Annotated in this window: 100 protein-coding genes, 1 tRNA gene and 1 pseudogene (1 of these 102 running past the window's edge); 55 read left to right on the forward strand and 47 right to left on the reverse strand. The window is 62.6% G+C overall.

Translation table 11 applies throughout. The features are described from left to right. Positions 1–70: 70 nt before the first annotated feature. The 3 genes from NKI99_RS18620 to efp form a co-directional block, all read right to left on the reverse strand. Positions 71–538 (reverse strand): hypothetical protein, encoded by a 468-nt coding sequence (locus tag NKI99_RS18620; RefSeq protein WP_352611641.1) that lies wholly within the window; start codon positions 536–538, stop codon positions 71–73. Next, a complete protein-coding gene (locus tag NKI99_RS18625; RefSeq protein ID WP_352611642.1) occupies positions 520–4,884 on the reverse strand; it encodes an NACHT domain-containing protein in 4,365 nt (1,454 codons plus the stop codon). Before NKI99_RS18625 ends, NKI99_RS18620 begins: the two co-directional genes overlap by 19 nt. A gap of 630 nt (positions 4,885–5,514) precedes the next feature. Beyond that, the gene (gene efp, locus NKI99_RS18630; RefSeq protein ID WP_128304774.1) at positions 5,515–6,084 is read right to left on the reverse strand and encodes an elongation factor P; all 570 of its coding nucleotides are present in this window, start codon (positions 6,082–6,084) and stop codon (positions 5,515–5,517) included. A gap of 117 nt (positions 6,085–6,201) precedes the next feature. Here efp and epmA point away from each other — a divergent pair, with 117 nt between their 5' ends. Beyond that, positions 6,202–7,242, forward strand: a complete 1,041-nt coding sequence (epmA, locus tag NKI99_RS18635; protein WP_352611643.1) for an EF-P lysine aminoacylase EpmA — start codon at positions 6,202–6,204, stop codon at positions 7,240–7,242. Positions 7,243–7,346: 104 nt separating this feature from the next. Next, positions 7,347–8,597 carry an NAD(P)/FAD-dependent oxidoreductase gene (locus NKI99_RS18640; protein ID WP_352611644.1) on the forward strand — a complete coding sequence of 417 codons (1,251 nt, stop codon included), beginning with the start codon at positions 7,347–7,349 and terminating at the stop codon, positions 8,595–8,597. Between the two features lie 23 nt (positions 8,598–8,620). On the opposite strand, the gene NKI99_RS18645 is transcribed toward NKI99_RS18640, so the two are convergent. Continuing rightward, entirely contained in the window at positions 8,621–9,037 is a 417-nt protein-coding gene (locus tag NKI99_RS18645) for a VOC family protein (RefSeq protein WP_352611645.1), read from the reverse strand. Between the two features lie 168 nt (positions 9,038–9,205). Between NKI99_RS18645 and NKI99_RS18650 the strand changes: the two genes are divergently transcribed. The 6 genes from NKI99_RS18650 (at position 9,206) to lpxK (ending at position 14,837) form a co-directional block, all read left to right on the forward strand. After that, a complete protein-coding gene (locus NKI99_RS18650) occupies positions 9,206–10,549 on the forward strand; it encodes a TldD/PmbA family protein (protein WP_352611646.1) in 1,344 nt (447 codons plus the stop codon). Further along, positions 10,536–11,351: a 3'(2'),5'-bisphosphate nucleotidase CysQ gene (locus NKI99_RS18655; protein ID WP_352611647.1), complete on the forward strand. Its 816-nt coding sequence runs from the start codon at positions 10,536–10,538 to the stop codon at positions 11,349–11,351. The genes NKI99_RS18650 and NKI99_RS18655 overlap by 14 nt, the downstream gene beginning before the upstream one ends. A gap of 103 nt (positions 11,352–11,454) precedes the next feature. Beyond that, positions 11,455–11,700: a DUF4170 domain-containing protein gene (locus NKI99_RS18660; protein ID WP_352611648.1), complete on the forward strand. Its 246-nt coding sequence runs from the start codon at positions 11,455–11,457 to the stop codon at positions 11,698–11,700. Positions 11,701–11,705: 5 nt separating this feature from the next. After that, entirely contained in the window at positions 11,706–12,497 is a 792-nt protein-coding gene (locus NKI99_RS18665; protein ID WP_013532344.1) for a lysophospholipid acyltransferase family protein, read from the forward strand. Then, positions 12,494–13,810, forward strand: a complete 1,317-nt coding sequence (gene waaA, locus NKI99_RS18670) for a lipid IV(A) 3-deoxy-D-manno-octulosonic acid transferase (RefSeq protein WP_027038607.1) — start codon at positions 12,494–12,496, stop codon at positions 13,808–13,810. Before NKI99_RS18665 ends, waaA begins: the two co-directional genes overlap by 4 nt. A gap of 1 nt (position 13,811) precedes the next feature. Further along, the gene (gene lpxK / locus NKI99_RS18675) at positions 13,812–14,837 is read left to right on the forward strand and encodes a tetraacyldisaccharide 4'-kinase (RefSeq protein ID WP_352611649.1); all 1,026 of its coding nucleotides are present in this window, start codon (positions 13,812–13,814) and stop codon (positions 14,835–14,837) included. 121 nt (positions 14,838–14,958) lie between these two features. Here lpxK and NKI99_RS18680 read toward each other — a convergent pair whose 3' ends face one another. Continuing rightward, entirely contained in the window at positions 14,959–15,192 is a 234-nt protein-coding gene (locus tag NKI99_RS18680; protein ID WP_031213688.1) for a DUF2093 domain-containing protein, read from the reverse strand. 125 nt (positions 15,193–15,317) lie between these two features. Here NKI99_RS18680 and NKI99_RS18685 point away from each other — a divergent pair, with 125 nt between their 5' ends. Next, on the forward strand, positions 15,318–15,905 hold the full coding sequence (locus NKI99_RS18685; protein WP_352611650.1) for a hypothetical protein: 588 nt from the start codon (positions 15,318–15,320) through the stop codon (positions 15,903–15,905). Positions 15,906–15,944: 39 nt separating this feature from the next. On the opposite strand, the gene NKI99_RS18690 is transcribed toward NKI99_RS18685, so the two are convergent. Further along, positions 15,945–16,871 (reverse strand): LysR family transcriptional regulator, encoded by a 927-nt coding sequence (locus NKI99_RS18690; RefSeq protein ID WP_352611651.1) that lies wholly within the window; start codon positions 16,869–16,871, stop codon positions 15,945–15,947. Positions 16,872–16,962: 91 nt separating this feature from the next. Between NKI99_RS18690 and NKI99_RS18695 the strand changes: the two genes are divergently transcribed. The 4 genes from NKI99_RS18695 (at position 16,963) to NKI99_RS18710 (ending at position 20,177) form a co-directional block, all read left to right on the forward strand. Then, on the forward strand, positions 16,963–17,856 hold the full coding sequence (locus tag NKI99_RS18695; protein ID WP_023813564.1) for a DMT family transporter: 894 nt from the start codon (positions 16,963–16,965) through the stop codon (positions 17,854–17,856). A gap of 157 nt (positions 17,857–18,013) precedes the next feature. Then, positions 18,014–18,889 carry an alpha/beta fold hydrolase gene (locus tag NKI99_RS18700; RefSeq protein ID WP_352611652.1) on the forward strand — a complete coding sequence of 292 codons (876 nt, stop codon included), beginning with the start codon at positions 18,014–18,016 and terminating at the stop codon, positions 18,887–18,889. A gap of 58 nt (positions 18,890–18,947) precedes the next feature. Further along, positions 18,948–19,274 (forward strand): antibiotic biosynthesis monooxygenase family protein, encoded by a 327-nt coding sequence (locus NKI99_RS18705; RefSeq protein ID WP_023813566.1) that lies wholly within the window; start codon positions 18,948–18,950, stop codon positions 19,272–19,274. A 12-nt stretch (positions 19,275–19,286) separates the two neighbouring features. Further along, entirely contained in the window at positions 19,287–20,177 is an 891-nt protein-coding gene (locus NKI99_RS18710; protein WP_023813567.1) for a DMT family transporter, read from the forward strand. 72 nt (positions 20,178–20,249) lie between these two features. Here NKI99_RS18710 and mutL read toward each other — a convergent pair whose 3' ends face one another. Both mutL and NKI99_RS18720 read right to left on the reverse strand, forming a co-directional pair. Next, complete coding sequence (mutL, locus tag NKI99_RS18715) at positions 20,250–22,124, reverse strand: DNA mismatch repair endonuclease MutL (RefSeq protein ID WP_352611714.1); 1,875 nt, start codon at positions 22,122–22,124, stop codon at positions 20,250–20,252. A gap of 276 nt (positions 22,125–22,400) precedes the next feature. Beyond that, entirely contained in the window at positions 22,401–23,303 is a 903-nt protein-coding gene (locus NKI99_RS18720; RefSeq protein WP_127288978.1) for a LysR substrate-binding domain-containing protein, read from the reverse strand. A 90-nt stretch (positions 23,304–23,393) separates the two neighbouring features. Here NKI99_RS18720 and NKI99_RS18725 point away from each other — a divergent pair, with 90 nt between their 5' ends. From NKI99_RS18725 to NKI99_RS18740, 4 genes are all read left to right on the forward strand, one after another. Further along, a complete protein-coding gene (locus tag NKI99_RS18725) occupies positions 23,394–24,944 on the forward strand; it encodes a trimethylamine methyltransferase family protein (protein WP_128305066.1) in 1,551 nt (516 codons plus the stop codon). A 42-nt stretch (positions 24,945–24,986) separates the two neighbouring features. Beyond that, positions 24,987–26,636, forward strand: coding sequence for an ABC transporter substrate-binding protein (locus NKI99_RS18730; protein ID WP_352611653.1), 1,650 nt, complete (start codon positions 24,987–24,989; stop codon positions 26,634–26,636). Positions 26,637–26,732: 96 nt separating this feature from the next. Beyond that, positions 26,733–27,212, forward strand: coding sequence for a DUF3828 domain-containing protein (locus NKI99_RS18735; RefSeq protein ID WP_352611654.1), 480 nt, complete (start codon positions 26,733–26,735; stop codon positions 27,210–27,212). 4 nt (positions 27,213–27,216) lie between these two features. Then, positions 27,217–27,828, forward strand: a complete 612-nt coding sequence (locus NKI99_RS18740) for a hypothetical protein (protein ID WP_352611655.1) — start codon at positions 27,217–27,219, stop codon at positions 27,826–27,828. Between the two features lie 9 nt (positions 27,829–27,837). On the opposite strand, the gene queF is transcribed toward NKI99_RS18740, so the two are convergent. After that, complete coding sequence (gene queF / locus NKI99_RS18745) at positions 27,838–28,299, reverse strand: preQ(1) synthase (RefSeq protein WP_010915503.1); 462 nt, start codon at positions 28,297–28,299, stop codon at positions 27,838–27,840. Positions 28,300–28,400: 101 nt separating this feature from the next. Between queF and NKI99_RS18750 the strand changes: the two genes are divergently transcribed. Further along, complete coding sequence (locus NKI99_RS18750; RefSeq protein ID WP_023813573.1) at positions 28,401–30,446, forward strand: NADH:flavin oxidoreductase; 2,046 nt, start codon at positions 28,401–28,403, stop codon at positions 30,444–30,446. 143 nt (positions 30,447–30,589) lie between these two features. Here the strand turns inward: NKI99_RS18750 and NKI99_RS18755 are convergent, their stop codons facing one another. Further along, positions 30,590–30,997: a hypothetical protein gene (locus NKI99_RS18755; protein WP_127258021.1), complete on the reverse strand. Its 408-nt coding sequence runs from the start codon at positions 30,995–30,997 to the stop codon at positions 30,590–30,592. A gap of 115 nt (positions 30,998–31,112) precedes the next feature. On the opposite strand from NKI99_RS18755, the gene NKI99_RS18760 reads away from it, so the two are divergent. The 3 genes from NKI99_RS18760 (at position 31,113) to NKI99_RS18770 (ending at position 32,316) form a co-directional block, all read left to right on the forward strand. Next, entirely contained in the window at positions 31,113–31,538 is a 426-nt protein-coding gene (locus NKI99_RS18760) for a MarR family winged helix-turn-helix transcriptional regulator (RefSeq protein ID WP_128305073.1), read from the forward strand. Between the two features lie 77 nt (positions 31,539–31,615). Continuing rightward, positions 31,616–31,858: a type II toxin-antitoxin system Phd/YefM family antitoxin gene (locus NKI99_RS18765; protein ID WP_023813576.1), complete on the forward strand. Its 243-nt coding sequence runs from the start codon at positions 31,616–31,618 to the stop codon at positions 31,856–31,858. 8 nt (positions 31,859–31,866) lie between these two features. Continuing rightward, positions 31,867–32,316: a type II toxin-antitoxin system VapC family toxin gene (locus NKI99_RS18770; protein WP_023813577.1), complete on the forward strand. Its 450-nt coding sequence runs from the start codon at positions 31,867–31,869 to the stop codon at positions 32,314–32,316. Here the strand turns inward: NKI99_RS18770 and NKI99_RS18775 are convergent. Together NKI99_RS18775 and NKI99_RS18780 are read right to left on the reverse strand one after the other, a co-directional pair. Continuing rightward, positions 32,304–33,044 carry a polysaccharide deacetylase family protein gene (locus tag NKI99_RS18775; RefSeq protein WP_352442452.1) on the reverse strand — a complete coding sequence of 247 codons (741 nt, stop codon included), beginning with the start codon at positions 33,042–33,044 and terminating at the stop codon, positions 32,304–32,306. The two genes, NKI99_RS18770 and NKI99_RS18775, sit on opposite strands and share 13 nt — an antisense overlap. A 133-nt stretch (positions 33,045–33,177) precedes the next feature. Next, positions 33,178–35,244 carry a putative bifunctional diguanylate cyclase/phosphodiesterase gene (locus tag NKI99_RS18780; protein WP_352611656.1) on the reverse strand — a complete coding sequence of 689 codons (2,067 nt, stop codon included), beginning with the start codon at positions 35,242–35,244 and terminating at the stop codon, positions 33,178–33,180. 332 nt (positions 35,245–35,576) lie between these two features. Here NKI99_RS18780 and NKI99_RS18785 point away from each other — a divergent pair, with 332 nt between their 5' ends. After that, entirely contained in the window at positions 35,577–36,764 is a 1,188-nt protein-coding gene (locus NKI99_RS18785) for a glycine C-acetyltransferase (protein WP_352611657.1), read from the forward strand. Between the two features lie 52 nt (positions 36,765–36,816). Further along, positions 36,817–37,851 (forward strand): L-threonine 3-dehydrogenase, encoded by a 1,035-nt coding sequence (tdh, locus tag NKI99_RS18790; RefSeq protein ID WP_013532321.1) that lies wholly within the window; start codon positions 36,817–36,819, stop codon positions 37,849–37,851. Between the two features lie 8 nt (positions 37,852–37,859). On the opposite strand, the gene NKI99_RS18795 is transcribed toward tdh, so the two are convergent. Further along, complete coding sequence (locus NKI99_RS18795; protein WP_023813581.1) at positions 37,860–38,366, reverse strand: DUF2380 domain-containing protein; 507 nt, start codon at positions 38,364–38,366, stop codon at positions 37,860–37,862. A 154-nt stretch (positions 38,367–38,520) separates the two neighbouring features. After that, on the reverse strand, positions 38,521–38,988 hold the full coding sequence (locus tag NKI99_RS18800; protein ID WP_352611658.1) for a MarR family winged helix-turn-helix transcriptional regulator: 468 nt from the start codon (positions 38,986–38,988) through the stop codon (positions 38,521–38,523). 87 nt (positions 38,989–39,075) lie between these two features. Here NKI99_RS18800 and hmgA point away from each other — a divergent pair, with 87 nt between their 5' ends. The 5 genes from hmgA to NKI99_RS18825 are packed head-to-tail and all read left to right on the forward strand — an operon-like array spanning position 39,076 to position 43,131. Further along, a complete protein-coding gene (hmgA, locus tag NKI99_RS18805) occupies positions 39,076–40,389 on the forward strand; it encodes a homogentisate 1,2-dioxygenase (protein WP_352611659.1) in 1,314 nt (437 codons plus the stop codon). 11 nt (positions 40,390–40,400) lie between these two features. Beyond that, complete coding sequence (locus NKI99_RS18810) at positions 40,401–41,288, forward strand: MBL fold metallo-hydrolase (RefSeq protein ID WP_352611715.1); 888 nt, start codon at positions 40,401–40,403, stop codon at positions 41,286–41,288. Continuing rightward, positions 41,285–42,298, forward strand: a complete 1,014-nt coding sequence (locus tag NKI99_RS18815) for a fumarylacetoacetate hydrolase family protein (RefSeq protein WP_352611660.1) — start codon at positions 41,285–41,287, stop codon at positions 42,296–42,298. The genes NKI99_RS18810 and NKI99_RS18815 overlap by 4 nt, the downstream gene beginning before the upstream one ends. A 4-nt stretch (positions 42,299–42,302) precedes the next feature. After that, positions 42,303–42,590, forward strand: a complete 288-nt coding sequence (locus NKI99_RS18820; protein WP_128305083.1) for a hypothetical protein — start codon at positions 42,303–42,305, stop codon at positions 42,588–42,590. A 4-nt stretch (positions 42,591–42,594) separates the two neighbouring features. Further along, complete coding sequence (locus tag NKI99_RS18825; RefSeq protein ID WP_352611661.1) at positions 42,595–43,131, forward strand: DinB family protein; 537 nt, start codon at positions 42,595–42,597, stop codon at positions 43,129–43,131. 18 nt (positions 43,132–43,149) lie between these two features. Here the strand turns inward: NKI99_RS18825 and NKI99_RS18830 are convergent, their stop codons facing one another. The 3 genes from NKI99_RS18830 to hppD all read right to left on the reverse strand — a co-directional run bounded on the left by NKI99_RS18830 (position 43,150) and on the right by hppD (position 44,930). Beyond that, the gene (locus NKI99_RS18830) at positions 43,150–43,527 is read right to left on the reverse strand and encodes a type II toxin-antitoxin system VapC family toxin (protein WP_023813588.1); all 378 of its coding nucleotides are present in this window, start codon (positions 43,525–43,527) and stop codon (positions 43,150–43,152) included. Continuing rightward, positions 43,524–43,748 (reverse strand): type II toxin-antitoxin system Phd/YefM family antitoxin, encoded by a 225-nt coding sequence (locus NKI99_RS18835; protein WP_023813589.1) that lies wholly within the window; start codon positions 43,746–43,748, stop codon positions 43,524–43,526. Before NKI99_RS18835 ends, NKI99_RS18830 begins: the two co-directional genes overlap by 4 nt. A gap of 69 nt (positions 43,749–43,817) precedes the next feature. Next, entirely contained in the window at positions 43,818–44,930 is a 1,113-nt protein-coding gene (gene hppD, locus NKI99_RS18840) for a 4-hydroxyphenylpyruvate dioxygenase (RefSeq protein ID WP_128305110.1), read from the reverse strand. Between the two features lie 138 nt (positions 44,931–45,068). Here hppD and NKI99_RS18845 point away from each other — a divergent pair, with 138 nt between their 5' ends. Further along, positions 45,069–45,536 (forward strand): Lrp/AsnC family transcriptional regulator, encoded by a 468-nt coding sequence (locus NKI99_RS18845; RefSeq protein ID WP_352611662.1) that lies wholly within the window; start codon positions 45,069–45,071, stop codon positions 45,534–45,536. Positions 45,537–45,764: 228 nt separating this feature from the next. Here the strand turns inward: NKI99_RS18845 and NKI99_RS18850 are convergent, their stop codons facing one another. From NKI99_RS18850 to aztA, 4 genes are all read right to left on the reverse strand, one after another. Continuing rightward, positions 45,765–46,103 (reverse strand): protein tyrosine phosphatase family protein, encoded by a 339-nt coding sequence (locus NKI99_RS18850; protein WP_352611663.1) that lies wholly within the window; start codon positions 46,101–46,103, stop codon positions 45,765–45,767. Between the two features lie 150 nt (positions 46,104–46,253). Next, positions 46,254–47,195: a zinc ABC transporter substrate-binding protein AztC gene (gene aztC, locus NKI99_RS18855; RefSeq protein WP_352611664.1), complete on the reverse strand. Its 942-nt coding sequence runs from the start codon at positions 47,193–47,195 to the stop codon at positions 46,254–46,256. A gap of 26 nt (positions 47,196–47,221) precedes the next feature. Further along, complete coding sequence (gene aztB / locus NKI99_RS18860) at positions 47,222–48,097, reverse strand: zinc ABC transporter permease AztB (protein WP_031212890.1); 876 nt, start codon at positions 48,095–48,097, stop codon at positions 47,222–47,224. Further along, complete coding sequence (aztA, locus tag NKI99_RS18865; RefSeq protein WP_352611665.1) at positions 48,097–48,906, reverse strand: zinc ABC transporter ATP-binding protein AztA; 810 nt, start codon at positions 48,904–48,906, stop codon at positions 48,097–48,099. The genes aztB and aztA overlap by 1 nt, the downstream gene beginning before the upstream one ends. A gap of 227 nt (positions 48,907–49,133) precedes the next feature. Here aztA and NKI99_RS18870 point away from each other — a divergent pair, with 227 nt between their 5' ends. Then, positions 49,134–49,478, forward strand: a complete 345-nt coding sequence (locus NKI99_RS18870; RefSeq protein ID WP_352611666.1) for a RidA family protein — start codon at positions 49,134–49,136, stop codon at positions 49,476–49,478. A gap of 148 nt (positions 49,479–49,626) precedes the next feature. On the opposite strand, the gene hutC is transcribed toward NKI99_RS18870, so the two are convergent. Beyond that, positions 49,627–50,367: a histidine utilization transcriptional repressor HutC gene (gene hutC / locus NKI99_RS18875; RefSeq protein ID WP_352611667.1), complete on the reverse strand. Its 741-nt coding sequence runs from the start codon at positions 50,365–50,367 to the stop codon at positions 49,627–49,629. Beyond that, a complete protein-coding gene (locus NKI99_RS18880; RefSeq protein WP_352611668.1) occupies positions 50,364–51,716 on the reverse strand; it encodes a formimidoylglutamate deiminase in 1,353 nt (450 codons plus the stop codon). The genes hutC and NKI99_RS18880 overlap by 4 nt, the downstream gene beginning before the upstream one ends. A gap of 98 nt (positions 51,717–51,814) precedes the next feature. Between NKI99_RS18880 and hutI the strand changes: the two genes are divergently transcribed. The 8 genes from hutI to NKI99_RS18920 all read left to right on the forward strand — a co-directional run bounded on the left by hutI (position 51,815) and on the right by NKI99_RS18920 (position 69,745). Continuing rightward, positions 51,815–53,050, forward strand: a complete 1,236-nt coding sequence (gene hutI / locus NKI99_RS18885) for an imidazolonepropionase (RefSeq protein ID WP_352611669.1) — start codon at positions 51,815–51,817, stop codon at positions 53,048–53,050. Beyond that, on the forward strand, positions 53,047–54,588 hold the full coding sequence (gene hutH / locus NKI99_RS18890; RefSeq protein ID WP_352611670.1) for a histidine ammonia-lyase: 1,542 nt from the start codon (positions 53,047–53,049) through the stop codon (positions 54,586–54,588). Before hutI ends, hutH begins: the two co-directional genes overlap by 4 nt. Continuing rightward, a complete protein-coding gene (gene hutG / locus NKI99_RS18895; protein WP_352611671.1) occupies positions 54,588–55,406 on the forward strand; it encodes an N-formylglutamate deformylase in 819 nt (272 codons plus the stop codon). The genes hutH and hutG overlap by 1 nt, the downstream gene beginning before the upstream one ends. 26 nt (positions 55,407–55,432) lie before the next feature. Continuing rightward, positions 55,433–57,103, forward strand: coding sequence for a urocanate hydratase (gene hutU, locus NKI99_RS18900; protein ID WP_352611672.1), 1,671 nt, complete (start codon positions 55,433–55,435; stop codon positions 57,101–57,103). A gap of 12 nt (positions 57,104–57,115) precedes the next feature. Continuing rightward, a complete protein-coding gene (locus NKI99_RS18905; RefSeq protein ID WP_352611673.1) occupies positions 57,116–57,703 on the forward strand; it encodes a HutD/Ves family protein in 588 nt (195 codons plus the stop codon). Between the two features lie 267 nt (positions 57,704–57,970). Then, entirely contained in the window at positions 57,971–66,553 is an 8,583-nt protein-coding gene (locus NKI99_RS18910) for a glycoside hydrolase family 94 protein (protein ID WP_352611674.1), read from the forward strand. Positions 66,554–67,063: 510 nt separating this feature from the next. Continuing rightward, positions 67,064–68,845, forward strand: a complete 1,782-nt coding sequence (locus tag NKI99_RS18915; RefSeq protein WP_352442518.1) for a glucan ABC transporter ATP-binding protein/ permease — start codon at positions 67,064–67,066, stop codon at positions 68,843–68,845. A gap of 135 nt (positions 68,846–68,980) precedes the next feature. Further along, positions 68,981–69,745, forward strand: coding sequence for a heme ABC transporter permease (locus NKI99_RS18920; protein WP_023810180.1), 765 nt, complete (start codon positions 68,981–68,983; stop codon positions 69,743–69,745). 173 nt (positions 69,746–69,918) lie between these two features. On the opposite strand, the gene NKI99_RS18925 is transcribed toward NKI99_RS18920, so the two are convergent. Continuing rightward, on the reverse strand, positions 69,919–70,977 hold the full coding sequence (locus NKI99_RS18925; protein ID WP_023810181.1) for a D-TA family PLP-dependent enzyme: 1,059 nt from the start codon (positions 70,975–70,977) through the stop codon (positions 69,919–69,921). 190 nt (positions 70,978–71,167) lie between these two features. On the opposite strand from NKI99_RS18925, the gene NKI99_RS18930 reads away from it, so the two are divergent. Next, positions 71,168–71,854: a D-lyxose/D-mannose family sugar isomerase gene (locus tag NKI99_RS18930; RefSeq protein ID WP_352611675.1), complete on the forward strand. Its 687-nt coding sequence runs from the start codon at positions 71,168–71,170 to the stop codon at positions 71,852–71,854. Between the two features lie 69 nt (positions 71,855–71,923). Here the strand turns inward: NKI99_RS18930 and NKI99_RS18935 are convergent, their stop codons facing one another. From NKI99_RS18935 to NKI99_RS18955, 5 genes are all read right to left on the reverse strand, one after another. After that, on the reverse strand, positions 71,924–73,075 hold the full coding sequence (locus NKI99_RS18935) for a L,D-transpeptidase family protein (protein WP_352611676.1): 1,152 nt from the start codon (positions 73,073–73,075) through the stop codon (positions 71,924–71,926). A 442-nt stretch (positions 73,076–73,517) separates the two neighbouring features. Next, positions 73,518–75,197 carry a hypothetical protein gene (locus NKI99_RS18940; protein WP_352611677.1) on the reverse strand — a complete coding sequence of 560 codons (1,680 nt, stop codon included), beginning with the start codon at positions 75,195–75,197 and terminating at the stop codon, positions 73,518–73,520. Between the two features lie 70 nt (positions 75,198–75,267). Next, entirely contained in the window at positions 75,268–75,870 is a 603-nt protein-coding gene (locus NKI99_RS18945) for a hypothetical protein (protein WP_352611716.1), read from the reverse strand. 214 nt (positions 75,871–76,084) lie between these two features. After that, positions 76,085–76,158: transfer RNA gene (locus NKI99_RS18950), tRNA-Gln, on the reverse strand. 175 nt (positions 76,159–76,333) lie between these two features. Then, the gene (locus tag NKI99_RS18955; protein WP_128305100.1) at positions 76,334–77,266 is read right to left on the reverse strand and encodes a lysylphosphatidylglycerol synthase domain-containing protein; all 933 of its coding nucleotides are present in this window, start codon (positions 77,264–77,266) and stop codon (positions 76,334–76,336) included. Between the two features lie 391 nt (positions 77,267–77,657). Here NKI99_RS18955 and NKI99_RS18960 point away from each other — a divergent pair, with 391 nt between their 5' ends. Both NKI99_RS18960 and NKI99_RS18965 read left to right on the forward strand, forming a co-directional pair. Further along, on the forward strand, positions 77,658–79,016 hold the full coding sequence (locus tag NKI99_RS18960) for a Ppx/GppA phosphatase family protein (protein ID WP_352611678.1): 1,359 nt from the start codon (positions 77,658–77,660) through the stop codon (positions 79,014–79,016). A gap of 58 nt (positions 79,017–79,074) precedes the next feature. After that, on the forward strand, positions 79,075–79,872 hold the full coding sequence (locus NKI99_RS18965; RefSeq protein WP_352611679.1) for an RlmE family RNA methyltransferase: 798 nt from the start codon (positions 79,075–79,077) through the stop codon (positions 79,870–79,872). A gap of 11 nt (positions 79,873–79,883) precedes the next feature. Here NKI99_RS18965 and NKI99_RS18970 read toward each other — a convergent pair whose 3' ends face one another. Continuing rightward, positions 79,884–81,305: an MFS transporter gene (locus NKI99_RS18970; RefSeq protein ID WP_352611680.1), complete on the reverse strand. Its 1,422-nt coding sequence runs from the start codon at positions 81,303–81,305 to the stop codon at positions 79,884–79,886. A gap of 287 nt (positions 81,306–81,592) precedes the next feature. On the opposite strand from NKI99_RS18970, the gene guaB reads away from it, so the two are divergent. The 3 genes from guaB to NKI99_RS18985 all read left to right on the forward strand — a co-directional run bounded on the left by guaB (position 81,593) and on the right by NKI99_RS18985 (position 84,126). Continuing rightward, on the forward strand, positions 81,593–83,095 hold the full coding sequence (guaB, locus tag NKI99_RS18975; protein WP_352611681.1) for an IMP dehydrogenase: 1,503 nt from the start codon (positions 81,593–81,595) through the stop codon (positions 83,093–83,095). Positions 83,096–83,192: 97 nt separating this feature from the next. Continuing rightward, positions 83,193–83,669, forward strand: a complete 477-nt coding sequence (locus NKI99_RS18980) for a hypothetical protein (protein WP_502905547.1) — start codon at positions 83,193–83,195, stop codon at positions 83,667–83,669. A 37-nt stretch (positions 83,670–83,706) separates the two neighbouring features. Then, entirely contained in the window at positions 83,707–84,126 is a 420-nt protein-coding gene (locus tag NKI99_RS18985) for an MAPEG family protein (RefSeq protein WP_023810192.1), read from the forward strand. A 51-nt stretch (positions 84,127–84,177) separates the two neighbouring features. Here the strand turns inward: NKI99_RS18985 and rnd are convergent, their stop codons facing one another. From rnd to NKI99_RS19000, 3 genes are all read right to left on the reverse strand, one after another. Further along, positions 84,178–85,329 (reverse strand): ribonuclease D, encoded by a 1,152-nt coding sequence (rnd, locus tag NKI99_RS18990; protein ID WP_023810193.1) that lies wholly within the window; start codon positions 85,327–85,329, stop codon positions 84,178–84,180. A 78-nt stretch (positions 85,330–85,407) separates the two neighbouring features. Beyond that, complete coding sequence (locus NKI99_RS18995; protein ID WP_352611682.1) at positions 85,408–86,649, reverse strand: MFS transporter; 1,242 nt, start codon at positions 86,647–86,649, stop codon at positions 85,408–85,410. Positions 86,650–86,782: 133 nt separating this feature from the next. Then, a complete protein-coding gene (locus NKI99_RS19000; RefSeq protein ID WP_352611683.1) occupies positions 86,783–87,751 on the reverse strand; it encodes a DMT family transporter in 969 nt (322 codons plus the stop codon). A 41-nt stretch (positions 87,752–87,792) separates the two neighbouring features. On the opposite strand from NKI99_RS19000, the gene NKI99_RS19005 reads away from it, so the two are divergent. From NKI99_RS19005 to NKI99_RS19015, 3 genes and pseudogenes are all read left to right on the forward strand, one after another. Then, a complete protein-coding gene (locus NKI99_RS19005; RefSeq protein WP_352611684.1) occupies positions 87,793–88,659 on the forward strand; it encodes a LysR substrate-binding domain-containing protein in 867 nt (288 codons plus the stop codon). A gap of 147 nt (positions 88,660–88,806) precedes the next feature. Continuing rightward, the gene (aspS, locus tag NKI99_RS19010; RefSeq protein ID WP_023810199.1) at positions 88,807–90,597 is read left to right on the forward strand and encodes an aspartate--tRNA ligase; all 1,791 of its coding nucleotides are present in this window, start codon (positions 88,807–88,809) and stop codon (positions 90,595–90,597) included. Between the two features lie 124 nt (positions 90,598–90,721). Continuing rightward, positions 90,722–92,081, forward strand: a pseudogene (locus tag NKI99_RS19015) (IS3 family transposase). Positions 92,082–92,144: 63 nt separating this feature from the next. On the opposite strand, the gene NKI99_RS19020 reads toward NKI99_RS19015, so the two are convergent. Both NKI99_RS19020 and NKI99_RS19025 read right to left on the reverse strand, forming a co-directional pair. Beyond that, positions 92,145–93,335, reverse strand: a complete 1,191-nt coding sequence (locus NKI99_RS19020; RefSeq protein WP_352611685.1) for an aq_1923 C-terminal domain — start codon at positions 93,333–93,335, stop codon at positions 92,145–92,147. Positions 93,336–93,438: 103 nt separating this feature from the next. Then, positions 93,439–93,708, reverse strand: a complete 270-nt coding sequence (locus NKI99_RS19025) for a hypothetical protein (RefSeq protein WP_352611718.1) — start codon at positions 93,706–93,708, stop codon at positions 93,439–93,441. Here NKI99_RS19025 and parC point away from each other — a divergent pair. Continuing rightward, positions 93,664–95,916 carry a DNA topoisomerase IV subunit A gene (parC, locus tag NKI99_RS19030; RefSeq protein ID WP_352611686.1) on the forward strand — a complete coding sequence of 751 codons (2,253 nt, stop codon included), beginning with the start codon at positions 93,664–93,666 and terminating at the stop codon, positions 95,914–95,916. The genes NKI99_RS19025 and parC overlap by 45 nt on opposite strands. 318 nt (positions 95,917–96,234) lie before the next feature. Continuing rightward, positions 96,235–97,449, forward strand: a complete 1,215-nt coding sequence (locus NKI99_RS19035; RefSeq protein WP_352611687.1) for an AI-2E family transporter — start codon at positions 96,235–96,237, stop codon at positions 97,447–97,449. A 12-nt stretch (positions 97,450–97,461) separates the two neighbouring features. Here the strand turns inward: NKI99_RS19035 and NKI99_RS19040 are convergent, their stop codons facing one another. From NKI99_RS19040 to NKI99_RS19050, 3 genes are all read right to left on the reverse strand, one after another. Then, the gene (locus tag NKI99_RS19040) at positions 97,462–98,358 is read right to left on the reverse strand and encodes a DMT family transporter (protein ID WP_352611688.1); all 897 of its coding nucleotides are present in this window, start codon (positions 98,356–98,358) and stop codon (positions 97,462–97,464) included. A 129-nt stretch (positions 98,359–98,487) separates the two neighbouring features. Beyond that, the gene (locus tag NKI99_RS19045; RefSeq protein WP_023810205.1) at positions 98,488–99,252 is read right to left on the reverse strand and encodes an arginyltransferase; all 765 of its coding nucleotides are present in this window, start codon (positions 99,250–99,252) and stop codon (positions 98,488–98,490) included. Positions 99,253–99,392: 140 nt separating this feature from the next. Then, a complete protein-coding gene (locus NKI99_RS19050; protein WP_352611689.1) occupies positions 99,393–99,863 on the reverse strand; it encodes an RDD family protein in 471 nt (156 codons plus the stop codon). Positions 99,864–100,071: 208 nt separating this feature from the next. Between NKI99_RS19050 and sthA the strand changes: the two genes are divergently transcribed. Beyond that, the gene (sthA, locus tag NKI99_RS19055) at positions 100,072–101,460 is read left to right on the forward strand and encodes a Si-specific NAD(P)(+) transhydrogenase (RefSeq protein ID WP_352611690.1); all 1,389 of its coding nucleotides are present in this window, start codon (positions 100,072–100,074) and stop codon (positions 101,458–101,460) included. A gap of 26 nt (positions 101,461–101,486) precedes the next feature. Here the strand turns inward: sthA and NKI99_RS19060 are convergent, their stop codons facing one another. Further along, the gene (locus NKI99_RS19060; protein WP_352611691.1) at positions 101,487–102,149 is read right to left on the reverse strand and encodes an alpha/beta hydrolase; all 663 of its coding nucleotides are present in this window, start codon (positions 102,147–102,149) and stop codon (positions 101,487–101,489) included. A gap of 201 nt (positions 102,150–102,350) precedes the next feature. Between NKI99_RS19060 and NKI99_RS19065 the strand changes: the two genes are divergently transcribed. Next, on the forward strand, positions 102,351–103,562 hold the full coding sequence (locus NKI99_RS19065; protein WP_352611692.1) for an OpgC family protein: 1,212 nt from the start codon (positions 102,351–102,353) through the stop codon (positions 103,560–103,562). Positions 103,563–103,564: 2 nt separating this feature from the next. Here NKI99_RS19065 and NKI99_RS19070 read toward each other — a convergent pair whose 3' ends face one another. The 3 genes from NKI99_RS19070 to NKI99_RS19080 all read right to left on the reverse strand — a co-directional run bounded on the left by NKI99_RS19070 (position 103,565) and on the right by NKI99_RS19080 (position 106,893). Then, the gene (locus NKI99_RS19070; RefSeq protein ID WP_128305702.1) at positions 103,565–104,644 is read right to left on the reverse strand and encodes a LacI family DNA-binding transcriptional regulator; all 1,080 of its coding nucleotides are present in this window, start codon (positions 104,642–104,644) and stop codon (positions 103,565–103,567) included. A 573-nt stretch (positions 104,645–105,217) separates the two neighbouring features. Next, the gene (locus NKI99_RS19075; RefSeq protein ID WP_127258136.1) at positions 105,218–105,592 is read right to left on the reverse strand and encodes a DUF423 domain-containing protein; all 375 of its coding nucleotides are present in this window, start codon (positions 105,590–105,592) and stop codon (positions 105,218–105,220) included. Positions 105,593–105,633: 41 nt separating this feature from the next. Then, positions 105,634–106,893 (reverse strand): multidrug efflux MFS transporter, encoded by a 1,260-nt coding sequence (locus NKI99_RS19080; RefSeq protein ID WP_352611693.1) that lies wholly within the window; start codon positions 106,891–106,893, stop codon positions 105,634–105,636. 164 nt (positions 106,894–107,057) lie between these two features. On the opposite strand from NKI99_RS19080, the gene NKI99_RS19085 reads away from it, so the two are divergent. Both NKI99_RS19085 and NKI99_RS19090 read left to right on the forward strand, forming a co-directional pair. Further along, positions 107,058–107,723 (forward strand): GntR family transcriptional regulator, encoded by a 666-nt coding sequence (locus NKI99_RS19085; protein ID WP_128305704.1) that lies wholly within the window; start codon positions 107,058–107,060, stop codon positions 107,721–107,723. A 113-nt stretch (positions 107,724–107,836) separates the two neighbouring features. Then, positions 107,837–108,070 carry a DUF982 domain-containing protein gene (locus NKI99_RS19090; protein ID WP_352611694.1) on the forward strand — a complete coding sequence of 78 codons (234 nt, stop codon included), beginning with the start codon at positions 107,837–107,839 and terminating at the stop codon, positions 108,068–108,070. A 66-nt stretch (positions 108,071–108,136) separates the two neighbouring features. Here NKI99_RS19090 and NKI99_RS19095 read toward each other — a convergent pair whose 3' ends face one another. Then, positions 108,137–108,289 carry a hypothetical protein gene (locus tag NKI99_RS19095; RefSeq protein WP_013532262.1) on the reverse strand — a complete coding sequence of 51 codons (153 nt, stop codon included), beginning with the start codon at positions 108,287–108,289 and terminating at the stop codon, positions 108,137–108,139. Positions 108,290–108,463: 174 nt separating this feature from the next. Continuing rightward, positions 108,464–109,507 carry an aldo/keto reductase gene (locus NKI99_RS19100; protein ID WP_352611695.1) on the reverse strand — a complete coding sequence of 348 codons (1,044 nt, stop codon included), beginning with the start codon at positions 109,505–109,507 and terminating at the stop codon, positions 108,464–108,466. Between the two features lie 270 nt (positions 109,508–109,777). Here NKI99_RS19100 and ppk2 point away from each other — a divergent pair, with 270 nt between their 5' ends. Next, complete coding sequence (gene ppk2 / locus NKI99_RS19105) at positions 109,778–110,698, forward strand: polyphosphate kinase 2 (RefSeq protein WP_128305706.1); 921 nt, start codon at positions 109,778–109,780, stop codon at positions 110,696–110,698. Between the two features lie 50 nt (positions 110,699–110,748). Here ppk2 and NKI99_RS19110 read toward each other — a convergent pair whose 3' ends face one another. The 3 genes from NKI99_RS19110 to NKI99_RS19120 all read right to left on the reverse strand — a co-directional run bounded on the left by NKI99_RS19110 (position 110,749) and on the right by NKI99_RS19120 (position 113,511). Further along, the gene (locus tag NKI99_RS19110; RefSeq protein ID WP_023810218.1) at positions 110,749–111,396 is read right to left on the reverse strand and encodes a dihydrofolate reductase family protein; all 648 of its coding nucleotides are present in this window, start codon (positions 111,394–111,396) and stop codon (positions 110,749–110,751) included. Between the two features lie 218 nt (positions 111,397–111,614). Then, a complete protein-coding gene (gene hemB / locus NKI99_RS19115) occupies positions 111,615–112,646 on the reverse strand; it encodes a porphobilinogen synthase (protein ID WP_352611696.1) in 1,032 nt (343 codons plus the stop codon). Between the two features lie 88 nt (positions 112,647–112,734). Then, complete coding sequence (locus NKI99_RS19120; RefSeq protein ID WP_245273170.1) at positions 112,735–113,511, reverse strand: DUF8605 domain-containing protein; 777 nt, start codon at positions 113,509–113,511, stop codon at positions 112,735–112,737. A gap of 247 nt (positions 113,512–113,758) precedes the next feature. Between NKI99_RS19120 and NKI99_RS19125 the strand changes: the two genes are divergently transcribed. Next, positions 113,759–114,623: the 5' portion of an enoyl-CoA hydratase/isomerase family protein gene (locus NKI99_RS19125; protein ID WP_352611697.1), read on the forward strand. 179 nt of this gene lie beyond the right edge of the window; the window shows 865 of its 1,044 coding nt (coding positions 1–865); the start codon lies at positions 113,759–113,761; its stop codon lies off the right edge, out of view.

Genomic DNA, 114,623 nt, shown 5'->3' on the forward strand with positions numbered 1-114,623 from the left:
GTCTCCCCATCGAAAGCTTGACCCCAGCACCGCGGTGCTCAAGGCCGCCGGATACGCACGTCTGCGGTCTTCACCGGATGCGTACGCTCGCTTGAAGGTTGGCAAGCTCCCGAGCGATCTGATCTCGATACCCCTCAGGACAATTTTCTATCGCTTTTTCAAAGAGGTTCAACGCCCTCGCCTTGTCGCCGAAGCGAAGGAGCAGTTCGCCGGCCCAGTAGTCGTCCACTTCCGGATGGGATAAGATCTCGGGCAGTAGTTCCATGGGGATGGCGCGGTAACCCAATTCCTCCAAGACATCCACAGCCATCAGTCGATCGCTTGGATTCCCTTGCTTACTTTTGGCAGTATCGAAAATAATTCGTAGGGCCAGTTTGTTCCCGTGCTCAAGAACCAAATCTCTGAGGTCGAACAATCGATCCATAATCGGTTCTTGCGGATCAAATGCCTTCGCTGCCTCCTTTTCGTCATCGAGTTCTTCAACAGCTTCCTGATCCGCGGCTCGATGATTGTTCTTGATCAGAAGCCAAGGTCGCACGAATTCAGAACAGCTACCAAATTGGCACGCTCATGTGCTGATAGATTTTCGCGGTTGGAGAACTCAATCAAAGTACCCTGAGCTATTGATGCCCAGTTTCGCGATGTATCGCGGAAGCTATTTCGGTAGATCGTCGCAGCCGCTTCGGCGCGATCGCTCAGTAATTTAGATGAATCCTGTACGACAATCAGAAGGGGTGAAAGTTCGTTGGTCCATCCATTGGCAAGAAATTCTTCATACAATCTCCTCCAGTAGAACATGTAATCATTTGACGGATTGTTGGGTTCCGCAACGAGTTTCGGTAGTAGCTCGCATGCCGCTTGACGGGCTTCATCTTCACCTGAAAGGCGCCCAATGCAGTCTAGAATGTCCGTGAGATCGCGCCAGCCAACTAGTCGGACAAGGCGGAGCAAAAGGGCTTTCGCGTCAGTGTCGCGCCCCCACTTCGCGAGGAGGGTGGCAGCTTCAATTGTCGAAGAATGATCCTCCGTCTCCGCAAGCACGTTGTCCGCGAGGTTCGCAATCCGCTCCAGCAGGCTGATCGCCTGTCTACTTTCGCCGATAGCATGATACAGTTCGGCCATCTTCACCATTTCGGCGGTTGAGCATGGAGTATCCAACAGGGCGTCTCTCAGCAGATTTCGGACAAAATCAACTGCCTTTGCCTGTAGCGCGGCCTCAGCAATAGATAAGCGACCCCAAGCGTCGAGACGTGGTGTAGCGGAAATTCCCTTGAGCAGGGCTATCTGGTCGTCGACGGAGACTTGCTTGAGGTCAAGCAACGCACCGACACGTTCTCTCACGGATACGCTAGGATCACAAATAACCGCCACTTCAAATTCGTTTAAACCACGCCTGCCGCGTTGCCTTGACATCTCTGACGCCGCCTTCAGTCTCCACTTCGGTGGGGCCATAGGATCACCAACGATCAAACTGAGAAGGCGATGCGGCTCTCCAGATGGATTTTCAGAATCTAAAGTTGAAAGGGCGTTTATCGAAATATCATAAGAAAGATCTGGTGTCTTCGCGATTTCCAACAGTTTATTAGCCGCAACCCCATCGGAAGTTCTGAAAAGAAATGTCTGCAATCCCTCTATTCTGGTCTCCACAGGTAGTGAAATATCGTCCGCCAGTTCCAATGCTCTCGGTATCTCGGCAATAGGCAATCCATTTTCTGCCAAAATGGAAATGATATTCCAGGCATTTGTCGGCGACGGAGCGCTCGCTTCCAATATAGAAAATAGCTCATCAATGACCTCTGGGCGGTCAAAGTCCCCCCAATCAGTAGATGCCGTTCTCAGCAAGGTATCCGCAATTGCTATTCGGTCCTCTAGCGAGACGTGATCGTCAAAGAGATGGGGAAGCAAGATTTCCCAGATCGCCTCGCCGTTGTCCGATCCGTCCCAGTCAAAATGCTGCGCAGCACGACATCGCTCTGACATGCTCAGGGTCTTGTCGTTAAGCAGCAAAGTGTATGCTTTTTTTGCGGCGTCCAGTTCGTTGACGCGTTCGAGACTATCAGTGGCACGCAGACGGATTTCAAATCCGAGTCCGCCGTCCCTTATAAGCCGGTTGATCGATCGAAGGCCAAGATCGCGCTCGCCAATGAGACAAAGAGTTCGCGCCGCGTCAATCTGTAGGTCGAGGTCACCGCTCTTGCCCCACGCCTTTAGGAGACCGCACGCTTCGTCTCTAAAACCGAGGGTCGCCAAGCTCGACGCGAGGCGAGTGTCATGATTTCTCTGAAGCTGGTATCTTATGATATGAGCAATCTCGCTGCGATCAACGTGAGAACTTAGCCTGGAGATTATGCCATCTATGTCGCTTGCGTACCCGCGATGACCGTGCTCCAAATGGAAGCGTAGCAGGTAGAATCCGACGGCCCTTAGCTCCACTTCAAGTCCAAGTCGCGCTAGTAACTTTAGCACAAACCAGTCCGTGCCTTCGTATGTTGGACCGCTTCCTATCAATTTGAGAAGAGTGTTTCGCGCGAAGTCTTCAGCACCAACATCAGCGAGCGCTTCCAGGACCTCGGCACTGTTGCGAAGAGAGATGTGCTCCCAAGAGAGCAACAGTTTCAGTGCCGAGACAGCCTCACCACGATCATGATGATCCGCTATCGCCTTACACGCTGCGATTTGATCGCTCAGGCCTTGGAGAATGGGGCGCTCTGTAGGAGCCTTTGCTCGGCCCCTAATGGCTGGCAAGGCAAGTCCCTCATCGCCAAAAGAAAGAAGGCGGGCGATTGTACTTTCAAAAATGCGATCGAGATTGTCGTCGGGTTCTTCCTGGAAAAGTTCCGCGACAAGCTTGCGATGTGGATCCGAGCGGTCATTTTGAAAGAGGATGACGGCTGCTTCTGCACGCATCCACAGTTCATCCGCTTCCTTGGCCATCTCAGCCAAAACTTCACGGCCAAGTTCCCCTCGGCCATTCTCGCATAGCAATTCCGCAGCTCGAATCCGGTCACCGTGATATTCGTGTTGGCTTTCGGCAATAAATACCAGAGCCTCTAATGCTTCATCTAAATGCCCAGCACTAAGGATGCAGTTGGCAAATTCCACCTTCCCACCGACCAAGTCGCGATCCGAATACACGCAATCAACTAGTTTCTCTAAAACGATTGCTCGATGGGTGGCCAGTCGAGACAAAGCATCGAGCCCAGAAATTGTGGCGCCGGTCGAGTACATATCGCGAATGATACGGTCGGCAATTTCGCCAGCCACCTTGTCGTTGACTGCCGAGCAAGAGATGCAAACCTCGGTCCCACATATTTCACCGTTGTCGCCAAAATGTAGCAGTTCACGGACGGCAATCGAGATATCTTTACCCGTTTGCTCCCAGATTTCGCAGATATATTGGACAGTGGTCCATCCGACACTAAATGGATCAACTTTTCTCCAGACGCCCGAAGTAGGTTCGTGTAATTTGCAAACCTTCAGTGCGAAGAAGTATGACCTAAATATATCATGAATGAAGAGGTGCGATCCGTTCGTATACCGAGCGAGGCCCGTCTTTAAAATAATCTCGTTTAGCTTAAAAGAGATTTCAAGACGAGGCGTATTTGGCGATATAAGGCCATCCCATTCTGTGACATTGTCAATCCCGCTCGCCGTTCTTTCCGATATTGAGCTCAGAAGACCAATTATTGAAGGCCTATTCAAGTCAGAGACGGTGGATTTGTCGATAAGGGCGGAAACAAAAGCCTCGCACAAGTCAACTCTTGTTCTGGGCATGAAGCCGGTGCGGCTAAAGATTGAAGCCGCTATCGCTTCGAAGAGAGGCGTCCGATAGGCGTCTGCAAGCCCTTCAGTTCCAAGGCGAGCCAAGAACTGATCGGCTCTCTCACTCTGGGTTATGTAACGCTTTGCAATCAGCCTGCGGTCAGATTCTGTAGGTGAACAAACGGACCAGCGCTGGAAAGCGATCCCTTCTTGATCTAATCGGACGGCATTCGGTCGCGTGAATACTATGAACCTGAAGGTGTCTGCTGCTTGGCTGTGGAGTTTGGTTAGGACATCCCAGATGTGCTGGCGTTCGTGTGGCTCTTCGACTTCATCCAGCCCATCAATGATGATGAGCCACGACTTGTGGCCCGATTCTGAATAGGGAAGAAAAAACTCGTTGGGGATCATTCCGAGACTAGCGAGGGACATCTCAAGATTGACAGCTCGATGCAAAGCCGCGGCGAAATCGGATTGGGCGGTTTGCAGAGACCGAGCGGTGACCAACACAGGTAGTCGTATTTTCTCGAAGGCCACTTTGCTTCTATCTTCAAGAATACTTCGAGCTTCGAAGGCCACTAGCCATCGCGCGAGTGTTGTTTTTCCGGCTCCGGGTGCTCCTTCAACCAGATGATTACCTGAGTGCAACAGGTCGGTAGGAGATCCATCGAAAATTGAATTGGCTCTTAGGGCTTCACCAGAGGGCAATGTGTTGAAGGATTTGGTATCAGAGATTTGCCTAATTTTCAGAGGAACATAGACCTCCGAGAGGCGTCTTGTAGCGTCAAGTAAGCCGATGTTTGGTAATTGCTCGGCGTGCTCGGCAACGGCGCGCAGAAAATCGAGTCTCAATAGAAGTCCGGAAAGCAACTGGGCTCGCTTTGGATCCTCAGTTAATAACTGTCGAATTGCCTGTTGACGTTGAACTGATGATGCTGATGCGCTCCATCTCCTTTGAAATTTTCTACGTGCTCGGGACGACCGAACGGTTTTCCACGCAGCTTTGCCAAGCGATTGAACCAGGCTGATTGCCGCTCCTGCCAAACTGCCCGATGCTTTCTTGGATAGTTCTGTGCCGAGAAGCTCTGCAAATGTACCGCCTTCCTCGATGAGGCCGGTCAAAACTGGCTCCAAACGAGAGGCAAGGTGATCAAAGTTCATTTGGGGCACTGTCATGTTTTTCGATCAAAAGATTGCTCCCAGTTGATGGGCAGCGAAGGTTTTGGCTTTCTTCATGCACAGCCGAGTCGATGGGCGCTGTCACTCCCTACCATGGCAACCTTCTGTAGACTTGATGCATAAAGACATCAATCCATTGTACGTTCCTGTTTTGTTTCTAGGCGCGCTACCGGTAGCAAGCAAGTGTATTGAGAGCTTATCCCGCACGGCTTGCGTCTCTAGATAAGTCCGAGATCGACGCAGCGTCTTCCCATGCTCACGCAAAAACCAGACGGCGGATCGGCTGCGTCGAGTTTCGTTATGCACCATTCAACGAACACTCGCCCGCAAAAATCTCTCCCAAACTTCACAGCGTTCGCCGACCGTCCTCATCGAAACGCGGCGCGGCGGTAGGAGAAAATCGAAGGGACGGTATTGGAAAGACGGTTCAGATCAGGCCGTCAATCTCGAGCAAGCGCTGGGATCGGCGCATGCGGAGCTTTCGGCGTGTGTCGTCCAACAATCATAGATAGCCTGCCGTCTGTTCGCGGGAGTGCTCCTGTAACCCTTTAGACTGGAAGGACGCGTAGCGGTTCAGTCCTTCGCCCGCTCCACATAGGCCCCATCGGCCGTCATCACCACCACGCGGGTGCCTGGTGCGATGTGCGGCGGCACCAAGGTGCGCACGCCGTTGGACAGCACGGCCGGCTTGTATGAGGACGAGGCCGTCTGGCCCTTGGTCGTCGGCTCGGTTTCCACCACTTCGAAGGTGGCGCGCTGCGGCAGCACCAGGGAAATGGCAATGCCGTTGAACTGCGACACCTGCACGGCCATGCCTTCCAGCAGGTAAGGCGCCATGTCGCCGACCACGGCTTCCGACACCGCCACCTGGTCGTAGCTTTCCGGGTTCATGAAATGAAAGCCTTCGCCGTCGCGGTAGAGGAAGGTGTGCTCGCGCTCTTCCACATAGGCGCGCTCCACCTGTTCGGTGGTGCGGTAGCGCTCCGAAACCTTCACCCCGTCGCCGATGCGGCGCATGTCGAGCTGCGTCACCGGCGTGCCCTTGCCTGGGTGGATGTTTTCGGCAAAGAGGATCACATAAAGCTTGCCGTCCCTGTCGACGACATTGCCTTTGCGGAGCGAACTGGCGATGACTTTCACCACGGTTTTAAATCCTGCAAGAAGAGTTGACTGGCGTTTGCCGGCTTGTGCGGCGCTGGGTGGGGGCCTACCGCATCTTGGCCGCCGCCGCCAGCCCCATTCCACCATGATCTGAGCCCCATGACCGAAGCTTCGCCCTGGTGGACGCCGCATGTCCATGCCGACCGCCGCCCGCGGCTGATGCTGCGCAACGGCATCGCCGCCGGCCTGCGCGACTGGTTCGCCGCCCATGATTTCGTCGAGGTGCAGACGGCGGCCCTGCAGGTCTCACCCGGCAACGAGGCGCATCTGGCGGCTTTCGCCACCGAAGCGGTCGGGCCGGACGGTGCAAGGGCGCCGCTCTATCTCCACACCTCGCCGGAATTCGCCTGCAAGAAGCTGCTCGCCGCCGGTGAAGTCAGGATTTTCAGCTTCGGTCCGGTCTACCGCAACCGTGAGCGCGGCCCCTTGCACCATCCCGAGTTCACCATGCTCGAATGGTACCGGGTGGGCGAGGCCTATGAGAGCCTGATGCTGGATTGCGCGGCCTTTCTGGCGCTGGCCGCGACAAGGGCAGGGGCTAATCTTTTCTCGTTTCGGGGCCGCGACTGCGATCCGTTTGCCGAGCCGGAACGGCTGACGGTGGCGGATGCTTTCACCCACTATTCCGGCATCGACCTGCTGGCCACGGTCGCCGCCGACGGCAGCACCGACCGCGACGCGCTATATTCGGCCTTGACCCGGGCCGGCCTGCGCACGGCGCCCGACGACAGTTGGGCGGACCTGTTCAGCCGGGTGATGGTGGAAAAGGTCGAGCCATTCCTCGGGCAGGGGCGAGCGACCATCCTGTGCGAATATCCGGTGGCCGAGGCGGCACTGGCGCGGCCGAGCCCGCGCGACCCGCGCGTCGCCGAGCGCTTCGAGCTCTATTGCTGCGGCGTCGAACTCGCCAACGGCTTTGGCGAACTGACCAATGCCGAGGAGCAGCGCCGGCGCTTCGTCATCGAGATGGACGAGAAACAGCGCATCTATGGCGAGCGCTATCCGCTCGACGAGGATTTCCTCGCGGCGCTGGCCATCATGCCGCCGGCCAGCGGCATCGCGCTCGGCTTCGACCGGTTGGTGATGCTGGCGACCGGCGCGCAGAAGATCGAGGATGTGATCTGGACGCCGGTTGCCTGAGGCGCGGAAAGATCTGGCCTATTCGATTCCAGGGATCAAGACTGGACCGCGACCCCGAACCAAGAGACCACATGATCGGTACTGGTCAATCGGGAAGATCTACAGTGGCTGCTTCTGAAACGGTCGAAATCGCCATTGTCGGCGCCGGAGTTGTCGGGCTGGCGACGGCACTTCGCCTTGTCGCGGACGGCTGTGAAGTCCTGCTCATCGATCCGAACGAGCCGGGCTCCGGCGCGTCGTTCGGCAATGCCGGAACGATCGCCGAATATGCCTGCATGCCGGTCGGCACTCCTGCGGTGCTGCGGGCGTTGCCAAAGCTGCTGCTTGATCCCGACAGCCCGTTTTCGCTGCGCTGGCCGGCGCTGCTGCAGCTTGCGCCGTGGCTCGTTCGGTTCATGCGGCAATCGCTGCCGGCGGCCACCCGGGCCAATGCGCTGGCGCTCGCCGGACTGCTGGCCGACGCCCTCCCGGCCTGGGAAGACATGGCCGGGGAGGCCGGGCTGGAGGACCTGCTGCGCCGCAATGGCTGTCTTTACCTCTATCGCCGCGAGAGCGATTTTGCCGCTGGCGCCGGCGGCCGGGCAATGCGCGCTGGGCTTGGCATCCACCAAGAGGTGCTGACTCCCGAAGAGGTGGCGGCGCTTGAGCCGGGCCTGCCGGCGACAGCAGCGCATGGCGTGTATTTTCCCGACTCGATTAATGTCACCGATCCGGCAATGGTGATGCGGCGGTTGCTGGGCGTGGTGAGTGCCCGTGGTGCATCGGTAAAGCAGGCTGAGATCACCTGGCTGCAGGTCGAGGCTGATGGTGTCCAGCTCAGCGGACCCGGCGTTCGCATCAAGGCTGGCACGGTGGTGATCGCCGCCGGTGCACGGTCGCGCGCACTGGCCGCGCAGGCCGGCGACAGGATTCCGCTCGAGACCGAGCGCGGCTATCATCTGGAATTCCAGACCGACGCGCCGCTGCTCAACCGACCTGTCTGTCCCGTCGATCTTGGTTTCTACCTGACGCCGATGGCTGGCCGCTTGCGGGTCGCCGGCACCGTCGAACTCGGCGGCCTGGTCGCGCCGCCAAATCCGCGCCGGCTGGCGCTGCTTGACCGTGGCGCCAGGCAGATTTTTCCCAGGCTCGGCTCGCCTGCCTCGCAATGGCTCGGTTTCCGGCCGTCCCTGCCGGATTCCAGGCCGGTCATCGGCGCTTCGCGCGGCAGCTCCCGCGTAATTCATGCTTTCGGGCACGGCCATCTCGGCCTGACGCTGGCTCCGATCACCGCGCGGCTGGTCGCCGACTTGATCGGCGGACGCGGCGATCCGGCTCGGCTCGCACCTTTCGCGGCGGGCCGTTTCGGCCGTTGATCGACCGATGCCCCCGATCTGAGCTAGTGCGCGAAAACCTGCTCCAGCGAGCGAAAGCCCTTGAATTCCAAGGCATTGCCCGAGGGATCGCGGATGAACAGCGTTGCCTGTTCGCCGGGCTCGCCCTTGAAACGCACCATCGGCCGTTCCAGCCAGTCGATGTCGTCGCGCGCCTCCAGCCGTGCCGCCAGGCTCTGCCAGTCGTCCATCAACAGCACGGCGCCGAAATGCGGGATCGGCACGACAATGCCGTCGACCTTGCCGTCGCTGGGGGCCTGTGCGGCCTGCGGCCGCAGATGCGCCGACATCTGGTGGCCGTAGAGGTCGAAATCCACCCAGGTCGCGGATGAACGGCCGATCGCACAGCCCAGCACCTCGCCATAGAAAACGCGGGTTTCATCGAGATCACGGACCGGAAAGGCGAGATGGAAAGGCGTCATCGAAAATGCTCCGTGCAGGCTGCGAACCGATTTTGCGTCACAGGGTTCGCGGTTTTGAACCGTCCACGCTGCATTTTGATTGAAGCCTATGCCATTGCACAAGCCGGACCGGAACAATAGATGGGTGGGCAACGGCCGCACACCGGCCGCACCAGCAGGATTTCAGGCATGACCGATATATCAGACGCAGCAAAATTGACCGACCGCGTCGCGGCTCTGGTCGAGGCTGCCAAGAAGGCCGGCGCCGATGCCGCCGACGCGGTGGCCGTGCGCGGCCGCTCGACCGGGGTGTCGGTGCGTCTCGGCAAGGTCGAGGCTACCGAAGCCTCCGAAAGCGAGGATGTGGCGCTGCGCGTTTTCGTTGGCGGCTGCGTGGCGAGTGTCTCCGCGACGGCGGCGTCCGACCCGAAAACACTGGCCGAGCGCGCCGTGGCGATGGCGAAAGTGTCGCCGCAGGATCCTTATCAGGGGCTGGCCGACCCGGCATTGCTCGCCAAACAGACGCGCGATCTCGATCTTTTCGACGCCACCGAAGTGTCGGCAGACCAGTTGAAGGAAGCCGCATTGGCGGCGGAAGCGGCAGCGCTTGCCGTCAAGGGCGTGACCAATTCGGCCGGCGCCAGCGCCGGTGCCGGTCTGGGTGGCCTGGTGCTGGCCACCTCGCATGGCTTCCTCGGCCACTATATCGGCTCGCGGTTCTCGCGCTCGGCCAGCGTCATCGCCGGCGAGGGCACCGGCATGGAGCGCGACTATGAATTCTCCTCGCGCCAGCATTTTGCCGATCTCGATGCGCCCGAAGACATCGGCCGCAAGGCCGGCGAACGCGCGGTGCGCCGCATTGGCGCGCGTAAGGCGGCGACCGGACCGGTAGACGTGGTGTTCGACCCGCGCGTCGCGCGCGGCATCGCCGGCCATCTGGCCGGCGCCATCAATGGCGCCTCGGTCGCGCGCAAGACCTCGTTTCTGCGCGACATGATGGGCAAGCAGGTGGCCGCGTCCGCCATCACCGTCACCGACGAGCCGCTCAGGCGGCGTGGCCAGGCCTCGCGGCCGTTCGACGGCGAGGGCGTCGAGGGCGAAAAGCTGTTGATGGTCGAGAAAGGCGTGCTCAACCACTGGTTCCTGTCGACCTCGGCCGCAAGGGAACTGGGTCTCGTCACCAACGGCCGCGGCGCACGCGGCGGCTCTTCCGTGACGCCATCCTCCACCAATCTCGCCATCGAGCCTGGCGAGCGGTCGCCGGAAGAGCTGATCAAATCGCTCAAGACCGGCTTCTACGTCACCGAAGTGTTCGGCCAGGGCGTCGACATGATCACTGGCGAATACAGCCGTGGCGCTTCCGGTTTTTGGATCGAGAATGGCGAGCTTGCCTATCCGGTCGCCGAGGTCACCATCGCCTCGAACCTGAAGACGATGTTCCTCAACATGGTGCCGGCCGATGACCTCGACCGCAATTTCGGCACCGCCGCGCCGACGCTCCTGATCGAAGGCATGACCCTTGCCGGAGCATGACCTGACCATAGCCGGGGCCATCTCCGGCGCCTCTGGGGACTTGCCGCTGCTGCGCGATGCCGCCCGCGAGGCGGGGCTCATCGCCATGCGCTACTTCGGCAACAGCCCGCAAGTGTGGATGAAGGGCGGCACATCGCCGGTGAGCGAGGCTGACCATGCCGCCGACGCCTACCTGCGCGAAACATTGCTGGCGGCGCGGCCGGATTATGGCTGGCTGTCGGAAGAGACGGTCGACGATCCGGTCCGGCTTTCGGCACGCCGCACCTTCGTCGTCGACCCGATCGACGGCACGCGCGGTTTTCTGGAAGGCCAGCGCACCTGGTGCGTCAGCGTCGCCGTCGTCGAGCGTGGCCGTACGCTGGCCGGCGTGCTGGAATGCCCGGCGATGGAGGAAACCTATTGGGCGCTGCCCGGCCAAGGTGCCTTCCGCAACGGCAAGCGCATTGCGGTTCGCAAGCTGGCGGACACGGCCGAGATTTCCGGGCTGAAGCAGTTGACCGACCTGATGCCGGCCGAATGGCAGGCGCGGCTGAAGCGGGCGCCCTACAGCCCTTCGCTCGCCTATCGGCTGGCGATGATCGCCAATGGCGCGCTGGACGCCACTTTCGTCAAGCCGAACGCGCATGACTGGGACATTGCGGCGGCCGACCTCATCCTGCGCGAGGCCGGCGGCCAGCTGCTCGACCAGCACGGTCGCGCTCCGCTCTATGCCGGCGAGGTGACCCGCCACGGCGCCCTTGCTGCCGGCAGCGGTGAATTGCTGGCCGTGCTCGCCGGCGTCATCGCCGGCCTGGACGCGTGAAAGCGTTTTCCCCGGCGAGATGAATTCATCTCGCCCTAAAGGTTCCAAAGTTGGCGGCTTTGGTCTAGACCTGTGACAAACTCACGATATGTGAAGGACCGACATGCCCGCGGAAGACGGAAAGAAACAGCTTTTGCATCTGGTGTTCGGTGGTGAACTCAAGAAGCTTGGCGGCACCGAATTCCGCGATCTCGAGGGCCTCGACATCGTCGGCATCTATCCCGACTATCAATCCGCGCACACGGCATGGAAAGCCAAGGCGCAAGCCAGCGTGGACAACGCCCACATGCGTTACTTCGTCGTTCATCTGCACCGGCTGCTGGACCCCGACAACAAGGCTGCCGGTTGACTTCGATGGAGCATGACCTGGCGAAAGGGCCAGCAAGCGATGCCGCGCCCACGGGCAGGGGACGCAGCCGCACGACCAAGGCCTTCTGGCGCAAGATTCGCCAACCGCTGGCGCAGTCGCGATTCGTCAAGAACGCCATCGCCAGCCTGTTCGCCCAGTTCGTCCGCTTCGTGCGCCTCACTAATCGCGTCGTGGAGGGCTCGGCGCGGTTTTCGGGCGGCGCCTATACCGAGTTCGAGCCTGGCATCATAGCCCTGTGGCACGGCCAGCATCTGCTGACGCCGGCCTACTACCCCAAGCGCAAGCCGCTGGTCGCCATGGTCTCACGCAGCGCCGATGCCGAGCTCAACGCGCTGATGCTGGAAAAATTCGGCATCGAGGCGGTGCGCGGGTCGGGCGGGCGGGAAAATGCCAGGCATCTCGACAAGGGTGGGGCAAAAGCGCTTATCGCCCTGAAAAAGTCGCTCGCCGTCGGCAAGAACGTCGCCATGATCGCAGATATTCCGCACGGCACGCCGCGAGACGCAGGGCTTGGCATCGTTCTCCTGGCCCGCCTCTCGGGCCGGCCGCTTGTGCCCGTCGCCATCACCACCAGCCGCCGCAAGGTGCTGGAGAAGAGCTGGGACAAGACCACCATCAACCTGCCGTTCGGCCGTTCGTCGATCGTCATCGGCCAGCCGATCTTCGTGGCGGCCGGCGCCGATGACGCCGAAATGGAGCGCAAGCGCCAGGAAGTGACGACCGCGCTCAATGCCGCGACTGCCGAGGCCTACCGTCTCGTGGATGCTCCGCGATGAGCGGCCGCTGGGCACGGGCCATGCTGTCGGCTTACCGGTTCGCGGGTGCGGCAGCCTATCCGCTGGTCGGGCCCTATGTTGCCTGGCGCACCTCGCGCGGCAAGGAAGACCGCTACCGCCGCCGCGAGCGCTATGGCGTCGCCGGCCGCGCGCGCCCCGACGGGCCGGTGATCTGGATCCATGCCGCGAGCGTCGGTGAGACCATAGCCGTCGTGCCGCTGGTCGAAAGCATTCTCGACTACGGCGTCAACATCGTGCTGACGACCGGCACGGTCACCTCGGCGCAGGTCGCCGACGAGCGGCTCGGTGATCGGATCATCCATCAATACGTACCGCTCGATCTCAAGCCGGCGGTCAGCCGGTTCCTCGATCACTGGCAGCCGGACCTGGCGATCATCGCCGAATCCGAGATCTGGCCGATGACCATCCTCGAGCTTGGCGCGCGCCGCGTGCCGCAGGTGCTGGTCAATGGCAGGCTGTCCGACCGCTCGTTCAAGTCGTGGAAGAAACGGGCCAACATCGCCGAGGCGTTGTTCGAGAACCTGGCTCACGTCGTGGCGCAGTCGGATGTCGATGGCGAGCGGTTTCTGGCGCTCGGCGCGCGGCCGGTCACCGTGTCGGGCAATCTCAAGGTCGATACCTCGCCGCCGCCCGTCGACGAACGGGCGCTGGCGACGCTGCGGCGGCAGATAGGCACGCGCCCGACCTGGGCGGCGATCTCGACCCATGACGGCGAGGAAGTGGTCGCGGCTGAAGTCCACGCGACGCTGCACAAGCGCCACCATGGCCTTCTGACGATCGTCGTTCCGCGTCATCCCGATCGCGGCGAGGCGCTTGCGGCACAAATTTCCGGCATGGGCCTGAAGGTCGCGCGGCGCAGCAAGGGCGACAGGATCGCCGCCGACACGGATATATTGCTCGGCGACACGATCGGCGAGATGGGACTCTATCTCCGGCTGACCGAAATCGCCTTCGTCGGCCGCTCGCTTACCTCCGAGGGTGGCCAGAACCCGCTGGAGCCGGCCATGCTCGACACGGCGGTTCTCGCCGGGCGCAATGTGCAGAATTTTCGCGAGGCCTACCAGCGTCTGCTCGACAGCGGCGGCGCCAAGCTGGTGCGCGATCGCGACATGCTGGCCGGCGCCGTCAATTTCCTCCTGACCAACGAAGTGGCGCGCCACGAGATGATGGCGGCAGGCGTGGCGACCGTCGACGAAATGCGCGGCGCGCTGGCGCGCACGCTGAAATCGCTCGAGCCCTATATCCAGCCGCTGGTCGTCAAGTCGCGCCTGAAGGGCGCTAACGGGCGCTAACGTGGCCTCCGAAGCACCACCATTCTGGTGGGAAGAGCCGGACTGGCGGGTCTTGGCGCTGTCGCCGCTATCGGCCATCTATGCCGCCGCCGCCGGCCGCGGCATGCGGCGGGCCAAGCGCGAGAAGATCGAGGCACCCGTTCTGTGCATCGGCAATTTTACGGTTGGCGGCACCGGCAAGACACCGGTGGCCATCGCGCTCGCCGAAAAGGCCAAGCGCATGCATCTGAAACCAGGCTTCCTGTCGCGCGGCCATGGCGGCTCCTTCGCCGAGCCGCATGTCGTCGATATCCATCACGACAGCGCCAGGCATGTCGGCGACGAGCCGCTCCTGCTGGCCGAACACGCGCCGGTGGCGGTGACGCCCAACCGCGCCGCCGGTGCCCGGCTGCTGCTGGAACGGCATGGCTGCGATTTCCTGATCATGGACGATGGATTCCAGAGCGCCCGCATCCACATCGACTATGCGCTGGTCGTCGTCGATGCGCGCTATGGCATCGGCAATGGCCGTGTCATTCCGGGCGGTCCGCTCCGAGCCAGGATCGTCGATCAACTGGTCTTCACCAGCGGGCTGTTGAAAATGGGCGAGGGCACTGCCGCCGACGCCGTCGTCCGCCAGGCGGCACGCGCCGGCCGGCCGATCTTCGAGGCCCATACAGAGCCAAGCGGCAAGGCAGGGCTTGCCGGCAAGCGGTTCCTCGCCTTCGCCGGTATAGGCCATCCCGAGAAATTCTTCGACACGGTGCGCGAAGCCGGCGGCGAACTGGCGTTGACGCGGCCGTTTCCGGACCATCATTTCTATGCCGAGGACGAACTTGCCGAGTTGGCGGCGACCGCGCACGCCGAAGGGCTGGTGCTCATCACCACCGCCAAGGACGCCGCCCGGCTGCGCCACGGCGCCTCACAGGACTTCCTCGACCGGCTCGAGGTGCTCGAGATCGACACGGTCTTCGAACTCGACCACGTTCCCGAGCGCATCATCGACGAGACGCTCGATGCCTGGCGCCAGCGCAAGCTGAAGGGCTAAAGCAATTCCAGGAAAAGTGTGAAACGGTTTTCCTGGGAAAAAGCGCATAGCGCTTTCCCTTGGGAATTGCGTCAAACAAAGAGCTGGAGCGGTTCGCCGTTCCGTGAAACGGGGAACTGCTCTAACCGCGCTTACGCAGCTCCGGATGCATCTCGATTTCGCGGCGCAGCGAGGCGGTGGCGCTGATGTAGGGCTCCTGCCTGGCGACGCTCCAGTATTTCAACTCGTCGAGCGGAATGCTTTCGCCTGTCACCGCGCAACGCACGAACGCGCCGGGACTGGTAACCTGGAAGTCGCCATCCAAATAGCGGATGCGGGCTTCCTTGCCGCCGGGGCCTTCGAAACGGTTCATCATGCGGGGACGCCAGGGTTCATGAGGATTTCATCGCCATAAATTCCCGGCGAGGTCAAGCATGCGACAAGCCTGAGACAATGCTGAACGCTTATTGTGAGGCGGAAAAATGGTGTTGGCAGGCCGCAATGGACATTTCCTCCACTCGTCTTCCCGCCTTGCTCAGGGAAGTGATGACGCCGCAGGCAGTGCCCTCGGGGCAGGCTGATCCAGTCATGACGGCACTGGTCAAGGCGCTGGTCCAGCCGCCGGCGCCGTCTCTGCTCGCACAACAGACAGCGCCAGCGCTGTTGACTTTGCCGGCCGCGCCGATGGCCGTCAAATCGCAGCAGATCGCATCGGCTGGCATCGTCGATGCCTATCTTGCCCAACTTGAGACGGGCGAAGAGGCGGCGTTGGCAACGATCGCGGCGAGAAAGGCAGAACCCGAAGCCGAAACGCTGCGAGCCTTCTTGCCGCTTTCGACAACGGCCAATGACAATGCCCCTGCCAAGGTTGCGGGGCTGTCATTGCTGTCGCTTATCCCGCCGCAGGCTCCAGTCCCGCGCAACGCTGCCGCCCTGGGTACATTGGCGGGCAGGCACAGGCCGGCCAATCAATCCCATGGTGCGGTGCCGAACCCTGAGCAGTTGCTGGTGAAAATTGGCTTTGTTTCGATAATGGCCGGTTTTCTGGGAATCGTGATCCTCGGGTTCGTTCTGTTGTTGCTTCGCTGAGCTTCGAATCGGCCGGTTCTCGATATATGTCCGAGAGGCCTATCGCTCGGCTTCGATAAACGCCTCGATCTTGTCCGGAGCCAGCCCGGCCTCTGCCGCGATGCGGCGGGCGAGGTCGGCGGCTGCGGCACGCGGCCGCCCGATCGGCCGGTCAAGCCAGTAGGACACCGGATTGAGCGCGGTGCGCTCATCGACGGGCGTGATGCGGCCCGATTGCAATTGATGCCCGGTCAGGGGTGGGCGTGCCAGCGCGATGCCCAGCCCATAGGCGGCGGCGTCGAGCACCAGATTGTAGTCCTCGAAGCGGCGGTCCTGCGGGCGCGGGCGATAATCCATGCCTTGCGCGGCAAACCAGGCGCGCCAGGCAGACGCGTCGGAATCGTTGATCAGCGGATATTTGAGCAGCCGGGCCGGGTCGCCGCGGCCGATCTCGCGGGCAAGCCCGGGTGACGCGACGGGGAAGACATGTTCCTCGAAAAGCTGCACCGAGACGCGGCCCGGAATGCCGCCGCGTCCACAGCGGATGGAGAGATCGATACCCTCATCGGCAAGGTCGGCCTGGCGGATGTCGACATCGAGCACGATGCGCAGCTTCGAGGGATTGTTCTCCAGAGCCGCCATGCGCGGCATCAGCCACAGCCCGCTGACCGAGGGGATCGAGGTCAGCCGCACCACGGCGGTGCCACGCGGCTCGACCCAGCGGTCGGAATGGGTCGATATCAGCGCAAAGGCTTCCGACGTGCGCAGATGCAGCCGGTTCCCCTCGATCGTCAGCGAGACGCCGCGCGCACCACGGTCGAAGACTTTCAATCCCAGCCAGTCCTCGAGCTTGGCGATCTGCCGGCTGACGGCGCCATGGGTGATATTGAGCTTTTCGGCGGCCGCCGAAAAGCTGCCTGTCCGCGCCGCCGCATCGAAGGCGCGCAGCGTCTCGAGCGGCACCATTGTGTCCGAGCTGTGATCCATAGTCACAGGTGATCCTCGATTTGGTCGTTTGTCAACTGGCCTGAAATGGCGTTTTCTGCCTCTCAGGACCGAAGAATACGAGGGCAGTGAGATGAGCGCGATGACGGGCACGTTGAATTCGACACAGCGGATGGACACCACGGCAGCCATTGCTGTCGCGCTGACGGTGGTCGGCTGGGCTTCTGCCTTTCCCGCCATCCGAGCCGGTCTCGCCGCCTTCGGACCGCTGGAATTGGGTGCATTGCGCTTTGCCATCGCCGCGGTGCCGGCGGCGATCTTCCTGGCCGTCAAGCGCCCGGTGCTGCCCAGGCTCGACGAAGTGTGGCGCCTTGTCTTTGGCGGCGCCATCTTCGTCGCGCTTTATACCGTCATGCTCAATTTCGGCGAACTGACCGTCTCGGCCGGTGCCGCCGGCTTCATCATCAATGTCAGCCCGATCTTCACCGCCATCATGGCGATGGTCCTGCTGGGCGAGCGCTTTTCGGGCATGGCCTGGGCCGGCACGGTGATTTCCTTCGCCGGCATTGGCGTCATCGCCATGGCCGACGGGCATGGCCTGTCTTTCAACACCGGTGCTCTTCTGGTGCTTGGTTCGGCCTTGTGCTCGGCCGTCAACACTATCGTCCAGAAGCCGCTGTTTGCCCGCCATCATCCGTTGACCATTTCGGCTTCGAACATGGTGCTCGGCGCACTATGCCTGGCGCCCTTCCTGCCGTCGGCCTTTTCGCAGGCGGCGGTTGCCGACACGGCAGGCCTCGGCGCCGTCATCTTTCTTGGCATCGTGCCCAGCCTGATCGCCTATGCCGCCTGGGCGACCGCGCTGTCGCGTCTGCCCGCCGCACGTGCCTCCAACTTCCTCTATCTGGTCTCGCCGATGTCCGCGCTGATCGGCTTCTTCTGGCTGGGCGAAGTCCCGACGCTGCTCGGCATAATCGGCGGCGCGCTGGCGCTGGGCGGTGTCATCGTGGTGAATTTGAAGAGATGATTTGGTAAGTCGGAGCCATTCCCCGGGCGGGAGTTGCGCCTTTGCCTGCCTTGCTGGTCATCCGGAGATCCGGCCTGATCCATATTGCCGTTTCCCTCATTCGGAACGATCCCTCGGTCAAAGGCGTTTAGCCGGTGTTTATTCGACGGAGGTCCGAATGCCGGGTGCAACGACGCACCGACGCATGCAACTGGATGATCTATCCATTTTTTATCGCGAGGCAGGGCCGCCAGAAGCACCTGTCTTGCTCTTGCCGCACGGCTATCCCTGCTCTTCGTTCCAATTCCGCCGACTGATGCCGGCGCTCGCCGACCGCTGGCGAACGATTGCATTCGACTGGCCCGGCTTCGGATACAGTGGCACACCCGATTCGGCTGCCTTCGGCTATGATTTCGCCGCCTATTCCAACGTGCTTTCCAAACTTGCCGATGAATTCGGTCTCGAACGCTACGCCTTGTGGCTGCATGATTATGGCTCGCAGATAGGACTCCGGCATGCGATCTCGCACCCGGAGCGGATCAGCGCCCTGATCATCCAGAACGGCGACATCTACGAGGACGTGCTTGGCCCCAAATACGCCACGATCAAGGCTTGGTGGACCGACAAGACCGCCGACAAGCACCGTCCGCTCGAGGCCGCGGTGAGCGAGGACGGGTTCCGGGGCGAGTTCATCGGGGAAGTGGCTGACGACGTTGCAATCCGCGTGCCGCCCGATCTCTGGAGCCTTCACTGGCCATTGATGAACACGCCGGTTCGTCGGCAGATCGCCGTCGGTCTGATGGAGAAGCTGGAAGCCAATCTCAATTGGTTTCCGCGTTACCAGGCTTATTTGCGTGAACACCACCCGCCCACGCTGATCGTTTGGGGGCCAGAGGACGGCTATATGCCCGCGGCGTCGGCGCAGGCCTATAATCGCGATCTGCCCGATGCGGAACTGCATCTGATCGAGGGGGCGGGTCACTGGCTGCTCGAGACACATTTCGACGACGCGCTGCCGCTGGTCCGCGATTTCCTGGCTCGTGTTCACGGCTGATCTCACCCGGCGTCGCTTGCTGCGCTCAGTTGTTGTCCCCTGTCTGAAGGAGAACCTCATGCCGACCAAACCGACCATCGCGCGCATCTGGCGCGGTCGCACCCGCCGCGACGTCGCCGACGCCTATGAGCCATACCTGCGTGCCGAGGGTATTCCGCCCCTCGAGAAGACGGCGCTTGGCGTCCAATTGCTGCGCGAAGACCGCGATGCCGAGACGTGGTTCACAACCATCTCGTATTGGGCCGACATGCAAGCGATGACGGCCTTTACCAGAGGCGAACCGACCAAAGTCCATCATCTGGACCGCGATGCCGAGTTCCTGATCGAGCTGCCGGAGCGGATCGACATCCACCGGATACTTGTCGATCGTCAGGGACTGCGCTGAGCGGCGAATCTGGTGGTTCGCAATCTCGCCTTCTTCGCGGTGATGTCGCTGATCTGGGGGCTGACCTGGGCGGCGATCAAGCTCGGTCTCAATGACGTGCCTCCGCTACTGCTGGCGGCGGCGCGCTATTTGCTGACCGCCGCGCTTCTGGCAACAGCGGTGCGTGGAGCCGGCGCGGCATTCGCCCACGGGCGAACGGGGCGAACGGTGGTCTCGGCATTGCTGGTCAATACCGGCACCTACGGTCTGCTTTTCTGGGGAATGCAGCACGTGCCCTCGGGATTGTCGGGGCTGGTCAACCTGGCGCTGATCCCGATCCTGCTGTTCGCGATTGCCGCATTCACCGGCGAGGAGCGACCGACCTGGCGCCACGCTTCCGCGCTCGCTATCGGCAGCATTGGGCTGGTTGGGCTGTTCTGGACGCGGCTTGGCGCGGGAAGCGGTTCGAGCGGCATCGGGCTCGCTGCGATCGTCGTTGCGACCGCTTGTTATTGCTTCGGCAGCGTGGTTTCGCGCCCGCTGGTGGGCGCGGTCAAACCACTGGCGCTGACAATGGTCCAGGCTGCGATCGGCGGTGTTGCACTGCTTGCGCTGTCGCTCGTGCTGGAGCCGATCTCGGGTGAGACGCTCGAGGCGCTGCACACGCCGGCCGCCATCGGCAGTCTGCTGTTCCTGTCGCTGTTTGGCACGATCGTCGCCTATACGCTCTATCTCGTGCTGATGCGTGATTGGGGCACCGTCCGTGCCGGGCTCTACGCCTTCGTTTCGCCGATCGTCGCTTTAGCGGCCGGAGCCTGGCTCTTCGGCGAGGCGGTCGGCTGGGCTGAAATCGCCGGTGCGATCCTCCTGCTGGCGGCGGCTGCGATCGCGCTGCTCGGGCCGCCAGGCGAAAATCGCGGGTGACCGCATTGTCGGCCGATCTCCTTGGCTTGCCGGTCTCAAGTGGTGAAGCGATGGCCCGCAATCCGTCCGCAGCTATCGCCGCCCGAAAAGCCGTTCGATATCCGCCAGCTTAAGTTCGATGTAGGTCGGGCGACCGTGATTGCAGGTGCCCGAGCCGGGCGTCGCCTCCATCTGCCGCAGCAGGGCATTCATCTCCTCGGCCTTGAGCAGGCGGCCGGAGCGCACAGAGCCGTGGCAGGCCATGGTCGCGGCTATTTTGTCCAGCCGCTCCTTCAGCGTGTCGACCGTGTCGTTGTCGGCGATCTCGTCGGCGAGGTCGCGCACCAATTGCCCGACATTGGTCTCGCCCAGCATCGACGGCGTCTCGCGCACCGCGACGGCGCCGGGGCCGAAGCGCTCGATGCCGAGACCGAAGCGGGCCAGCGTTTCCGAATGCAGCGCAAGCCGCTCGGCATCCTCCTCCGGCAGGTCGATGATCTCGGGCAGAAGCAGCATCTGCGAGGGCACCGGGCGCGAGTGCAGCGCATTCTTCAGCGCCTCGTAGACCAGCCGTTCATGCGCCGCATGCTGGTCGACGATGATGAGCGAATCCCTGGTCTGGGCGACGATGTAGTTCTCATGCACCTGGGCGCGCGCCGCGCCCAGCACCGCGCCGAGCAGCGTCTCGGCCGCTTTATCCTGCCCTGCGCGTGCATCGGCGCTATGCTGCGGACCGGCATCGAAAGCCGCTTGCTCGTTTTCATGCAAGCCGCGCTGCTGGAAGCCCGCACCCTCGAAACCCATATCGAGCGGCCGCTGCGACGACCGGGCGGGATCGAAGCCGGACGGACCCGAGGCGCGGTAGGCCGCGTCGTAGCTGCGGTGGCCGTTTGCCGCTCCACCGTGGCCGTAGGATGCGGCCCCTGGCCGGAACGCCGCCATCATGCCGGCGGCCCCCGTGGTGGCGGCGCGGACGCCGGCATCGGCCAGTGCCTGTCGGATTGCCCCGACGATCAGTCCGCGCACAAGGCCGGGATCGCGGAAGCGCACATCGGCCTTGGCTGGATGAACATTGACGTCGACGATGGCCGGGTCGAGCGTCAGGAACAGCACCGTCACCGCATGGCGGTCGCGCGGCAGGACGTCGGCGTAGGCACCGCGTATGGCGCCGGCGATCAGTTTGTCGCGCACCGGGCGGCCGTTCACATAGGCATATTGCTGCAGCGCGTTGGCGCGGGTGAAGGACGGGATCGACACGTGGCCGGTCAGATGCACGCCTTCGCGCATCGCGTCGAGGGCAATAGAATTGTCCGGAAAGTCGGCGCCCATCACCTGGGCGACACGGCGCAGGCTGCCTTCCGCGCTGTCATCCGCCGCCGGCAATTCCAGCGTCGAGCGGTCCGAGCCGGCCAGCGTGAAGCGCACGGCGGGGAAGGCGATGGCGATGCGCTTGACCACATCGCTGGTGGCCGAGCTTTCGGCGCGCTCGCCCTTCATGAACTTTAATCGGGCCGGCGTTGCGAAGAACAGGTCGCGCACCTCGACCGTGGTGCCGCGATTGGCCGCCGCCGGCCTGACAGGCAGGACGCGGCCACCCTCGATGCCGATCTCGGCGGCGCTGTCACTTGCTGCCGTGCGCGAGCGGATCGAAAGTCGCGACACCGAGCCGATCGACGGCAGCGCTTCGCCGCGGAAGCCCAGCGAGCGGATGTCGTTGATATCCTTGGTGAGCTTGGAGGTGCAATGACGTGCGATCGCCAGCGTCAGCTCCCGTTCGGGAATGCCGGAACCGTCATCGGTGACGCGGATCAGGTTCAGCCCGCCGCCGGCTGTGACGATCTCGACGCGCGAAGCACCGGCGTCGAGCGCATTCTCGACCAGTTCCTTGACCACGCTTGCGGGACGCTCGATGACTTCGCCGGCGGCGATCTGGTTGATCATCGTTTCGGAAAGCTGGCGGATGGGCATGGCGCCACTATAGGCGGATTCGACGCCGATGAGGAAGCATTCGATGTCGGCGGAATAGCGATGATGCTGGCGGGACAGCACCCCCCTCTGGCCTGCCGGCCATCTCCCCCGCAAGGAGGGAGATCGGATGTCGCCACGGCTTTCGCCAATCTGCAGCGCTGCAGGAAGGGTGGCGAGGCTGGAACTGCCAATCTCCCCACTTGCGGGGGAGATCTCCGGCAGGACAGAGGGGGGTGCTGTCCCGCCGACTTCCAAGGGACTGGGAGGCACTGCCCCTCATGCCTGAGCGGCCAGCCAGTCGCGCACCTTGCGGGCGTTGTCGCTGAGTTCCCGGTTCTTCGGCCAGACGACATAGAACGCCTTGCCGGTCTTCAGCACATGATCCGTCACCGGCACCAGCAAGCCCGACGCCAGCAACCGCTCGGCGAGATGCCGCCAGCCGAGCGCAATGCCTTGGCCTTCCATGACGCCCTGAATCACCAGGCCGTAATCGTTGATGCGCAGGCCGCGCGCGGTATCGCTGAGATTGGCGCCCGCCGACTGGAACCATTCGTCCCAGCTGGCCGCCTCGCGATACGGCTCCTCCAGATGGATGAGGCGGTGCGTGGCCAGTTCGGCAGCGGATTTGGGCAGGCCGAACTTTGCCGCATAGCTGGTGCCGGCGACGGGAAATATCTCCTCGTCCGCCAGCGGCAACGAGTGATAGTCCGGCCAGTCCCGCGGCGCGCCGCCGCGCACGCCGAGCGGAATGCCTTCGGCGATGATGTCGAGGTCGCGGTCGGCGGTCTGGATACGCAGGTCGATGCCCGGCAGTTCGTCGCGGAACTGCTGCAGGCGCGGCATCATCCAGAACGAACCGAACGCGGTCGAGGCGGCCAGCGTGACATGACCGCCGGTCGCCTGCAGGCGTAGATCCTCCGCCGATTTGCGGATATGCGAAAGCCCAAGCGAGACATCGGCATGGAAGCGCTCGCCGGCCTCGGTCAGGAGAACCTGGCGGTGGCGGCGCTGGAACAGCTTGGCGCCAAGCTGCTCTTCCAACCCGCGCACGGCATAGGAGACGGCGGCCTGCGTCATGCCGAGCTCGCGGCCGGCGGCGGTGAAGCTCGAAAGCCGCCCGGCCGCCTCGAAGACGATCAGGCTGCCGGCCGAGGGCAGGAGGTGGCGCAGGCTTCGCATAATCTGAGCTTATACAAGAGATCAGGATTTTCCAGCGTCACATCACCATTTTGTCGCGCTAGGCTCCTTCATGAGTGGAATGGAGTTGCCATGAACGCACCGGCCCCTGAAGTCACCGAACATGCCAACCGCCGCAGTGGCGGCCGCCTGGGGCGCAAGGCGCTGCGCGGAGCCCCTGTAACGTCGTTCCCGACCCTGGTCCGCCAGATCCCCGTCTACCAGATGGTCCCCGATGAGGCGGTCGAACTGATCCACGAGGAGTCGCTCTTGATCCTCGAAGAGGTGGGATGCGAATTCCGCGACGACGAGGCTATCGCGCTGTGGAAGGCGGCGGGCGCGGATGTCTCGGAAACTCGTGTGCGGATCGACCGGGCCCTGCTGATGGAACTGGTATCGAAGGTCCCGTCGGAGTTCACGCTCAATGCGAGGAATCCGCAGCGTACGGTGCGGGTGGGCGGCAACAATACCATCTTCGTGCCGATGTATGGCGCGCCCTATGTGCGTGACCTCGACAACAACAGGCGCTACGGCACGCTGGCCGACCTCAACAATTTCCACAAGCTCGCCTACATGGCGCCGGCGCTGCATTCATCGAGTTCGGTCATTTGCGAGCCGATGGAAATCGCGGTACCGAAGCGTCACCTCCACATCATCCATTCCGCGCTTAAGCATTCCGACAAGCCGTTCATGGGCATCGTCACGTCCAAGGAGCGGGCGGAAGACACGATGGCGATGGCGGGAATCGTGTTCGGCGAGGAGTATGTCCGCGACAATCCGGTCCTGGTGTCGATCACCAACTGCAATTCGCCGCTGGTGTGGGACGCCACCATGCTGGACGCGATGAAGGTCTATGCGCGAAGCAACCAGCCGCTGATCCTCGCACCCTTCGCACTGTGCGGCGCCTCGACTTCGGCGTCCGCCGTGGGCGCGGTTGCGCAGGTCAATGCGGAAGCGCTGGCGGGCGTCGCCTTCACGCAACTGCTGCGCCCAGGGTCGCCGCAGATCTACGGGCAGTTCATGGTCACGGTGGACATGAAGACCGGCGCTCCGATGGGCGGCACGCCCGAGGCGGCGCAGATGATGTATCTGATGGGAGCCTTGGCGCGGAAATACCGGCTGCCGTGGCGCACGTCCGGCTTTCATGTCGGGTCGAAGCTCAACGACGCCCAGGCGGGTTACGAGGCGAACATGCTGATGCATGCCGCCATCCTCGCCGGCGCCAACTATATCTGGCACTCCGCCGGGTGGCTCGAGGCCGGCCTGACCTGCGGCTATTCGAAATTCGCCACCGACTGCGAACAGCTCATCGGCTGGTACAAATATGCCGGCGGTCTGCCGTTCGACGATTTCAAGGAAGCGATGGCGGCCATCCGCGAGGTCGGACCGCAAGGCCATTTCCTCGGCACTCAGCATACGCTCGAACATTTCGAGTCCGCCTTCTTCATGCCCTCGATCATGGACTTCAATTCGTTCGAACAGTGGAAGGCAGAGGGGGCGAAGGACCACGACACGCGCGGTCGCGAGAAGGCGCGCAATATGCTGGCGGATTACGAGGAGCCGAAGCTCGACGAAGGCATCGCCGATGGCCTGATGGATTTCATCGCGCGGCGCGAGGAGAGGCTGCCGGACAGCGTCAGTTGACGCGAAGAACCAAGATCAAAGGGAACCAGACGGGAGGAAAAAATGGCATTCTTCAGAAGCAGTGGTGATCGCGTGCCGAGCGCTATCGAGGCAATGGCGATCGAAGCACGCGCGGGTCGTGTCGACCGGCGCGAGTTTCTGGCGCTGGCAAGCGCCTTCGGCGCATCGACGGCGCTTGCCTATGGCATGATCGGCCTTGCCGTGCCGGATCGGGCCTTGGCCGAAGAGCCGAAGAAAGGCGGAACGCTGCGCGTCTCGATGTCGGTGAAGGGACAGAAGGATCCGCGCACTTACGACTGGGTGGAACTGGCGAACATTTCGCGTTGCTGGCTGGAGCCGCTTGTCCGCTATACCAGGCAGTTCACCTTCGAGCCGGTTCTGCTCGAAAGCTGGGATATCAATGACGACGCCACCGAATATGTGCTGCATGTGCGCAAGGGCATCACATGGAACAACGGCGATGCCTTCAACGCCGATGACGTCGCTCACAATCTGACGCGCTGGTGCGAGAAGAATGTCGCCGGCAATTCCATGGCCGCCCGTGTCGGCGCGCTGATCGACACAAAGACCGGCAAGGCCAGGGATGGTGCGATCACCAAGGTCGACGACAACACGGTCAAGCTGAAGCTAAGCGAACCAGACATTTCACTGATCCCGAATTTCACCGACTATCCGGCGCTCGTCGTCCATCGCAGCTTCGATGCCGATGGTGCCGATCCGATCAAGAAGCCGATCGGCACGGGACCGTTCGAACTGGTCTCCTACGATGTCGGCCAGAAGGCGGTCGTCAAGCGTCGTGAGAATGGCAAATGGTGGGGTGGTGAAGCGCCGCTCGACAGCGTCGAGTTCATCGACTACGGCACCGATTTCAACGCCACCGTTAACGCGTTCGAATCGGGTGAGATCGACCTCAATTTCGAGTCGCCCGCCGACTTCATCGACATTCTCGACAAGATGGATCTGGTGAAATCGGAGGTGGCGACGGCGACGACGCTGGTTGCCCGCACCAACATCACTCACAAGCCCTATGACGACAAGCGGGTGCGCAACGCCTTGCAAATGGCCGTCGACAACAATGCGGTCCTCCAACTTGGTTATGCCGGGCGAGGCACCCCTGGTGAAAACCACCACGTTGCCCCGATCCATCCGGAATACTATCCGCTGCCCAAGAAGACACGCGACGCCGCCGGCGCCAAGAAGCTGATGGCGGAAGCCGGACAGGCTGACTTCGAGCATGAGCTGATCACCATCGAGGACGATTGGCAGAAGAATACCGGCGACGCCATTGCCGGCCAGCTGCGCGATGCCGGGATCAAGGTGAAGCGCACGGTGCTGCCGGGTTCGACCTTCTGGAACGACTGGACGAAATATCCCTATTCGATGACGATCTGGTACATGCGTCCGCTTGGCGTCCAGGTGCTGGCGCTCGGCTATCGCACCGGCGAGGCCTGGAATGAATCGGCATATTCCAACCCCGATTTCGACGCCAAGCTCAAGCAGGCGCTATCGCTCATCGACGTGGAGAAACGACGCGAGGTCATGAAGGATGTCGAGCAGATCCTGCAGGATTCGGGCGTCATTATTCAGCCATTCTGGCAGAAGCTCTACAGCCATCAGTACAAGAAGGTGAAGAACTATGGTGTCCACCAGACATTCGAGATGGACCTTCAAAACGTCTGGCTGGACGGCTGAAACAAGGCGCGGCAGGACTTCATGAGCCGCAAAAAAGCCGATATGCAGGATACGTGGTACTGATAGGCTCAAGCCATCAAAAGCCGGAGATTCTGCATGAGACTGACAGTGCTCGTTGCCGCCCTTTCGATAGCCCTGCCGGCCGCCGCCGTCGCCGGACCGGCATCCGACGCGGTGAAGTTCTTCTATGTCCCGGCGGTCAAGTTCGAGGCCGACGAACAATATCGGGACCGGTTCACCGAACCGGTGACGAAACTGTTCGAGCTGAACGACCAGGCAACGAAGAAGAACCCGGACCAGGTCGCCTGCATCGATTTCGATCCTGGTCTCGACGCCCAGGATTTCGATCAGAAAACCGTCTCGAAAACGCTGAAACTGTCTGAGAAGCTGGATGGCGATAACGCACAGGTCACGGCAACCTTCGGCCTGTTCTCCGAGGGCGACGATTCCAAGCGTGAAATGCTCTGGTCGCTCAAGAAGATCGACGGCAAGTGGAAGATATCGGACATCGCTTCCAAGACCAGCGACTGGACGCTCAGTGCGCTGGAATGCATGGCCGGCCAGACGCCGGAGTGAAGCGATGGCCCATCGCCGGTTCCTGGCACTGTCGGGTGTGTGCCTGCTGGCGGCTCTGAGCGGCGCCGCCGCGCAAGGCCTGTTGGGTGCGCCGCCGGCAAACGCCCCGGCCGGCACCCAGCCGGGCGACAGCGGGGCACCGCCCGCAAATGCACCCGGAACCGGGGTGGAACCGGCAACGCCGCCGGTTGGATGGTCGCCAGCCGAAGCCGCGCCGGCCGCACCGATCCAGCCGGGCTCGCCGACCGCTGTGGTGCGGCCGTTTTACGATCAGGTCGGGCTGGAGATCGATCCAGCCGAGCGAAGCCATTTCATCGACCCGGCCAAAACCGTGCTCGACAAGAGCGACGCCTTGCGCAAATCCGGGCAGGGCGAGTGCCTCGACCCCAACATGGCACTCGATAATGCCGATTACGACAAGGCCGAGATCGACAAGAGCCTGAAGACGCTCGAGGCGATCAACGGCGACCAGGCCAAGGTCATCGTCGCCTTCGTCATATCGGGCAACCCGCACCGGCTGGAATGGAAATTCAAGAGGGTCGACGGCGACTGGAAGATATCGGACCTGCTGTCGGTGACCGGCGAATGGGCACTCAGCCAATATCAGTGCGAATGATGGGCGAGCTCAACCCCGCCCGCGATAGGGCGCCACCCCGGTGTCGGGCAGCCAGGCGCCTTCGGGCGGAGCGCCCGTTTGCCAGAACACATCGATCGGAATGCCGCCGCGTGGATACCAATAGCCGCCTATGCGCAACCACAGCGGCTTGGTTGCCGCCACGATGCGGCGGCCGATCATGACGGTGCAGTCTTCATGGAAGGCGCCATGGTTGCGAAACGAGGTCATGAACAGCTTGAGCGACTTCGATTCCACCAGAGCCGCATCGGGTGCGTAGTCGATGACGATATGGGCGAAGTCCGGCTGGCCGGTGACGGGGCACAGCGAGGTGAATTCCGGACAGGTGAAGCGCACGATCGCCGGCGGTCCGTCACCACGCGAAAACGGTACGGTCTCCAGGACCGCTGCTTCGGGGCTTTGTGGCGTCTCGACGTGCGCGCCGAGCTGGGTGAGGGTTTTGGTGTCGATCATGGGCGCAATCCTTGTCGCATGCGCCCGGAGTGCGTGCGGGACGACATGCTTGAAAACGAATTTTGCCGCTCATTAGCACAATTTGAAACCGCAGGAAGACGATGACCAGCAACGATCCGCTTCTCCAGCCCTACCAGCTCAAACATTTGACGCTGAAGAACCGGGTCATGTCGACCAGCCATGAGCCGGCCTATTCCGAGGACGGCATGCCGAAACAGCGCTACCGGCTCTACCATGCAGAGAAGGCCAAGGGCGGCATGGCGCTGACCATGACCGCCGGCTCGGCGATCGTCTCGCGCGACAGCCCGGCCGCCTTCGGCAATCTGCATGTCTATGACGACAGGATCGTGCCGTGGCTGGCCGAGCTCGCCGACGCCTGCCACGAGCACGACTGCAAGGTGATGATCCAGATCACCCATCTCGGCCGCCGTACCGGCTGGAACAAGGCCGACTGGCTGCCGGTGCTCTCGGCCTCGCCGGTGCGTGAGCCGGCGCATCGCGCATTCCCGAAGACGATCGAGGACTGGGACATCGAGCGCATCGTCGCCGACTATGCTTCGGCCGCCCAGCGCTGCGAGGCCGCCGGCCTCGACGGCATCGAGTTCGAATCCTACGGCCATCTCATGGACGGCTTCTGGTCGCCGGCCACCAACCATCGCGACGACGAATTCGGCGGCTCGCTGGACAATCGCCTGCGCTTCACCAACATGGTGCTCGATGCCGTGCGGGCAGCTGTCGGCGACAAATTCGTCGTCGGCATCCGCATGGTCGCCGACGAAGATTTCGAAAAAGGCCTGTCGAAGGCGGAGGGGATCGAAATCGCCAGGCGGCTGGCGGGCTCCGGCAAGGTCGATTTCCTCAACATCATTCGTGGCTCGATCGAGAGCGATGCGGCGCTGACCAAGGTCATCCCGGTAACCGGCATGCGCTCTTCGCCGCATCTTGATTTCGCCGGAGAGGTGAGGGCGGCGACGAAATTCCCGACCTTCCACGCGGCGCGCATATCCGACGTGGCCACCGCACGCCACGCCATCGCCACCGGCAAGCTCGACATGGTCGGCATGACCCGCGCCCATATCGCCGATCCGCACATCATCAAAAAGGTGATGGAGGGGCGCGAGCATGAGATCCGCCCGTGCGTGGGCGCCACCTATTGTCTCGACCGCATCTATGAGGGCGGCGAAGCGCTTTGCGTCCACAATGCCGCGACCGGCCGCGAGGCCGAAATCCCGCATATCATCGTCAAGACCGAAGGACCGAAGCAGAAAATCGTGGTCGTCGGAGCCGGCGCCGGCGGGCTGGAGGTTGCGCGGGTCGCGGCCGAGCGCGGCCACAAGGTGATGGTGCTTGAAGCATCGAGCCAGGCCGGCGGCCAGGTGCGATTGGCGACGCAGAACCCGCGCCGCAAGGAACTGATCGGTATCATCGACTGGCGGCTGGCTGAACTCGACCGGCTCGGCGTCGAGATCCGCTACGACACTTGGGCGGAAAAAGACGATGTCCTGGCGCTGTCGCCCGATGTGGTGGTGGTCGCTACCGGCGGCCTGCCGCAGAACCCGCCGCTGACGGCCGGCGACAACCTTGTCACCTCGAGTTGGGACATCATGGCCAGCAGCGTCAAGCCGGCCGAAAATGTGCTGCTCTATGACGACAATGGCGGCCATCAGGGCATGGGCGCCGCCGAACTGATCGCCAATGCCGGCTCGAAACTCGAGCTTGTATCGCCGGAGCGTTTCTTTGCCCCGGAAATGGGCGGCATGAACCATGTGCCCTATATCAGGGCCTTTCAGGAAAAGGGCGTCACCATCACCATCAACACGCGGCTGCGTTCGGTGCGGCGCGAGGGCAATCAACTGATCGCAGAGCTGGCTTCGGATTTCGCCGATGGCTGGCGCGGCGAGCGCAGGGTCGACCAGGTGGTGGTCGAGCACGGTACGCTGCCGCTCGATGATCTCTACCTATCGCTAAAGCCTCTGTCGAAGAATGGCGGTGCGGTCGACTACGAACGGCTGGTGAGTGGTGGCGACATCTTTCCCAAGCGCAATCCAGAAGGCGGCTTCGTGCTGTTCCGCATCGGCGACGCGGTCGCCTCGCGCAACATCCACGCCGCCATCTATGACGGCATCAGGTTCGGCTTGCGTATCTGAAATTAGCTATTGCGAGGATCGGTGGCGCGCGGTCGGACCTGCGTACGAGAGCCCGTGTACTTCGGTCTGACCGCGCGCCCGCACGTCATTGGCTCGTCGCCAGATAACGTACGATTCTGCGAGCTTGTGCTGCGTGGCGGCGCTCAAAACATTCTGGCGGTGGCCATGCACAGCACGGTCAGCACCAGCAGCCCCCCTGCGATGCGCTCGCCTCTTGTCATCTTCGCGCGCAACTGGCTTTCCGTTGCCGCATCGGCACCGGCAAGCTGCCTGCTGGCTGAGCCCACCAGCGCGCCTTGCACGCCGGCGGCGATCAGGGCCGTCACGATGCCCAGCGCCAGCACCTTCTCCATCGAGCCGAAAACGCCCTCGTGAAAGAAATACCAGAGCAGTATGCCGGTCAGGAAAACCAGACCGGCAGCGCCCATTTGCGGCCGGAAGAACCGTTCCGCCCGGATGTCCGGGTCACGGCCGACCGCGATCGTCGTACCCGCCCAGAATACACCTGCCATGACATGAAGGCCGATAACGACGATGTAGACATATTGCATGACCGGATTTCCTCTTTAGCCCGCCATCTCTCGGTAATTAGATATCAAATGGTTAGATGTTAATGTATAAGTCGCGCCAGTTCCATCCGTGCATGACACCGTCTAGTGTCCTGCAATGACACCCTTCGAACGCCCGCCAGTCGGCATGAATCTCGGACGAACCGCCAAGCTGGTTGCCCAGGCCTTCGACGCTGCCCTGGTCGAGGCCGGTGGCACGCTGCCGGTCTGGCTCACTCTGCTGTCGGTCAAGTCGAGCAAGCTTGCCAATCAGCGTGAACTCGCCGGCATGATCGGCATCCAAGGCGCGACGTTGACCCACCATCTCAACGCGATGGAGGCGCAGGGCCTGCTGACGCGCCGCCGTGATCCCGTCAACCGCCGGGTTCATCTGGTCGAACTGACCGCGGCCGGAGAAGCGATGTTCGAGACATTGCGTAAGGCTGCGCTTTCCTTTGACAAGCGGCTGCGGGTCGGACTGTCCGACGAGCGGCTGGCGGAGTTCGCGCAGGTGCTGGCCGTGTTGCGGGCGAATGTGGGATGATCTTGGGGGGATCGACAGGCCTTGTTTGATCCGAGTTGCTCTGCTATATGACCACTCTAGTCATTTTGGAGCAAGCTATGCGCGAGATTCAGTTGAAGGATGCCAAGGCAACACTTTCAGCGGTGGTCGATCAAGCCGTCGCCGGGACGCCTGCCGTCATCACCCGTCACGGGCGCAAGCAGGCTGTCATTCTGTCTTTCGAAGACTATGAAAGGCTTTCGCGCGTGCCAAGTTTTGGACAATTGTTGGCGGCCTTCCCTGGTGACCTTGGCGATATTCCGCCTCGTTCCCGCAAACCGGCTCGCAAGGTCGCGTTGTAACGCGGTCGATGTTTCTGCTGGATACCAATATCATCTCGGCAATGGCGCCGTCCAAGAAAGCGGATCGGCATGCATTGGCGACTTGGCTCGACCAGGCGAGCAACCATCTGTTCCTGTCCGTTGTCACCGCATCTGAAGTTGCCGCTGGAATAGCGAAGGCCGAACGTGAGGGTGCGACAACAAAGGCGAACTCGCTGCGCGGCTGGTGGCAAGCGGTTCAGCACCTTTATGGAGAAAGAGTGCTTCCCTTCGATTTGCGCGCCGCGCATGCTGCCGGACTAATCCTGGATCGGGCGAGGGCGCACCGGCCTGGATTTGAAGACATAGCGATCGCTGCCACTGCCGAGGTTCATGGTTTAACGATACTGACGGACAACGAGCGTCATTTCGCGCCACTTGGTGTGCCAATGCTCAATCCGCTGAAGAGCTTGCCGTCTTTGCCGGCTCAGTCGTCGTAGCCCTGGATTGTCCCAAAAGTGTAATGGCGCAGCTTCAGAGCGGTGATCAGGTTTGTCAGCTTCGTCTTGCCGTCGAACGCGTTCTGGAACATCTCGTCATGCATCAGCAGGATCAGCTTGCCGGGCTTGACGAAGCGGCCATAGCCGAACAGGTGATCGATCTCGCTGACCAGATGATCGACGCTCTGCACCGGCTCGCCGTTGTCCTTGTGCACCCATTCATGGTCCCAGCCGTAGAGATAGAAGCCTGAGGCCGCGACAAACTCGTAATCGGGCTCTTCACGCCCCTCCTGGGCGAGGCCAAGCGAAGTGTCGTTCTTCGACATGGAGGGCAGCCTGAACACGTCGCGCCCCGGCAGTCTTGCATGCACCAGGGGCTTCAACCCGAGCACCGCGTTTGCCCGTACCATGTCGGCGACGACACCCTCGGTGTCGCCGTAAAAATGCCGGTAGTGATTGTAAGCATGGCTGTAGCTGTGGTTGCCGAGCGTCACCAAAGGAAGCTGCCTGGCACGCTGGACGAGCGCTCTGTTGGCGGCGCTAGCCTGTGCGTGCATGCCGACCATGAATAGGGTTGCAGGAACCTGCTCGGCTTCCAGCACATCGAGGATGTTGCTTGTGCCGTTCAGCGGCCCATCGTCGAAGGTAAGATAGATTATGCGATCGGCCCCTTGGGCGGGAACCGCAAAAATCAAAAGCGCCGCCAGCACAAACCGAAACGGTGTCATCGGCCCCGATATCCGGTTGCGATCACGACAAGGCCGCCATGTCCACAACGGCTTGTCAAGGCGAGCCGGTGCATGTCGCCCAAAAGTGCGCAGCGGTTTTGGGATAACGACATGCACAAACAAAAAGGCAAACCTATGCCAGGCTTCCTTGCAGCACCGTCAGCTTGGCCTTCTTGGGCATGCGGGCGGTCAGCCATTCCAGCGCCTTGTCGTGCGGCATCGGGAAGGCGATGGAGTAGCCCTGCACCTGGTCGCAGCCGATCGCCATCAGCGAATTGAGCTCGGCCTCGGTTTCGGCGCCCTCTGCGACGATCGAGATGCCAAGGCCACGCGCCAGCTCGGTGATGGCGCGGACGATCTTCGAGTTGTCGCCATTCTCATGGATGTTCTGGACGAAGCGGCGATCGATCTTCAGCCGGTCGATCTCGTTCGGGTTGACATGGCTGAGCGAAGCATAGCCGGTGCCGAAATCATCGAGTTCAAGATGGACGCCGGCTGCCCGGATGTGCCGCAGCTTGGCCGCGATGCCCGTCTTTTCGTCATCGAGGATGACGGATTCGACGATTTCCAGCGACAGTTTCTGCGGCGGCAGCCCGGCCTTTTCCAGCGTCTCGAACAAAAACACATCGAAGTCGTGCTCGCGCAGCTCGGTGCCGGAAACATTGACGGCAAGCCGTCCGAAGGCAATGCCGGCGCGATTCCATTCGGCGGCCTCGTTGATCGCCTTGGTGATGACGATGCGGCCGATCTCGGGCATGAAGCCGCATTTCTCGGCGACCGGAATGAACTCGCCGGGCGGGATCATGCCGCGCTCCGCATGGTTCCAGCGCACCAGCGCCTCGATGCCGCTGATCGTGCCGTTGGTCAGCGATACCTGCGGCTGGAAATAGACCTGGAACGCCCGCTCGGCGATGGCGACCTTGATGTCGTGCTCGAGCTGCTTGCGATAGTCGAGTTCGCGGCGCAGCTCCTCGGAGAAGAAGGAGAAGTTGCCGCCACCAAGCTTCTTGGCGGAGTAAAGCGCCAGATCGGCATGGACCAGCAAATCCCCAGCATTGTCGGCGTCGATCGGATAGACCGCGATGCCGGCGCTGGCGCCTGGGAGAATGGTCGTGCCCTGGAAGACGATCGGCTCGTTGATGTGTGCCAGGATGCGCCGCGCCAGCATATTGATGTCTTCGGTGCCGCCGGCGCCGCCGAGGATCATGACGAACTCGTCGCCGCCCAGGCGCACGCACAGATCCGACGCCCGGCAGGAATCGCGCATGCGCTGTGCCGTGACGACCAGCACATAGTCGCCGGCGGCGTGGCCGAGCGTATCGTTGATCTGCTTGAATCGGTCGAGATCGAGCTGGACGACGGCAAGGCGTTCGCGACGCCGGTGCGTGCCCTTGATCAGCGTGTCGAAATGATCGGTCAGGAACGTGCGGTTGTGCAGGCCGGTGAGGCCGTCATGCACCGCGATGAAGGCCATGGAATTGCGCGCGTCGATCAATTCATTCGTCTTGCGCAGGATGGCGTTCGACATCGGCCTAAAGATGAACAGCGCCACCAGTATGATGACGCCGATTGTGGCGTAGAACAGCGTGCGATGGAGAGCGAGCAGCTTCTCGGAGCGGTCGTCGGCGTCGGCAGTGATGCGCTGGCCGAGCGCGGCATAGCCCGACAAGGTCGCATTGGCGACAGAGGCGTCGAGATTGACGCGCTCGCCGCCGCCCTTGTAACCGCCATTGCCGCTGAATTGCGATTCATAGGCCGAGATCAGGCGGTCGCCATTGGCGATCAGCCCGACCGAGAAATAGTCGAGGTGGAAGGGCTTGGCGAAAAGGACGCTTTCGATCGACTTCGGGTCGAGCTTGGCCGGCGATTGCGGATCGGCTCCCGTCTGATCGAGCAGCAGGTCGTAGTTCGTCTCGAACTCCGCCGTTGCCTGCTTGAGCGCGCTGACCAGCGCCGGCTGCTTGTCGCGTGAACCGGCACCCGTTGCACCGGCAAGGAAGACGATGCGCTGCGACAGCGTCTTTTGCGTGCTGACGATGTCGAGCAAGTTGTGATTGTGCTGTTGGGTGGCCATCATCTGCTGCAGCAGGATGAAGGAGGCGATCACCATGGCCGCAATGATCAGCAGGGCCAGCCAATAGCCAGCCTTGATCAGCAGTATGAGCTTGCCTGAAACGGTTTGCACCGGCTGCTGCGACATTTTCGGGGGCGGCCCTCTCGCCTACGGATTCTTGCCAAAAGATTCTTGTATGAGCACCATTGAACTGCAAACGTTAACAGGACCGGAAATCGACGGCTGCCCGGCAAGGGGCAGCTGTCGAAAGATCGCGAAATGGTTATCGGCTCGTTTAGCGCCGTACCGGCATTTGAGCGGTCATCGGCCAGAACCGTTTGTCGCGGCGTCGTTTCCGCGGCTGCATGATGATCGACATCGGGGCCGCATCGTGCTGCCTGCCACCGATCCGGTCGTTTTTGCGATGGATTTTTCGCGCGGACGAGACGACAGTCAGCCCACATCAAACGAGGCCGACCATGACCGCAGCATTCCTCTCCCACATCGACAGCGAGCTCGCGGGGCTCAAATCGGCAGGCCTCTACAAGTCGGAGCGGTTGATCACTTCGACGCAGTCGGCCGAGATCGAGGTCGGCGGCGACAAGGTGCTGAATTTCTGTGCCAACAACTATCTCGGCCTCGCCGATAGCGCCGATTTGCGCAATGCTGCCAAGCAGGCGCTCGACCGCTATGGCTACGGCATGGCATCGGTGCGCTTTATCTGCGGCACGCAGGAAGAGCACAAGCAGCTCGAATCCACGATTTCCTCTTTCCTCGGCATGGAAGACACCATCCTCTACGGCTCCTGTTTCGATGCCAATGGCGGCCTGTTCGAGACGCTGCTGGGCGAGGAAGACGCCATTATCTCGGATGCCTTGAATCATGCCTCGATCATCGATGGCGTGAGGCTGTCTAAGGCCAAACGTTTCCGCTACGCCAACAACGATATGGCCGATCTCGAGGCGCGCCTGAAGGAGGCGAAAGACTGCCGCTTCCGGTTGATCGCCACCGACGGCGTGTTTTCGATGGATGGCATCATCGCCAATCTCAGGGGTGTCTGCGACCTCGCCGAGAAATACGACGCCATGGTGATGGTCGACGACAGCCATGCCGTCGGCTTCGTCGGCCAGAACGGCCGCGGCTCGGCCGAACATTGCGGCGTCGAGGGCAGGGTCGACATCGTCACCGGCACGCTCGGCAAGGCGCTTGGCGGGGCCTCCGGTGGCTACACCTCGGGCAAAGGCCAGGTGGTCGACTGGCTGCGCCAGCGCTCACGGCCGTATCTGTTCTCCAACACGCTGATGCCGGCGATCGCCGGCGCTTCGATCAAAGTGTTCGAACTGATCAAAGACGGCGATGGGCTGCGCGACAAACTCTACGACAATGCGGCGCGCTTCCGGTCGCAGATGGGCAAACTCGGCTTCACGCTGGCCGGAGCCGATCATCCGATCATCCCGGTGATGCTGGGTGATGCCAGCCTGGCGCAGGAGATGGCGGCGCGCATGCTGAAGCGCGGCATCTATGTCATCGGCTTCTCCTTCCCGGTGGTGCCGAAAGGGCAGGCCCGCATCCGCACGCAGATGTCGGCGGCCCATTCCAGCGCCGATATCGACCGCGCGGTGGAAGCGTTTGCCGCCGTCGGGCGCGAACTCGGGGTCATTTCCTGAAAGGCCGGAATCGAAAAGCGCTTCCGGATCAAGAGATTCAAGGGACAAAAGCATGTCGAACATGATGAAGGCGCTGGTGAAGGCCAAGGCCGAGCCAGGCATCTGGATGGAAGAGGTGCCGGTGCCGGAGATCGGCCCCAACGACGTGCTGATCAAGATCAAGAAGACGGCGATCTGCGGCACCGACGTGCATATCTACAATTGGGACCAGTGGGCGCAGAAGACGGTGCCGGTGCCGATGGTCACCGGCCATGAATTCGTCGGCACCGTTGCCGATTTCGGCGCTGCGGTCACCGAATACAAGGTTGGCCAGCGCGTGTCGGGCGAAGGCCACATCGTCTGCGGCCATTGCCGCAACTGCCGGGCGGGCAGGGGACATCTGTGCCGCAACACGCTCGGCGTCGGGGTCAACCGTCCGGGCGCCTTCGGCGAGTATCTGGCGATCCCGCAGCACAATGTCGTGCCGATCCCCGATGATGTGCCCGACGAGATCGCCGCCATCTTCGATCCCCTGGGCAATGCCGTTCACACCGCATTGTCCTTTGATCTGGTCGGCGAGGATGTGCTGGTGACCGGCGCCGGGCCGATCGGCATCATGGGCGCGCTCGTCGCGCAATGCGTCGGCGCGCGCAAAGTGGTCATCACCGACATCAACCCGGTGCGGCTGGCGCTGGCCAAGAAACTCGGCGTCCAGCATGTCGTCGACGCCTCGAAGGAAAAGCTGCGCGACGTCATGCCGGCGCTTGGCATGACCGAAGGCTTTGACGTCGGCCTCGAAATGTCGGGCGCCGCCCCCGCTTTCCGCGACATGATCGACACCATGAACAATGGCGGCAAGATCGCCATTCTGGGCATCGCGCCGACCGGCTTCGAGATCGACTGGAACAAGGTCATCTTCAAGATGCTGCATCTCAAGGGCATCTACGGCCGCGAGATGTTCGAAACCTGGTACAAGATGATCGCGCTTGTGCAGGGCCCGCTGGATGTCTCCGGCCTGATCACGCACCGCATCGGCATCGACGATTTCCAAGCCGGCTTCGATGCGATGCGCAGCGGCAGTTCCGGCAAGGTGGTGATGGACTGGTAGATGCCGCCCTACCGCAGAATTCTGTTTTTCATCAGCCATTTCACGGAGCGGGGCCACGCGTGGTTCGCACCCATGCGAAGATCGGTAAACCCCTCCGAAACATGTCTCCCGGTTTCGGCGTCAAGGATGCGAATGAACATAGTATGTTCTGTTCGGTTGACGCGCGTTACGACGCCAAGCAAGGCAAGCGACGCGCCGTGCTCCTTGGCAATCGGGCCTTCACAACCAGCGCAGTTGCGCAATCCGTGCGGCGCAGCAGCCTGTGTATCCCTCGCCGGCACATCAATTACTGTAAAACGCCCAGACTGGGAGAGCATGTCCCTCGCAACTTGTGCCGATTCCGACAGATAGCGCCTGTCATATTCATCCGGGGGAATTATTCCCGCCCCGGCGCTCTTATCCTCCAATTCGAAAGGGAACACTTCGATCGACATCGGCTTTGTCTGCTGGGCCTGCGCAAATGTGCAGGTGCCTACAAGCAGCGTCACCAGGACACTTAATGTGCGAATGCTCATCGTAGTCCTCCCGTCGGTGTGATGGGCATTATACGCGGCCTGACAACGCAAATCACGATCAAATCGAAGGCAATGCTATGCTTTGGCTGTGGTGGGAGCTCCCACGCAGTCTCGCTCGAACTCTGTCGTTCAGAGTGATTGGCTTGATCTTGGACTAGCTCGGGACCAGACTGGTCTCCAATGCAGCCAGTCCGCTGGTGATCGCCGCGCGCTCTTCAGCACTTAGTCTTGCCAGCAAATCCCGTTCGAACGCCTTCGCCAGCGGCACCATCTCGCGATAGGCGGCAAGCCCCGTTCCGGTCAGCGTCAAATGTTCGATACGGCGGTCTTTTTCGTCCGGTTTTCGCGTCAGCCAGCGACGCCGTTCGAGTTCGGCGACAGCGCGCGAAACCTTTGTCTTGTGCATGGCCGACTGTTCGCCCAGCGCCGTCGCCGTCATCGTGCCACGCTGTCCGAGCCCGGCCAGCGTGCGCCATTCGGGACGCGTGAGGCCGTGACGATCCTTGTATATCCTCGAGAATTCCCGGCTGACGGCCTCGGCAAGCCGGTGCAGCCGGTAGGGCAGGAAATTTTCCAGATTGAGAATTTCAGGCGCGTCGGACGCTTCGCTCTTGATCACCATTTTTCAAAGTCGCCATTGATGGTTACATTTTCAATGGTTACAAATGAAACCAGTTTGGTCAATTGATATCCATTTCGGGAGGAAGCAATGGCCTTTTCCTATATGCCGGGCTTCGGCAACGACTTCGAAACCGAGACGCTGCCCGGTTCGCTGCCGCAAGGACGGAATTCCCCGCAGCGGCCGGCCTACGGCCTCTACGCCGAGCAGCTTTCGGGCTCGCCCTTCACCGCGCCGCGCGGCACCAATGAGCGCTCCTGGCTCTACCGCATCCGGCCAAGTGTGAAGCACACCGGCCGCTTCAAGCCGGCGAGCTATCCCTTGTGGAAGAGCGCGCCCAATGTCGGTGATCACGAACTGGCGCTTGGCCAGTACCGCTGGAATCCGGTGCCGATGCCGAAGGAGCCGACCGATTTTATCAAGGGCATGCGCAGCATCACCACATCAGGCGACGTGCTCGGTCAGGCGGGCATGGCAGCGCATGTCTATGTCGCCAACACCTCGATGGTCGACGACCATTTCTTCAACGCCGACGGTGAATTGCTGGTCGTGCCGCAGGTCGGCGCCTTGCGCTTGGTCACCGAGATGGGCGTCATAGAGCTTCGGCCCGGCGAGATTGCCGTGCTGCCACGCGGTCTGGTCTTCAAGGTCGAGCTGGGCGACAAGGAAGTGCGCGGCTATGTCTGCGAGAACTACGGCGCCAAGCTGACGCTGCCCGACCGTGGCCCGATCGGCGCCAATTGCCTGGCCAATCCGCGCGATTTCAAGACGCCTTGCGCCTGGTTCGAGGAGAAGGAAACGCCGTGCCGGCTGACGGTGAAATGGTGCGGCAATTTCCATGTCACCGAGATCGGCCATTCGCCGCTGGACGTCGTTGCCTGGCACGGCAATTACGCGCCCTACAAATATGATCTGGCGACCTTTTCGCCGGTCGGAGCGCTGCTGTTCGACCATCCCGACCCGTCCATCTTCACGGTGCTGACCGCACCGAGCGGCGAGGAGGGCACGGCCAATATCGACTTCGTCATCTTCCCGCCGCGCTGGCTGGTGGCCGAAGATACCTTCCGGCCGCCCTGGTACCACCGCAACATCATGAGCGAGTTCATGGGCCTGATCCATGGCCAGTACGACGCCAAGGAAGAAGGCTTTGTGCCCGGCGGCATCAGCCTGCACAATCTGATGCTGGCCCATGGGCCGGATGCGCCTGGCTTCGAAAAGGCCTCGCGCGCGGACCTGAAACCGGTCAAGCTCGACAACACCATGGCGTTCATGTTCGAGACCCGATACCCGCAGATGCTGACCCGCTACGGCGCGGAACTCGAAACCCGGCAGGACAACTACATCGATTGCTGGGCGGACCTCAAGAAGCGTTTCAACGGCACGCCCGAGGGCGACTGGTCTTGAGCACCGAGCCAATGCCGGATCGGTTGGTGCTTTTGGGCTCGAAGGGTGGCCCGGCATTGCGGCCGGGTGGTCCATGGCCGAGCTCGTCGGTGCTGCGGATGGGCGGCCGCTGCATCGTCGTCGATTGCGGCCTTGGCGTCACGCGGGGTCTCGTCGATGCCGGCATCAGCCTGAAATCGCTCGACCTGATCTTCATCACCCATCTGCATTCCGATCACGTGCTGGAACTGGGGCCGCTGATCCACACCGCCTGGACGGCGGGTCTGGCGGCGCCGGTCCACGTGTTCGGTCCGCCCGGCACGGATCATTATTGGCAGCGCTTTTGCCAGGCGATGGACTTCGACATCGAAATCCGCGTCGTCGACGAGGGCCGGCCGGATATTCGAGACCTGGTTTCGATCGTCGAATTCGGCGAAGGCCAGGTGCTCGAGCAGGGCGGCTTGACGGTTTCGGCGCTGCGCGTCGAGCATCCGCCGGTGACCGACTGTTTTGCCCTGCGCTTCGAACACGGCGGGAAAAGCGTGGTGTTCTCCGCTGACACGGCCTTCTTTCCGCCGCTCGCCGAATTCGCCCGGAGTGCGGATATCCTCGTCCATGAAGCCATGCTGGAGGAAGGCATCGAGCGGCTGGTGGCCAGGACCGGCAATGGCGCGCGGCTGAAAGAGCATCTGCTTGCCAGCCACAGCTTTGCCGAAGAGGCCGGCAGCATCGCCAGCGATGCCGGGGTGAAGAGACTGGTGCTCAATCACCTCATTCCAGCCGACGATCCCGGGATCGGCGAGGCCGACTGGACTGCCGCTGTCAGGAAAACATGGGCCGGCGACTTGACGATCGCCCGCGACGGCCTTGTTGTGGAGTTAAGCAGCGAGAAAGCTGCACAAGGAGAGGAAACTGCATGAAGCTTGCCACATTGAAGGACGGGACGCGCGACGGAAAACTCGTCGTCGTCTCGCGCGACTTGACACGCTTCACCGACGCCTCGTTCCTGGTGCGCACGCTGCAGGCGGCGCTCGACGACTGGCGCCGCATCGCCCCGCATCTCGCGACAATAGCGGAATCGCTTGAGAACAATGCGGTGCCGGCGGAGCGCTTCCACGAGCATGACGCCCACTCGCCGCTGCCGCGCGCCTATCAATGGACCGACGGCTCGGCTTACGTGAATCATGTCGAACTGGTGCGCAAAGCGCGCGGCGCCGAGATGCCGGCAAGCTTCTGGACCGACCCGCTGATCTACCAGGGCGGCTCGGACGCCTTCATTCCGCCACGTGACCCGATCCGCATGGCTGACGAAGGCTTCGGCATCGACATGGAGGGCGAGGTCGCCGTCATTGTCGACGACGTGCCGATGGGCGCCACTCTCGAAGAAGCGCGCGCTGCGATCCGGCTGGTCATGCTGGTCAATGACGTCACGCTGCGCGCGCTCACCGGACCGGAACTGGCGAAGGGGTTTGGTTTTTTCCAGTCAAAGCCGTCCTCGGCGTTTTCGCCGGTCGCGGTGACGCCGGACGAACTGGGTGACGCCTGGGACGGCGGCAAGGTCAGCCTGCCGCTGCTTGCCGATCTCAACGGCAAGCCGTTCGGCCGCGCCAATGCCGGTGTCGACATGACCTTCGACTTTCCGGCGCTGATCGTTCACGCGGCAAGGACACGGCCATTAGCCGCCGGCACGATCATCGGTTCCGGCACCGTCTCCAACAAGCTCGACGGCGGGCCGGGCAAACCTGTCTCGGCCGGCGGCGCCGGCTATTCCTGCATCGCCGAACTGCGCATGATCGAGACCATCGTGTCAGGCGAAGCCCAAACGCCGTTCCTGCGCTTCGGCGACACGGTACGCATCGAGATGAGGGACAAGGCCGGGCATTCGATTTTCGGCGCCATCGAGCAGAAGGTCGAGAAATACGAGAGGTAAGGGAATGACGGGGGTCTATCTGCTGGCCGGTGTCTGGGCACTCGCCATACTGGCGGTCTTCATCCAGGCGATCCGGCTGAGTTACCGCATCGAGGCGCGCTCGCCTGACCTGACCAACCGCAGCGGCTTTCCGCGCAAGGCGATGATGTTGCACACCATCACCAACATGAAAGTCGCCCGGGATGAGGAGACGCAAGCCATGCGTCGGCGCATGAACCGGCTGCTGCTGATCGTTCTTGCGGGATTTGCAGCTATGTGGGCGGGCTTGTATCTGGTGCGGGCAGGGGGCTGATCTCGTGAACCTGCTTGACCATCTGCGCCGTATGGCCGGCAACAATCTGTGGTCGAACGACCGGCTCTACCGCGCGGTGCTGTCCCTCCAGCCCGGTGAGTTCGAGGCCGAACGCACCAGCTTCTTTCCGTCGATCAAGGCAACGCTCAACCACATCCTTGCGGTCGATCTTCTCTATCTCGATTTTCTCGAAGAGGGTGGTCTCGGTGCTGCCGCCCATGACGACTTCGTGCCCCTCGACGAGCCGGCGGCGTTGTTTGCCGCGCAGGTCGCAGCCGACCGGCGGCTGATCGCCTTTGGCGATAGGCTGTCGGCCGACGATCTCGATCGCCGCGTCATCACCGACCGGCGCGAGGACGGCATGATCCCCGAGCGCATCGGCGATATCCTCGCCCATGTCTTTCTGCACGACATCCATCACCGCGGCCAGGTGCACGCCATGCTGTCCGGCACGTCGGTCAAGCCGCCGCAACTGGACGAGTTCTTGCTCGATTATGATTTGAAGCTGAGACAAGTGGAGGTTGAGCGGCTGGGTTTGTGAGACCAATTGCTTGGCCGATCATGCCACAGCGACACCGTAACGGGCGAAATGCGGGTCGGATGTCAAGATGGTCAGGTTCTCTACTTGCGCCTGCGCGATCAGCAGTCTGTCGAATGGATCACCATGATGGTGGGGTAGGCTGCTGACGGCGTTCGCATGCTGCAAAGTGACGGCAAGTGGCTGAAATTGCATTCTGGGAAGCAGCGTTGGCAGATCGTCCGGCGCGTTGAGTTTTCCGATTGAGCGTTTGATGGCAATTTCCCAGACGCTTGCCGCGCTCGCGAACACCACCGCTTCCGAAGCCAAGATAGCGCGGTGGTGCTGGCTGAGACGTGGATCGTCTGAAATCGACCACAGGATGATATGCGTGTCGGCGAGAAACGGGCCGACCGTCATTTCACGTACTCGTCCCATTCGGGACCGAGTTCATCAAAATCGTCCGCAATCCAAATCTTGCCCTTCAAGGCGCCAATACGCGGCAGTGGTTCGGCCGCTGCCGGCGGTACGATGCGCGCGGCCACCTTGCCGTGGCGTGTGAGAACGATCTCCTCGCCGGCTTCCGCGCGGCTGACGAGTTCCGACAATTTGGCCTTGGCCTCGGCGATGGAAACATTCATAGCGCGATCCTTATGACCATAATTTAGGTCATAATTGGTCGCGCCGCAAGAAGCCCCGTTCGAATCTACCTACTCCGCAGCCTGAACCTTGATCACCCCGCGCTTGATCTGGTCTTGCTCGATGGATTCGAACAGCGCGCGGAAGTTGCCCTCGCCAAAACCTTCGTCGCCCTTGCGCTGGATGAACTCGAAAAAGATCGGGCCGATCACGGTCTTCGAAAAGATCTGCAGCAGGATCTTGGTCGTGCCGCCGTCGACGACGCCTTCGCCGTCGATCAGGATACCGTGCTTCTTCATCCGCTCGATCGGTTCGTCATGGCCATTCACGCGGTCATACGACATGTCGTAGTAGGTCTCCGGCGGACCGGGCATGAACTTCAGCCCGTTCTCAGCCAGCCTGTCGGTGGCGGCATAGATCTCGTCGGTGCCGACAGCGATGTGCTGGATGCCCTCGCCATTGTACTTCTTCAGATACTCGGCGATCTGGCTGGTCTCGTCCTTGGACTCATTGAGCGGAATGCGGATCTTGCCGCAGGGTGAGGTGATGGCGCGGCTGACCAGGCCGGTGATCTTGCCGTCGATGTCGAAGAAATGGATCTGCTTGAAGCCGAACAGATTGCGGTAGAAATCCCACCATTTGTCCATCTGGCCGCGATAGACATTGTGGGTCAGGTGATCGAGGTAATAGAAGCCGACGCCTTCCGGCCGCGGGTCGCGAGTGCCCAGCCATTCGAACTCGGCATTATAGGCCGAACCCTTCTTGCCGTAGGTCTCGATGAAATAGAGCAGCGAGCCGCCAATGCCGATGATTGCCGGCACGTCGAGCGCCTTGTCGGCGCCTTCGTAAGGCGTGGCACCCTTGGCAACGGCGTGATCGAAAGCGTGTTTGGCATCGACAACCCGCCAGGCCATCGAGGCAGCACAAGGCCCATGCTTGTCGACGAACTTCATCGCGTGCGAGCCAGGCTCGGCATTGACGACATAGTTGATGTCGCCCTGCCGCCAGATGGTGATGTCTTTCGTGCGGTGCTTGGCCACCGCAACATAGCCCATACGGGTGAACAGCTCAGCGAGCTTCTGCGGCTCCGGATGCGCGAATTCGACAAACTCGAAGCCGTCGGTGCCGGCCGGGTTGTCCTTGCTGATCTTGGCGGGCGGGGCGTCGTGCGGGAAGGGACCCATCATATTCCTCCGAAAGCTGGCCTGGTCTGAAAAGGCCATTTGACACGATCATAACGCGGAGGAGGCGCACGGTGCTTGCATTCAAACGCTTGAAATGATGATGTCATGCGTGAAGCGTGTATGATATAAGGAAAAGCCATGGATGACACGCGGATTGATCAGTTCGACCGCAAGATAATGGCGCTGTTGCAGGGTGATGCGCGGCTCACCAACAACGATCTTTCGGAGCGGGTGAACCTGTCGGCGTCGCAATGCTCGCGCCGCCGCCAGCGGCTGGAGGAGGATGGCTTCATCAGGGGCTATCGCGCCGTTCTCGACCGCGACAAGCTCGGTTTTTCCCTGGTCAACGTCATTTCGGTCACGCTCGCCACGCACAACCGCGACAATGCGCGGCGCTTCGGCGAGCTGGTGGCACGGCTGCCCGAGGTGCAGGAAGCGCACGCGCTGACCGGTGAGATGGATTACATCCTGAAAGTGGTGACGCCCGACCTGAAATCGCTGTCTGAATTCGTTAACGGCGTGCTGCTGCCGCATGAATCGGTGCAGCATGTGAAGACGGCGATCGTGCTGGAAACGCTGGAGGAGACGGGTGCGTTACCGATTTAGGCAGAACGGATTTCAGTTGATACGTCGGAGGGGCAGCACCCCCCTCTATCCTGCCGGACATCTCCCCCGCAAGGGGGGAGATTGGATGTCGCGAATCCCTTCGCCAATCGCCAACGTTGCAGGAAGAGCCTTGGCGGCGAAGCTGCCGATCTCCCCCCTTGCGGGGGAGATCGGCAGGCCAGAGGGGGTGTGAAGGATCGCCAGCCTACGGAATGACGGAAAGGCCGTTCAACCCTTCGACTGCTGGATCAACCCATACAAATTGGTGCAGCGGGCGCCGGAGCGGCAATAGGCGAAGACCGGGCCGTCGAGTTCGTCGAGCGCTTCGGCCTGATCCTCGACATTCTCGGCGGTGATCTGGCCGCTGATCACCGGAATGTAGCGGAAAGCGAGCCCTGCGGCTTCGACCACTGCCTTGACGGTGTCGGCAGAAGGCTGGCCGGGCTGTTCGTCATCGGGCCGGTTGCAGATGACGCTCTTGAAGCCGGCTTCCTTGATGGCGGCGACGTCCTCAGGCTGGATCTGGCCCGAAACCGAATAGTCCTCGCTGATTTCGCGGTATTCCATGGCAGCATCCTCGCAAACTGGTCAGGCGGCAGTCTTGCCACTCCCCGACATGGGCGGCAATCCGTACCGAAGGAATTCTCTGCCAAATAGACACTGCGTGCCGGAAAATCCAACCGGGCCGATGCGGCCCGGCTGGACAATCCTTCATACTCAGCTGCCGAGAATGGCGCCTTTGATCTGACGGATGTTGTTGTGCATCATGTCGATATAGGTCGCAGCCGGGCCGTCGGGCTGCGACAGCGCATCCGAATAGAGCGTGCCGCCGACCTTGATGCCGGTTTCGCTGGCGATCTGTTCGATCAGGCGCGGGTTGGTGATGTTCTCGACGAAGATCGCAGCCGCCTTGTCCTGCTTCACCTGATTGACCAGTTTGGCGACGTCTGCGGCGGATGGCTCGGAGTCGGTCGAGATGCCTTGCGGGGCGAGGAAGGTCAGGCCATACGCGTGTTCGAAATAGCCGAAGGCGTCATGCGAGGTGATGACGACGCGCTTGCTCTCCGGGATCGAGGCAATCGCAGTTTTCACTTCACCTTCGACCGCGTCGAGCTTCCTCGTGTAGGCGGCGGCATTGGTCTGGTAGCTGACGCAGCCGTCCGCATCCGCTGCGCAGAAAGCCTCGGCGATGTTCTTCACGTAGATCCTGGCGTTGGCGACCGACTGGAAGGCGTGCGGATCGGTGACCGTCTTGCCGCCGCCGGTGCCGGCACCTTCGGCCGCGTCGGCGTCGGCGAATTCAGGCTTGAAATCGATCGGCGTCACGCCCTTGGTCAAGGTAATGATAGACGCCTTGGTGGCGCTGGCATCGACCAGCCGCTGCAGGAAACCTTCGAAATGCAGGCCGTTGACCAGCACGATGTCGGCCTTGGCCATGGCCACAGCATCGGCCGGGCTCGGCTCGTAGACATGGGCGTCGCCATCCGGCCCGACAATGGTGGTGACGTCGATGCGGTCGCCGCCGACATTTTTGGCGAAATCGGCAATGACGGTGAAGCTGGCGACCACTTTCAGCGGTGCCGCCAAGGCCGACGATGCGCCAAAGGCGGTTAATGTTATAACGCTCATAGCCAAGGCGGCATAGATCGATTTCAGCATAGACGGGTCTCCTTCTAGGGGCGGGATCAGGCCGTTCTGTGACGGTGATGGATGATGCGCGCGCGCAGAATGCCGCGCGTGCCAAACAGGATCGAGGCGAAATAGACGACGCCGGCCGACAGGATGATGGCCGGGCCGGACGGCAGTGACGCGTGATAGGACAAAAGCAGCCCGGCGACGCAGGACGCGAAGCCGATCAGCACCGCCAGCACGCACATCGGCTCGACGCGAACTGTCCAGAAGCGGGCGGCTGCGGCCGGCAGCATCATCAGCCCAACCGACAGAAGCGTGCCGAGTGCCTGGAAGCCGCCGACAAGGTTGAGCACGACAAGGCCGAGGAAGATGAAATGCACCGGACTGCCGAGCCGGCTGACCGAGCGCAGGAACAGCGGGTCGAGGCATTCGGCGACCAGCGCCCGCCAGAAGATGGCGAGGCTGACCAGCGTCACCGCGACGATGCCGCCGATCAGCGTCAGGGCCTCATCGTTGAGCGCCAGCACGGTGCCGAACAGCACGTGCATGAGATCGACGCTGGAACCGCGGATTGACACCATCAGCACGCCGATGGCGAGCGAAATCAGATAGAACGCCGCCATCGAAGCGTCCTCGCGCTGGATGGTGAAGCGCGAGACGGCGCCGGCGCCGAGCGCGACGATGACGCCGGCGATCAGGCCGCCGATGGTCATCGGCAGGATCTCCAGCCCATAGAACAGGAAGCCGGCGGCCGCGCCGGGCAGGATGGCGTGCGCCATCGCGTCGCCCGACAGGCTCATGCGCCGCAGCATCAGGAAGACGCCGATAGGGCAGGCGCCGAGCGACAGCATCAGCGAACCGATCAAAGCCCGCTGCATGAAGCCGAAATCGGCGAAGGGCGCGATGACAAGGCCGTAAAGCATGTCCATCAGGCAGCCCTCGGTCCGACGCCGTGTCGATGGTCATGGTGATCGGGGCCATGGTCATCGTGACCATGAGCGTCCTCGCCCGGCTCGCACCAGGGCGCATTTTCTTCCCAGGCCTCGTGAAAGCGGCGGGCGCGCAACAGGTTTTCCGGCTTCAGCGTTTCCCTGGTTTCGCCCCAGGCGATCGGCTGGCGGGCGAGAAGCAGCGTTTCGGGGAAATTCTGCCGCACCAGGTCCAGATCGTGCACGACAACCATGATGGTGCGTTCCTCGCCATGCCAGTGCTTGATTAGGGCAATGAGGTCGCCGACCGTCTTGGCGTCGACGGCATTGAAGGGTTCGTCGAGCAGGATGAGGTCGGCGTCCTGCAGCAGGACACGCGCAAACAGCGTGCGCTGCAACTGGCCGCCCGACAGCGTGTCGATCGGCCGCTTCTCGAAACCGCCGAGGCCAACCGCCATCAGCGCCTTGCTGACGTCTTCGCGATCTTCCCTGGTGTAGCGGCCAAGCAGGCCGCGCCGTGGCCACAGGCCGAGCGAAACCAGATCCACCACCCGTGCCGGAAAGGAGCGGTCGAGCTCCGATTGCTGCGGCAGATAGGCGGCACGTACACCGGGCGCGCGGATAACCTCGCCGGCCATTGGCTTCAGGACGCCGACAATGCCTTTCATCAGCGTCGATTTGCCGGAGCCGTTGGCGCCGACCACAGCGGTCAGCGAGCCCTTGCGGATGGTGCCGTCGAGATGATGGATCGCCGGGTGGCTGCCGTAGCCAAGCGTCAGGTCGCGGAATGTCAGGCAGGTATTTGTCATTCTGCGATCCGTAGGCGGCGAAATCCGGCTGCTGGCAGCGGTCGATTGGATATGTGATGTTATTACATTAGTCAACAAGCCAATCCGGCGCAATTGCGGCCGCAGGGTTAACTTGCCGTGTTTGCACATCCATATGCCATTGGCCCAAGGGGATTCGACCTGACGATCTTGCCCGAAGCCGGCGGCGACTCTAAAGAAGCGCAACCGCCACAGGAAGGAACCATCCAATGAGCATTCGTCGCATCGATGTCGGCCCGCGCATGAGCCAGATCGTCATTCACGGAGATACCGTCTATCTGGCCGGCCAGGTCGGCCAGCCAACCGGCAACGTCGCATCGCAGACCAAGGATATCCTGGCAGCTATCGACGAACTGCTGGCCAAGGCCGGTTCCGACAAGACCAAGATCCTGCAGGCGATCATCTGGCTGGCCGACATGAGCACCTTTGCCGAGATGAACGCTGAGTGGGACAAGTGGGTGCCGCAAGGCAACACGCCGGCCCGCGCCACCGGCGAAGCAAAGCTCGCCACCCCGGATTATCTGGTCGAGATTATTATTACCGCGGCGATTTGATCGGCGGCCTTCTACCTCCCCCTTGTGGGGAGGTCGGACCGAAGGTCCGGGTGGGGGTCGGCGCCGCTGCCCTCCGCTATGGCTCCGGGCGTTCGGTGTTCGAAAAGCCAAATCGTTGGCTTTTCGCCAGCCTGCGGCTGGACACGCCTCACCCCTGCGACGGCCTGAACCTTGCCACCAGCGTGTGGCTCTCGGCTGCGTAGGTAAAGCGTACATGGGTGACCGGATGTTCGGCGCTCCATGTCCGCCGCTCGACCACCAGGCAAGGCGCACCGGTTTCTATGTCGAGTGCCGCGGCGATATGCCTGTCGGCTGCGACAGCGCGAATCCGGTGCTCGGCTTCGCTCCACGGCACGCGGCCGATCAGCCATGGCCCTGGTGCGATGGCCACGAATTCCTCGTCCGCTGCCTCGGGCACGGCGGTGAGGTTGATCAGCCGCTGTTCATGCGCGAACGGCCGCTCGCCGGCGAAATGCCCGCATTCCAGCGCCAGAACCGGTCCGGCCAAGCCCAATTCCAGCGAGGCGCGGTCCCCGGCGCTGCTGCGCCTTTTGTGTCGCATCACGCGCTCGTAGCGATAGGGCAGACCGAGCGCTTCGACCTCGATGCGGATATCGTGGATTTCCAGCACCGCCGCTTGCGACTGCGGCCGGCGCACAAAGCTGCCTGAGCGGCGGCGGCGTTCGATCAGCCCGGCCTTGGCAAGCTGTGACAGCGCCTTGTTCACCGTCATGCGCGAGCAATTGTATTGCACGCTCAATTCGTGCTCGAACGGGATGCGATGGCCGGGCGCCCAGGCCCCGGACGTGATCTTCTCGCTAATGTCGGTCAGGATGCGCTGGTGCAGCGAGCCGCCACCTTCCGCTACCACTGTGTCGGCCATGCTCATGCCGAAAGCGCCGTCATCACGCTGCGAAACCGCCCGGCGATGGCCTCTCGCTTCACATGCCTGCCGCCGCTGACCTGTTTGAGCCCATGCACCCAGACGCAGTCGACCTTGCTGCCATTGGCGAAGATCCAGGCGTCGAGAATTGCGTCGCCGGTCTTGCCGGCCAGCGAGGGATTTTTGGGATCGAGCGAGACGAGATCGGCCGAGGCGCCGGCGGCGATCGCGGAAGCACCGGCGCCAAGCGCGACGCTGCCACCGTCGAGTGCGGCGTCGAACAGGGCGCGGCCAGTCGAGCCGCCGGCGACCGCCAGCACATTACGGGCGCGGCGGGCGAGGCGCTGCGAATATTCGAGCTGGCGCAACTCGTCCGGGAGGCCGATGAGCACGTTGGAATCGGAGCCGACCCCGAAGCGGCCGCCATGGTCTCTGAACAGTGGCGCTGCAAAAGTGCCGTCGCCGAGATTGGCCTCGGTGATCGGGCAAAGGCCGGCGATGGCGCCACTCCTGGCCATGGCAACGGTTTCAGCATCGGTCATGTGCGTGGCGTGGATCAGGCACCAGCGCTTGTCGACCTTGGCATGCCCAAGCAGAAATTCGACCGGCCGCGCGCCCGACCAGGCAAGGCAATCCTCGACCTCTTTCACCTGCTCGGCAATGTGGATGTGGATAGGCCCATCCGGTGCTATGGCAGTCACCTCAATCAGTTCTTCCGGTGTCGCGGCGCGCAAACTGTGCGGAGCGACGCCGACGACAGCCTGATTCAGTGCACGAACCGATTCGCGGCATTTCTCAACAAGCCGCGAGAACCGATTCACATCGTTGATGAATCGCCGCTGGCCTTCGTTTGGCACGGCACCGCCGAAAGACGAGTGCGCATAAAACACCGGCAACAGCGTCAGGCCGATGCCCGTCTCGCCGGCCGCGGCCGCAATGCGTTCGGCCATCTCGGCGAGGTTGGCATAGGGTTTTCCATCGCGGTCGTGATGCAGATAGTGAAATTCGCCGACGCGGGAAAAACCGGCCTCCAGCAACTCGACATAGAGCTGCGCTGCAACCGCCTCGACCTGATTGGGCGTCATCGACAGGGCGAAGCGGTACATCACCTCTCGCCAGCTCCAGAAACTGTCGGCGGAGGGGCCGCGAAGCTCGGCAAGGCCGGCCATGCCGCGCTGGAAGGCGTGGCTGTGCAAATTGGGCATGCCGGGCAACAGGATCGCGTGGCGTTCGTCGTCGGCTGTCGCAGCGGCACCAGGCTGAACGGCTGTAATGCGCCCCTCGGCCAGGGTGATCCGCACATTATCGCGCCAGCCATTGGGAAGGAGCGCCTGTTCCGCAAAGATCGCTGCCACTTTTCTCTCCGGTTCTCTGTCTCTCATGCGATGATGGCACTTGCAGTGCGTTTCGATATGTATATACATAATCGTCATCGATTGAAACGGAAAAGATGATGGCTGGACAGAGCAAAAGCCGGGCAGGGGATCTTCGTCTGTGGCGCAATGCGCGGCTCGCGACCATGGCCGAAGGGTCTGCCGGACTTGGCATCGTCGAACACGGCGCGGTCGCTTCGCGTGACGGCCGCATTGTCTATGCCGGCCCCGAGTCGGAGCTGCCCCCAACACTTGCCCAAGGCGTCGAGACGATCGATTGCGAGGGCCGCTGGATCACACCCGGCCTGATCGACTGCCACACCCATCTGGTCCATGCCGGCAACCGCGCCAACGAATTCGAGATGCGGCTGGCCGGCTCCACCTATGAAGAGGTCGCCCGGGCCGGCGGCGGCATTGTCTCCTCGGTCAAGTCGCTGCGCGCCGCCAGCGAAGACGAACTGGTCACTCAATCGCTGCCGCGCCTCGATGCGCTGATCGCCGAAGGCGTGACCACCGTCGAGATCAAGTCCGGCTATGGCCTCGACCTCGAAAACGAGAAGAAGTCGCTGCGTGCCGCCCGCCAACTGGGCGAGCAACGGCCGGTGACGATCCGCACGACCTTCCTCGGCGCTCACGCGCTGCCGCCGGAAGCCAAGGGCGACAAGGACGCTTTTATCGATCTGGTCGCCAATGAGATTCTTCCTTCGGTTGCCGCCGAGGGGCTGGCCGATGCCGTCGACGGTTTCTGCGAGGGCATCGCCTTTTCGCCGGAACAGATGGCGCGCGTCTTCGATGCGGCCAAAGCGGCCGGCCTGCCGGTCAAGCTCCATGCCGACCAGCTGTCCAACCTGCATGGCGCCGAACTCGCCGCCCGCTACGGCGCTCTGTCGGCCGACCATCTCGAATACACCGATGATGCAGGTGCAGCGGCGATGGCCAAGGCCGGAACCGTGGCGACGATCCTGCCCGGCGCCTACTATTTCATCCGCGAAACCAAGAAGCCGCCGATCAGCCTGTTTCGCCAGCACGGCGTCAAGATGGCTGTCGCCACCGACAACAACCCCGGCACCTCGCCGCTGACCTCGCTGCTTCTGACCATGAACATGGCCGCGACCCTGTTCGGCCTGACCGTCGATGAATGTCTTGCCGGCGTCACCCGCGAGGCGGCCCGCGCGCTTGGTTTGCTGGAAGAAACCGGCACGCTTGAGGTCGGAAAGTCCGCCGACCTGGCGATCTGGGACATCGAGCGCCCCGCCGAACTCGTCTACCGCATGGGCTTCAACCCGCTGCATGCCCGCATTTGGAGAGGACAATGACCGAACTGACCCTGAAGCCCGGCAATGCGACGCTGGCGGACTGGCGCGCCATCTATCGTGGCGCCGTGCCCAAGCTGGACAACGCCTGCCGGCCAAAGATCAAGGCGAGCGCCGAGGCCGTCGCCAGGATCGTCGCCAAGGGCGAACCGGTCTATGGCATCAACACCGGTTTCGGCAAACTGGCCAGCGTCCGCATCCCGGCCGAGGATCTCGAGACCTTGCAGCGCAACATCGTTCTGTCGCACGCCGCCGGCGTCGGCGAGCCGATGCCGGTTGCTGTCTGCAGGCTGATGATGGCGCTGAAGCTCGCCAGCCTGGCGCAGGGCGCGTCCGGCGTGAGGCCGCAAACCATCGAATTGCTGGAAGCAATGCTGGCCAACGACGTCATCCCGGTGGTGCCGGCGCAGGGTTCGGTCGGCGCCTCCGGGGACCTTGCCCCGCTGTCGCACATGACGGCGGTGATGATCGGCGTCGGCGAATGTTTTACCCCGCATGGCCGTTTTCCGGCCAAGGTCGCCTTCGTCTCGCATGGGCTGGAGCCGGTGACACTGGGCGCCAAGGAGGGCCTGGCGCTGCTCAACGGCACCCAGTTTTCGACCGCCTATGCGCTGGCCGCCTTGTTCGAGGCCGAAGTGCTCTACCAATCGGCGCTGGTCGCCGGTGCCCTGTCGACCGACGCGGCAAAAGGGTCCGACGCCCCCTTCGATCCGCGCATCCATGTGCTGAGAAAGCATCCCGGCCAGATCGAGGCGGCCGACGCCCTGCGCAATCTGATGGCCGGCAGCGCCATCCGAGAATCGCACCGGGTTGGTGACGAACGCGTGCAGGATCCGTACTGCCTGCGCTGCCAGCCTCAGGTGATGGGCGCTGCACTGACCGTGCTGCGCCAGGCGGCCGACACGCTGGGCACCGAAGCCAACGGCGTTACCGACAATCCGCTGATCTTCGCCGAGGACGACACCGCACTTTCCGGCGGCAATTTCCACGCCGAGCCGGTGGCCTTCGCCGCCGACATGATCGCGCTCGCGGTCTGCGAGATCGGCTCGCTGTCGGAACGCCGCATCGCCATGCTTGTCGATCCGGCACTGTCCGGCATGCCGGCCTTCTTGACGCCGAAGCCTGGTCTGAACTCCGGCTTCATGATCCCGCAGGTGACGGCGGCGGCTCTCGTCTCGGAAAACAAGCAGAAAGCCTATCCGGCCAGCGTCGATTCGATTCCCACATCGGCCAACCAGGAAGACCATGTTTCGATGGCCGCGCACGGTGCGCGCCGGCTGATCGGCATGGTCGAGAACGCCACCGCGGTGATCGGCATCGAATTGCTGGCCGCGGCGCAAGGCTGCGACTTCCATGCCCCGTTGGCGTCGAGCGATGCCCTTGAGGCAGTGCGCAAGCTGGTCCGGGCCGAGGTGCCGCATCTCGACAATGACCGGCATTTCCACCCCGACATGGAAAAGGCCATCGCCATGGTCCGCACTGGCGCAACCATCAAGGCCGCTGGCGCGATAGCGCTGCCGTCGATTTCGGGAGCGGTATGATGACCGCCACGCCCTGGCTAACCGTCACGCCCGGCACGACCCCGCTGCTGGTGTCGATACCACACACCGGCATCGACCTCGCCGGCCTTGAGAATCGGCTGGTCTCGCCCTGGCTCGGCCGCCGCGACTGCGATTGGTGGATCGATAATCTCTATGACTTTGCTGCCGGCCTCGGGGCGACGGTGGTGCACACCGCGACCTCGCGCACCGTCATCGACGTCAACCGCGATCCCTCCGGCGCCTCGCTTTACCCCGGCCAGGCGACGACCGGCCTTTGCCCGACCGAGACTTTCGATGGCGACCCGCTCTATCGCGAGGGCGAAGAACCGGGGCCGTCGGAGATCGACGAACGTCGCGAGAAATTCTTCGTGCCCTACCATGCCGCCTTGCAGGTCGAGATCGACCGGTTGCGTGGCTTGCACGAAAAGATCGTGCTCTATGACTGCCACTCGATCCGTTCAGTGCTGCCGCGCCTCTTCGAAGGCACGCTGCCGGTTTTCAATCTCGGCACCAATGACGGTAGGAGCGCCGATCCGACGCTGCAGGCGATGGTCGGCCAGATCATGGCCGAAACCGGTGAAACCTCTGTCATCAACGGCCGCTTCAAAGGCGGCTGGATCACACGCCATTTTGGCCAGCCGCAGCAAGGTGTGCATGCGCTGCAGATGGAACTCTCCAACCGCGGCTATATGCGCGAGCCCGATGGCAAGGGCACGCCGGACAACTGGCCGGTGCCTTACGATGCAGAGTTCGCAGCACCGATCCGCGCCACCCTGCGGAAAATCCTCGAGACCGCGACATCCTGGGCGCGCGTCTGACATCAGGTCCTTTATGGAGTGACGCCATGAACAATCCTCGCCACAACATCCGCGAAGTCCGCAGCCCGCGCGGCACCGAAATCAGCGCGCGCTCCTGGCTGACGGAAGCGCCGCTGCGCATGCTGATGAACAATCTCGACCCGGATGTTGCAGAAAATCCCAACGAGCTGGTCGTCTATGGCGGCATCGGCCGGGCGGCGCGCACCTGGAACGACTTTGACCGCATCGTCGCCTCCTTGAGGACGCTGGCCGATGACGAGACTTTGCTGGTCCAGTCCGGCAAGCCGGTCGGCGTGTTCCGCACCCATCCCGACGCCCCACGCGTGCTGATCGCCAACTCCAATTTGGTGCCGCACTGGGCGAATTGGGAAAAGTTCAACGAGCTCGATAAGAAGGGCCTGATGATGTACGGCCAGATGACGGCCGGCTCGTGGATCTACATCGGCACGCAAGGCATCGTGCAGGGCACCTACGAGACCTTCGTCGAGGCCGGCCGCCAGCACTATGGCGGCAATCTCCGGGGAAAATGGATCCTGACCGGCGGTCTCGGCGGCATGGGTGGCGCCCAGCCGCTCGCCGCCGTCATGGCCGGCGCCTGCTGCCTCGCGATCGAATGCAACCCGGACTCGATCGATTTTCGCCTGCGCACCCGTTACGTCGACGAGCGCGCCGACACGCTCGACGAGGCGCTGGAAAAGATCGAGCGCTGGACCAAGGCCGGGGAGGCGAAATCGGTCGGCCTGCTTGGCAATACGGCCGAGATCGTGCCGGAGATGTTCAGGCGTGGCATTCGCCCCGATATGGTCACCGACCAGACCTCGGCGCATGATCCCATCAACGGCTACCTGCCGAAGGGCTGGACGATGGCCGAGTGGCGCGAGAAGCGCGTCAGCGACCCCAAGGAAGTCGAGAAGGCAGCCCGCGCCTCCATGCGCGAACATGTCGAGGCGATGGTGGCGTTCTGGAACGCCGGCGTGCCGACGCTCGACTATGGCAACAACATCCGCCAAGTGGCCAAGGAGGAGGGCTTCGACAACGCTTTTGCCTTCCCCGGCTTCGTGCCGGCCTATATCCGTCCGCTGTTTTGCCGTGGCATCGGGCCGTTCCGCTGGGCAGCTCTGTCGGGCGATCCGGAAGATATCTACAAGACCGATGCCAAGGTGCGCGAACTGACACCTGGCAACACCCACCTGCACAACTGGTTGGACATGGCGCGTGAGCGCATTGCCTTCCAGGGGCTGCCGGCGCGCATCTGCTGGGTCGGCCTTGGCGACCGCCACAGGCTCGGCCTCGCCTTCAACGAAATGGTGGCCAAGGGTGAGCTGAAGGCGCCTGTCGTCATCGGTCGCGATCACCTCGATTCCGGCTCGGTCGCCTCGCCGAACCGCGAAACGGAATCGATGAAGGACGGCTCGGACGCCGTGTCCGACTGGCCGCTGCTCAACGCGCTGCTCAACACAGCGTCGGGTGCCACCTGGGTGTCGCTGCACCATGGCGGCGGCGTCGGCATGGGTTTCTCGCAGCACGCCGGCATGGTCATCGTCGCCGACGGCACGCGCGAAGCGGCCAGGCGCCTGGAGCGGGTGTTGTGGAACGACCCGGCGACCGGTGTCATGCGCCACGCCGATGCCGGCTACGAGATCGCCGTCGAATGCGCCAAGGAGCACCAGCTCAATTTGCCCGGCATTCTCGGCTGATTGGTTGAGCCGATGCGTGTTCTGCGGGCAGCCGAATACCGGTCGATGCCGTGGAAGAACGGCGGCGGCGTGACGACGGAAATCGCCGTCTCGCCCACTGGTGCCGGGCTCGACGATTTCGACTGGCGCGTCTCGATGGCGCGCGTCGAATTGAGCGGTCCTTTCTCGCAATTTGCCGGGATCGATCGCACCCTTGCCGTGCTCGAAGGCGAGGGCATCGTCCTCGAGATTGCCGGCCACCCGCCGACATCCATAAACAGGACGACTGCCCTGTTTTCTTTCCCTGCCGACGTGCGGACCTCGGCCGCGCTGATCGGCGGACCGATCACTGATCTCAATGTCATGACCCGCCGAAGCCGGATGACGCATTCGGTCGAACGCCTGGTGATTTCGGCCCCCGTGGAAATCCGGACTGAAGCCGGCACAACGCTGATCCTGTGCTTGAACGGCGACGTCAGCGTGCCCGCCGCTGAACCGGTTCGCCTCGGGCCGCTCGACACGCTGCGGTCCGGTCCGGTCAGCACCGGCCTGCTTGTCCAGCCCGCCCATGAGGCAACGCTGTTCGTGATCCGGATCTGCGCCATCGCCGGCAAGGATTAACGCTTGTTTCCAAACATGATCGCGGTACCGGCGAAATATAGCGTAAGCTGCTGGTGGCATCACGAAAAAGCCTGAATCCTCTCCGCCGATCTGGCTTGGTGGGAAGTAGGGTGCTTGTCTTTGAGTCTTGCTGAGAGATGACGCCCTGTCGCGGTGCGGAAACAAACTTTCGGCAAGTGGGGTTTATGCAACCAATTGCATTTGAACCGGTTTTAGGGCCATTGCCGTGGCGGTGACGCCGCTCAGTGCCCGCTTACGGAATTTTCAATGAATATTCAGACCAATCCTGCCCAAATCGAGAAGACAAGCGCAAGCTTCCCGGCCATTACCGAAGAGCCGATCCGTTCCAATTACCTGCCCGAAGAGCGCCTTCGGCTGCTTGGCGAAAGCCTGGCAAAAGGCGACCTCACGGACCTGTTCGGCCTGACGCCCTTTGATTTTCAGGCCCGTATCCGGGATAGCGCCAAGAAGATCCTGGAAGTCTACCGGTCGACCAATGCTGCGCAGGCGAGGGGCGAGACGATCACGCCGGCGGCACAATGGCTGCTCGACAACAATTACCTGGTCGAAGAGACCATTTTCCAGGTTAAGCGCGACCTGCCGCGCCGGTTCTATCGTCAGTTGCCGACGCTGAAACTGCCTGACAACGGCACTGTGCCGCGCGCGCTGGCGCTGGCCTGGACCTATGTGGCGCATTCGGACAGTTCCGTTTCGGCGACGATGTTCAAGTCCATCGTCCAGGGTTTCCAGTCGGTCGAGCCGCTGAAGATCGGCGAACTCTGGGCGCTGCCTTCGCTGTTGCGCTTCGTCCTGATCGAAAATCTCCGCCGGCTGGCCGTCAGGGTCAATCGCACCCGCCAGATGCGCCAGATCGCCAACGATGTGGCCGACAAGGTCCTGGCCACCGACGACAGCGCCGACCGGCAGTCGATCCTGTCCAACTTCAGCGCCCACGCGCAGGACACCACCTTCGCCACCCAGCTGCTCTATCGCTTGCGCGATGGATCGCAGAATGCCGGCAAGGCTCTGGAATGGCTGGAAGGCGAGCTCGAAAAGACCGGCTCCGATGCCGAGGAAATCATCATTTCCGAACATCACACGCTGTCCAGCGGCAATGTGACGACGGGCAACATCATCCGCGGCCTGCGCCTCATCAACGACGTCGACTGGACGGTGTGGTTCGAAGGCGTCAGCCGCATCGACACCGTGCTGCGCGAGCGCACCGATTTCGCCGCGCTCGACTTCTTCTCGCGCGATCAGTACCGGACCGCGATCGAGGAATTGGCGCGCCGCTCGAACCTTTCGGAATATCGCGTTGCCGAGATGGCCATCGAGTTGGCCGGCCACGCCGCCAGCGATGGTGACGGCGACGCCGTTTTAACCGGGTCCGCCCACACCGATGTCGGCTTCTTTCTCGTCGGCCCACGCCGGCTGGAGCTGGAGAAGGCGATCGGCTATCGGCCCACCATCAGCCAGACAGTCAAGCGTGCCTTCCGCAAGACCGGCTGGCTCGGCATCGTCGTGCCCGTGTTTGCGCTGACGGCGCTGCTTCTCGTTCTGTCCGGCAACGCGCTTGCCAATCTTGGCCTGTCGGTGCCCTCGATCGTCCTCATGCTGGCGCTTTTTGCCGTGCCGGCCAGCGAGGGCGCGCTCGCCTTCTTCAACACGGTCGTATCGCTGTTCCTGAAACCGACGCGCCTCGTCGGCTACGATTACCGACACGGCGTGCCGCCCGAGGCGCGCACGTTGGTGGTGGTGCCGTCGCTGATCGGCTCGCGCGACGATGTCGAGGAAAACATCCGCAACATCGAGGTGCATCATCTCGCCAACACGGCCGATGAAATCCATTTCGCGCTGCTGTCGGACTGGCCAGACTCGAAGACCGAGATCGATGCGGCGGACACCGAAATCCTCGAATTCGCCCGTACCGAAATCGCCCGTCTCAACGCCCGCTATCCCTCCGAAGGCGCGCCGCGTTTCTACATCCTGCACCGGCGCCGGCTCTTCAACGCGGCGCAAGGGGCCTGGATGGGCTGGGAGCGCAAGCGCGGCAAGCTGCACGAGCTCGATCTTCTGCTGCGCGGCGACAGCGACACCACGTTCCTGCCGCTCGACGTGCCGCTGCCGGAGAACGTCGTCCATGTGATGACGCTCGATGCCGACACGCGCACCACCCGTGACGCAGTCGCCACCCTCGTAGGCAAGCTCTGCCACCCGCTCAACCGGCCGCATTTCGATGCCAGCAAGCGCGTCGTCACCGCCGGCTACGCGATCCTGCAGCCGCGCATCACCGCGTCGCTGACATCGGGCGACGATGCGTCGTTCTTCCAGCGGGTGTTTTCGGCCAATCGCGGCCTCGACCCTTATGTCTTTGCCGTGTCCGATCTCTATCAGGACGTCTTCGGCGACGGGTCCTTCACCGGCAAGGGCCTCTATCATGTCGACGCCTTCGAGGCCGCGCTGCAGGGCCGCATCGAGGAAAACACCATCCTCAGCCACGATCTGCTGGAAGGCGCGCTGGCGCGCGCGGCGCTGGTCACCGACGTCGAACTGGTCGAGGACTATCCGACCCGATACTCGGTCGACGCCTCGCGCCACCATCGCTGGGCGCGCGGCGACTGGCAGCTGCTCGGCTTCATGCTCGATCCGCGCTCCGGCGTGCCGGCGCTGTCGCGCTGGAAGATGATCGACAATCTGCGCCGCTCATTGACGCCGATCTTCTGGGTGATGGCGGCGATCGCCGGCTGGACGCTGCTGCCCTTCACGCAGGCCGCGCAATGGCAGGCCCTGCTGATCCTCAGCCTGTTCATGGCGCCGACATTCGACATCGTCAACGCCATCCTGCCCAAGAGCGGCGACCAGACGCCGCGCGGTCATTTCTCGGCCCTGGCACGCGACGTCGCCTTCGGCACCGCCATGGTGGCGCTGAAGATCGTGCTGATGGCGCACAACGCCTGGATGATGGGCGATGCCATCGTGCGCACGATCTACCGGCTCTTCGTCAGCCGCCAGAACCTTTTGGAATGGCGCACCGCCTCGCAGGCGCACAAGGCGGGCGACAACGATGTCGGTTCCTATTACGGCATGATGTATGGCGCCGTGATCATCGGCTTCGTCGGCCTTGCCATTCCGGTGCTGGCCGATTCGACCGGCGCCTTCGTCGCCTTCTTCTTCGCCCTGTTCTGGATTGGCTCGCCGGCCATCGCCAGCTGGATCAGCCGTTCGGCTGAAACCGAGGATCGGCTGCGCATATCGCAGGCCGACATCCACACGCTGCGCACGGTGGCGCGGCGCACGTGGCACTATTTCGAAAGCTTCGTGACGGCAGAACACCACCATCTGCCGCCCGATAATTTCCAGGAAAGCCCGGCGCCGGTGGTGGCGCCACGCACCTCGCCGACCAATATCGGCGTCTACCTGCTGTCCGTCGTCTCCGCCCGCGACTTCGGCTGGATCAGCCTGTCCGACGCCATCACCCGCATCGACGCCACCATGGCGACGATCGAGGGCATGCCGCGTGAGCGCGGTCACCTCTTCAACTGGTACGACACGACGACACTGAAGCCGCTCTATCCGCTTTACATCTCGGCTGTCGACAGCGGCAATCTCGCTGGCCATCTGGTGGCGGTGGCGGCGGCCTGCGCCGAATGGGCCGAAGCGCCCTCCGTCCATCTCCAGGGCGATTTCGAAGGCATTCTCGACACGGTCACCATCCTCAGCGAAAGCCTCGATGATTTGCCCGACGACCGCCGTCAGTTGCGCCCGCTGCGCCAGCGTCTCGCGGACCGTCTCGACGGCATGCGGCGCGCTGTCGACACCATCAAGGCGCAGCCCGAAATGGCGTCGATCCGCACCATCAACCTGGCTGTGCTGGCCGGCGAGATCCGCAAATTGGCCACCGCCATCCATACCGAGGCCGTGTCGCCCCAGAGCGACGTCATTGTCGACTGGGCGGCAAGGCTGGAAGCCACCTGCGAAGCGCACGTCCATGACGCGCACAGCGACGACAATGCCGTCGAGGCGCTGCGTGCCAAGCTGCTCACCTTGCGCGAGCGCACGCGCCGCTACGCCTTCGAGATGGATTTCTCCTTCCTGATGCGACCGGAGCGCAAGCTGTTGTCGATCGGCTACCGGGTCGAGGAACATCAGCTCGACGAAAGCTGCTACGACCTTCTGGCCTCCGAGGCGCGGCTGACCAGCCTGTTCGCCATCGCCAAGGGCGACCTGCCGACGGAGCACTGGTTCCGGCTTGGCCGGCCGATCGTCGAAATCGGTTTCCAGGGCGCCCTGATGTCCTGGTCCGGCTCGATGTTCGAATACCTGATGCCGCCGCTGGTGATGAAGGAGCCGCAGGGCTCGATCCTCAACCAGACCAGCAAGCTGATCATCAAGCGCCAGATCCAGTACGGCCGCCAGAAGAACGTGCCGTGGGGCATTTCGGAGGCCGCCTACAATGCGCGCGACCGCGAACTGACCTACCAATACACAAATTTCGGCGTTCCAGGTCTCGGGCTGAAGCGCGGCCTTGGCCAGAACACGGTGATCGCGCCTTACGCCACCATACTCGCGGCCCAGTTCAACCCGCGTGAAGCCGTGCTGAATCTCGCCCGATTGCGGGAGATCGGGGCGCTCGGCCGCCACGGTTACTACGATGCCGTCGACTTCACGCCGCAGCGCGTGCCGGAAGGCACGGATCACGTCGTCGTCCAGAACTACATGGCCCACCATTCGGGCATGTCGATCGCGGCGGTTGCCGACGCCATCTTCGAAGGTCGCATGCGCGACCGCTTTCACAGCGACCCGGTCATCGAATCGGCCGAACTCTTGCTGCAGGAGAGGGCGCCGCGCGACATCCCGACCGCGACCGTCAGGACCGAGGCCGACGAACGCTCCAAGGACGAGACCGAAGTCGACAGCCCCGACACCCGCATCGTGCTCAATCCGCTGCAGTCGCTGCGGTCGACCAACGTCATGTCGAACGGCCGCTATTCGGTGATGGTCACCGCGACCGGCTCGGGCTACAGCCGCTGGGGCGATCTCTCCGTCACACGCTGGCAACCGGATCCGACCGAGGACCGGCTCGGCTCCTACATCTTCCTGCGTGACGCAGGCTCAGGTGACTGGTGGTCGGCTACAGCCGAACCGAAGCGCGCCGCCGAGGAAAAGGCGCAGACCTTGTTCTCCGACGACAAGGCGAGCTTCGTCAAATCGGTGGGCACGTTGCGCTCCGAGGTCGAATGCATCGTCATCTCGGAAGGCAATGGCGAGGGCCGTCGGGTCACGCTCTACAATGACGGTCCGTCCGACCGTCACATCGAAGTGACCTCCTTTGCCGAACTGGTGCTCGGCCTGGAGGCGTCCGACAACGCGCATCCGGCCTTCTCGAAGATGTTCGTGGAAACCGAAATCTCTGCGAACAACGCGGCGATCTTCGCCACGCGGCGCAAGCGCGAGACCAGCGAGCCCCATATCGCCATGGTGCATTTCGTCACCGATCCGTCCGGATCGGCGCGCGATGCCGAGGCCGAGACCGACAGGCGCGCCTTCATCGGCCGTGGCCGTACCATCGTCGACGCAGCCGCTTTCGACCCGGGCGCCAGGCTGGGCGGCCATTCAGGCTTTACGCTCGATCCCGTCGCGTCGCTCCGCCGCCAGGTGCGCGTGCCGGCCAACAAGAAGATATCGCTGACCTTCTGGACCGTCGTCGGCGCTGGCCGCACCGAGCTGGACGAAGCCATCGCCCGCCTCGACCATCCGGAGAGCTTTGCCCGCCAGGCCATGCTTGCCTGGACGCGCAGCCAGGTGCAGACCCGCCATATGGGCCTCAGCCTGACCGATGCCGCCAATGTGCAGAAGCTGGCGCGCTACCTGATCTATCCGGATCCGTTCCTGCGTCTTCCCGCTGAATCCATCGCCACGGGGCTGGGCAAGCAGTCGAGCCTGTGGCCGACAAGCATTTCCGGCGATTTCCCGATCTTCCTGGTCAGGATCGGCGATGTCGCCGATCTCGAAATCGTTGCCCAGGCGCTGCGTTTCCAGGAATATATGCGCACCCGCGGCATGATGATCGACTTCGTCGTCGTCAACGAGCAGGCGTCCTCCTATGTCCAGGACCTGCAACGGGCGGTCGAGACGCTGTGCGAAAACAGCCGCCTGCGCGGCAAGGAGCTCGGACCGCGCCAGCACATTTTCGCGGTGCGCCGCGACCTCATGGACGAGACCACCTACAAGACGCTGCTCGCTGTCGCCCGGGTGGTCCTGCACACGCGCAATGGCACCATCTTCGACCAGATCGAGCGCGCCGAGGCGGCGGCTCTGCAGGCGCGGGACGCTCTGGCAGCATTGCCGATTCCGCGTGAATTGCCGTCGCCGACACCCACGACGCATGCTCCTGCCTCGCAGGCGGTGGCAAATGTCAGCGCCGATGGCAGCGGGCTCAGCCAGTGGAACGGCTTTGGCGGTTTCGACGGCGACGGGCGGCACTATGTCGTGCGCCTGGCCGGCCGGCGCACGACGCCGCAGCCGTGGATCAACGTCGTCTCCAACGCCTCGTTCGGCTTCCATACCTCGGCCGAGGGCGCCGCCTTCACCTGGAGCCGAAACAGCCGCGACTACCAGTTGACGCCGTGGTCGAATGATCCGGTCTCGAACCGGCCGGGCGAGGGCTTCTATATCTACGATCAGGCGAGCGGCAAGGCATTCTCGCCGCTCGCCGCCATGGTGCGCGATCCCTCGATGACCTACGAGGCCTGGCATGGCCAGGGTTTCTCGACCTTCCGCTCGAAGCGCGGACCATTGTCGATGGATCTCACCCATGTCGTCGATCCGGTCGATCCGCTGAAGATCTCACGGCTGCGCATCCAGAATTCCGGCTCGGTGCCGGCGCGGCTGCGTGTCTATGCCTATGCCGAATGGGTGCTCGGCGGGCACCGGTCGCGCACGGCGGCAACCATCGTCCCGTCGCGGGATGCCGCCAGCGGCGCGCTGCTGGCACAAAACCCCTACGGGCTGGATTTCGGCGAGCGCGTTGCTTTCCTCGCGGCCGACGGTGGCGTCCATTCGGTGACAACAGACCGATCGGAGTTCCTGGGCCGGCATGGTTCCAGCGAGCTACCCCAGGCGGTGCTGAGTGGTGCGGCGCTGTCTGGCCGTGTCGAGGCTGGTGACGATCCGTGCGCGGCGATTGCCCGCGATGTCGAGATTCCGGCTGGCGGCGACGTGACGCTGCTCTGGCTGCTCGGCGACGCCGAGTCCGCCGAGGAGGCTAGCGCGCTGGTGCAAGAGCACCGGGTCAAGGATTTCGACCAGCGGCTGGCCGACAATGAGCGCGAATGGCGCGGCTTTCTCGACACCATCCAGGTCGAGACGCCTGACAAGGCGCTCGACGCCATGGTCAATCACTGGCTGCCCTATCAGAGCCTGGCCTGCCGCATCCGTGCCCGCTCCGCCTTCTATCAGGCCAGCGGTGCCTTCGGCTTCCGCGACCAGTTGCAGGATACGCTGGCGCTGCTGGCGCATGACCCGCAACTGGCGCGCGACCAAATCCTCAACGCGGCGCGGCGGCAGTTCCCCGAAGGCGACGTGCAGCACTGGTGGCTGCCGCGCACGGGTGCTGGCGTGCGTACGTTGATCTCCGACGACGTGGTCTGGCTTGCCCACGCCACGGCGCGCTATTTGCTGGTCACCGGCGATGCCACCATCCTGAAGGAGCAATTGGCCTTCATCGATGGACAGCCGCTGGGCGAGGGCGAGCACGATGCCTTCTTCACCCCGGAAATCTCGAAGAAGACAGCGTCGCTCTACGACCATTGCGCGCGTGCGCTCGATCTCGCCATCAAGCGCAGCAGCCCCGCGGGCCTGCCGCTGATCCTCGGCGGCGACTGGAACGACGGCATGAACCGCGTTGGCGAGCAGGGCAAGGGCGAGAGCGTCTGGCTCGGCTGGTTCCTGCTGAAGACGCTGGGCGACTTCGCCCCCGTCGCCAAGGCCGAGGGCGACGCCAAGCGAGCACAGGCCTGGGCAAAGCATGCCGATGTTCTGAAGCGGGCGCTTGAGAGCACCGCATGGGACGGCGAATGGTACCGGCGCGGCAGTTTCGACGACGGCACCCCTTTGGGGTCTCGCAACTCGCAGGAGTGCAAGATCGACTCGATCGCCCAGTCCTGGAGCGTGCTTTCGGGAGAGGGCGATCCGGCACGGTCGACGACCGCGATGGAGCAAGCAACGAAGCTGCTCGTCGACGACAAGCTGAAGATCGTCAAGCTGTTCACGCCGCCCTTCGCAAGGACGGAAAAGGACCCGGGTTACATCAAGAGCTATCCGCCCGGCGTGCGCGAGAATGGCGGCCAGTACACCCACGCCGCCACATGGTTCGTCATCGCGCTTGCCGAGATGGGACAGGTCGACGAGGCCTATCGCTGTTTCTCGATGCTGAACCCCGTCAACCATGCGACCGACGAGGCCACGGCCGAGCACTATCGTGTCGAGCCCTATGTCGTGGCGGCCGATATCTATGCCGGCGACGACAATGCAGGCAACGGCAAGGGCGGCCGTGGCGGTTGGACCTGGTACACCGGCTCTGCCGGCTGGCTCTACAGGGCTGCGGTCGAAGGCATTCTGGGCATCGAACGGCGTGGCAAGCGTGTCCAGTTCAAGCCGAAGCTGCCGAGCCACTGGGACGGTTACTCGGCAAATCTCAAAATGCTGGGAGCGGAACTCAGGGTTCGCGTCATCCGCGACAATAAGGCCAAGGCCGTGTCGCTGGAGGTGAATGGGGCAAAGACCAAGGTTTCGGCAGTCGAACTGAAGGACGGCGAAGTTGCCGAGGTGGTCATCCGGATCCCGGCTTAATGCAATGTTGCTCAAAAACTATGCGCTCGGGCCTGGGATCCGGGGCGCGACTTTTGCCGCCACGGCGGGATGAGAGGCCGTCCCGCCTGGCGTTGCCGCCTGCCGATTGAAGGACATGCCACCGAGGAGTGCATGAAATCAAAGGCTTGAGGCATCCGACAGGGGCGCCACGAGCAGTGAGAGTTTGGCCTCCCTTCACCTGGAAGGGCGCCCTGCAGCTTTGTTTCGCTCTATACTTCGCAAAAGGCGATTTCGGCCTTAGTCATCCGCCCGACATTGTTGCTGATTAAAATTGTGGCAGCACGTGCCAACTGCCATGATTTCGCCGCATGCCTGACATTTTACCTGTCTTCTCAAACCGTTAGGTGATCACGGCAGATTTCGGAACGTCGCCATCTTTTGTTCGCTCTAAGGGAACTGAAGGGGTACACGGCCATTGTTTTGCGACGTATCAACCGGTACGAATAAAATGATGCAGTGCACAATAAACAGCGTGGCGGAGTAACTGGGGTGACCCTTCTGCAAATCTACTGGCGAGCTCTCGGTTATCTGGCCGCAGACAGGAAACGCGTTGCGTTGATCTGTTCGGCCAACGTGGCTCTCGCCATCGTAGCGCTTCTCGAGCCGATTATGTTCGGTCGCGTCATCGGCGCCATCTCCGAGCGTGGCTCTGTCTTCACCACGCTGGTCATGTGGGCCGGTCTCGGCGCCTTCAACATCGTTGCTTTCGTCATGGTGGCGCGCGGCGCTGACCGCTTCGCCCATGCTCGGCGCAGCGAAGTGCTGTGCCAGTCCTTCGAGCGTGTGATCACCATGCCGCTCGCCTGGCACCATCAGCACGGCACCTCCAATGCGCTGCACACGATGCTGCGCGCCGTCGAAACCCTGTTCAGCCTTTGGCTCGAATTCATGCGCCAGCATCTGTCCACGGCTGTCGCCCTCGTGCTGCTGGTTCCGACCGCGATCAGCATGGACCTGCGCATGTCGCTGGTGCTGCTTGGCCTCGGGCTGCTTTATGTCGGCATCGGCCGGATGGTCATGCGCCGCACCAAGGCGGGCCAGGCTGCGGTCGAGCGTCACTACCACAAGGTGTTCGCGCATGTGACCGACTCGGTCAGCAACGTTGCGGTGCTGCAGAGCTACAATCGCCTCGGCCACGAGGCCGATACGCTGCGCCGCTACGTCAAGAACCTGCTCGACGCGCAGAACCCCGTGCTCGACTGGTGGGCGCTGGCCAATGCCTTGCACCGTCTGTCATCGGCAATCTCGATGCTGATCGTGTTGTCGATCGGCTCCTATCTTGTGACTCGTGGTCAGTTGGGTGTCGGCGACGTCATTGCCTTCACCGGTTTTGCCACGATGTTGATCGCTCGCCTCGACCAGATGTCGGCTTTCGCCAACCAGATTTCCGAGGCCCGTGCCAAGCTCGAGGATTTCTACCATCTCGAGGACTCCGCGGCTGATGCCGCCGAGCCGGACGGCCTACGCGATCTTGCCAACGTTACCGGCCATGTCCGCTTCGAGAATGTCGGCTTCGAATTTGCCAATTCCGGCCAAGGCATCGACGACGTGTCCTTCGAGGTGCAGGCGGGCCAGACCGTCGCCATTGTGGGCCCGACGGGCGCCGGCAAGACCACGCTCATCAACCTGCTGCAGCGTGTCTTCTCGCCGTCCCATGGCCGTATCCTGATCGACGGCATCGACACCCGTACCGTGACCCGCAAGTCGGTGCGCCATTCGATCGCCACCGTGTTCCAGGATGCCGGGCTGCTCAACCGCTCGATCGAGGACAACATCCGTGTTGGCCGCGCCGATGCAAGCAATGACGAGATTCATGCCGCCGCCAATGCGGCTGCCGCACAGGACTTCATCCTGTCCAAGAGCAATGGCTACGACACGGTGGTTGGCGAACGTGGCGGCCAGCTGTCGGGCGGCGAACGTCAGCGCATCGCCATTGCCCGCGCCGTGTTGAAGGACGCACCGATCCTGGTGCTCGACGAGGCGACCAGCGCGCTCGACGTCGAGACCGAGGACCGCGTCAAGGAAGCGATCGACGAACTGCGCCGCGACCGCACCACCTTCATCATCGCCCACCGCCTGACCACCGTTCGCGACGCCGATCTGGTCGTGTTCATGGACAAGGGCAGGGTGGTCGAGATGGGCGGCTTCACCGAGCTGTCGCTGCGCAATGGCCGCTTTGCCAGCCTGTTGCGCGCCGGCGGCCTGCTCAACGACGAGGAAGTCCGCCGCCTCAGCCGCACCGTACAGCAACAGCAGGAAGCAGCCGCCTGAGCTTCTTTCTCCGACCTCCCCTTGTGGGAGGTCGGACCATAGGTCCAGGTGAGAGTACAGGCACGGCCGCCCCAATTGCGTCTGCGACACCACGCTCGATTGCCCCGAACGCCGCGGCGGTTTATGTAGAAACGCATGAGCGACACGACTTCACGCCTGACCGGCTGGATGGATCTCGCCAACCCGACGCGCTTCGTCGGGCTGGCGGACAAGGTCGTGCCGTGGCTGGCCACGATCGCCACACTCATCCTCGCCGTCGGGCTCTATATGAGCTTCGCCGCGCCTGAGGATTTCCAGCAGGGCATAACCGTCCGCATCATGTACATCCACGTGCCTTTCGCCTGGCTGGCCATGATGTGCTACACGCTGATGGCGGTCTCGGCGCTGGGCACGCTTGTCTGGCGGCACCCGCTGGCAGATGTCGCGCTGAAATCCGCAGCCCCCATCGGCGCCGTCTTCACCGCGCTGGCGCTGATCACCGGTTCGATCTGGGGTAAGCCGATGTGGGGCACCTGGTGGGTCTGGGATGCGCGTCTGACCTCGGTCTTCGTGCTGTTCCTGATGTATCTCGGCATCATCGCGCTGACCCGCGCACTCGACGACGCAAGCCGCGCCGCCTGGGCCGCCGCCATCATCACGCTGGTCGGCTTCATCAACATCCCGATCATCAAATTCTCGGTCGACTGGTGGAACACGCTGCATCAGCCGGCCTCGGTGTTCCGCATGGGCGGCTCGACCATCGATCCCAGCCTGCTATGGCCGCTACTGGTGATGGCGCTCGGCTTCACCGTGCTGTTCTTCGCGCTGCACCTGATGGCGATGCGCACCGAAATCCGCCGCCGCCGGGTGATTGCCACGCGCAGGGTTGCGGCACGGCAGGCCGAGCGGTCCGCCAACTGACGCGCGTCGACTGTAATTTTCGCTTTCGCCAACGTCTATCTCTGAGCAGTGAGTGGGGCGCTGAAGCTGCTGATCTCCCCACTTGAGGGGGAGATGGCCGGCAGGCCAGAGGGGGCGCTGTCCCGCCGGCGTGCTGAAGATACTGCGGCGTTCGCTGGCCTTGACGATGACCCTCACCCCATCCTTCCCCGCGCCGCCACGGGCAACGTTTCCAGCACCGTGTCGCCGTCGACCAGATTGACCTCGTTGAACAGGTTTGTGACGACGCAGCAATGGTCGGGCACGACACGCACGCGCTCGCCGATGCGCAGCTTGCCGTCGCCCGAAAGCGTGACGGTGCCGTGCTCCTCGCTCAGGCCCGTCACCCGCGCTCCCGACACGCCGAGCAACTCGCCAAAATCGGCGAGACCCAGCGTATCGCTGGACAGCGCCTTGCTCCCGGCATCGAGGATAGCGCGCGTCGCTGTGGGATGGCTGACCACCGTCGACAGCACCGTCAGCGCGCAGTCGTCGAGGCCGCCGACGCCTTTGGCGACCTGATAGCGGTCGAGATAGATGTAGGTGCCTGGACGATACTCCGTGACAACAGATGTATCGCTGGAGCGCCACATATCCGGCGTGCCGCCGCTGGAGATGCGTTCGCAGGCGAGGCCCGACGCGGCAAGTGCCTGCTTGGCCTCGGTGAGCCAGGCTTCGGCCTCCGCTGCCCGCCCGGCGGCCGGGTAGGTCATCAGTCCGCCGAAGGCGAGGCCGCCGGCTCTGTCGATCTGTCTTGCCAGCGCGACCGCTTCATCAGCCGACTGCACGCCGCAGCGGCCCATGCCGGTGTCGCATTCGACCAGCACCTGCAAGCGATGACCGGCATCGGTGAAGGTGGTTGCCAGCCCTTCGAGCGTCTCCATGCTGTCCGCTGTCACCGACAGGGTGACGCGCCCGTGCAGCCCCAGAAGCCGCTCCAGCTTGGCGCGCCCAAGGATGTTGTAGGGAAGAAAAATATCGGTCAGCCCGGCATCCGCCATCACCTCGGCCTCGCCAATCTTCTGGCAGGTGATGCCGACGGCGCCGGCCGCCACCTGCTTCTTCGCCCAGTAGGGCAATTTGTGCGTCTTGATATGCGGCCTGAGCTTCAGCCCGTTCTTGTCGGCATGCGCCTGGGCGCGGGCAATGTTGGCTTCCGCGCGCGTGGTGTCGATCAGGATGGATGGCGTATCGAGATCGTGAACGGTCGGCATCATCTTTCACCCCATGAGGAATCCGCGGGTTTTATGGCCCTGAAAATCCGTGATGTCACGCGGCCAGCGAAGCGGATTTGTGGTCCATGCGCCTAAGCGCAACGCCGGACAGGCGGCGAGATGGATCGACACCGCATCGACGTTCGGCTATGCGATTTGCCAGACAAATCGATACGAAGGGATCATGATCATGAAGCGCTCCGCCATCAACGACATCATCCGCGAAGCCGACGCTTTCATCCGCTCGTTCGGCTACATCATGCCGCCCTTCGCCTATTGGTCGCCGCAGGAGGCGAAGGTGCGTCAGGTCGACTCGTCGGCCGTATTCACCTCGCGGCTTGGCTGGGACATCACCGATTACGGGCAAGAGAAATTCAGGGAACTCGGCCTGTTCCTGTTCACCGTTCGCAACGGCCGCTACGAGGACATGAAGAAGGGCATGGGCATGCTCTATGCCGAAAAGATCATGATCTCGCGCAAGGACCAGCTGTCGCCGATGCACCGCCACAACATCAAGGCCGAGGACATCATCAACCGTGGCGGCGGCAAGCTGGTGCTGGAACTGTTCATGCATGACCGCGACGGCGGCATCGATCCCAAGGCGGAGGTTTCGGTGCCGGTCGACGGAACCATCCACAGGCTGCCTGCGGGTGGGCTCCTGAAGCTCGACCCGGGCCAGAGCGTTACGCTGCTGCCCGGCGTCTGGCATGCCTTCTGGGCCGAGGGCAAGGACGTGCTGATCGGCGAGGTCTCGACCGTCAATGACGATCTCACCGACAATGTGTTTCGCGAACCGATCGGCCGTTTTTCCAACATCGACGAAGACGTTGCCCCGATCCACCTGCTGGTGTCCGACTATGAGAAGTGGCTGGGGTAGGGGGCGCCGCCCCATGCCTTCGGTGACGCCAGCCCCACGATCGAAAGCGGGTTAGCCGGTAGCGCCTACCTACTGCGATCCTTGTTCGACCGATCCTGCCGCTTCGTCCCTGAAGACGACCTTTGTGCCTTTTTGCACTTTGGAGGCGAGGTCTTCGGCATCCCAGTTGGTCAGGCGGATGCAACCATGCGAGAAGGTCTTTCCGATCTTGCCTGGGTCCGGCGCCCCGTGAATGCCATAACTATCGATGGACAAATCGATCCAGACCGATCCCACCGGATTGTTTGGTCCGGCAGCGATCGTGAAGGGGCGCTTGGTCTTCACCCCCTTGAAGGCAAACTCTGGATCGTAGTGATAGGTTGGGTGGCGCACCACGCGTTTGACCTCTGCCTCGCCACTCGGCGCGGGCTTCTCCTGGCTCCCGATCGAGGCGGGGTACGTCGCAAGCACTTTGCCGAAAGGGTCGAGCACGCGAACCTGGCGAGCGCTCTTGTCGACCTCGACGTTCCCAATGTCTTGCGGCGGATCACCTCGGGCGACAGCTGGCACCAGCAGCTTTTGCCCCGCCTTCCTGAAGCCGATGCCGGGATTGAGCCGTTCAAGCAGCTGCTCGCTGATGTGGAAGCGCTCCGCCATCTTTTCCAAGGCATTGTGATAGGCGAGCCGGGGCAGGCGGGCCATCCTCTCCATGCGCGCCGGAATTCGCCTGGTGAACGGTCCACGCACATCCTTGCGCGTCAACTCGTAGGTCTCAAGCGCGGGGCGCGAGGAGGTCGCGACCAGCTTGTCCCATGTCTCGCGGCTAAGCTTGCCGTCGGCAGGCAATCCGTTGGCCGCTTGAAACGCACTGACTGCCCGGGTGAAGTTCTCTGCTTGGCGGCCGTCGATCAGGCCTGGCGAGAAGCGTGCACGATCCAGGAGGATTTGCGCCTTCAGCACGGTCACACTGACGCCTTTCGCTTCGCTGCCGTCAAATTGGGCGTTGTTGACGGTGGCCGCGTCCAGTTTTGCCGCCGCCGTTGCATCGCATGCCATGACGAGCATGGCGGCCGCGGCAAGAACGAGCCTGATCATGGAGGTCACACTCCTGTATGAGCACCTGCTTCTATGACGTCGCACGGCCGATCTGGTTCCATTCCCCTGCATCTGAGTCCGGTTGCCGAGTGCCGATGCGCCGCAGCGAACCCGGACCAGGAGCACCCGGCGGTGGCGCGGGTGCATTGTTGATAAGGGTCCGCCATCATCAAGATGGATGGCGACTCTCGTCAGCGCCTGTGTTGGCAATAGGCCAAGGTCCCATTGAGCGTCTGTCTCCATAGGCTCGGTGATCGAGGAGAGCCAGGATGCAATTTCCTGCCCAGAAGAACAGAAGACCGGCTCAACCAGCCGAGGACGAGCGCCAGGCACGGCTTGAGAAAACAGCCAGGCTCAAGCAGCTTAGGTCCTATGCTTCCTGGCTTTCGTCTGACCCAAACGCCCAACTTCACGATGAGATAGACTGCTCGGTGCTGATCGAGGAAGGCGTGGAACGACGCGGCATGGAGCCTTGGCCGATCGGCAGGTGACACGACCGGGCGGCGAGATTTCCACCGCCAACGACGATCGGCCGACAATTGTTTGGCGAGCCGATCGGCCGCAACAGTGGCGGCAGGCTGACTTCGCGTCAGTGACAGCAGCCTTGCTGCGCGCTCGTCCTGCACAGGCAGGACGAGGTGATCGGCACATCCGCCTTGGCCATCGCCGCGGCAAGGCTTGTCTGCAGTATCGACAATTCATCAGTCTCGCCGCGCCGTTTCAGGCATTCCACCAGCCCGTGCAATGCCCAGACATTGTTCGGATGTTGGGCGCAGCGCTGCACCTTGCCGCTCAGGCCCAGGTCGTCGCGATAGACCTGTTCTGCTTCTTGCGCGTGGCTCTGGTCGAGAAGCAGCGCCGCCAGCGCATGGCGCGGCGGGTGCATCCAGGCCCACGGTTCGGTGTAGGACAAATTGTCGTCAAGCTCGACCGCCTGCCGCAAATGGCCATAGGCCTCGTCATGCCGGCCCTGGTGGTACGCCAGCTCGCCGTCGAGCAGAGCGACACCGACAGCCAGCGAAGCCTGCGCCGGGTTGCTGAGGAAGCGCCGCTCGGGCGCAATGCCTTTCAGATGCCGATGGAATTCTTCGCGCTCGCGCTCGGCTTCAGCGAAATTCCCCAGCGTCGCATGCGCCACACCCTTGGCGTAGTGCTGCATGGCCGCCGTCAGCACATAGAGGCCCGGATCGTCGGTCACCGGTTCGTCGATGATCTCCTGCCAGCGGCCGAAGCGCACTTGCACATGCGATTTCATCGCATGGTAGCCTTCCACCGTCTGCGTGAGTTTGGGCCGGCCCTGGATGGCGACCACGTCGCGCGCGACCAGGCTGCGCACTCTGTCGGCGGCCCACAGTGCAGGCTGGTACTGGCCCGACAACATGCAGGTAAACATCATCAGGTGCAGATCGTGGCAGCAGCCCAGCAAGTAGTAGGTCGGCTCGTCCGCATAGGCCAGATAGAGGTCGTTGGCGCGCACCGCCTTTTCGCTGGCACGTTTGGCTTTCTCATACTCGCCGCACAGCACATAGATGTGCCCCGGCATGTGGTTCATATGTCCGGCATCGGGGCACATCTCGCCGAGCAGATCCGCCGAGCGCATGCCGCGCTCCGGCATGGTGGACATTTCCAGGAGATGAATGTGCAGGTGGACGATCGCCGGATGTTGTGCCGCGCCGGCTTCATCGGCAAGCCGGATCGACCGCTCGCAGACATCGAGCGCCTCGACGACATCGGAATTCGGAGCCGGCGCGCCGGTCTTGAGGTTCCACAGCCGCCGCACCGTGCGCATCATCAGCGCTTCGACCAGCAGTGCCATCACATCATGGTCGTCGGGAAAGTCGCTGTACACAAGCCGCATCGCGGCGGCATAGGCGTCACCCCACCGTTCGAATTCCTCGGGGCTCACCCGGTGCGGCTTCTGGAAGCGGGCGGCCAACGCCTCGATCAGCCGCTTCTCGATTTCGTTGGCGGCAACCGCATTGGCCCGCGCAAGCTGGACATGCTCGAAGCAGCGCTTGGCCGCGCTGTCGGCCTCGGCCTCGCCATGCTCCTTCCAGGTCAGATTGTAGAAAGGTCCGGCGGCATAGGCGATGCCCCAATGAACCATCGGACAGCCAGGATCCGTCTCCAGCGCCTTCTGAAAACACTTGATGCCTTCCTCATGGTTGAAGCCGTAGCACCAGTTGAGGCCGATATCGAACCAACGCTGGGTTTCTGCCGAGCGAGTGGAGATGGGGCGGCGGTAGGTGCCGAGGTCGAAGCGGTCCATGTCTTCCATTCAAGTTTGGGCTGTTGTTCTAGATATTGCCACCACTGCTAGCTGGTCCTTAAGCGGCGCTTCATTTTTGCCAGCCGGCTAGCTCTGGCAGGTCGTCGAGCCAACTTTTTTCCGTCATCAAGACATCGCCGGGCTGCGGGTCAGTGGCGTTTTGAATGAGCCAGTCCATCCACTTCCGATAGGCAGCCGGGTCCAACTGAGGCGGCAACACCTTGGCCCTGGCCAGCATGCGTTTGCGGAAACTCACCTGCCTGCGGAGTTTGGTCGTCGTGAATTTGATGGCCTTGCCCTGGTATTCGACCGTCCAGCGCTCATCGCCATGGCTGGTCAGCCTGTCGATGGCGAAACCGACGTCCACCGGCCTATCCCGCCACGGAAGCTCGATGGCATTCTTCCTCAGATCGAGTGCCCATCGCCTGTAGTCGGTTCCGGCACGCTGGGGCGGCAGCACCCCAGCCTGTTCGAGTATCTTCCTGCGGAAGGTCGGCTGCTTCTTGAGCTGGCCTGTCGTCAGCTCGACGCGATGCCCACGGAATTCGACATGCCATCGGATCCTCCCATTGCCGAAATACTTCACCAGCCTGTCGATGACGAACTCGTCATCGGAGAGCGTCAAGCAGCCCTCCTTGATGCTTTCGAAAATGTACTGGCTGTCAGTGAGCATGACGCGGCATTGTGCTGGAACCTTCATGAAGCTTAGCGAGTAGCACGCGCCGGCGGCAACGATCTTTTTCGCTCCGGGAATCTCGACCGGCTCAATTGCGGGCAACTGCGGGTAGCGCCCGTAAAAGCCCGGTACTGTGCGTAACTGACATAGCGATGCAGATGAAAACGATGCCAAATTGGCGTGCTAAATCATCGGTTTGCTTGTGGGATTTTGGCTGGGGAACCTGGATTCGAACCAGGACTAACGGAGTCAGAGTCCGTGGGTCTACCGTTAACCTATTCCCCAGCAGGCGCGGTCATGAACCGTGCGGGCCGAGCGGCTAAGCCGCTGTGAGCGCTGCCTTGTAGCCGCCAGCGGAAAATAGTCAAGCCTGCTCTGTGGTTCAATGGCAGGTTTCGTCAGGTGATTCAGACGCCACACTTCAGATGCCGGCGCGCGGCTCCCAGTCCAATCCCACGCCTCAAGGTTCCGTCCGGCTGAACTGCGAGCGTTCGAAGAACAGCACCACCCCCAGGCCCAGAATCAGCGGGATGATCAGGTAGAACAGCCGGAACACCAGCAGCGCCGCCAGCACGCCGACCGGATCCATGTCGGAAAGCCCCGCCAGGAACACCACTTCGAAGACGCCGAGGCCGCCCGGCGCATGCGAGATCTGCGCGATCGAGAAGGAGACGAGAAAGACGCCCAATATGACGAAGTAACCAGGATTGTGGGCTTCGGGCAGGGCGAAGAAGATGATCGCGGCGGCGGCCAGCAGTTCGATCGGGCCGATCAGCAGCTGCCGGGCGACGATCGGCAGCGCCGGATAGTGGAGCTGAAAGCTGGCGATCTTCAGCGGGCGCAGATGCAGCCAGCTGCCGAAGACATAGGCGGCGACGAGCAGCAGCATCGCGATACCGGCCGCTTCCGACAGGCCGTGATGGGCGATGCCGGAAAACCGGTCGAGTACCTCTGGCTCGAACACCAGAACGAGGCCAGAGGCGAGAATCGTCGATAGCACGAAGGTGATCCAGCAGATCGCCACCAGCACGCCGACATCCTGTCCGGTCAGGCCCCTGGTACCATAGGCGCGATAGCGGATGACGGCGCCCGAAAACACCGAACCGCCAATGTTGTGCGACAGCGCATAGGTGGTGAAGGAGCACAGCGTGACGAACAGCCACGACACGCGCTTGCCGATATGCAGGAGCGCGATGTGGTCGTAGCCGGCAAGCGAGGCATAGGCGATGACCGAACACAGCGCGGCAAGGACCCAACCGCGGGTCGGAATGGCCGTGATACCGTCCCAGACGTCGTCGAGGGAAACGCCGCGCAGTTCGTGCCAGAGCAGCAGCAGCGAGAAGATCACGGCGGCGATGCCGACAACCGGCCAGAAATAGCGTCTCCAGTTCATTGCCTGCCAATTCATTGCCTGACTGCCATGCGTTGCGGGTCCGCTTCCTTTTCCGTGGCTGGTGGGAGGCCGGCTTGCCGGATTCTTCCGCTCATTTCAGAAATGCCTCATCGAAGCCGGCTATTCAACCGCGAACCCTTGTCGCAGCGGCGGCCGGCAAGATTTGTCCGTCGTGAGCGGCCGAAAGAGATGCCGGCAGGCGTAGCGCCGGCATCTGCGGCGTGCGGGTTCATACGCGGCCGCACCGGAACGGCGGTTTGCGGCCTGCCGGCAAAATTCGGCACGCGGCTCTTGGTGATCGGGCGCGGCGCTGTTAGTCTGGCGGCAACTTAAAACACTGAAGCGCCTGCTGCGTCCATCATAGGTTCGCGCGGCGCCGGAAGGAACGACAGTGGAAGACCACGACACCGGCGCCGGCGCGCCGGAGGTGGGCGTGTCCAGCGCTTCCCAGCGGTCGGCTGGCCCGGGGAACGCAAGCTGGCAGCAACGTCGCCCGACGGAGCTCCGCTCCGCGGACGGGCAGGCGGGCGACGCACCCCACAAAGGCAAGCCCAAGAAGCGGCGCAAGCGAAGGCGCGGGCGCAAGGTTTTTGCGCGCGACGAGGCACGTCCCACGGAGAATCGATCGCCGGCGCCGGGCAAAACCGGTGCCCCGGCGGCGGAGGCGCACAGGCCGGCGGAAGCGGTGGCCTTGCCCGCCGCTGTAGTGCCACGGCCGGAACAGAGCGCCCGTCGGCCGCCGGTCCAGGAGCTTCCGGTGTTTGCGGCGCTTGACCTCGGCACCAACAATTGCCGGCTGTTGGTCGCCGTGCCGACGCGGCATGGCCAGTTCCGCGTCATCGATGCCTTTTCGCGCATCGTCCGGCTGGGCGAGGGGCTCACCGCCAATGGCCGGCTCGGCCAGCCGGCGATGGATCGCGCCGTCGAGGCGTTGAAAATCTGCGGCGACAAATTGCGCAACCGCAAGATCCGCAAAGCCCGGCTGATCGCCACCGAAGCCTGCCGCACGGCCGACAACGGCGTCGAGTTCATCGACCGCGTCGAACGCGAGGCCGGCCTGAAGCTCGAGATCATCGATCGCCAGACCGAAGCGCGGCTGGCGGTTTCCGGCTGCGGCTCGCTGGTCGAGCGGGACACGCAAGGCGTCGTGCTGTTCGACATCGGTGGTGGCTCATCCGAAATCGCGCTGATCGATCTCGCCGGCCGTCGTTCGCCACGGCTCGCCAATCACATCGTCTCGTGGACGTCGCTACCGGTCGGCGTGGTCTCGCTGGCCGAGCGCTTCGGCGGCCGCACGGTGACGCGCGAGATCTTCGACGCCATGGTCGACGATGTCGCCGGCCGGCTGGCCAGCTTCGACGGTCGCGACCGGCTGAGCCATCTCAAGGCCAGCCCGAATTTTCACCTGCTGGGCACGTCCGGAACGGTGACGACGCTGGCCGGCGTTCATCTCGATCTGGAGCGCTACGACCGCCGTCGTGTCGACGGGTTGTGGATGGACCGCGACAGCGTCGACCGCATGGTCGAAAAACTGGTCGGCTGGGATTTCCAGCAGCGCTGCGCCAATCCTTGCATCGGTGCCGATCGCGCCGACCTGGTGCTGGCCGGTTGTGCTATCCTCGAAGCAATCCGCGCGGTATGGCCATCGGAGCGACTGCGCGTCGCCGACCGTGGCCTGCGCGAAGGCATATTGAGCGAGTTGATGGCCGATGACGGCGTCTGGCGCAACGATGGGCGTGGCAGGGCATGATCCCGAAAAGTGGCGGCCGGTTTTCGGAAGAGATAATGCTCAGACAAGAAATCGAACAATGACCAAGAAACCGGAAAAACCAGGGTCCGCCAGCATTCGCGTGCTGAAGACGCGGATCAAGAAGAAGAGCGGCCTGAAGGAATCGTCGCGCCGCTGGCTGCAGCGCCACATCAACGATCCCTATGTCCAGCGCTCCAAGGCTGACGGCTATCGCTCGCGCGCGGCCTACAAGCTGATCGAGATCGACGACAAGCACCATCTCCTGAAACCCGGCATGAAGGTGATCGACCTCGGTGCTGCTCCCGGCGGCTGGTGCCAGGTCGCGGCCGCGCGCACGAAATCGACGGCCGACAAGCCGCATGTCATCGGCATCGATTATCTGGAGATGGACGCCGTGCCCGGCGCGCCGGTGCTGTTGATGGATTTCCTCGATCCGCTGGCGCCGCAGAAGCTGGCCGAGGCGCTGGGCGGGGATCCCGATATCGTGTTGTCCGACATGGCGGCACCGACCACCGGCCACAAGCGGACCGACCATATCCGCACCATGCATCTGTGCGAGGTGGCCGCCGATTTCGCGCTGTCGGTGCTGAAACCGGGCGGGCATTTCCTTGCCAAGACCTTCCAGGGCGGCGCCGAAAACGAACTGCTCTCGATGCTCAAGAAGAATTTCCGCTCCGTGCATCACGTCAAGCCGCCGGCTTCGCGCGATGAGTCGGTGGAGCTCTATTTGCTGGCCAAAGATTTTAAAGGGCGAGAGGCCGGTCCGCCGTCAGGCGGATCGGAACGTCCAGTGGACGTTCCGAAGGCCTCGAGCGCCCGGAGCCATAGCGAAGGGCCGGAGGACGACGAGACGTAAAGCCAGCCGCATCAGTTGCCGGGCGGGCTCACCGTTTCCAGCGTCTTGGGCACGGTCAGCCGGCCATGGCCCGAGATGGCGTTTCCGGCATCGGGCGCCAGCCGCATGAACGACAGGGACGCGGCGGCGGAAATCGCCGCGACGACGAAGAACGCGGTGTGGAAATCCGCCAGTGTCAATGACCTGTCGTTCAGGCTCGTCGATACTTCCAGGATTCCGCCGGCCAGCGCCACGCCGAGCGCGACCGACAACTGCTGGAACACCGCTGTAATCGGCGTCGCCTTGCTGGTGTCTTCAGCCGAAACCTCGGCATAGGCGAGCGCATTGACGCCAGTGAAGAACATCGAGCGGATGAAGCCGCCGACGAGCAGCATGGCCAGCATCAAGAGATAGGGTGTGTCGGGTGTGAACAGGCCGTTGATGGCGATCGAGGCGGCGGCGACCAGCGAACCGACAACCAGAACACGGCGGAAGCCGGCGACGCGGAAGATCAGCGCGGTGACGAATTTCATGCCGATGGCGCCGATTGCAGAGACGAAGGTGATCATGCCGGACTGGAACGGCGTCAGCCCAAAGCCGATCTGGAACATCAGCGGCAGCAGGAACGGCACAGCACCAATGCCGATGCGGAACAGCCCGCCGCCAAGCACCGAGGAGCGGAACACCTGGTTGCGGAACAATTCGAGCGCCAGCAGCGGGTTTTTGGCGTGGCGCGCATGCAGCAGATAGAGCGCGCCCGATACGAGGCCGACCGCTACGGTGAGGACACCGACGATTGGCGGCAGATAGGGCAAGCTGACCACCGACAGGCCGAACACCACGCCGGATGCCGCCAGCCCGCTCAGCACGAAGCCGATGAAATCAAGTGGTGGGGTCTGCGCGGGTTCGGTCTCCGGCAGGAAACGCGTCGCCAGCCAGATGCCGATCAGCCCGATCGGCACATTGATCAGGAAAATCCAGTGCCAGGTGAAGTAGGTGGTGATGAAGCCGCCGACCGGCGGGCCCACCAACGGCCCGACCAGCGCCGGAACGGTCAGCCAGGACATCGCCGCGACGAGTTCGCTTTTCGGTGTCGCGCGCACCAGCACCAGCCGCCCGACCGGCGTCATCATGGCGCCGCCGATGCCTTGCAGGAAGCGCGACACCACGAAAGCCGGCAGTGAACCGGAGAGGGCGCAGGCGATCGACCCGACGATGAAGACCGCGATCGCGGCGCGAAAGATATTCTTGGCGCCGAAACGGTCTGCCATCCAGCCGCTGATCGGAATGAAGATCGCCAGCGATACCAGATAGGCAGTCAGCGCCAGCTTGAGCGCGATCGGGCTGGTGTGGATGTCGACGGCGATCGCCGGCAGCGATGTCGCGATGACGGTCGAATCCATGTTTTCCATGAAAAGGGCGACCGCCAGTATAAGCGGAATGGTGCGGTTCAAGGAACGCGTCCAGACTTGAATGTTGCGTTGCCGGTTGCATGTCGGCCTTGAGGCGGGCGGTTACCATGCCTTCGCCGGCATGTCGCATTAATTTGCTGTCACTTTTGTGCGACCGGCAACCACAGGTCGCATCCTTCGCCGAAAAGTCTCCTTTCCGGGAGCGTGAAATCATCGGCTTTTCATCGGCGCTCGGACGTGGTACCAGCCAGCGCCAATCCTGAAAGGGAAGAAACGAGTCGGCGCTGTCCATTCCGGTCCAGCGCTTTTTTGTATTCCGAGGACTGGCTATGGCAAAAATCATCGAAACGTCCACCGGCGCATTGGCGCTGACCTTTGACGACGTGCTGCTGCAGCCCGGTCATTCCGAGGTCATGCCCGGCGAAACCGATGTACGCACCCGCATCGCCGGCGACATCGACCTCAATGTGCCGATCCTGTCGGCGGCTATGGACACCGTCACCGAGGCGCGGCTTGCCATCGCCATGGCCCAGGCCGGCGGCATTGGCGTCATCCACCGCAATTTCTCGCCGGCCGAACAGGCCGAGCAGGTGCGTCAGGTCAAGAAATTCGAATCCGGCATGGTGGTCAATCCCGTCACCATCGGCCCCGACGCGACGCTCGCCGACGCGCTGGGCCTGATGCGCAGCTATTCGATCTCGGGCATTCCGGTGGTCGAGAATGGCGGTACCGGTGGGCACAAGGTCGGGCGGCTGATCGGCATCCTGACCAATCGCGACGTGCGCTTTGCATCCGATCCGGCGCAGAAGGTCCATGAACTGATGACCCGTGACAACCTGATCACGGTCAAGGAGAACGTCGACCAGGACGAGGCCAAGAGGCTTCTGCACCAGCACAGGATCGAAAAGCTGGTGGTCGTCGACAGGCAGGGCAATTGCGTCGGATTGATCACCGTCAAGGACATCGAGAAGTCCCAGCTCAACCCGCACGCCAGCAAGGACTCGCAGGGCCGCTTGCGTGCCGCCGCCGCCACCAGCGTTGGCGATGACGGTTTCGAGCGCGCCGAACGCCTCATCGATGCCGGCGTCGACCTTCTGGTGATCGACACCGCGCATGGCCACTCGCAACGCGTGCTCGACGCTGTCACGCGGGCGAAAAAACTATCCAACTCGGTCCGCATCCTGGCCGGCAACGTCGCCACCGCCGCGGGCACGCAGGCGCTGATCGACGCCGGTGCCGACGCCGTCAAGGTCGGCATCGGTCCGGGCTCCATCTGCACCACCCGCATCGTCGCCGGCGTCGGCGTGCCGCAGCTTTCGGCGATCATGTCGGCGGTCGAGACGGCGCACAAATCCGGCGTTTCGGTGATCGCCGACGGCGGCATCAAATATTCCGGAGATCTTGCCAAGGCGCTCGCCGCCGGCGCAAGTGCCGCCATGATCGGCTCGCTGCTGGCTGGAACCGACGAAAGCCCGGGCGAGGTCTATCTGCACCAGGGCCGCTCCTTCAAGGCCTATCGCGGCATGGGCTCGGTCGGCGCCATGGCCCGCGGCTCCGCCGATCGCTACTTCCAGGCCGAGGTGCGCGACACGCTGAAACTGGTCCCTGAAGGCATCGAGGGGCAGGTTCCCTACAAAGGACCTGTGTCTGGGGTGTTGCACCAGCTTGCAGGCGGGCTGAAAGCCGCTATGGGTTATGTTGGTGGCCGTGATCTTGCCGATTTCCGCGAGCGCGCCACTTTTGTGCGCATATCCAATGCCGGACTTCGTGAAAGCCACGCCCATGACGTCACGATTACCCGCGAAAGCCCGAACTATCCCGGCGGAGCCTGACCAGTACGGGTTCGGGCGGAACCTGACGGCAACGATCCTGCGGCTATCGCGCCACGCAGGCGCGCTCTGTTTCCTGTCAGGGGTGGTTTTCATCGCCATGACGGCTCTGGAATTCTTCTATTTCCGCCAGTTGAGCGGCGGCTTGCCGTCACTCGACATGCGCATTTTAGGGTTTACGCCGGACGAAGGCATGGCCTGGCTGACGGCGCTCGGCCGGCGCGGCGGCGAGATCATTCTCGTCTGGCATTATCTGACCTTCGATCTGTTGTTCCCGGCGCTGCTGTCGGTCACGCTGGTCAGCCTCATCCTGGCCGCCGGCCGGCGATTGAAGGCTTTCCGCGTGCTGCCGGCGCAGCTGCAGTCGATTTTCGCGTTGGTCCTGGTGCTTCCCTACACGCTTGCACATTACGTTCAGAACTTTGCGGTGGCGCGGCTTCTGTCCGATTTCCTGTCGGCCAACCCGGACTCGCTGTCTTTCGCCTCGGCGCTCACCGTCACCAAATTCGCGCTTTTCGCCATACCGGTGATCGTCATTGCCGCCTTCTGGCTGGCGGGCCAGAAACGCCAGGCCTGATGCCGCGCGGAAAGCACAGCCGGGTAGGGGACACTTCGTGAACCAGACCACGATCTTCTGGCCTGTTCTGGCGCATGTGCTGCTGATCTACATCGTCTACTGCGTGCTGGGCCGCCGCAGATACGGCGCAGTCAGGTCAGGCGAGGCGAAACCCGGCCAGTTCAAGGTGCGTTCGAGCGAGCCGGCCTCCAGCGTCACCGTTGCCGCCAATCTCACCAACCAGTTCGAATTGCCGGTGCTGTTCTATGTGCTGTGCCTGACGCTGCACCTGACCAACGGCGTCAACTATCTGACCTTGGCGCTGATGTGGATTTTCGTCGCGTCGCGCTATTTCCATGCCTGGGTTCACCTGACCAGCAACAATCTGCTGCTGCGCAGCCGGTCCTTCTTCGTCAGTGCGGTGATTCTCCTGCTGGGATGGATCTGGTTCGCGCTGCACCTGCTCGGCGTGGTTTGAGCAGACAGTTCTCCCTTCTCCCAGCTTGCGGGAGAAGGAAAGAATGCTCGTCTACAGATCGAACACCGCAATCTTGCGCTTGTCGAACTTGATGCCGATCTCGCCGCGCACCAGCTTGAGCGCGGCCTCGCCGAACACCGCGCGCCGCCAGCCCTGCAGGGCCGGTACGTCGGCTTCCTCGCCCTCGGCGGCGATACGGTCGATGTCGTCGCTGGAGGCCAGCACCTTCGAGGCGACGCCTTCCTTTTCGGCGACGATCCGCAGCAGCACCTTCAACAGTTCCGCCGCGGCGCTCGAGCCCTCGGGCGGCTGGAAACTCTTTGGCAATTTCGGCATCTGCTCCTTGGGCAAGGCAAGTGCGGTGTTGACCGCGCCGAGCAGCGCCGTCGCCGTCGACGAGCGCTCCCAGCCCTTCGGTGTCGTGCGCAGCTTGCCAAGGGCTGCCGTGTCGCGCGGCGCCTGCTGCGCCACCTCGTAGATCGCGTCGTCCTTGAGCACGCGGCCGCGCGGGACATCGCGTTCGCGCGCCTCGCGCTCACGCCACGCCGCAACGCCCTGCACGATCGCCAATTCCTGCGGTTTGCGCAGCCGCATCTTCAGCCGCTTCCAGGCGTCCTCGGGATGCGGATCATAGGTTTCGCGTGAGGTCAGCACCTCCATCTCCTCGTTGAGCCAATGGGCGCGGTTTTCCCGCTCCAATTCGGCGCTGAGGTGCTGATAGACCTCGATGAGATGCGTGACGTCGGCCAGCGCGTAGTCGAGTTGCTTGTCGGAAAGCGGCCGGTGGCGCCAGTCGGTGAAGCGCGACGACTTGTCGAGCCGCGCGCCGGTAATGCGCTGCACGAGCTGATCGTAGGAAACACTGTCACCGAAGCCGCAGACCATCGCCGCCACTTGCGTGTCGAACACCGGATGCGGAACCAGATCGCCGAGGTGGACGATGATTTCGATGTCCTGCCGCGCGGCGTGGAAGACTTTGACCACCGCTTCATTGGCCATCAGCCTGAAGAACGGCTTCAGGTCGATATCGGGCGACAGGGGATCGATGAGCGCCGTCACGCCGGGTGCGGCCATCTGGATCAGGCACAGGATCGGCCAAAAGGTCGTTTCCCGAATGAATTCGGTGTCGACGGTGACGAAATCCGACTTTTCGAAAGCGGCGAGAACGGTCTCGAGTTCTTTCTGGGTGGTGATGACGTTCATCAAATCGCTTTTGACAGGAGTAAGGTCTTCCTAGATTTCAGCCGCCGGGGCTTTCGTCAAGCTTTGGCACCGCCATCATCAGGTTCCCGGACCATCGGAATCGTCGTTTCTCCTGGCCAGCCGCGCGAAAACCGTCGAAGTGCGCAGGAGCGCGGTGAAGCGGCCGCGCCTGCCTGCAGGCACGCCAGACCGGGCCTGCATGCGGTAAAGGATGACGGCGATGAAGATCGCATAGACCACCGCGCTGAATACAAACAGGGCGCCCGGTCCGAAATATTGCATCGCGGTCGAGGCGGCGAACGGGCCGCCAATCGCGCCGAAGGAATAGAACAGCATCAGCGCCGCGTTGATCAGCACGAACTCGCCCGTGTCGGCGCGATCGTTGGAATGCGCCGCCGACAGCGAATAGAGCGGCATGGCGAAACAGCCGAAGATGAAGATGAAGATGAAGTTGAGCGCCGGATTGCTGCCGGCGATGAACACCAGCGCCAGCGCCGAGAACATCGCGCAGCACGTCGTCATCAGCAGCACCCGGCGCCGGTCCCAGCGGTCGGAGAGGTAACCCAGCGGATACTGGATGATGGCGCCGCCGAAAATGCCGACGCTGACGAAGGTGACGACATCGGCGACCGACATGCCGATCTGCTCGGCATAGACCGGCGACAGGGTGCGAAAGGCGCTGTTGGTGACGCCGACGGCGATGCAGCCGAAGCAGCCCAGCGGCGAAATCCGCCAGACGCGCGCCAGGTCGAGCTTGACCTCATCGGGTGGTGCCGGGTTGGAGCGGTCGCCGAGCGACACCGGCACCAGTGACAAGGTGATCATCATCGACATGATGGCGAAGATGGCGAAACCGCCGGCGCCGAAGACCGGGATCAGGAACTGGGCTGATGTCACCGAACCGATGTCGACCATCCGGTAGATCGCCAGCACGCGTGCCCGGTCGTGATTGCCGACGCCGGAATTCAGCCAGCTTTCGACGATGGTGAACAGCCCGGCGAAGCAGAAGCCGCCGGCAAGGCGCACCGCGCACCACATCACCGGATCGATGACCAGCACCAGAAGCAAGGTGCCGACCGAGGCGATTGCCGCCAGCGCCGAAAATGCCCTGATATGGCCGACCGCCTTCATGATGCGGGTGATGGCCAGGCAGCCGAGCAGGAATCCGGCGAAGTAGAAGGTGCCCATCAGGCCGATGTCGGAAGCCGAAAACCCTTCCTGCGCGCCGCGCAGCGCGATTAGCGTGCTCTGCAGCCCATTGCCGCCGAGCAAAATGCCGGCGGCAAGAAGAAGCGGGATCATCGGGCGGATGGAGGACATGAAGGGGCGATCACGTGTCGGTGATCCCTTCTTGGACCATCACCCTGGCCAACGCCAGCAGCAATTCCCTGCGCCAACAGGGATGATCGCTGTATTCGCCTGGATTCGTTTCCGCGTTTTGCTTGGTCAGCGCTCAAGGCTGCCTTCGACGTGACTGCCGATCGTCGGGCCACAGGCTGAGCCGCTCGGCTGCTCCCGTTGCGATGCCTATTCCTGCGAGGACTGCCACCAGCCCGACAATCAGATTCGCGCTTACCTGTTCGCCCAGGAAGACAACACCGAAGATCGATGCCGTCACCGGATTAACCGCAACGGAGACGGCAACCAGTGTCGGCGACGCGCGCCCGAGCGCGAATGCCCAGAGGAAGAAAATGAAGGCGCCGCAAATTATGGCCAGATATGCGCTCGCGATCCACTGAGGTGCGCTGAGAGTGGCAAGTCGCGCGAAGCCTCCGTTCGAAACCACCAGGACCGATAGGCAGACCGCGCCCACGCCCATGCCAAACGCCACGAACGGGATTGGCGCGGTGCGGGATAGAAATGGTCTCGACCAGACGTTGTAGAGCGCCATGCAGAAAGCGGCCGCGACCATGAGGAGATCTCCGCGCCAGGCATCTGGGGGAGCAGTCGTCAGGCTCGTGCCGAGCGCTACGGCCACCCCTGCCATTGCGATCAGGACACCGACGATCTTGCGGATGGTCGGCGGCTCGATCCTCAGAACTGCCGCGGCAAGCATTGTGAGCAGAGGCAGTGTCGAAAGCGCAAGCGCACCTCGCGCGGCCGTCGTGTAGACAAGGGCTCCATTGAAGAGCACCGGAAACAGCCCGAAGAACAGAAGACCCAATGCACCAGTGCCGAGCCAGTCGCTCTTCGGCGGCCACCTGTCTCGTCGCCAGAGAGCTACGGCGGCCAAAACCAGAAAGCCGCCGCCGAACCGGACCGCACCGATAGCGAGAGGATCGAGCGTGCCCGCGAGATATCGCGTTGCGCCCACGGCGGTGCCCCCAAAAGCGCTGGAGAGAATCGCGGCGAGCACTCCTGTGATTTCCATGGTTCCTGACCTAGCCAACTCTGAACCACGGATATCGGGCAGGCGGGCCATAAGGAATCGAATAAGCTCAATGAGTTTGATAACATTCCACTATGAGCATCCCGAATCTCGATCCGGACCTTCTGCGGGCCTTCGTCGTCGTTGCCGAGCGCCTCTCGTTCACGCGAGCCGCCGAGCAGCTCAACAGAACGCAGGCGGCCGTCAGCTTGCAGGTGAAACGTCTTGAGGAGCGCATCGAGACCATCTTGTTCCGACGCTCGACAGCCCGCGTTGAACTCACCGCCGCCGGAGAGGGCTTTCTGATCGATGCCCGCCGCATTCTTGCTCTCAATGAGCAGGCGATTGCGCGTGTTTCCGGTCAGCAGGTGGCCGGACAGGTTCGTATCGGGGTCATGGAAGATTATGGCACCAAGATCCTGCCGCGCCTCCTTGCCGGCATCGCCGAGCGATTTCCGTTGGTGCAGGTCGAAATGGAGATTGGTCTCACCGCCCGGCTCCTGAAACGACTTGGGTCGTCGTTCGACGCCGTCATCGCCATGCACCCGGAAGGCACGACCGAGGGGGATTTGATATGCCGCGAAAGGGCGATTTGGGCGGCGGCGGCGACGCGGGCTGTCGAGGAGCTCGATCCGCTGCCCGTAGCTCTGTCGAGCCCCGATTGCCTGTTTCGCTCCTGGGCCATTGAGGCGCTCAACAAGGCAGGCCGGCCATGGCGATTGGCCTATGTCAGCCCGAGCCTCTCAGCCACGGAGGCAATTGTCGAACAGGGCCTGGCGGTCACCGTGGTCAAAGGCAGCATGCTTGCGCCTGGCCTGCGAGATGTCCATCCCGGCCGGCATGTGCCCCCGCTGCCGGGGGCGGAAATTCGCCTTCATCATGCCGCAACGTCGTCCGCCAGCGCTGCATTGGTCGTCGAGCACCTTGCCCAGCGTCTTCGGCTATCGGCACTGGGCTCATAGGTCGCCTGGGAAAGCGGAACCAAGATACCAACACGGGCCGCTTGCCTTGACAAATCCGGCCTCCCATGCGCTTTTCGCGCAAATTTTCAGGGCCGGGCCGTGATGCCTCGGCCGGCAACTAGAGCACCCCGGACTTTACCAATGACAATGCACCGTTACCGCAGCCATACCTGTGCCCAGTTGAGGAAGAGCGACGTCGGCTCGACCGTTCGCCTGTCGGGCTGGGTGCATCGCGTGCGCGATCATGGCGGCCTGCTCTTCATCGACCTGCGCGACAATTATGGCTTGACCCAGATCGTCGCCGATCCGGATTCGCCTGCCTTCAAGGTTGCCGAGACCGTGCGCGGCGAGTGGGTCATTCGGGTCGACGGCGAGGTCAAGGCGCGCTTGCCCGAGACCACCAACGCCAATTTGCCGACCGGCGAGATCGAGATATTCGCCCGCGAGATCGAGGTGCTGTCGGCGGCCAAGGAATTGCCGCTGCCGGTGTTCGGCGAGCCCGACTATCCCGAGGATATCAGGCTGAAATACCGTTTTCTCGACCTGCGCCGCGAGACGCTGCACAAGAACATCATTGCGCGGACAAAAATCATCGCGGAAATGCGCAAGCGCATGGGCGATGTCGGCTTCACCGAATTCTCGACGCCGATCCTCACCGCCTCGTCGCCGGAAGGCGCGCGCGACTTCCTGGTGCCGTCGCGCATCCACCCCGGCACCTTCTACGCGCTGCCGCAGGCGCCGCAGCAGTACAAGCAGCTGATCATGGTGTCGGGCTTCGACCGCTATTTCCAGATCGCGCCCTGCTTCCGCGACGAGGATCCGCGCGCCGATCGTCTGCCCGGCGAATTCTACCAGCTCGACCTCGAAATGAGCTTCGTCGAACAGGACGACGTGCTGTCGACCATGGAGCCGGTCATGCGCGGGGTCTTCGAGACCTTCGCCAACGGCAAGCCGGTGACGCAGAAATTCCAGCGCATCCCCTATGATGTCGCCATGCGCAAGTACGGTTCCGACAAGCCGGACCTGCGCAACCCGATCGAGATGCAGGCCGTTTCCGACCATTTTCGCGATTCCGGCTTCAAGGTGTTCGCCAACATCCTGGCCAACGATCCGAAGGCCGAAGTATGGGGCATTCCGGCCAAGACCGGCGGCAGCCGCGCCTTCTGCGACCGCATGAATTCCTGGGCGCAGGGCGAGGGCCAGCCGGGGCTGGGCTATATCTTCTGGCGCAAGGAGGGCGACAAGCTCGAAGGCGCCGGCCCGCTCGCCAAGAACATCGGCGAGGAGCGCACCGAGGCGATCCGCCTTCAACTCGGCCTTGCCGATGGCGACGCCGCCTTCTTCGTTGCAGGCGATCCGAAGAAATTCGTCTCCTTTGCGGGTGCCGCGCGCACGCGCGCCGGCGAGGAACTGAACCTTGTCGATCGCGAGCGTTTCGAACTGTGCTGGATCGTCGACTTCCCGTTCTTCGAGTGGAACGAGGAAGAGAAGAAGATCGACTTCGCCCACAACCCGTTCTCGATGCCGCAAGGTGGCATCGATGCGCTGAATGGCGAGGACCTGCTCGGCATCAAGGCGTTCCAGTACGATATGGTCTGCAACGGGTTCGAGATCGCCAGCGGCGGTATCCGCAACCATCTGCCCGAAACCATGGTCAAGGCGTTCGAGACGGTCGGGCTGGATCGCGCCACGGTCGAGGAGCGCTTCGGCGGCCTCTATCGTGCCTTCCAGTATGGCGCGCCGCCGCATGGCGGCATGGCCGCCGGTGTCGACCGCGTCGTCATGCTGCTGCTCGGCGCCAAGAACCTGCGTGAGATCACCATGTTCCCGATGAACCAGCAGGCCTACGATCTGTTGATGAACGCACCGTCGGAAGCGAGCCCGCAGCAGCTTCGCGAGCTGGCGCTGCGCGTTGCCGTGCCCAAGAAGGACGCCTGATCGCGCTTCGGGCGATGCCTTAAAGAACCGCCCGAACCGATTCTTTCGATTCGCTAATCCCGTTAAAAAGCCCCCCACGCTGAACTGACCCCCGAAAGTTGGACATCCACCTTCGGGGGTTTTCATGTCCAAACACAGCGAGAGTTTGAAGCGCACTGTTGTTGATCGTTATTTGAGTGGTGAAGAGAGCTATGCGAGCGCCGGTGCAGCCGACGGCGTAGATGCTGCGACGGTGCGCAATGGGTTGCGAGCTATCAAGCGCACGGGGTTGCCGGCCTCGCTCGCAAGCTCAGCCACTATGACGGCGAGTTCAAGCTGTCGGTTCTGCACCGGATGTGGGAGGATGGACTGTCCTGCCGACAGACGGCCGCGCTGTTCAATATCCGCAACGCCGGCTGCCTTCCGGACTGGGAGAGGCGCTACGAAGCCGGTGGGATAGAGGCGCTCGCGCCGCGCCGCAGAGGAAGGCCGCGATCGATGTCAGACCCGCCGTCGCCTGGCGAGCCGCCCGTGGCGCAGAGTGATGAGACCAAGAGCCGCGAAGAGCTGCTTGCGGAACTGAACCATCTGCGCATGGAGAACGCCTACCTAAAAAAACTGGAGGCCTTAACGCAGGGACACGCGCCCAAAAAGCGCAAGCTGTCCAAGCGTTAAGGCTGCTCTATCCGCTCGATGGTCTGCTCAAACTGGCAGGGCTTTCCCGCAGCACGTTCTACTATCGACAGAAGGCGTCCCGCGTCGACCGCCATGCTGGTCTCAAGGAGAAGATCAGAGCCGTCTTCGACAGCCACAAGGGCCGCTACGGTTATCGCCGGGTGGCTGCTGCACTGCGCCGGCTCGGTCATGTCGTCAATCACAAGGCGGTGCAGTGTCGGATGGTGGAGATGGGATTGAAGTCGCTGGTCAGGCCGAAGAAGTATCGCTCCTACAAAGGCGGCATCGGAAGGACGGCTCCCGATCTCATTCAACGCCAGTTCAACGCTGACAGCGCCAACCATAAATGGGTGACCGATGTGACGGAGTTCAACCTGGCGGGCGACAAGCTCTATCTCTCACCGGTCATGGACCTTTATAATGGCGAGATCATCGCCTTCGAGACCGCAAGGCGACCGCTCTTCAAGCTGGTGGAAAATATGCTCGCCAGAGCGCTGGACCGGCTCGACCAAACCCAACGGCCCACCCTACACTCCGATCAGGGATGGCAGTATCAGACGCCTGCCTACCAGCGCAGGCTCCAGGCACGAGGCATTGCCCAGAGCATGTCACGCAAAGGCAATTGCCTCGACAACGCACCTATCGAGAGCTTCTTCGCAACACTCAAATCCGAGCTCTTCTACCCCAATACCTTCGAGAACGTTCAGAGCCTCAAGGCCAGCATCGAGGATTACATCCACTACTACAATCATGATCGCATCAAACTGAAACTGAAAGGGCTGAGCCCTGTGCAATACAGAACCCAGCCCTTAAATCTGCCGCCACCTTAAACTGTCCAACTTTAAGGGGTCAGTTCACACAGGCGGGTTTTTCGCATCTTAAGATCGCTTCGATCAGTCTTCGTTGGCCTTGACGGTGACGCCGAGCGTCTTCGGCAGGTCGAGCGGGTTGGACATGGCGCCCGCCATGATCAGTGCGAACGGCACGGATGCCGGCGGCTCGGCCGAGATTTCGAGGCTCTTCGGATCGTCGAGGAATTTGCTGACCGCGGCCGTAACCTGCGCCGTCAGTTCTGGGTTGTTGAGCTGCGCCATGCCGAACGGCACTATCGCCTTGGCCTGGTTGGCGATGTCCTTGCCGGACATGCCTTGCTGCTTGCCGACATAGTCCAGCACCTTGTTGGTCAGCGAATCGTCGTCGAAGCGGATCGAGGCGCTGTTGAACGAAAGCTGCTGCAACAGGCCGAGCATGGCCATGCCTTGCGCCGAATTGTCGGCGCCTTCAGGCTGTGCCGCCATCTTCTTCTGCATTTCCTGCAGCGACTTGATAAAATCCAGCGTGTAGCCGCCGAGATTGAAGGTCATGCCGAGCGTGCCGGCATTCTCGACCGAGATGTCGTATTTCGACAGTTCCATCTTGCCGTCCGTGGGCTGCCAGGTGCCGGCCATTTCGAGATTGCCCGCGATGTTCTGGTAGCCGAGCGCGTTGATGACTTCCTTGGACTTGGGATCGTCCACCAGCGTCAGGTCGGCGTTGAATTTTTCCGTGGTGGCGGTGAATTCCATTGCCTTGCCGTCCGCCGGCGGCGTGATTTCGATGGCAAGCCCGTCCATCGAGAAGGCGGTCTTGTCGGCGACCTTGACGGTCATGTTCGAGAGTTCGGCGGACTTGTACATCATCAGCGAGCCGAGCGGGCCGGTGGCGCCGTCGGCCGGAACTGTCATGTCATGGATGACGAAGGGGCTGAGGTCGAGGGTGACGCCGTCCTTGCTGTGTGTGAAGGCAGCCGTCGATACGGTGGCGATGGCATAGCCGCCATTTGCCTCGGTCACACCTTCGAGTTTGACGTCGCCGATGGGAAGCGCTTCCTTCTCCGCCGCCGGTTTGATGGCAACGCCCTGCAGCACCATGCTGGTGTTGTCGCCGGTCACGCCGGTCCAGGTGATGTCGACACCTTGTGCGACAAGCGCGGCCTTCAGCCGGTCGGCCACTGCCGTATCCTGTGCGAGGGCCGCATTCAGCGGCAGCGTGAGCAAGAAGGTCGAAAAAGCCAGTTTCTTGAGAGTTGAGCGTTTGATTGTCATCGCAAGGTCCCTGAGAGTGTCCTGAAATTGTTTTTTCAATTATTTGCGCCATCACCATTCCGTGACGAACTGGACCGGAAAAAGGCGTGTCCCGGCACAATGGTCAAAAATCGCGGTGAAAGGCAAACCTGATCCCGCCGTCTTTGCGCAAACCGGTGAATTTGTCATGAAGAGCCGATAGCCGGATATCGTCACGCTTGGCCATAGAACCCGCATGTAACAGCCTGATGTTGGCCGACATCCCCCGCGGTGCGGTTTCATGTTGCAGAAGGGCCGGTATCTCTGTCGGGCTCTTGCCGAGAATCACCCGCTCGGCTAGTCCGAGCCCATGGGAAAAAGGCTTTTGCCGCCTGAAAATGGCGGTGGCGATCATATCGAGCCGGTCGATCTGAAGAAGGCGCTGGAAGAGCGCTATCTCGCCTATGCGCTGTCGACCATCATGCACCGGGCGCTGCCCGACGTGCGCGACGGACTGAAGCCGGTCCATCGCCGCATCATGCATGCCATGCGCCTGCTGCGGCTCAACCCCGACCAGGGCTTTGCCAAATGCGCCCGCATCGTCGGCGAGGTGATGGGCAAGTTCCACCCGCATGGCGACCAGTCGATCTATGACGCGCTCGTGCGGTTGGCGCAGGATTTTTCGATGCGCTATCCCCTGGTCGACGGGCAGGGCAATTTCGGCAACATCGACGGTGATAACGCCGCCGCCATGCGCTACACCGAAGCGCGCATGACCGATGTGGCGACCGAACTGTTGTCCGGCATCACCGAGGATGCCGTCGATTATCGGCCGACCTACAATGAAGAAGACGAGGAGCCGGTGGTTTTGCCCGGCGCCTTTCCGAATCTGCTGGCCAACGGCTCGTCCGGCATCGCGGTGGGCATGGCGACATCGATCCCGCCCCACAACGCCGCCGAGCTTTGCGATGCCGCATTGCACCTGATCGAAAACCGGGACGCGCCGGTGGCGAAGCTGATGGACTTTGTCCAGGGGCCGGATTTCCCGACCGGCGGCATCATCGTCGACAGCCGCGCCTCGATCCTCGAAGCCTACGAAACCGGCCGCGGCGGTTTCCGCGTGCGCTCGAAGTGGTTCCAGGAGGACCAGGGCAGGGGCACCTGGAGCATCGTCGTCACCGAAATCCCCTACGGCGTGCAGAAGGCGCGGCTGATCGAGAAGATCGCCGAGCTGCTGATGGCACGCAAGCTGCCGCTGCTCGAGGACATCAGGGACGAAAGCGCCGAGGACGTCCGCGTCGTGCTGGTGCCGAAGAGCCGTTCGGTCGATCCCGGCATCCTGATGGAATCGCTGTTCAAGCTGACCGAGCTCGAAAGCCGCTTCCCGCTCAATATGAACGTCCTGTCGCGCGGCAAGGTGCCCAACGTGCTGTCGCTGAAGGGCGTGCTGCAGGAGTGGCTCGAGCACCGCCGCGAGGTTTTGATCCGCCGCTCGAAACACCGGCTCGGCGAAATCGAAAGACGGCTGGAGATACTTGCCGGCTACCTGATCGCCTACCTCAACATCGACGAGGTGATCAGGATCATCCGCGAGGAGGACGAGCCAAAGCAGGTCATGATGGCCCGCTGGTCGCTCACCGACAACCAGGCCGAAGCCATTCTCAACATGCGCCTGCGCGCGCTGCGCAAGCTTGAAGAATTCGAGATCCGCAAGGAATTCGATGGCCTGAGCGCGGAGAAAAAACAGATCGAGGCACTGCTTGCTTCAAACGAGAAGCAGTGGGCGACGATCAAGTGGGAAGTCACCAACATCCGCGACAAGTTCGGCCCGGAGACCGAGCTCGGCAAGCGCCGCACGCAATTCGCCGACGCGCCCGAGCATGATCTGACCGACATTGCCCATGCCATGATCGAGCGCGAACCGGTCACCGTGGTGGTTTCGGAAAAAGGCTGGCTGCGGGCGATGAAGGGGCATTTGGCCGATCTCTCGACGCTGACCTTCAAGGAGGGCGACAGCCTCAAGCTCGCCTTCCATGCCCAGACCACCGACAAGGTGCTGGTCTTCACCACCGGCGGCAAATTCTACACCATCGGCGCCGACCGGCTGCCTGGCGGGCGAGGCCATGGCGAGCCGATCCGCATCATCGTCGATATGGACAATGACCAGGACATCGTCACCGCCTTCGTTCATGACCCGAAACGCAAGCTGCTGCTGGCCTCGCATGATGCCAATGGCTTCATCGTGCCGGAAGAGGAAGTCGTCGCCAACACCCGCAAGGGCAAGCAGGTGATGAACGTCAAGGCGCCGGACGAAGCCAAGCGCTGCATCCCGGTCACCGGTGACCATCTCGCCATCGTCGGCGAGAACCGCAAGATGCTGGTGTTCGCGCTCTCCGAGATTCCGGAAATGGGCCGCGGCAAGGGCGTGCGGCTGCAGAAATACAAGGATGGCGGCCTTCTCGACCTCAAGCCGTTCACGCTGGAGACCGGCCTATCCTGGCAGGATTCGGCCGACCGCACTTTCATCCGGTCGCGTGAGGAACTGACTGAGTGGATCGGCGCCCGCGCCTCAGCCGGACGCATGGTGCCGAAGGGATTCCCGAGGACGGGGAAATTTGGGTAGCGGCAGTTTTCAGGTTTGAAAATCTCAGGCGCTAGCAATCCTTCACACCCCCCTCTGTCCTGCCGGACATCTCCCCCGCAAGGGGGGAGATCGGAAGCTTCGCCCTTTCTGCCCGCTTTCCAATGTTGGCGATTTGCGAAAGCCGACATGACAGCCAATCTCCCTCCTTGCGGGGGAGATGTCCGGCAGGACAGAGGGGGGTGCTGGCCCGCGGCGACGCCAATGGCGCGCGCAACTCCATCACCATTTGGACTATCGTCACGATTGCTGCACTATATCAGTGCATAAGCGGGAAGGGTGTTTGAGAGAGGCAGGCGTTTGAAGGAATCCAGAATCCAGAAACCGGAACGGCAGCAACGCCTGTTCGGCCTGTCGACGCCGCTCAGGTCCGCCGTCATCCCGCCGCTGTCGGCGGCGCGCTGGCTGCTGGTGCTGATCGTCGCCGCCGGCGTTTATTTCTTCCACGGCTTCCTGTTTCCGGTGCTGGCGGCGCTCGTCATCGCTTTCGCCAGCTGGCCGCTCTACCGCCGCCTGCTTGTCGCGGTCAGTGGCAACCGCACCATCGCCGCGACCTTAGCCATCCTCTTCATCCTCGCCTTCCTGGTGATCCCGATCGCGCTCGCCGGCACCTATGCGATCAACGAGGTCCGCGAATGGGTCGCCTGGGCGATCGAGACCAACCGTCATGGCGCGGTGACACCGCACTGGATCGTCACGCTGCCTGTCGTGGGCGAGTGGCTGAACCAGCAGTGGACGACCAATTTCGGCCATCCGGGCGGCATTGGTGAACTGATCCAGCTGGTCAGCGGCGCCAATATCGGCAGCATCTATCGCGGTGTGCTGGCGGCTGGCGGCAGCGCGTTCGGGCTGCTGTTGACGCTTTTGTTCATGATGATCGCGCTGTTCTTCGCCTATCGCGACGGCGAGCATTTTGCCGGCCAGGTCGACCGTCTCGGCGAGCGCATCCTGCCGACCAGATGGGAGCGGATCTCGCGCGTCGTGCCGGCAACGATCTCGTCGACGGTGACCGGCATGACGGTCATCGCCATCGGCGAAGGCCTGGTGCTGGGCATTGCCTACTGGCTGGCCGGCGTGCCGTCACCGGTAACACTCGGCGCCCTGACCGGCGTCATGGCGCTGATCCCCGGCGGTGCACCGCTGTCCTTCACGCTGGTCTCGATCTACCTCGCCGCCAGCGGGTCGCCGATGGCCGGGCTGGCGCTGTTCATCTGGGGTGCGGTCGAACTGTTCATCGTCGACAAGACATTGCGCCCGAAGCTCGTCGGCGGGCCGATAAAACTGCCGTTCCTGCCGACCTTTTTCGGGCTGATCGGCGGCGTCAAGACCATGGGGTTTCTCGGCCTGTTCATCGGCCCGGTGCTGATGGCCCTGCTGGTCGCGATCTGGCGCGAATGGCTGCGCGAGGTTGAAATGGCCGACGACATCGTCCCGGGCTCGGCAGCCGAAATCGAAGCCGGTCCGCAAATCGAGGTCCTGCCGGAACCTGACGTGGCGAAGAAGGCCAGCGCTTGATCTCAACGCACCTCAGACCGGATGTTGCACCGCAAGGTCGCCACGCCGCTTGCGTCCCTCGTGAAGTTGCCACAGCGAATGCGCGACCAGTGTGACGATCAGGATCCCGCCGCCGATCAGGCTGTTGCGCGTCGGTGTTTCGGCAAAGATCATCCACACCCAGACTGGCGCCAGCACGGTTTCAAGCAGGTAGAACATCGCCACTTCAGGGCCCGAAATGTATTTCGGCCCGGTGGCAAGGCAGAAGAACGCTATCGGCATGATGACGGCGCCGTTGAGGATGATCCACCATGGCGCCTCCACCTGAAAGCCGGTCTTGGAGACCATGAACGCCGCCAGCCCTAAAGGCAGGACGACGCCGATCAGTGAGGTAAAGCCCATGTCCTTGCCGCTGGCGCGCGAGATGGTGATGGCGCAGGCGATCAGGAAGGCCGAACACAATGCCATCAGGTCGCCGAACAGATGTCCGGTGCCGACGGAATCGCCGACGATGATGACGACGCCGACAATCATCATGGCCAATGCCGCAAGGGTCAGCGGCCGCGGCCGCTCCTTCAGGAACACCCATGAAAGCAGCGCGGCGAACATGGTGGTGAAGGCCAGGATGAAAACCAGGTTGGCGGTCGAAGTGTTGTAGACGCCGGTGATGAAGGCAATCGCGCCGAGCCCGTAGATCGCGGCAACGATCAGACCAGACCAGCCCGGGACAAGCTGCGGCGCATTCTTGCTGAACGAGCGCCAGATGGTCCACATGATCAGTGCCGCGGCCAAGGTGCAGCCGGTGCGCAGCAGCAAGATTGTCCACGCCTCGCCGTGGGCGAGCCGGATCAGCGGGATATCCACGGTCAGCGTCAGCCCGCCAAATGCGGTGAGCAGAAGTCCTTTGGTGTGAGTATCGTGAGATGACATGCAGCGACTTTCACAATGAATTCGGGAGAGGATGGCGGACCGGCGCAATCTCACGCTCTCCGCCAACCAGCGGAAAGACCAGCATCGTCTCGATTGAAAATGTTTAAGCCCGGACTTGGGAAAGACTAATCAGCGCGCGACCGCTTCGTTGGTGTAGCGCTCCCAGCCCTTCGGGCCGAGATGCTCCTGCGGCATGAAGCGCATCTTATAATTCATCTTGCGCGAGCCGTTGACCCAGTAGCCGAGATAGACATGGGGCAGGCCCATCGCCCTGGCGCGGGCGATGTGGTCGAGGATCATGAACGTGCCGAGCGACCGTTCCTCGAAATCGGGATTGAAGTAGGAATAGACCATCGACAGGCCGTCGGCCATCTTGTCGGTGAGCGCCACCGCGATCAGCTCGCCCTGTCCCTTGCCGGTGATGAACGTATCGGGTCCACGCCGCCGATACTCGATCACCTTGGTGTCGACATGGGTATCCTCGACCATCATCGCATAGTCGAGCACCGTCATGTCGGACATGCCGCCACGGCGGTGGCGGGCGTCGAGATAGCTGCGGAACAGGGAATATTGTTCGGTCGAAGGCTCGGCATTGTGCATGTGGCCGACGAGGTCGGAATTGTGCTGCAGCACGCGCTTCATGTTGCGGCTGGCGACGAATTCCTGGGCGAGGATGCGTACCGAAACACAGGCGCGGCAGGTCTCGCAGGCCGGCCTGTAGGCGATATTCTGCGAGCGCCGGAAGCCGCCTTGCGTCAAGAGGTCGTTCATCTCCGCCGCCTTGTCGCCGACCAGGTGCGTGAACACCTTGCGCTCGAACTGGCCGTCGAGATAGGGGCACGGCGAAGGCGCGGTCAGGAAGAACTGCGGCGACTGGGTCGGATGCTGCGTCATCGAGCCTTGGAAACACTCCTTCGAATCGCTCTACCTTTGGCGCGGACGGCGAAAAATTCAACAGGATTGTGTGGGCGTGGTCGACTCGACGCCTTCACATTTACGCTCAATCGGTTGCGACTGCTCTTCAGAGGGCCGTTTCAGCGGTCGGTGCGGCTGACGACCGTGCCAAGCAAAAGATCGTGCAAGGTGCGCTTGCGGTCGGAAAACAGCGTCACCAGCAGGACGAGCGGCGACAGGATGACATTGCCGGCCCAGAACAGCACCGAATGGACGACCGCGGTGAGGCCGTCGATCGGCCTGCCGTCGAGCCGGTCAAGGCGGATGCCCATCATCTTCATGCCCGTGGTGGCCTGGTCGGTGCTGCCCAGCGTGTTCCAGATGTAGAGGATGGCGACGGCCGGTACCAGGATGCCGAACAGCATCCAGCCAAGCCCGAGGGTCAAAAGCCCGAGGAAGAACACCAGAATGGCAAACGGAATGGTAAGCAGCGCGACGATGACATAGTCGATTACGAAAGCCAGAATGCGCTTCGTGCGCACACCGTCATAGGCCCTGACATCGTCGAGCCTGCTGGTGATGATTTCGCTGTCGAGAACGCGCGCGTCCATGTCATTTCCTCGTAACAAGGTCCGACATAGGGTGCGGACCGCTCAGCCATGAAATGGTGAAGGCCTGTGGCGGAATCAAGATCGGGCTTCTTGCGGTGCGCCGGCCTTCAAGGCGCCAGGCGCAATCTGAACCGGTTGAACTTGCGGCGCGGATAGCATTAGCTTGCTGCGGCGCAGCAAAAGCGCACATGGCAGGGGACGGGGCAATATGGACTACGACATGCTGGTCATCGGCAGCGGCCCTTCCGGTCGTCGGGCCGCGGTGCAGTCGGCCAAGCTCGGCAAGTCGGTGCTGGTGGTCGATCGCGGCCGGCGTCTGGGCGGTGTCTCGGTGCATACCGGCACCATCCCGTCGAAAACGCTGCGCGAAACGGTGCTCAACCTTTCGGGTTGGCGTGAGCGCGGCTTCTACGGGCGCGGCTACCGGGTCAAGCAAGACATCTCGGTCGGCGATCTGGTCGAGCGCCTGCACAAGACGCTCGACCATGAGGTCGAGGTGCTGCAGCACCAGTTCATGCGCAACACGGTCAAGAGCGCCCGGGCTGCGGTGAAATTCCTTGGCCCCGACAAGGTCAGCCTGACCACCGACACCGGCGACTACAGCGAGGTCGGTTTTGCCAATGCGCTGATCGCGGTCGGCACCAGGCCGCACCGGCCGCGCGACGTGCCTTTCGACAAGACCCGCATCTTCGACAGTGACGAGATGCTGGAGCTTGATCGCTTGCCGCGCACGCTGACCGTGATCGGCGCCGGCGTCATCGGGGTCGAATATGCCACGATCTTTTCCGCGCTTGACGTGCCGGTAACCTTGGTCGAGCCGCGCAACTCCATCCTCGATTTCGTCGACCGCGAGATCGTCGACGATTTCATTCACCAGATGCGCGATCGTGGCATGACCATCCGGCTGGGCAGCGCGGTGAAGGAAATCCGCTCCAAGCCTGATGTCGCCGAGGTGGAACTGGCCGATGGCCGCACTATCCGTTCCGAGGTCGTGCTCTACGCCGCCGGTCGCACCGGCAATGTCGGCAGCCTGGGCCTCGATGTGGTCGGTATCGACGCCGATTCCAGGGGCCGTATCAAGGTCGATCCGCATACGTTCCAGACCAGAGTGCCGAACATCTACGCCGCCGGCGACGTCATCGGCTTTCCGAGCCTGGCCTCGACGTCGATGGAGCAGGGCAGGGTAGCCGCCTGCCATGCCTTCGGCGTGCCTTTGCCGCCGCCACCGGAAACATTCCCCTATGGCATCTATGCGGTGCCGGAAATCTCGACGGTTGGCCAGTCCGAGGAACAGGTGCGTGAAAGCGGTGCGGCCTATGAGGTCGGCGTGGCGCGCTTTCGCGAAACCTCGCGCGGCCACATCATGGGCGTCAACACCGGTTTCCTGAAGCTGCTCTTTTCGATCGAAACGCGCCGTCTGCTCGGCGCGCACATCATCGGCGAGGGCGCCACCGAACTCATCCACATCGGCCAGGCGGTGATCAATCTCGGCGGCACCGTCGACTTCTTCGTCAACAACACCTTCAACTATCCGACGCTTGCCGAAGCCTACAAGATCGCCGGACTGGATGCCTGGAACAGGATGGGACGGGGGTAGGCAGACTGGTCATGCTGGTGAGTCCGTCAGCCTGCCTGCGCCGCCGATCCCCGCAGCCATTGCCTGACGATTGCCGCGTCAGCGCTGCCGAATTCATGACCTGATGGGACAATCCGGGCGTCGATCTCGGCGCCATGCTGGCTGAGCAATGTCACCAGAGCAGGGGCGAAGGGCGAATAGGTGAGATCCGCGGCGCCGGCGATCATCAGGACGCGCACCTTTGACAAATCCGTCGCCGGCACATCATCGAGCACCGGCATCGGCCGCAGCAGTGCGGCGCGCTCTATAAGAGCCGGATGCAGCAGCATCAGGCTCGAAATCAGATTGGCGCCGTTCGAATAGCCGAGGAACGTCGCGCGTGAGATATCGAGATGGTGGCGTCTGGCCGCGTCGGCGACGAAGCCCGCAAAGGCATCGGTCTCGGTGCGGATGCTGTGCTGTTCGAAGCGCGTCGGCGTGATGCGCCCGAACCAGCGGAAACCATCCTCCTGGACAATGCGGCCACGCACCGTGATCAGCTTGGCCCGCGGTGCGATCTCCCGTGCCAGCGGCACCAATGTCGTCTCGTCGACACCCGATCCATGCAGCAGGAAGAGACATTCGCCGGTTGAATCCGCCGGGCTGTAAAGCCGGTAGCTGAAGGCGAGATCACGCCGCAGCGCACCATCTTGTGAGGTCTCTTCGATCATCGCGCATCCTCTTGATTATATGAGGTTTCGCTCATTTGCCGGCTTCAAAACGCAATATTTTCAAGCTCCGCGAAAGTTGATTGAACCGGGCGCATTACAGTCCGTTTCTCCGCCGATAACATTCCTTCGGGAGGAATCGAAGCGGTGCGCCGGGGGTCGCATTGCGCGGTATGAACAACCAGCTTTGAGGCCTTTTTGTCGATGACCACCCAGATTTCCCCGGACCGCGATGCGCGTGTCCCGGATCGCACTGAGCGCGACACGCGCATAGACGTGCTCCGTGCTCTCGCTTTGCTGACCATCTATGTCGACCATGTGCCAGGTACCGCCTTCGAGTATCTGACCTACAAGAATTTCGGCTTTTCCGATGCGGCGGAAGTCTTCGTACTGATCTCCGGCATCTCGGTCGCACTTGCCTATGGCAGGAAATTCCAACCTGGAAACCGGCTGCTGGCAACGTTGAAGATGTGGCGCCGCGCCGGTGTCCTCTATGCCGCCCACATCGTCACCACCATGGTGGTGATGGCCATCTTCTGCGCGGCGGCAGTGTTCGTCAGGCGGCCGGAGCTTCTGACGATGATCAACATCGAGCCGTTGATCAAGAATACGCCGCAGGTGCTGATCGGCATCGTGACGCTCGGCCACCAACTCGGCTACAACAACATACTGCCCGTCTATGCGGTGCTGCTCTTGCTGACGCCGGTGTTCCTGCTCATTGTCAGCTATCGGCCGGTCTTGGCACTGGTCGCCTCCGGCGCCCTGTGGCTGGTCGCGGGGGTTTATCAAATTGCTCCGCCCAACTATCCCGAGCCCGGCTTCTGGTTTCTCAACCCGCTGTCGTGGCAGTTCCTTTTCAACATCGGCCTGGCAGGTGCATTGCATGCGCGTCGCGGCGGTACCATCCCGGTCAATCGCTGGCTGGTTGGCGCTGCCTTGGCCTACACCGCTGTGGCACTGGTCTGGGTGCACAGCCCGCTTTGGGGGCATATCTCCTGGTTTGGCCTGCCTCCGGTGCTGACCGGCTTCGACAAGACGTTTCTGTCGCTGCCGAGGCTGCTGCATATATTGGCGGTGAGCTACCTGATCGTGGCATTCCCGGCGGTCTCGAACCTGTTTCGCACCGGACGCGATCATCCGCTTGCCATATTGGGCAAACGATCGCTGCCGGTTTTCATTGCCGGCACGGTGCTCGCGATGGCGGCGCAGGTGCTGAAGCTGATCAATCCGGGCGGATTTGCCTATGACAGCCTGTTGATATCGGCCGGCATCGTCATGCAGTTCGCGCTTGCCTACTATCTCGAATGGCTTTCGGGACTTGGCTGGTCCGCCAAAAGCAGGCCGGCTCACGCCGCACCGCCCGTCCATGCTGCATCCTTCGCGATGCCGACCATGGCGACAAGAATGGGCCGTTGAGCTTAGGCGGGCGAGGGGCCGGATGAAGCTCGCACCACGAGTTGGACCGGCAGCGATTGCCGGCTGAATGAGCCATCATTTTCAAGGATCGCCTTGACGGCAAGACGGCCCATCTCGGCGATCGGCTGGACGATCGTGGTCAGCGGCGGACTGGAAACCGCTCCTTCCGGAACACCGTCGAAGCCGACGATCGAAACGTCGCCGGGTACCGTGACGCCACGCTGCCGCAGCCAGTCCAATGCATGCAAGGCCATCCTGTCTGACATAGCCAGGATGGCGGTCGGGGTCTCGGCGCCGGCGAAAATATGATCGAGGCCGGCCCGCACGCTTTCCTCGTCATTGACGGTTTCGTAGATCGGCACACGCTCGACGTCGATGTCGACGCGGGAGAGTTCCGCGAAATAGCCACGCAGGCGGTCGCGCGTCCCGGAATAGAGGGCCTTCTCCATCTGCTCCCTTGTGGTGGGGCCGAAGCCGGAGTCCGCGACGGGCAGGGCAAGCACGGCAAAGCGGCGATGTCCGAGTTCGGTCAGGTGGCGGGCCGCCAGGCCAGCCCCGGCGATGTTGTCGACGCCGATCGCTGCAACGGCGTCGTCGTCGTCCGAATCGAGATCGAGCGCGACAAAGGGGAGTTTGCGTTCACGCGCCAGTTCGACCAGCCTTGAACCGCCATCGACGCAAAAGACGATGAAACCGTCGACCAGCGCACTCTGTATGTTCCAGGCAAGCTGTTCGTTGTTGGCTGCGGAGACCAGCGAAATCCCCGCACCGGTCGCGTCGCAAGCCTGCGAGATGCTGGCCATCATCACCCGGGCAAAGGGGTCGTCGAAGAAATAGGAGAGGGGTTCCGCGGTCGCGACACCGATGGCATTGACCTTGCCGGCGCGCAGCAGCCGGCCCTTGGGATCGGGGCCGCCATATCCCATGGCCTCGGCTGCCGCCTTGACCCGCTCGCGGACCTCCTCGCGCACGATCTCCGGACGGGCGAACACGTTGGACGCGGTGCCGTGCGATACGCCGGCTGCCTTGGCGATGTCCGCCAACCGGACCGGTCTTGTCTTTGCAGAGATAAGTGGCGCCATCTTCGTCTCCTGAATTCTTCCCATCTAACACTTTCGTTGGATCGGTTCAAATTTTGACTTGATCGAAGCCTCGATAAGGCCTATGTTTGAATCGATCCAAGGGAATGCCGGTCGTCAGGATTGGATCGATTCAACATCAAGCAGGGAGTTGTGTCATGCATCCCGTCAATTTTCTGTTCGAAGACATTTACCGCAACGACTGGAGCATCTCGTCGAACACCGCGACGCAGAGGCGTCGTGGCAAAGCCGGTCCATGGGTCCGCGAGCTGCGGTTCCTTGTGGAGCGCAAGCGGAGCTGAGCGGGGCGGTTTTTCGTGCCCATCGATTGGATCGATTCAAACACTGGAAGGAGTGCACATCATGCATCCCGTGAGCTATCTATTTGAAGACATCTATCGCAACTATTGGGGCATCGCGCCGGCTTCCGAACGGCCGGAGCGGCGTCGGTTGGCAAGGTTCCGGCGGCGCAATCGCGAATTGGTCATCCAGCCCGAGCCCCGGCAGAACTAACGGCCCGGCAAACGACGTTTGACAGGCGGAGGTCTGTTTATCGGGCAGGGCGCCCAGAGGCGTTCAGGAACGTGCGCGCACCAATGCCGAGGCAGCGATCGCCAGCCAGCCGGCGATGAGCAGGGTGCCGCCGATCGGCGCCGACAGCGGGAACAGTCGCGACCCGATGAAATCGCGGGCTAGCAGATCGCCGCAGAAAAGCAGAAGCCCAACCAGCAGGATCAGGCTGGCGATGCGCAGGATCCGGTTTGCGCCAAGCAGTCCGGCGGCAAGGAAGACCGGCGCGTGCATCAGCAGGAACGATGCCGCGGTGCCGACGAAGGCGCCACCCAGATGCGCCGCCGCGGCCGACAGCGCCACACCCGCCGCGCCGCAGAGGCCGCTGGCCAGCACGAGGATACGGCTGCTGGCGCCGGAAAATTGCTCGGCCGTGCTCATGTCCGTGGCTCCGTGGCATCCGAGGGATATGCCTGACTCGGTCAGGGCTTGCCGGGGTTGGCGAGCATGTCCTGCGCGCGGCGTGATTGCGCCAGCCAGTTATACACCGCGCCCCCGCCCATCAAGACGGATGTGCCCAGAAACACCGAGCGCATGCCGAAATGACCACTGGCAAAGCCGCCCAGCAAGGGGCCGGCGACTTGCCCGACATACTGGGCGGAAATCGACAACCCGAGCACATTCCCGCCGACGCCATCGGGAACATTGTGGCGGATCACGCTGGTGATGCAGGGCAACAGACCGCCCAGCGCCAAGCCCATCAGGAAGCGCAGGCCGATGAGTTGCCAGCTTTGTGTGACGAAGGCCTGCGGGATCAGCAGCAGCGCCGAGACGGCAAGTGCGCCGATGATGACGTTCCAGTGGCCGACGCGGTCGGCGAGCTTGCCGAGGCGCGAGGCCGACAGGATGGCGCCAAGGGCCGCCGCCGACATGACGACGCCTGATATCATCGTGACGCGGCTTTGGTCCGCAATCAACTGCTGCACATAGACGGTGATGATCGGCTCGATCGACATGGTGGCGAAGCTCAACAGCATGCCGGTCGCCAGCATGGCGACGACAGGCCGCTTGTCGGGGATTTGTGCCCAGCCGCCTTTCTGCTTCTGCTTCGACGCGGCGTCTGCTGTTTTCGGCCGGGGATTCTCCTTGATTAGAAACGTGGTCGCCAGGAACGCCAGGAAGATGACGCCGCCGGAGAGGAGAAAGGTGGCGCGGATGCCGATCAGCGGCGGCAGGGCGCCGCCAACCAGCGGGCCGACCAGAGCCCCGCCCGTGATACCGGCCGACAGCAGGCCCAGCGCCCAGCCGGAACGCTCCTTGGGTGTCTGCATGGCGACGAGGATGGTCGACCCCGAGGAATAGCCGCCGGCAAAACCGATCAGCAGCCGCAGCAGCACCAGTTGCCAGACCGTCTGCACCATGCCGGTCAGCGACATGCATATGGCCATGCCAAAGCTGGCGCGAACCAGCATCACCTTGCGGCCGTAGCGGTCACCGAGACGTCCCCAGAGCGGCGCCACCAGCGCCGCAGCGAAGAACGTCGCGCCATAGGCGATCCCTGACCATTGCACGATCGCCGCGTGGCCCTCGGCACCCAGCTGCTCGATATAGAGCGGCAGGAATGGCAAAAGCAGCGTCATGGCGACAAGCGTCGAGAACGAGCCGGCAAAGCACACGAACAGGTTGCGCCGCCAGTGGATGTTGTAGGTGCTGTCGGTTGCCGGGGGCGTGCTCTGCTGCATGTCATATGTCCTGTCCCAGCAACTCTTTTATCGATGGTTGCTGCGGATACCAATTTGGGATACCAAGATGGTTCACGTCATGGACGCAAGCTTGGCCGCTGTCAATGCAACCTCAAATGTGATCGTCGTCAACGGTCGGAAGCCATCGGAAACCGGGAGCAAAAATGTCGCAGATGCAGAGCGTCGAGAAACAGCTTCGGCAAATGATCCTGGGCCTCGAGATCGGTCCCGGCGAGAAGCTGACCGAGCGCTGGATCGAGAGCCGCTTCGGCGCGTCGCGAACCCCGGTCAGGGCAGCACTGCTGCGGCTTGAGACCGAGGGCCTGGTCGGCAGGGACGGACGTGGCTGGACGGTGTCGCCGATCAATCTGGCTGAACTCGAGCAGATCGCCGTCTACAGGGAGGCGGTCGAGGTTGCGGCGCTTCGCCTGACATGCAGCCTGGCGGACCGGAGCGCCGTCGATGTCATCGAGGCGATGCTCGAGTCCTGCGACAACGACACGCCGCGCGAGGAATGGCATCGCGTCGGCATGGATTTTCACATCGAACTGGCGCGTCTGTCGGGCAATGAATTCCTGTTTAGGGCGGTGCGCGATGCCATGACGCGCCTGTCGCGGGCGCGCTGGCTGGAGGTTCGCGACGAAGCGGCCCTTGCCCGCGCCTGGGCTGAACATCGCGCCATTCTGGCGGCCACGCGCCTTGGCGACGCCGATGAAGCCGCGCGCCTGCTCTCGGTCCACATCGTCGGTAGCCGCGACCGGCTGGTGACGTCGCTCGCCAACGATCGGCGCGGTCTTCGCGCCAGAGGCTTTGCCGTCGTTGCTGCTTAAGAGTGGATGAAGGAGCGCAAAGCGGCGTCTGGACGTATGCGCACTTTCGCCTCGCTTCGCAGACGCCGATGGCGTAAGGAGCGGCCATGGAAAACAACCGATTTGAAACACCTGTGACTGTGAAGTCAGTCGCGGCGGGAAGCACTCAGCTCTTGCGCACGGCGCGTGAGGCTTCCGACTACCTCCTCAACAGCTGGCCCGGCAAGCGCAGCCCCAAGCATCGCGCGGCCCTGCAGGCCTGCCATGACGCACTGGCCGGCGACAAGCCGGCGATGAACGCCAGGCGCGCCTTCATCGCGGCAGCACGCGAAGTGGACGTGTTCATCAGCGACAAGGCGCCGGCCTGACACAAGGCGACATCCGGGGCGGCAATCCGAATTGGGGCGCGGCCCGCATCTGCGGGCCGTTTGCCGTCACTTTGCCGTTTCGGTTTCGGCTTCAGTCTCGTCTTCGGGCTTCGAACGTTCCCTCGCTGCAACCTTGGCTGCCAGCTTCTCGGCCTTCTTGGCCGCCTTCTGGCGGTCGCGTTCCTTGCGTTCCTGATCGTAATTTGGTGGTCGCGCCATATCGGCTCCTTTTCACTGCCTCGCGGCTCTGGTCCTGCCTAGGAGCATTAGCCGTCAAACACAACAGCTGAAGCGATAGTGCGTCGATGATGGCCAGGCTTGCAAGATGCGCGTCGCAATGAAGGGCCAGGCCCATCATTGCGGTGGCGATACCTATCGCCGTCGATTTGCCGATCAGATGCCGCTTCGGTCAATCACCAGATCGGCGGCACCAAAACGGTCCTTTGCCGTCAGTTGCTGGTGCCAGTAGGGATAGAGCAAGGGCGGCCGGCTGACCGCGTCGAGGCGCTCGCGCTCCTCGCCGGAAAGCACCAGGCTTGCCGCCGCGATCTTGTCCCGGAACTGCGTTTCCGTCCTGCCACCGATCACCAAGGAACTGATGGACGGCCGGCCAAGCAGCCAGGCCAGCGCCACCTGCGCTGCCGACACGCCGCGCTGCGCGCCGATCTCCACAAGCACATCGACGATCCGCCACAGCCGGTCCTCGTCGCGGATCGGCGGTTCGGACCAGCCGGCGAGCTGCCGGGCGGTGGGGCTGTCACGGCGGTATTTACCGGACAGCAATCCGCCGGCAAGCGGGCTCCAGACCAGAACGCCCAACCCCTGGTCGACGGAAATCGGCAGCAGTTCGTACTCCGCCTCGCGCGCTTCCAGCGTGTAATGGATCTGCTGCGTGACGAAGCGCGGCTGATGATGGCTGTCGCTGATGCCGAGCGCCTTCATCACCTGCCAGCCGGAATAGTTGGAGCAGCCGACATAGCGGATCTTGCCCTGGGCAACCAGCGTATCGAGCGCGGCGATGGTTTCCTCCAGCGGTGTTACGCCATCCCATTCGTGCAGGAAATAGATGTCGATGACGTCGGTCCTGAGCCGCTTCAGGCTCTTCTCGCATTCGCGGATCAGGTGATGGCGCGACAGGCCTTCATCGTTGGGACCTTTGCCGATCCGCATCCGTGCCTTGGAGGCGATCAGCACGTCGCCCTTGCGCTTGCCGCCGAGCGCTTCGCCGATGATTTCTTCGGAAATGCCGTTCGAATAGACGTTGGCGGTGTCGATGACATTGATGCCGGCGTCGATGCAGAGATCGATCATCCGGCGCGCCTCGTCGAGGTCGGTCTTGCCGACAGCCGAAAATGCGCCGGCGCCGCCGAAAGTCATGGTGCCCATGGTCAGCGTCGATACTTTCAGGCCGGAACGGCCGAGAGTGCGGTATTCCATGTCGGTCCTCGCGATTGCATTGAGAAGGGGTTGGGAAGGGCGCCCGAATGTGGCTGCTATTTGTAGGACAATTTGCGCGGCATGTCTCCATGCCAGGGCGGCGGATCGATCATGCCTCGCGGGTTTTTGCAGTGATGGCGATCAGGTCAGGCTGCAATAAAACCGTCATTGCGGGCCTATATTGAAGTCGGCTCAGGCGTTGCCGTTCCGGGCTGTAAGCCGGGAGTTTGGGGCGCCGATCGACAGAGCTTGCAAGTGGAGCAGCCGATAATGACCGAGCTAAAACAGAATTCTGCGGCCAGGGATTGGCTTGAAGCCGAACTCGCCGACACGCTCGACGAAGACTATGAGCTCGAAATGTCGGAGCCGGCGCTGTCGATGGAGATCGCCAAGATCTACAAGAATTCGCATCCGCCTTCGATCGATCGCATGCAATATTTTCGCGACCTGATCAGCCTGCAGTCCGAATTGATCAAGCTGCAGTCCTGGGTCGCCTACCACAAGAAGAAGCTGGTGGTGATCTTCGAGGGACGCGACTCGGCCGGCAAGGGCGGTGTCATCAAGCGCATCACCCAGCGGCTCAACCCCCGCATCTGCCGTGTCGTGGCACTGCCGGCACCGACCGAGCGCGAAAAGTCGCAATGGTATTTCCAGCGCTATGTCCCGCATCTGCCGGCCGGCGGCGAGATCGTGCTGTTCGACCGCTCATGGTACAACCGCTCGGGCGTCGAGCGGGTGATGGGTTTTGCCCAGCCCGATCAGGTCGAAGAATTCTTTCACGACGTGCCGGAGTTCGAGCGCATGCTGGTCCGCTCGGGCATTACCGTGGTCAAATACTGGTTCTCGATCACCGACGAGGAACAGCAGATGCGCTTCCTGATGCGCATCCATGATCCGATGAAGCAGTGGAAACTGTCGCCGATGGACCTGCAGTCGCGCGTGCGCTGGGAGCAATACACCAAGGCCAAGGAAGAGACCTTCGCCCGCACCAACATCTCGGAAGCGCCCTGGTTCATCGTCGAGGGCAACGACAAGAAGCGCGCGCGGCTGAACTGCATCGACCATCTGCTCAGGCAATTGCCTTACGAGGAGGTGCCGCACGAGGAGATCACGCTGCCGGAGCGCGTCTTCAACCCCGAATACGAACGCCAGGTGCTGCCGCGCGAGCTTTACGTGCCGGAGAAGTATTGAGATAGACGAAGCTGCGATCTCCCCCTCGAGGGGGGAGATTGGCTCTCCACCTACGCCCGCTTGATGATGACGTGCGTGGCGAGCGGCGTCGCCACCTGCTCGTTGCAGACATAACCGAGCTTGAGCATGTCCAGGCCGGTAAAAAGGTTCTCGCCCGTGCCCAGCAGCACCGGCGCGATCGCCAGATGCATCTCGTCGATCAGTTTTTCCTGCAGATATTGCCGGATGGTGGCGACGCCGCCGCCGACCCGCACGTCCTTGCCGCCAGCGGCAGCCTTAGCCTGTTCAAGAGCTGAATGGATACCGTCAGTGACGAAGTGGAAAGTGGTGCCGCCCTCCATCGTGATCGGTTCCCGCTTGTGATGGGTGAGCACGAAAACCGGCACATGATAGGGCGGGTTGTCGCCCCACCAGCCCTTCCAGCTGTCGTCAGGCCACTCGCCGCGGATCGGTCCGAACATGTTTCGGCCGAGGATCCAGGCGCCGACATTTTCGAAGCTGCGCGCCGCGAACGCCTCGTTGACGTCGGTGGTGCCGCCATCTTGTCCGAGCACCATCTCTCGGAAGGTGCGGGTGTCGACAAACCACTTGTGCAAGGATTCCCCACCGACGCCGAGCGGATTTTGCAGATCCTGATCAGGACCGGCGCCATAGCCGTCGAGCGACAGGGTGAAAGCGTTGACGCGAAGTTTGGACATGCGAGCCTCCTCGATAACCAGTTGTATTTTGCAAGCAGTTGTTTTGTATCAAACTGATTGTGAATTGCAAGCGGTAATTCAAGCGCGAACGAAACCCAGGCTAGGGGTCAAGCGACCCCCGCTATGGATTCCCCGGCCAGGAGCCGGAAATTGGTAGGGATGTAGAAGCGGATTCGCCGACATTGGTTGCCGCGACCGGTCATCGTCGGGAAGAGAAATCACCCCTTGAGCAGCTCCGCCACTTCGGGCGCGAAATAGGTCAAAATGCCGTCGCAGCCGGCGCGCTTGAAGGCGAGCAGCGATTCCAGCATTGCCTTCTCGCCGTCGATCCAGCCATTGGCGCCTGCTGCCTTGATCATCGAATATTCGCCCGACACCTGGTAGGCGAAGGTCGGCATCTGGAACTCGTCCTTCAGCCGCCGGATGATGTCGAGATAGGGCAGGCCGGGCTTGACCATCAGCATGTCGGCGCCCTCGGCGATGTCCTGTTCGGCCTCTCGCACCGCCTCGTCGGAATTGGCATGGTCGATGTAATAGGTCTTCTTGTCGCCCTTGAGCAGACCGGCGGTGCCCACCGCCTCGCGATAGGGACCGTAGAAGGCCGAGGCGAATTTGGTCGCATAGGACATGATCGCGACGTCCTGAAAACCATTGGCGTCAAGCGCGTCCCGGATGGCGCCGATGCGGCCGTCCATCATGTCGGACGGCGCGATGATGTCGGCACCGGCGGCCGCCTGGATGACAGCAGCGGCGGTCACCTGTTCCACTGTCTCGTCGTTGACGATGATGCCGTCGCGCAGGATGCCGTCATGGCCGTGGCTGGTGAACGGGTCGAGCGCTGCGTCGGTGATGATGCCGATCTGCGGCACCGCATCTTTGATCGCACGGGTGGCGCGGTTGATGACATTGTTGGGATCGAGGATGTGCGAGCCGGTCTGGTCGCGCAGCGAGATGTCGACATTGGGGAAGGTGGCGAGTGCCGGAATGCCGAGTTTTGCCGCGCGCTCGGCCTCCTTGACGGCGAGATCGATCGACAGGCGGAAGACGCCGGGCATGGCGGCGATCGGCTCGCGGACACCCTTGCCCTCGACGACGAAGATCGGCCAGATCAGGTCGTCGACCGTGAGCCGGTTCTCCTGCACGAGACGGCGCGACCAGTCGGCCTTGCGCATGCGGCGCAGACGGCGGCTGCCGGTGATCTCGTCGACGCCGCGCGCGCCGGCGGGCTTTGCGGGTGTGAATTTGTTCATCGCCAATACTCTCGTTCAGGCAGGCTTTTACCACGAGCTCCCGCCACTGACCAATGCGGCACGATTGTGCCAGCGACGCGGTCGAGGTCTATTCGGGTTGCCCATTGCCTGACAGAATCTGTGCTGCGCCCCTGATGGCGACACGGAAAGCCTCGTCGAAGCCGACACCGCGCACCTGCCAGATGTAGGTCTTGCCGGCCATGGCCAGCCGCCAGTCGGCGATCCAGCCCAGTTCCTTGTCGCTCCAGACAAGGTTGCCGGAAAGCGCCTGGTCGGCACCGGCCTTTTTCGCGATGCTGTCGAGCTTGGTCATCTCGGCGTTGCGAAGTGTCTGATCGTCCAGCCCGGCCTGCGACAGCAGTGCTGCCGTTGGAAAACTCACCTGCATGGCCAGTGGCGCGGCGGCATTGCTGAAGGATTCGCGCATCAGCATGCCGCGCTCGTCATTGGCATCGAGCGCGGCATGCCTTGGGCCGCGTTCGGTCACCAAAAACACCGCCAGCCGTGGCCGCTCGGTCAGCCACGGCCTGCTGTCGAGCGAAGCCAGCACCGGGTCGATGTCAGCCGGCTTGTACTGGCAATAAAGATTATGAGGCCGATCGTACGTGCCCTGATCGTCATGGTTGGGAATGCCTTCCATGCGGTCGCGGTAGCGAAAGCCAGCGACGAAGCTGCCGGCCTTATCACGCAATACCGTCATTTCAGGTTTCGCCGGCAGGCGCTGATCACCGGAAATCCGCACCAGAACCGCGTCGAGACAGCGCTTGAAGCCGGACTGGCGGTTCTTCTCGTACTTGCCGTTGACGATGGTCTGCGAACTGTAGAGGTCTTCCAAAGTCCCCGCCATGACAGGGTGAACAGCCAAGCAGATGCTCAGCCCAATTGCCACCGGCGCAAAGCGTGAAAATCGAGTCATAACCAATCGTCCCGTTCGAAGACCCGCCAGAGCTGCGCTGCAATGAACTCTATCCAGTTTTTCGGTATTGCAGCTCGATTTTTAGTACCGGCTCCTGGTCCGGGCCAGAGCTTGCACCGGTGTGCTCGCCATTGACGCACCCATGCGCCACGCTTTAGCACTTCAGTCCCGGCGGCCGGGGGAGGGATTCTTCACGATGGATTTTGGCGGAGGCGACGAGATCCGCTTCGAACATCTGGGCCGGGCCGGCGTCGTCACCTTGACGCGGCCGCAGGCGCTCAATGCCTTGACGCACCGCATGATCGGGGCGCTCGACGCTGCCCTTTCCGCCTGGGAGGCCGACCAGGGCGTCGATGTCGTCGTCGTTAGGGCCGAGGGCAGGGCCTTTTCGGCCGGCGGCGATATCCTGCATGTCTATGAGACAGGCCGGGCGGGAAAACCGCCGGTCGAGTTCTTCGCCGACGAATATCGCCTCAACGCCCGCATCAACAGTTATAGGAAACCTTATGTGGCCCTGATCGACGGCATCGTCATGGGCGGTGGTGTCGGAATCTCCTTCCATGGCTCGCACCGGGTGATGACCGAGAATGCCCAATTTGCCATGCCGGAGGTCGGCATCGGCTTTTTTCCGGATGTTGGCGCCAGCCACCTGCTGCCTGATCTCGGCGGCTCCTTCGGCATGTATCTGGCGCTGACCGGCAATCGCATCCGCTATGGCGATGCGCTGTGGTCGGGGCTGGCCACCCATACCATCAAGGCCGAGGACCAGGCTGGCTTCCTCGACCGCCTGGCGCTGACCGGCGATCCGGAATCGGTGCTGCGCGGCTTCTTCGTGCAGGCAAGGCGAGAAACCGACAGGCCGACGCTGGAGGCGATTGTCCGCCATTTTTCGCAACCGTCCCTGAACCGCGTCATCGACAGCCTCGAGCGTGCGGCCGCCGCCGACGAGTTCGCGGCACAGACACTGGCGACGATCCGCACCCGCTCGCCGACCAGCCTGCGCGTCGCCTGGCGCCAGATCAGCGCCGGGCTGACCCTGTCCATGGAAGCCTGCATGAAAA

The organism is Mesorhizobium sp. M0239 (assembly GCF_040321815.1).
Taxonomy (GTDB): Bacteria; Pseudomonadota; Alphaproteobacteria; order Rhizobiales; family Rhizobiaceae; genus Mesorhizobium.

What these genes read in the sequence shown, in the direction of transcription:
- NKI99_RS19075 (WP_127258136.1), bottom strand. Translation starts at nt 105,592, where the DNA reads ATGAGCACGGCCGAGCAATTTTCCGGCGCCAGCAGCCGTATCCTCGTG.
- NKI99_RS18705 (WP_023813566.1), top strand. Translation starts at nt 18,948, where the DNA reads ATGCCGACCAAACCGACCATCGCGCGCATCTGGCGCGGTCGCACCCGC.
- NKI99_RS18740 (WP_352611655.1), top strand. Translation starts at nt 27,217, where the DNA reads ATGGCCCATCGCCGGTTCCTGGCACTGTCGGGTGTGTGCCTGCTGGCG.
- queF (WP_010915503.1), bottom strand. Translation starts at nt 28,299, where the DNA reads ATGATCGACACCAAAACCCTCACCCAGCTCGGCGCGCACGTCGAGACG.
- NKI99_RS18685 (WP_352611650.1), top strand. Translation starts at nt 15,318, where the DNA reads ATGGACATTTCCTCCACTCGTCTTCCCGCCTTGCTCAGGGAAGTGATG.
- NKI99_RS18930 (WP_352611675.1), top strand. Translation starts at nt 71,168, where the DNA reads ATGAAGCGCTCCGCCATCAACGACATCATCCGCGAAGCCGACGCTTTC.
- NKI99_RS18935 (WP_352611676.1), bottom strand. Translation starts at nt 73,075, where the DNA reads ATGCACCCGCGCCACCGCCGGGTGCTCCTGGTCCGGGTTCGCTGCGGC.
- NKI99_RS18730 (WP_352611653.1), top strand. Translation starts at nt 24,987, where the DNA reads ATGGCATTCTTCAGAAGCAGTGGTGATCGCGTGCCGAGCGCTATCGAG.
- NKI99_RS19100 (WP_352611695.1), bottom strand. Translation starts at nt 109,507, where the DNA reads ATGGAATACCGCACTCTCGGCCGTTCCGGCCTGAAAGTATCGACGCTG.
- NKI99_RS18870 (WP_352611666.1), top strand. Translation starts at nt 49,134, where the DNA reads ATGAGCATTCGTCGCATCGATGTCGGCCCGCGCATGAGCCAGATCGTC.
- NKI99_RS18755 (WP_127258021.1), bottom strand. Translation starts at nt 30,997, where the DNA reads ATGCAATATGTCTACATCGTCGTTATCGGCCTTCATGTCATGGCAGGT.
- hppD (WP_128305110.1), bottom strand. Translation starts at nt 44,930, where the DNA reads ATGGGTCCCTTCCCGCACGACGCCCCGCCCGCCAAGATCAGCAAGGAC.
- NKI99_RS18850 (WP_352611663.1), bottom strand. Translation starts at nt 46,103, where the DNA reads ATGGAATACCGCGAAATCAGCGAGGACTATTCGGTTTCGGGCCAGATC.
- NKI99_RS18795 (WP_023813581.1), bottom strand. Translation starts at nt 38,366, where the DNA reads ATGAGCATTCGCACATTAAGTGTCCTGGTGACGCTGCTTGTAGGCACC.
- NKI99_RS18760 (WP_128305073.1), top strand. Translation starts at nt 31,113, where the DNA reads ATGACACCCTTCGAACGCCCGCCAGTCGGCATGAATCTCGGACGAACC.
- NKI99_RS19000 (WP_352611683.1), bottom strand. Translation starts at nt 87,751, where the DNA reads ATGGCCCGCCTGCCCGATATCCGTGGTTCAGAGTTGGCTAGGTCAGGA.
- NKI99_RS19085 (WP_128305704.1), top strand. Translation starts at nt 107,058, where the DNA reads ATGTCGCAGATGCAGAGCGTCGAGAAACAGCTTCGGCAAATGATCCTG.
- NKI99_RS18780 (WP_352611656.1), bottom strand. Translation starts at nt 35,244, where the DNA reads ATGTCGCAGCAGCCGGTGCAAACCGTTTCAGGCAAGCTCATACTGCTG.
- NKI99_RS19045 (WP_023810205.1), bottom strand. Translation starts at nt 99,252, where the DNA reads ATGACGCAGCATCCGACCCAGTCGCCGCAGTTCTTCCTGACCGCGCCT.
- hemB (WP_352611696.1), bottom strand. Translation starts at nt 112,646, where the DNA reads ATGAACAAATTCACACCCGCAAAGCCCGCCGGCGCGCGCGGCGTCGAC.
- NKI99_RS18645 (WP_352611645.1), bottom strand. Translation starts at nt 9,037, where the DNA reads ATGACGCCTTTCCATCTCGCCTTTCCGGTCCGTGATCTCGATGAAACC.
- NKI99_RS18995 (WP_352611682.1), bottom strand. Translation starts at nt 86,649, where the DNA reads ATGTCCTCCATCCGCCCGATGATCCCGCTTCTTCTTGCCGCCGGCATT.
- NKI99_RS18845 (WP_352611662.1), top strand. Translation starts at nt 45,069, where the DNA reads ATGGATGACACGCGGATTGATCAGTTCGACCGCAAGATAATGGCGCTG.
- waaA (WP_027038607.1), top strand. Translation starts at nt 12,494, where the DNA reads ATGAGCGGCCGCTGGGCACGGGCCATGCTGTCGGCTTACCGGTTCGCG.
- NKI99_RS19065 (WP_352611692.1), top strand. Translation starts at nt 102,351, where the DNA reads ATGACCACCCAGATTTCCCCGGACCGCGATGCGCGTGTCCCGGATCGC.
- epmA (WP_352611643.1), top strand. Translation starts at nt 6,202, where the DNA reads ATGACCGAAGCTTCGCCCTGGTGGACGCCGCATGTCCATGCCGACCGC.
- rnd (WP_023810193.1), bottom strand. Translation starts at nt 85,329, where the DNA reads ATGAACGTCATCACCACCCAGAAAGAACTCGAGACCGTTCTCGCCGCT.
- NKI99_RS18955 (WP_128305100.1), bottom strand. Translation starts at nt 77,266, where the DNA reads ATGAACTGGAGACGCTATTTCTGGCCGGTTGTCGGCATCGCCGCCGTG.
- aspS (WP_023810199.1), top strand. Translation starts at nt 88,807, where the DNA reads ATGCACCGTTACCGCAGCCATACCTGTGCCCAGTTGAGGAAGAGCGAC.
- tdh (WP_013532321.1), top strand. Translation starts at nt 36,817, where the DNA reads ATGTCGAACATGATGAAGGCGCTGGTGAAGGCCAAGGCCGAGCCAGGC.
- NKI99_RS18665 (WP_013532344.1), top strand. Translation starts at nt 11,706, where the DNA reads ATGGAGCATGACCTGGCGAAAGGGCCAGCAAGCGATGCCGCGCCCACG.
- NKI99_RS18695 (WP_023813564.1), top strand. Translation starts at nt 16,963, where the DNA reads ATGAGCGCGATGACGGGCACGTTGAATTCGACACAGCGGATGGACACC.
- ppk2 (WP_128305706.1), top strand. Translation starts at nt 109,778, where the DNA reads ATGACCGAGCTAAAACAGAATTCTGCGGCCAGGGATTGGCTTGAAGCC.
- NKI99_RS18690 (WP_352611651.1), bottom strand. Translation starts at nt 16,871, where the DNA reads ATGGATCACAGCTCGGACACAATGGTGCCGCTCGAGACGCTGCGCGCC.
- NKI99_RS18765 (WP_023813576.1), top strand. Translation starts at nt 31,616, where the DNA reads ATGCGCGAGATTCAGTTGAAGGATGCCAAGGCAACACTTTCAGCGGTG.
- hutC (WP_352611667.1), bottom strand. Translation starts at nt 50,367, where the DNA reads ATGAGCATGGCCGACACAGTGGTAGCGGAAGGTGGCGGCTCGCTGCAC.
- guaB (WP_352611681.1), top strand. Translation starts at nt 81,593, where the DNA reads ATGGCAAAAATCATCGAAACGTCCACCGGCGCATTGGCGCTGACCTTT.
- NKI99_RS18910 (WP_352611674.1), top strand. Translation starts at nt 57,971, where the DNA reads ATGAATATTCAGACCAATCCTGCCCAAATCGAGAAGACAAGCGCAAGC.
- NKI99_RS18940 (WP_352611677.1), bottom strand. Translation starts at nt 75,197, where the DNA reads ATGGACCGCTTCGACCTCGGCACCTACCGCCGCCCCATCTCCACTCGC.
- NKI99_RS18925 (WP_023810181.1), bottom strand. Translation starts at nt 70,977, where the DNA reads ATGCCGACCGTTCACGATCTCGATACGCCATCCATCCTGATCGACACC.
- NKI99_RS18720 (WP_127288978.1), bottom strand. Translation starts at nt 23,303, where the DNA reads ATGCGAAGCCTGCGCCACCTCCTGCCCTCGGCCGGCAGCCTGATCGTC.
- parC (WP_352611686.1), top strand. Translation starts at nt 93,664, where the DNA reads ATGGGAAAAAGGCTTTTGCCGCCTGAAAATGGCGGTGGCGATCATATC.
- NKI99_RS19060 (WP_352611691.1), bottom strand. Translation starts at nt 102,149, where the DNA reads ATGATCGAAGAGACCTCACAAGATGGTGCGCTGCGGCGTGATCTCGCC.
- hutH (WP_352611670.1), top strand. Translation starts at nt 53,047, where the DNA reads ATGACCGAACTGACCCTGAAGCCCGGCAATGCGACGCTGGCGGACTGG.
- NKI99_RS18660 (WP_352611648.1), top strand. Translation starts at nt 11,455, where the DNA reads ATGCCCGCGGAAGACGGAAAGAAACAGCTTTTGCATCTGGTGTTCGGT.
- NKI99_RS18800 (WP_352611658.1), bottom strand. Translation starts at nt 38,988, where the DNA reads ATGGTGATCAAGAGCGAAGCGTCCGACGCGCCTGAAATTCTCAATCTG.
- NKI99_RS18965 (WP_352611679.1), top strand. Translation starts at nt 79,075, where the DNA reads ATGACCAAGAAACCGGAAAAACCAGGGTCCGCCAGCATTCGCGTGCTG.
- NKI99_RS18770 (WP_023813577.1), top strand. Translation starts at nt 31,867, where the DNA reads ATGTTTCTGCTGGATACCAATATCATCTCGGCAATGGCGCCGTCCAAG.
- NKI99_RS18725 (WP_128305066.1), top strand. Translation starts at nt 23,394, where the DNA reads ATGAACGCACCGGCCCCTGAAGTCACCGAACATGCCAACCGCCGCAGT.
- NKI99_RS18905 (WP_352611673.1), top strand. Translation starts at nt 57,116, where the DNA reads ATGCGTGTTCTGCGGGCAGCCGAATACCGGTCGATGCCGTGGAAGAAC.
- mutL (WP_352611714.1), bottom strand. Translation starts at nt 22,124, where the DNA reads ATGCCCATCCGCCAGCTTTCCGAAACGATGATCAACCAGATCGCCGCC.
- NKI99_RS18750 (WP_023813573.1), top strand. Translation starts at nt 28,401, where the DNA reads ATGACCAGCAACGATCCGCTTCTCCAGCCCTACCAGCTCAAACATTTG.
- NKI99_RS19070 (WP_128305702.1), bottom strand. Translation starts at nt 104,644, where the DNA reads ATGGCGCCACTTATCTCTGCAAAGACAAGACCGGTCCGGTTGGCGGAC.
- NKI99_RS18650 (WP_352611646.1), top strand. Translation starts at nt 9,206, where the DNA reads ATGACCGATATATCAGACGCAGCAAAATTGACCGACCGCGTCGCGGCT.
- NKI99_RS19095 (WP_013532262.1), bottom strand. Translation starts at nt 108,289, where the DNA reads ATGGCGCGACCACCAAATTACGATCAGGAACGCAAGGAACGCGACCGC.
- NKI99_RS18820 (WP_128305083.1), top strand. Translation starts at nt 42,303, where the DNA reads ATGACGGGGGTCTATCTGCTGGCCGGTGTCTGGGCACTCGCCATACTG.
- NKI99_RS19005 (WP_352611684.1), top strand. Translation starts at nt 87,793, where the DNA reads ATGAGCATCCCGAATCTCGATCCGGACCTTCTGCGGGCCTTCGTCGTC.
- NKI99_RS18920 (WP_023810180.1), top strand. Translation starts at nt 68,981, where the DNA reads ATGAGCGACACGACTTCACGCCTGACCGGCTGGATGGATCTCGCCAAC.
- hutU (WP_352611672.1), top strand. Translation starts at nt 55,433, where the DNA reads ATGAACAATCCTCGCCACAACATCCGCGAAGTCCGCAGCCCGCGCGGC.
- NKI99_RS19040 (WP_352611688.1), bottom strand. Translation starts at nt 98,358, where the DNA reads ATGTCATCTCACGATACTCACACCAAAGGACTTCTGCTCACCGCATTT.
- NKI99_RS18785 (WP_352611657.1), top strand. Translation starts at nt 35,577, where the DNA reads ATGACCGCAGCATTCCTCTCCCACATCGACAGCGAGCTCGCGGGGCTC.
- NKI99_RS19050 (WP_352611689.1), bottom strand. Translation starts at nt 99,863, where the DNA reads ATGGACGCGCGCGTTCTCGACAGCGAAATCATCACCAGCAGGCTCGAC.
- aztA (WP_352611665.1), bottom strand. Translation starts at nt 48,906, where the DNA reads ATGACAAATACCTGCCTGACATTCCGCGACCTGACGCTTGGCTACGGC.
- hutG (WP_352611671.1), top strand. Translation starts at nt 54,588, where the DNA reads ATGACCGCCACGCCCTGGCTAACCGTCACGCCCGGCACGACCCCGCTG.
- NKI99_RS18810 (WP_352611715.1), top strand. Translation starts at nt 40,401, where the DNA reads ATGCCGGATCGGTTGGTGCTTTTGGGCTCGAAGGGTGGCCCGGCATTG.
- NKI99_RS18680 (WP_031213688.1), bottom strand. Translation starts at nt 15,192, where the DNA reads ATGATGAACCGTTTCGAAGGCCCCGGCGGCAAGGAAGCCCGCATCCGC.
- NKI99_RS18945 (WP_352611716.1), bottom strand. Translation starts at nt 75,870, where the DNA reads ATGCTCACTGACAGCCAGTACATTTTCGAAAGCATCAAGGAGGGCTGC.
- sthA (WP_352611690.1), top strand. Translation starts at nt 100,072, where the DNA reads ATGGACTACGACATGCTGGTCATCGGCAGCGGCCCTTCCGGTCGTCGG.
- aztB (WP_031212890.1), bottom strand. Translation starts at nt 48,097, where the DNA reads ATGGACATGCTTTACGGCCTTGTCATCGCGCCCTTCGCCGATTTCGGC.
- NKI99_RS18735 (WP_352611654.1), top strand. Translation starts at nt 26,733, where the DNA reads ATGAGACTGACAGTGCTCGTTGCCGCCCTTTCGATAGCCCTGCCGGCC.
- NKI99_RS18815 (WP_352611660.1), top strand. Translation starts at nt 41,285, where the DNA reads ATGAAGCTTGCCACATTGAAGGACGGGACGCGCGACGGAAAACTCGTC.
- hutI (WP_352611669.1), top strand. Translation starts at nt 51,815, where the DNA reads ATGGCTGGACAGAGCAAAAGCCGGGCAGGGGATCTTCGTCTGTGGCGC.
- NKI99_RS18775 (WP_352442452.1), bottom strand. Translation starts at nt 33,044, where the DNA reads ATGACACCGTTTCGGTTTGTGCTGGCGGCGCTTTTGATTTTTGCGGTT.
- NKI99_RS19025 (WP_352611718.1), bottom strand. Translation starts at nt 93,708, where the DNA reads ATGATCGCCACCGCCATTTTCAGGCGGCAAAAGCCTTTTTCCCATGGG.
- NKI99_RS18700 (WP_352611652.1), top strand. Translation starts at nt 18,014, where the DNA reads ATGCCGGGTGCAACGACGCACCGACGCATGCAACTGGATGATCTATCC.
- NKI99_RS18980 (WP_502905547.1), top strand. Translation starts at nt 83,193, where the DNA reads ATGACGGCTCTGGAATTCTTCTATTTCCGCCAGTTGAGCGGCGGCTTG.
- NKI99_RS19020 (WP_352611685.1), bottom strand. Translation starts at nt 93,335, where the DNA reads ATGACAATCAAACGCTCAACTCTCAAGAAACTGGCTTTTTCGACCTTC.
- aztC (WP_352611664.1), bottom strand. Translation starts at nt 47,195, where the DNA reads ATGCTGAAATCGATCTATGCCGCCTTGGCTATGAGCGTTATAACATTA.
- NKI99_RS19110 (WP_023810218.1), bottom strand. Translation starts at nt 111,396, where the DNA reads ATGTCCAAACTTCGCGTCAACGCTTTCACCCTGTCGCTCGACGGCTAT.
- NKI99_RS19080 (WP_352611693.1), bottom strand. Translation starts at nt 106,893, where the DNA reads ATGCAGCAGAGCACGCCCCCGGCAACCGACAGCACCTACAACATCCAC.
- hmgA (WP_352611659.1), top strand. Translation starts at nt 39,076, where the DNA reads ATGGCCTTTTCCTATATGCCGGGCTTCGGCAACGACTTCGAAACCGAG.
- NKI99_RS18835 (WP_023813589.1), bottom strand. Translation starts at nt 43,748, where the DNA reads ATGAATGTTTCCATCGCCGAGGCCAAGGCCAAATTGTCGGAACTCGTC.
- NKI99_RS18830 (WP_023813588.1), bottom strand. Translation starts at nt 43,527, where the DNA reads ATGACGGTCGGCCCGTTTCTCGCCGACACGCATATCATCCTGTGGTCG.